The following is a 115,343-nucleotide window of genomic DNA, read 5'->3' on the forward strand; positions in this document are numbered from 1 at the left end:
AGTATACTTACCACCAACGAGAGAGACGTAATCCAAACATTGTATGAAACTTGTATATGTGGGTGGTATGCAATCATCCCAATAAAATGCATGGACCAAATTCCTAATCCCATTACAATGGAACCAGACACAAGCCAAAATAATTTACTTTTCCCTTTCGCATTTGAAAGATTGGAAGCATTCGTTAATGATAGTAAGGAAGCTATGATTGCAATGATAATTGATAATACAACGATATAAAGGTTATATTGTTCCACCATGAATTTATATCCTCTCTTTTAATTGTGGATGTCAGCGATATTCCTTTTTGACTAGTTAAAATAGATCATTTTATTATACTATACCCGAAATGTGTTCTGTCTAACACTCATTGAAAAAGGTTAAAGTATAGATATTTGAAATTTATCAACTACATCGTTAATTTCCAAACAAATGATTGATTAAGTACCAAATTAAACTTTGATAGAAGAAAAATGGTACTAAAGCTGAATTTAAGTACCAAATACATAGAATGTCGAGGCTATTTTGGTACTAAAAAAATGAAGTTGAAAGGATAGATGGAAACAGATCGATTCAGAAGATTTTATAGTGGAGGGATCGAAAATACGAATAGAAGGCTTTGGAACAGATTTAAAAGTTAGAAGTATGGTGGTGATTACCCTCTCATATTGCTAAATACCATTTGCAATAAACAGGTTAAAATTGTTAACAGTACCATTAATCAAGATAACTATTAAATGCAACTACAAGATTTCCCTACAAAAGCGATTTAACTGGGAAATCTAACTAATTTAAAGAAAGGTTTTCTCCTTGATCAATTAATTCTCTATTATTTTTGTTTCAAATGCTAGTAGATGGAATGTCATATGAGTAGATTTTCCCCTTTTCACTTTATATAGTTTAAAAACCATATAAATATAGCTACACCAAAAACAAAGATGGTAGATATAACGAGTAATGTAAAATGTTTTCTTTTTCCACTAACTATCATTTCCACAATATGAACAGCATTCATTAAGCCAAGTGAAAAGAGCATACCTATCTTTAAAAACTCGGACGAATCATTTGACGGATCGGAGGATAACAATCCTGAAACAGAGTAAAATATTAATTGAACAGCAAAGTAAAGAGTGGCGATTCTGAACGTAATATCTAATGTCAAAAATAACTTATTTCTTTCCCTATATCTTTTTTTAAGGCTTTCAATCATGCTCATACACTCCCCTATAACGTTTAAGTAATAATTCATGACTAAACAGAAAGCTATAATCTCAGTTATTGTTCATAGACTGATCCATTCTCTATTTCTTCCTTTTTAGAAGTTAGCTTCTGTTTATAGGGAACATAAGAAGCAAGAAACGTAGCTATCTGTTCTTTAGTTTCATCCGATGTTATAATACAGCTTGCGCTAGTAAAACCTAGCTTTACCTTCAATTCGTAACAATCATTTACCTCTTTGGTATGACCATAGAATTTATGATTTACATCAATACGGACAAATTGATAATACTTGATCTTCTGCCAACGGATGAACTGGGTACCTATCATTAACCCCTCTTCTTTTATAGCAAACGTATTTAACACCTGGTAAGAAAACAAAGTGAACGGAATGATGAACAAATAAATTGGGAACAATTCCTCTGTAAATAAAGCATAGAAAAACGCACTCCAAATCAGCACAAGAAGACACCCGTAAATAACAAGACGCTTTTTGTGATATGTTATTTCTGGATAATCAATGGTTCAAAGGGGCTCCAATCTTATATTGCGATAATCCATCTCCGAACTTGGGAAAATACTTCGCCTCTTTAATTCCCTCAAAGTTCGCCCCACTCGGTATATATGATATATCACAATACCTATAAACAACAGATTAACCCATAAATACATATTTTCACCGCCTCTTCTATCTCTTACATTATATACGTATTAGAGCCGTTTCAAGTTTCAGGTTTCTATCCCTATCCAACTCCATGTCGAATTCACGTAAATTAAAAGGCATCTACCATTTTGGTACATGCCTTTTGGTTAATTTTACTGTAAAACGCAAGTTGTTACTATATTCGACAAGGAAACACAAACCCTTTCTTTTTTCAATGCCAGCCATACATCGCTCATTAAATATTGGCACTCATCCTTTAGGGATGTCCATTCTATGATTAAATATCCGCCACACAACGAAAGCCCAAATTACCTGTTGAACTGTCCATTGTATTCGCGCTACGTGCTGCTACTCGGTATCGATTACAGTAGGAATGGTGACACAAGTAGGAACCACCTCGCATCACTCGTGGTATTTGGTTTCCTGGGTACTTTAATTGTTTGGTGTTATCATTTTCAAACGGATCAGCACACCATTCCCAAACATTTCCTGAGACGTTGTATAAGCCATAACCATTTGGTGGAAACGAGACAGCTGGTGCAGTACCTATGTAGCCATCATGCGTCGTATTATTCACCGGAAATTCTCCCTGCCAAATATTGCAGTAATGTTCACCATTCGGGTGTAACTCATCTCCCCATGCATATTTCTTTTGTACTAATCCACCACGAGCAGCATACTCCCATTCTTTCTCAGTCGGAAGTCGCTTCCCTGCCCAGTCACAGAAAGCAACTGCATCATTCCAGGAGACATGGATAACCGGGTGGTCCATCCGCTCGTCAATCGAGGAGCCGGGACCTTCTGGTTGATACCAGAATGCCTCATCTACTGCTAACCACCATGGTGTTCCTGGAACCCTCCGTTCTTCTATCACCTGTTCCTTTTGAAGAAACAAATGAAAAACGAATGACCAACCAAACACTTCTGCTTCGGTTTTGTAGCCCGTCTCATCTACGAATGCCTTGAATTCAGCATTAGTCACCGTGTGGCTATCGATATAAAAAGGCTGCACCTCTTCTTTTCTTACCGGACCTTCCTGATCAGCTGGAAAACCGTCATCATCCTCTGTCCCCATTAAAAATGCTCCACCATCAAGTAATACCATTTTATCTTTAAATTTGATGACTTGCTGTTTTTGATTTGTCACAGGTGACGTTTCTGTTTTTGCATCTGTAATGCTTGCTCTGTTGACTGAACAACAAGAAGCTTGCTGATTCTCCTTTTCCATTTCAAAAACTCCTTTTTCCATGCTATATGTTCATTATAGCATGGGGGTACAAGTGTATAATTAGTCCACACGTAAGGTCATATCTATTTGATAGAAAAGACGTGCCTGTTCCTCTTTATCCACATTGTCTTTGATCCAATTTCTGATGTCATCCTCTGTTACAGCGGCATTTGTTTCTTGCACGTACTGTTTCATGGCTTGTGCCTTCGTTTTATCTTTGAGTGCATTGATCAACGTGAGATAGCCATCCTTTACATGATAGTTTACAAATGTTACCTCTTCCGTCACTGCTTCTTGCTCACGATCTAATACTTCATGTTCCTTCCTTACATCTTCAACTGAATGGATTTGATCTAATCCATAGTACGTATATAGTGTTTCTGGTGCCTCATTCTCTTCCATTAAACACTTCAGCTTCTCAATCATTTCGAATTCTTTTTCTGCATTTGTTAATGGTGATTTTTGGGCAGGGTCTTCTTTGTAGTTGAATAATTTATTGCCAAAGCGCTGATAGTTCTTGCCCATAAAGTCCGACGTTTGCATTTTCAGTGTGCTAACTCCCTTTGTAAAGGCAAAAGAGTTATCTAGCTCTGCACCTTGTAATTCCTCTGGTGTAAAACGGCGGTTCATACGCATTGGTGACAATGTATATTCATACAGATAATCTTCCTTACCAGGCATTGGAGCTCTCATATAAATGTATTCTTGATCAGCAACGTTCATATTGCTTCCAAAGTAGCCAAATAAAATAGCTTCATGATTCACTTCATCAGGCGATTCTACCACCTTACGTAATGATTTGCCCTTCATAAATTCTGGGATCTCAATATCAAAGAATTCCAAAATGGTAGCTGGAACATCAATATTTTGTGCCAATTGATTTCGAGATTCATTCTGAATGCCTAAATCTGGATACCAGATAAAGAATGGAATATTAGCAATCTCATTATAGACTGGCATTATGTTTTTCCCCCACCAGTCATGTTCACCTAAGAGTAAGCCATGATCCGTGTTCACTATCAACATCGTATCTTCCCACATATTATGTTCATCCATAAAGTCTAAAACTTTTCCTAAGTAGGCGTCACACATCGTAACAAGCGCTTTATAGAAGTTTTTCAGCAGGTCTGCTTTTTCGCTTGTATAATCATCGTGCGAGTACATGAGCCAGCCATTAAATTCCTCTTGCGAAACACCATACATGTTTAAATATTTTTCTGGTACAAAAAACGGTTCATGCGGATCAAAGCATTCAATTTGCAAGAACCAATTGTCCGCATCCTTATTCTCTCTTAAAAACTCCATACCCGCTTCCACTGTGCGGTAAAGCATATGGTCTTCTTCTTTCGGCATATGTTCTCGATTATATAAATCTTGAGCAATACTACCAATTTTTCTTTGCTTAAATTCATCTGGAATATTATCTAACCCATCAATATTCATATCCTTGTCCACTTTTGCCTTCCAACTATCCCCTTCTTGTCCGCGAATCAACTCATAAGAAGAATAACGTGGGTGGTAAGTGGCTCCTCCATCTCGCCAATAATGCTTATGATCTGTTACAAGATGTGTATATATACCATTCTGTTTCAATAATTCTGGCATCGAATCATCAAATGGCTCCATAGGCCCCCAACCGCGATGTAAGAAATTGTAACGACCTGTTTGCATGTCTCGTCTTGCTGGCATACATGGTAAACTGCCAGCAAAAAATTGATTAAATTGCACTGTTTTTTGTTGTAGTCGGTCAAAATTTGGTGTTTGAATATCTGAAGCCTCATATGCATTCAATGCATTTCTTTTTAACGTATCAAACATGACTTGAATTACTTTCATTGTCATTCATCCTCTCTATATTAATCCACTGGATCGGAACATTACTTATGAGAAAAGCGCAGAGCGCCCCCTTAAAAACGTAGCGGCTGGAGCGCATCAACTGAGATAAAGGAATCACGGTGAGTTTACGAACCGATGATGACTTTCACCTAAAGGCATAAGTGCGACTAAGCCTCTGGTTTCACCAATCGACAAGTCTTCTTTATCGTAGCGCGATTCGTGAAGTCGCCTAGTTTTTGGGCACTCAGAGCTAGACATCTGTGCTTTCCTTACTTATAAGAAAGGGAAGAAAGAAAGTATAGAATACTTCCTTCCTCCATTACAATCTTTAGTTCGTCTGTGTCACTAGCTTGCCTGCACTAGATGCTGATTGGTAAACGATTGTCATTAGTTGTTCACCCTGATTCAGCTGTTTTATCTCTGCTGTCTTTAGCTTACTCTGAGGCGCAAGATTTGTTAATACAATAGGAGTTGTGACAGAAAAACCTGCTTTCTTAATCTCATCAATATCAAAATCAATAAGAACTTGCCCCTTTTCTACCTTATCCCCCTGTGCAACGTGTGCTTCAAAGAATTTACCCTCTAATTGCACCGTGTCTAAACCAATATGAATTAAAATTTCTGTTCCTTGCTCATCCGTAATACCAATCGCATGATTAGTCGGAAAAAGAGCTGATACTTTACCAGTTACTGGCGCAACCAACTTACCTTCTGTCGGATCAATCGCAATTCCCTTCCCTAATGCTCCGGATGAAAAAGCAGCATCTTCAACATCTGAAAGTGAAATCACTTTTCCGCTAAGTGGACTTGCAATCTCATGATTATCTTTGTTCGTATGATTGTCTTTTGTTAATTCATTAGTATTAGATACTTCTTCACTTTCCTTCTTCAAGCCGAATAAATAAGCAAGGATAAAACCTAAGATGAGGTTTGTAACCATCGCAACAATCCCACCCCAGAAGCCGATATCAAGACCATCTGGACCAATTTTAGATGGGATGCCAAAAATACCCAATCCACCCATCATATATACTTTAGTATTCATTAAAGCCATAATACCTCCACCGACTGCAGAAGTAATTAAAGTAAGAATGAAGGGTCTTTTCAATGGAAGCGTAATTCCATAAATGGCTGGTTCAGATACACCGAAAAGACTTGAAATCGCTGCTGGAATACTTAATGTTTTGATGTTTTGTTGCTTTGTTTTTACCATAATACCAAGTACGACACCAGTTGTTGCTAAAGATGTAGCAGATATATAAGCTAAGATATAGTCTGAACCTGCCACAGCTAAGTTGTTGATACCAATCGGTACAAATCCCCAATGAAGACCGAACATCACAAACACTTGCCATAATCCCCCAAGAATTATGCCTGCTATTAAGGGGCTTACCCCGAATATCCAATTGGATGCATTACCCAAAAATAAACCTAACCATGTAGCAATTGGCCCAATCACTATAAAAGTTAACGGTACGATGATTAATAAAGTAAAAAATGGTACTAAAAATGTCTTCACAACATCCGGTATTACTTTGGTTAGCCATTTTTCCAGCTTTGATGCTACAAAGGTAGCAAGGATGATTGGAATAACCGAAGATGAATAAGTCATCAAAATAACTGGGATACCAAGAAACGTAATATGAACAGGAGACTCGAACATCGTTCCTGTAAACAAGGTATACAATGGATCACCAGCATCTAAGTTACTCATTGCTGGGTACACTAACGCTGCGCCAATTGCCATCCCTACAAACTGATTTCCATTAAATTTCTTCATTGCTGTCAAACCTAAAAATACCGGGAAGAAATAGAATAAAGCATCTCCCACTGCTTGCAAAATATTATAGATTCCACTTGTATCAGGATATAATCCTAATGATAAAAATAAAGCATTGAAACCTTTAATCATACCAGTAGCCGCTAACACACCTAGCGTTGGAGCAAAAATACCGGAAATAATATCAACAAATTTATTAAAGATACTTTGTTTTTCTCCTTCATCATCTTCCTCTGGTTCTTCCTGTGATTCAAACCCTCCAACATGTTGGACTGCTTTATATACATCTGGTACATGATTACCAATAACTACTTGATACTGTCCACCACTTCTCATAACGGTTACAACATCATCCATACCTTCCAAAATTTCAGTATGAGCCTTTTCTTCATCTTTTAACTTAAAACGTAAGCGTGTAACACAATGAACGACACTTTTAACGTTTTCTTTACCGCCGACATGCTCTATTATGTCTTTAGCCAATTCTTCGTATTTCATATGATTCCCTTCTTTCTTTTTATGATGATATAAGAAAAGCGCAGAGCGCCCACTTAAAAATGTAGCGGTTGGAGCTAATCAACCGAGATAAAGGAATGACGGTAGCTCGGACCGATGAATGAAATCGCCTAATTTTTGGGCGCTCGGAGCTAGACGTCTGCGCAAATTTTATGCTTTCCTTACATATTAAAAAAACCTGAGATAACCCTTACCACGTAACAAATTGATGTCGTATGGTAGAATCAACTCAGGTAATGCCCACTAAGGTAACATTCCCTACTATTTAGTTGTTTTAATTGTGTTCAACTCGTTTAACTAGATGTCTCCTTTTGCTGTCGGTCAGTCACACGGTTAATATGAACAGTTAAATAAATTTCCTCATCCTTTGTTAAATCCAAATCAAAATTATTCTTTAAGTAGGTAGCAATTTTTTCTGTACACTGATAACTTTCCGTATACGTTTCTTTAATCTGGTTATATAAAAATGGATCAGCTGTATCTTCTAATTTTTCGTTTCGGATAAAACGAATAGCGAAAAAGCGAAGGTGTGTTAAAAACCTTTCATAGTTAACCGATTCTTCATCTAATTCCACTTTAAAATGAAACTTTACAATACTCAAAATAGTATCGACCATTTCCGTGATCTGAACGGCATTGGTAACATTCTGACCAGAAAGCTGACTATTAACTAAGTGCAATGCAATAGATGCGGCCTCATCTTCCCCGAGGCGTACACCTGTCTTTTTTTCAATAACCTCTAAACACTTGAGTGCTAGCTGAAATTCAAGTTTGTAGTATTTGCGAATTTCCCATGAAAGTGGATTTTTTAGTTCTACACCTTTTTTGTATCTGCTTACAGCAAAGCTTATATGATCCGTCAAAGCGATATAAAGGTACTCATCTAATTTATAAGAGAGCTTTGATTGGGCATATTCGTAAAACTGTGCCGCAATATTTAAATATATCTCTGAAGTATTCATCAATACTTTGGCAAGCTTTTCTGAAATGCCTTTGGTTTGTAAGACAAAGGTTTTTTTGATCTTGGATTTATCAATTTCATCGCCAACTTTTTTTTGGAAGGCTAATCCATTCCCCATTACAATCACTTGCTGGTTAAGTTCATTATGGGAAATAACGACATTGTTATTTAAGATTTTACTAACTCGCATCTATCCTCCCCCCTCGCGAGAAACTATAGCAATAATATTGCAGCTAAAAACGAAAAAAAACCTAAATTTGAATATAATTCGCTCCTTATAGAAGCATTCATTCAAATTTAGGTTTTGCCTATTACTATAGTAACAATCCTAAAATATTAATTTGTTATTGAAATAATAGTAGCATATTCGATACAAACTTGTAAACCCTTTCTTTAATTCTTTTTTCCTACACCTATAGCTTTTGGTTATAGGCTATTAAACAACGGTATTATCGCAATGTGAAAACCTCTGCTAATATTAACTTCGGCAAAACAACAAAAGAAATAGAACATCGGAGTTGAAAATTTATGTTCATTATATATTTTATCGTTGGACTCTTTGCCTCTACTCTTGGTGCAATTGCTGGCCTTGGAGGCGGAGTCATTATTAAGCCTACTCTAGATTTACTTGGACATTTTGACTTAGCAACCATAGGAATTTTATCCGCTGCAACCGTCTTATCGATGGCGTGTGTTTCATTAATGAAATGCAGAAAAAACAAAGCAATGAAAGTTGATAAAACAACTAGTTCGATAATCGCTGTAGGTTCGATTATTGGTGGGGGCTCCGGAAAAGCATTATTTAATCTGCTCACTATATCATTAAATATCCCAACTATCACAGCTATTATCCAATCAGCAGTATTAGCTAGTCTTCTCTTGTTAATCTATATTTATTTTAAGAGGAAACACAGATTAAATACCTTTGTATTAGAAAACAAGTTGATTATACTTGGAGTAGGCTTTACTCTTGGACTGTTTTCCGCATTCCTTGGAATTGGTGGAGGACCAATTAATGTAGCAATTTTATCATTGTTTTTCTCGATGAACACCAAAAATGCAGGAATTAATTCTATTTTTATCATCTTCTTCTCCCAGTTGGCAGCCCTAGTATTAATTGCATTCACAACAGGTTATGGAAATTCTGATTTATCTATGCTTTATTATATGATTCCAGGCGGAGTTCTTGGCGGTATACTTGGCTCCACTATTGTCACCAGACTGACAAATAGGCACGTGGAAAAAATATTTAATATTAGTATTCTATTTATTATTGCTATGAATGTATACAATATTGTTAAGGTCACCCTTACTTAATAGCGATAACTATCCACCCGTTCTGACCTGCTACTTTTATATAAAGTAGCACTTATTGTTTAACCTTTTCATTTGGTTTATAATTATCTACATCCTTAAGGAGGAAATACCAATGAATATCACTACCCTACAGATGTTCTGTTTGGTTGTAGATGTTGGTAGCATTAGCCAGGCTGCCAAACTTTCTTATGTGTCACAGCCAGCAGTGACAAAACAAATACACCAATTGGAAACTACGTATAACACCTTACTTTTTGATCGAAAAGACGGCAGACTAACACTAACGGAAAACGGTAAAATCTTGTATCCTTTTGCTAAATCCATTGTGGAAGATTTCAAACGATCGAAGGATGCTATAGAAGTAAACAATAAAAATTACCATGAATCCTTGAAGGTCGGTGCCAGTCTTACGATAGGAGAGTATTTATTACCAGGGTTTCTAGGAAAATTCAATAAGAAAAAACCCAACATAAATATATCACTCTTAGTAGAGAACACACCACGTGTACTAGAAGCTTTGTCTAATGGCATTATCGACCTTGCTTTGGTAGAAGGGATTATCACAGATAAAAACTTACAAGTAGAAAGTATTGCCGAAGATGAATTAATCCTCATCCATTCTCCTGATCATGCTTGGAAAGATCGTGAATCCATTAGTCTTCAAGAGCTAGTAAACGAAAAAATGCTTTGGCGTGAACCTACATCTGGTACACGGCTTATCATCGAGAACTTTTTAAGAGAGTATGACATATTAGATAGCATCGAAAGCTACATGGATTTAGGAAGTACACAGGCAATCAAAAGTGCGGTGGAGGCTAATCTAGGAATAAGCATTGTCTCTAGTTTAACCGTTAAGCGTGAGTTAGAGTTAGGGCTATTATGCGAAACCAAAATCAAAGACGTTGCATTTAAACGGAACCTTTGGCTTGTTACTAGAAAACAACGCTTCAGTAAGAATAGTGCGAGGGCATTTGTTGAGTTTATTAAAAAGTGATTCCATCATAATTAAAGTAAAGTGACACGGTTAATAACATACAAACTCTCTATTAACTAATTCTACTTCATCCATCGTTCCAATACTCTGGGCATTTCCTGTCCTTTGACTATTTTGGACCGGTGCATTAAAAGAATTAGCTATCCCTAGATATTATCAATCAAGAGTTATAGGGTATAAATATATTGAATAACCCATCTTCTTTAACTTGTTGTAAAATTTAATTACATTAATAATAAAATTAATGTTATATAACATAGAACAAAAAAAGAGAGGATGCATGTTACATGTTAGGTAATTTGTTTTCAAAACGAAAAAAGCTAGATGAGGTATGGCTAGCACCATTAACAGGCGAGCTTGTCAACATAGAAGAAGTACCAGATCCTACATTTTCAGAAAAAATGATGGGAGAAGGATTAGCCATTAAACCAACGGAAGGCAAGCTTTTCTCCCCTGTTGATGGCGAAATTATTCAAGTTTTTCCCACTAAACACGCAATCGGGATCAGATCTGTTACTGGAGCTGAAATTTTAATACACATAGGCTTGGAAACGGTGTCTCTAGATGGAGAGCCTTTTGAATTACATGTAAGCGATGCTGACAAAGTACAAGCAGGACAGTTGTTAGTATCATTTGACTTAGAAAAAATTAGAAATGTTGCTGCAAATACCATTACCCCAATTGTTCTTACAAACGGCGACAGCATAGAAAACCTAGTAAAAAAAGAAAACAGTGATGTACAAGCAGGAAAAACGGAAATTGCAAACTATCAAGTAAACAATTAGCAGTTCAGCTCACTGCTAAGAAATATATCATTTTTAACAAATAATTCATAAAAAAAGTGTTGAGAAATAGCAGTTTCTTAACACTTTTTTTCTTGATCAAAAACTCTCATCTCCATTTTTAAATTAACAAATATATTTGGTCAAAAGAACTTTTAAGGATATAATTATGATGGGTGTACTTTCGATTCTTTTACCATCATCAAAATTTAGTATTTTATTTAAAAATATGATATACAGAAGGTGTTTTCAGTGAAAATTGAGGAATTAATTAATAAAAACTACTCTGCTTTTAGTGAAGGTGAAAAAGAACTGGCAAAATTTATGTTAAGTCATAAAGAAGACATCTATGACCTAAGTATTAATGAGTTCGCCTCTCAAAGCTTGAGCTCTAAATCGTCTGTTTTACGATTTGCTCAGAAATTAGGATTCACAGGCTATACAGAAATGAAAAATTTAATGAAATGGGAAAGCCATTTGTCTGAAGGTAATATATCACAGGTAGATTTCGGCGAAATAGTGATCCAAAATGTAAAGAGGACCATCAGCCATTTAAATAATATCAATCTTTCCGAAGTATGTGAACTAATGGAACAAAGTGCTAACATTTATCTCATGGGAACAGGTCTCCTACAGCAAAACTTAGCCATGGAAATGCAGCGAATGTTCTTAGGTATTGGGGAAAATATGCAAATTATTCCCATGGATATCAATACTGAAATTTATCAATTGGTGACAGAGAGAATGTCAGAGGATGATCTACTCATCATTTTTTCAAGGTCCGGCAATAACCCCACACTTAAAGATGCGCTTAGCATTCCGTTGATAAAGAATGTTAAAATCCTAGCCATCACGGCTTCTGAGAATAACTGGTTAACCAACCACTCCACTTTCTTCATCCCGGTATATGTGGACCAACACTCTAAACTGATTAGTGACTGGTTTTACTCGTCAAGTGCCTTTCATAGTATTGTCGAAACACTAGCTTATCATTACTTTGAATATAAAAACAGATCACTGACAGATAAATAATTATTTCATTCACACCAAAAAAACAGTGTATTGTAAAGCAAAGCGCCGAACAACAAGTCGAATGATATCAGATAACTTTCGCCCTTGTTCAGTTACTTTTCTTTGGAGTTATTTATCGATACTGCGAATATCTTGTTGTTACCACCTAAGCTTATTTCATCTAAATTCAGGTGAGATTGAATCACTTCACTGTTTTTATTCCCATCCTATGAAACCTTTTCCCGATATCCGTGTAAGCCCTTCATTTAAACAAGCACATCCACTATAATCTCATTATGGTAACGTTACCTTAACAGCTTTAGAAAGGGGATTGGACAGTGAATGATAAACAGCTCGCACAGAAAATAATTGAATTATCTGACGGCGCATCGAACTTTTCAAGTATAACAAACTGTATGACAAGAGTAAGAATCAATTATAAAGATGAATCAAAAGTAGATGTAGAAAAGATTAAAGAACTTAAAGGGGTCATGGGGGTTAATCAGGAAGAAACGACCCAGATTATTGTTGGACCTGGTCGTAGTACAAAAGTAAGAGAGGAAATTGAAAATCTCCTAAGCTCTTCATCAGATGCCGAAGTAACAGGTTCTGAAGAAAACAAGGAAAAGAAACAAGGATTTTTGAAAACACTAGCAAGTATATTCGTTCCTGCGATACCAGCGATTATCGCTTCCGGTGTTGCCATGGGGATTAACAACATTATTAAAAACCTTGCGACTGCCGAAGTTGCTGAACAAGGCGTAAGTGCTACAGATAGTTTAACAGCACAACAAGTAGTGTTGGAGTCTTGGAATATGCTAGAGATCAGTACACTTCTTGCCATTATTGGAGATGCTACTTTCGCATTTTTAGCCATTTTTATTGGAATAACATCCGCTAGAGTATTTAAAACAGATATGATCCTTGGTGGTGCGCTTGGTGCAATTACGATTGCAAGTCAACTCGAAATGCTCGGCTTGACAAGTGGACAAGGGGGACTCTTCGGTGTCATCTTAGGGGTCTATATCCTAGCCAAGGTTCAAAAACTTTTAAGAAAAGTAATACCTAATATTCTAGACGTAGTATTAACACCTACTTTTACACTCTTGATAACAGCTAGTATTTTTGTGTTTGCTATAATGCCAATTGCTGGATTTGTATCTGATTGGTTAATTGAAGGAATTATGTATGTCATTGATAAAAGTGGTATTTTTGGTGGTTTCTTATTATCAGCCTTATTCCCATCATTAATTGCTACAGGGTTACATCACGGTTTAGTGCCCATTCACTTGGAGCTAATTAATGCAACAGGAACAACTCCGATTTTTCCTGTGCAGATCATGAGTAATTCAGGTCTAGTTGGCGCAGGTCTGGCGATTTATTTACTTTCTAAAAGTGAAAAAGTAAAAGAAATTGCCAAAGGTGCTGTCCCAACAACCTTCTTATCCGTTGGGGAACCGACAATGTATGGTGTTGTTTTACCTTCTGGTTTTGGTTTTATTACGGCATCCATTGGTGCTGGCTTTGGTGGTATGATGATTCGCCTACTGGATGTACAAGCATCCGCTTACGGTGCAGCCGGCATGTCTGCAATTCCATTAATCGCAGATGGTAAGTATTTACAATATCTATTATCCTATGCAGTTGGTTTTACCGCCTCCTTTATCCTTACTTATATTGTAGGAAAATTGCGAAATTACAGTTAACTGCCTCAGCAAGGGGGATTGCTTTATAAGAGAATGGTCCCCCTTACATTTTATTAAACACTTTGTAATAATGGAGTTGAAAAGAATGAAAGTAATCCAAGTAATGTTTGATACGTTAAAAAGAAATTACCTAAGTCCTTATGACAGCTCAGATGTTCGTACACCAAATTTCACACGACTCGCTAACAAGACGGTTCGTTTTGATAACTTTTTTGCGGGAAGTTTGCCCTGTATGCCGGCAAGACGTGATATGCAAACGGGACGTTATAACTTTTTACATCGAGGTTGGGGGCCGTTAGAACCGTTTGATGATTCGATGCCAGAGTTATTAAAGAACAATGGTATTTACACACACCTTGTCACAGATCATAAGCATTATTGGCGAGATGGAGGCTCCACCTATCACCCACGTTATTCCTCCTATGAGTTGATTAGAGGGCAAGAAGGTGATAATTGGAAGCCAAAAGTAAATAAAAATACAAACATTGACGGATTAGAAAAGTTAGACTCGGAAGGTCAAAAACGAAAAATGGTGAGTATGTCCCAGGATGCCGTCAACCGTTCACACATGCCAAATGAGGAAGATCATCCCCTCTTTCGAACAGTAGAAGCAGGACTAGAGTTTTTAAGAGAAAACCAAGATGCAGATAATTGGTTTTTACAGATTGAAAGCTTTGATCCGCATGAACCATTTTTTGTTCCTGAAAAATATTTAGAGATGTATGGTGTTTCTCAAGAGGATTACAATGGTTGGTTACTCTATTCATATGATGATTATTCAGATGAACATAGAAGAATTGTACAAGGCTACTACAAAGCACTCGTAACCATGTGTGATGCGTATTTAGGCAAAGTGTTAGATTATATGGACGAGAAGGACCTTTGGCATGACACGATGCTCATTGTCAATACAGATCATGGCTTCATGCTAGGGGAACATGAATGGTGGGGAAAAAACATTATGCCTGTTTACAATGAGATTGCCCAACTGCCATTCTTTATTTGGAACCCAAGCATACGACGTCAGAATGAAAGTACGGATGAATTAGCACAAACGATTGATATTCCTGCTACCATTCTCGATTTCTTTAATATTGAAAAACCTAAGGATATGAAAGGCAAATCTTTAAGCAATGTCCTAGAACACGACCAAGCAAATCATAATGGTCTGTTATTCGGTTATTTTGGCAGTAACATTAATATTACCAATGGCGAATATGTGTACATGAGGGCGCCAATGCCAAATGTCGAGGATCTTTTACATGAATATACATTGTCACCTATGCGAATTAACCGACGCTTTACTATCGATGAACTACAAGGTGCGACACTAACTGAACCATTTGATTTTACAAAAGGATTAAATGTGCTAAAAATCAAATCCAATGATATCATGGCGAAGAATTACCAAAGATTTGGCCATAAATTATTTAACTATAAACAGGACCCGAATCAGGAACATCCAATTGATGATATCTCCACCGAGTATGACATGATCGTACAGTTAAAAGAATTAATGAAAGACCATGATGCTCCAGAAGAATTGTATGCTTATTATGGTTTAGACAAGATCCATTCGGAAGAAGATGTGCGTAGAGAACATGAACAAACTAAAAAGAGAAATGAAGCATTACTCCATGACATAAAATTTGAAGAAAGTTCGGTGAAAGAAGGGTACCTTACACTACAATCGGCAGTAAAGGATGCTGATCTCGTAGAGTCTTTGAAGCAATATTTACAGGAGGAAAGCAAAGAAAACCCCGTGACCAAAGCCCAATTAAGAACATGGGTAAAAGAAATGATACCAGCAGAAAAACAATCATTTATAAACTATCAATTGAATTTATCAATGAGAGTTCATTAAGAGCAAAGATAAGAAGGAAGTTTTGTACAATCTTCTTACCGAAACACAAAAAAGCTCCACATTCAAACTTTAAAATGTACCCCTATAGAGTAGACACTTTTAAAAAGCCTACCTATAGGGTGCTTTTATGTATATTGGAAAATAAACAACTTATGCTTTGGTGTGTTATGGGAATTGGTGTTTGTTGTTGCCCCATGACAACAACAAACATCTCGTGCGCCAGCATTAGATAGGATGGGGAAACTGAAATGAGAAAGAAAACATTTACAAATAAGTATTTGTCAGTATGTTAGTTAGTACCTGTTTCACCAATCATATCATGAGCTTTAGCTAATTCTTCATCTGGCACAATATAATAGTAAGTACCATCAATCCTTTTACCACTTCCTTGTAACATATATTCTTCCGTGTTATGACGAACATTTGCATAGTTGGATAATAAATCTTGCATATCATCAAAATCCATATTAGTCTCCATATTATTACCTAATATGTCTATGAAACTATTAATTTTACCTACGGAAGCAATATTTGCTCCTTTATCGATGGCTGCTTCAATTACTTGACGTTGTCTACCAGTTCTACCGAAATCTCCGCTCGAATCTTGTTTACGCATTCTTACATATCCTAATGTCTGCTTTCCATCTAGATTTAGTTCACCTTCTGCATAGTGGAATCCTTTATCTACCCAGTCTAGATCATTTTGAACTGTTATTCCACCTAGCTCATCAATAAATTCAACCAAGCCGTCCATATTCATTTCCACATAATAATCAAGTTCAATATCTAGTAAGTTTTCTACGGTATTAATCGACATATCAACACCGCCGAATGCATAAGCGTGATTAATCTTATCTTCTGTTCCACGACCAATAATAGTAGTTCGTGTGTCACGAGGAATACTAAGAATTTGCATTTGATCCTGCTTTGGATTCAAAGTTAATACCATTAAAGAATCAGAACGACCACGTTCACCAGGTCGCTTATCAACACCCAATAATAAAATATTCAATGGATCAAGATCACTTACTTTCTCTTTGGTCACTTTACGATCAATGCTCTCTACATCAATGTGCATTTGATCATTTACTGTTTTCTTAGCATTGTCATAAACAGAATAAGCATAAATAGCAAATCCAACCAGCACGACGAAAATGGCGATTAATACGCCGAAAAGAACTTTTAGCCATAACGGCTTTCTTTTTTTAGATTGTTTGATTTCCGCTGACATGTTATCGCTTCTTTCCTATTAAATTTGATCCCTATGCATTATATCATATTTTGGTATTTTGATACTAAAAGCTACCTATTTCATTGATAATTAGCTTCAAGCAAATTAATACTTTTCTATAACAGTTATTGTTACGATAGAATGGTAAGTTATTGAAGAAAGGAAATGAAGTATGACAAATATAAATATACCTGTTTCTGTCCTTAACTTAGTTCCGATTCGTAAAGGAAATGGACCAAAAGAAGCAATTGACCAAATGGTAGAACTCGCACAAGCTGTTGATCAAATGGGCTATGAACGATATTGGATAGCTGAACATCATAATACAACGACATTAGTTAGTTCAGCGACAACCATTTTAATGAAACATACACTCGAGAATACGAAGAAGATTCGAGTTGGATCAGGTGGTGTCATGCTGCCAAATCACGCTCCATTAGCAGTAGCCGAGCAATTTGGTACAATGGCAACAATATATCCTGACCGATTAGATCTAGGATTAGGTAGAGCGCCAGGAACAGATCAGTTAACAGCAAGCGCCTTAAGAAGATCAAAAGATGACCCAGTTTATACATTTCCACAAGATGTACAATCATTGTTAACCTATTTTGGACCAGAAGAAGAACAAGGATATGTCAAAGCATTTCCTGGCTTTGGCACAAATATTCCGATTTATATTCTTGGTTCATCACCTGATTCTGCTCATTTAGCTGCAAAACTGGGCTTACCTTATGTGTTTGCTTCTCACTTTGCACCAAGACATATGGAAGAGGCTATTTCAATTTATCGGAAAGAGTTTCAAGCATCTCCATATTTAGATAAACCATATATGGTAGTTTGTTTGAACGTGATTGCAGCAGAAACGGATGAAGAAGCGAAATTTGAATCAACCACCATGCAACAATTTTTCTTAAATGTTGTTCGAGGATCGAAAAATCCTTTAAGTCCTCCTGTAGAAGATATGGATGAGTTATGGACCATGCAAGAGAAACAAGTCGCTTCATCTATGTCTAGCGCTACACTGCTAGGTAGTAAAGAATCGATACGCGAACAATTAACGAATTTCCAAGAGAAATACCAAGTAGATGAACTAATGGCCGTTTCTTATATATTTGATACAGAGAAACAAAAAAGATCTTATCAAATATTAAAAGAAGTGGTGGATGGTGAATAATCAATGCATGTAAAAAATCAGGGGGAGGGAATGATCATTCCCTCCCCCCCTGCGTTTTTTAAAACTATAACTTTTAACATTCCATTTCCCAAATAAGTACCAAATTCAACGATTGAAGAAAACTGGTACTTAAAGCTATTTTAAGTACAAGAAATAGAAATGAATAGGCATTTTTGGTCCATCACCTTTAATAATTGGTTACAGTTGACACTAGGATAGATATAAATAAAGCAATTATCTCAACGATAAATATATATAATAACATATGATGAGATTACTAAAATAAAGATTTTAATAAAAACACTTTAAACTCTCTGCCACGATAAGACGTTATGCTGTCTATCAATATTGCAGCAAGAATTCCAAGAAAAAAATAAGTAGCAACCTTATCGTTAGTTCTGAAAACTGCATAAAAGTCTCCTATTCTAAAATGTATTGTATAATAACCGGGAAGTGACAGGCACCCCATAATTCCTTCTCATAGAATATCGGCCTTACGAAATGGATCGATGCTTGGTAAAGTCCCCTCAACTACTTCTGAAAGGGACTTATTTTGAGACTACAGTAATCGTTAAAGCCTTATGACCTGTAATTTTACTTGCCACAATAGAGGTTTTGACCGAATATTTCCAATATATATTATACTCCAACATCGGCAACTGTATCTTTTACTTCCAAGCAGAATGCCTCTCTATTGGTCAATTGGTGATAAGGCCATTCATGCCATTCATCCACTAGCTTCTTAGCCTTGCCAACAAATTTCCGCTCATCTTTCATAACTTATGATAACACCTTGTTCAACTCCAATAATAGATTCTTCCGTTCTAAAAAAACTGAATGAAGTAAGCGTAAATAACCCAACAACTGAGCACATGTTCCTGCATACACCAGTAATACCTCCACGGACATGCTATTCAACCAACTCAAGAAAATAACAAAACAAATGATATTTTTAATTACCATTAATCCTTGATTCATTATTAGTAGTCCACATTTTAATCACTGATGCTAATATCGTAACATCAATTAGTCTGATTATTAGTGCATGAATAATAAACAAAGCTTTACCTAAATAAGTTCCTAACAAATATTCTTGTATTACTTTCCCTGTTTCACTAATAGGTGTTAAAAAATGTATAGAAAAACCATAATAATACAAGTCAAACCAATTATAATCACTAAAACCTATTAAATTCAGATAAAAATCATACCCCAAATACAAAATAATTATGTCTGGTGATATCAATCCTATGATTATCCCTAAGAATAATAAGCTAGTATATAATTTAGATTTTATACCAGTTGCATTTCTTTTTACTTTTTTATTTATTTTAGAAATTGTCTTATAGAAACCGGATAATAGAAGATATACATAAACAGCAACTATAAATACAAAAATCAAGAAAATAATGGAAACAACTATTTCCTCTGATAAATTGAAATACTTTGTAATTCTCTCCATAATAACTGTCAAAAGCATCATAAAAAGAAGGAAGGCGATAGGAAAGAAAAGATAAACATATAATTTAAGCAAACTTTCGATATCTTTGTTCTTATTCCACTTTTTCATATAAACAACTACAAAAATTGGAGATGACATTATGATAAACAAGGAAAAAATCATTTTAAATTCATACAAACCTATAAAATAAATAGTTGAAATTAATACAACTATAATTATAGCTAATATCCAACTAAGTAAGTAATTTCTTTCCTTGATTATATAGTAAATTAATAAAAGTGTTATAATAGACAATATTATGAAAAAACGCATAGGATCTTGTATTTTGAAAAGTGGCAAACAAATATATATTATCAATCCATATGGTAAAATAAAGTTAATAAACTTAAGTATAATTCTAATCACTCCATTCATAAATTTATAATCAAATTATAAATCTATAAATATCGAAAATCATGATATCTATGCTTAATATCGGTATAGGCCAAGTATTTTTTAAGTTTTTTTGTTAGTAGTGTTTTAATTATCCATATAAAGAAGTTATTATTAATGGCATCTTATTTGAATAGTAAATAATGACGAAGTGATTATTTGCAATTAACTGAAATATTCGACGTAACAGCTGATTATTTACTGAGTTTAATTGATACAAAGCCCCCCATATACTTATTTGAAGACTTAGTTTTAACAGAAGATTAGATTAAAACATTCACCTTATGAAAAAAGGAAATCTTTTTGAGAAAATTAATACCAGTCTAGACAATAACATTCGAAGAATCCTACAAATTTGGAACATTATAAGAAATGAATTCAATCAGAATAAAAAGAATGTTTCTGATGAGTGAACAACTAACAAAAAAGTCTCCACCTTCAACCCTCGAAGATGGAGATTTTTTTATAGTTAGATAATCTAGATCAATTTCATTGAGCAATGTGCCATCAGTTTCAAAATCAATCCCTACTAAACAAATCCCGCGTATAAACCTTCTCACTTACATCTTTCAAATCATCCGTCAATCGATTAGCCACAATAACATCGGAAACCTCTTTAAACTCAGCAAAATCCTTCACAACGCGTGAACCATCAAACTCTGCTTCTTCCAATACTGGTTCATAAATGACAAGTTCCACGCCTTTTGCTCTAATCCGCTTCATCACACCTTGGATGGCAGACTGTCTGAAGTTATCCGAATTAGTCTTCATCGTTAAACGATAGATACCAACAACTTTCGGATTCTTCGCCAGAATACTATCAGCAACGTGATCTTTACGTGTACTGTTCGCATCTACAATGGCTTTCATAAGGTTGTTTGGCACATCTTGATAGTTCGCCAGCAATTGTTTGGTATCCTTCGGCAAGCAGTAACCACCATAACCAAAGGAAGGATTATTATAATGATCACCAATACGAGGATCAAGCCCGATCCCTTCCACAATCTGCTTCGTATTCAGACCACGAATCTCTGCATAAGTATCCAACTCATTGAAAAAGGAAACTCGCATCGCTAAATACGTATTCGCAAATAACTTAATCGCCTCAGCCTCTGTTGAATCGGTAAAAAGAATATCAATATCCTCTTTAATAGCTCCCTCAGCCAACAAATTCGCAAATACCTTGGCACGTTCTGATCTTTCCCCTACTACAATTCGTGATGGATACAAGTTATCATATAATGCTTGTCCTTCACGTAAAAATTCAGGAGAGAAAATAATATTGTCTGTATTGTATTTCTCACGTACTTCCAATGTATATCCAACCGGAATCGTTGATTTAATCACCATGACAGCATCTGGATTAATGTCTAATACCGTCTCAATTACATTTTCTACTGTGCTTGTATCAAAATAATTCTGATCTGGATCATAGTTTGTTGGTGTAGAAATAATCACATAATCCGCATTTTCATATGCTTTATGTACATCTGTAGTAGCCAACAAATTCAATTCTTTCGTTTCTAAATAGGTTTGGATTTGTTCATCAACAATAGGTGACTTCTTATTGTTAATCATATCCACTTTTTCTTCCATAATGTCCAAGGCTACTACTTCATTATGCTGTGCTAATAAAACAGCATTTGATAATCCGACATAGCCTGTCCCCGCTACTGTTATTTTCATTTTCTCTGTTCACCTCTAAAATAATTCTTGTACTTTATGATAACTTTCAATCGTTCCAATATCATATCTTAAGCCTTCAAATGTAAAGGCATATACTGGCTTGTGCTGAATTAGCCATGGGATAAAATTCCCCGGTGCATCAGGATTATTCCCTTCTGCTAAATATTGCTTAAACAAAGGTAATGTCTCTGCCTTATATACATAAAAAGGTGGTACAGCTAATTTTGATTTTGGGTCTTGCGGCTTTTCTTCAAATGAAGTAACCACTCCATCTGCATCTACTTCGACAATACCAGTTCGTTTCATTTCTTCTGGGTCATCTAACTCATGAGCCGTAATACTATCTGCATTCACCTCTTGATAAAAGTGAACAAAATCAACCAATTCAAAATCAAACAGGTTATCTCCAGCTAATACCATGATGTCTTCTTCAATCTCATGCTGATCCAATACATACTGGATATCAGCAATCGCTCCTAATCGATTATCATTGGTTGTCGTATGATCATTAACGACGATTATCTGCTTATTGCCTTGATAGCTTCGAGCCCAATCTTGAAAACTTGGCGTGAATTTCTCATTGGTGACAATATATACTTCGTCAATGGAATCGACTTTTTCGACCTTCTCGATAATATGATTCAAGATCGGCTTCCCTGCAACTTCTAATAAAGGTTTCGCTTTATTCTTCGTTAAGGGATATAACCTTGTCGCATAGCCAGCAGCTAGGATTATACATTTCATCTTTTTCCCTCCAGGCTAACATCCTATTTTAGAACAGTTCCGATATCCTCTTCACCTACAAGACGGGCTCCATTGTTGGTTCTACAAAAATGGACTTTGTATACATCTTGGTATGCTGGGTGTTGGTTTGGATAAACAGCGTCAATGTTTGCTTTGATTTGTTCTTTGTATGCTGGATCAATCAATCCAATACAACAACCTCGATACCCTGCCCCACTAAAACGAGCGCCATATACACCTTCCGTCTCTTTCAACACTTGATAAATAGTGATCAACTCTGGGCAGCCTGACTCATATTGATAAATCGAGCTTTCACCAGATTCAAACATGAGTTTACCAAACTGAACAAGATCTCCTTGTTCCCATGCTTCAATCCCACTACGTACACGTTCTTGTTCGGTAAAAAAGTGATCCAGTCGCTTACGGAATTTACCTGGAACTTGGTCACGATACCTGAGATAATGCTCTTCTGAGATATTCCGAAGTTTCACATCTTGTAAGGCAGTTCGCTTGAGACCTGCTAATTCTTCTACAATCCAGCCTGCAACTTTACATTCGTCTACTCTGTTGTTGTAGTCTGTACCAATTAACGCTTTACTTACACCTGAGTAGACAACTACTACTTCAAACTCAGGCATATCTGGTGACTTGTTTACTAAATAATGCTCACTTGTCTTGCAGTCCATCACCAATAATCGGTTATCTTCACTCAAAATATTAGCCGATTGATCGAGAATGCCATTCTTTAAGCCGATAAATTCTGTTTCTACCCAGTGACTGTAAGAAACTAACTCTTCCTTGGAGATGTTTAAATCGCTCACTTCTGCTAAGGCCATCAAATAGGCAGTTGTTACAGCTGCCGATGAGCTTAACCCACCAATCGGTAATTTCCCACTGATCACCGCTTGAAGTCCATATTGTAATTTTTGATCCTGTTGTAGGGAAAGTACTGCACCACGAATATAGTTACCCCAAAATCCAGGTAACATCTCAGGTACACTATCAATATGGAAATACTCTTCATCAGGAAAGTCCATACTACTTATACGAATATAACCGGCTTCAGAAGGTGCGAAAACTATTTCTACATTTGAATCTAGTGCCATCCCTGTAACTAGTCCATCTTGATGGTCAACATGTGCACCTAAAGGACATATTCTAAGAGGAGATCGAACTATTTGAAAAGCTTTCTTCCCATACAATTGTTTAAATGTATTAACGAGTTCCTGCATGATTAGACAACTCCATTTTATTACGAACGTTAACTTTCCCGAACCAACAGTAGAAGCCAATCCTCCACTGATGAAAGTTTCACTTTAAGAGTTCGTTACTTGCTCTTGCTTCGTTCCCTCATTTAACTTGTAATACTGGACATACCAATCAGCAAATTTCTGCAAGCCTTCTTCAATCGAGGTTTCTGGCTTGAACCCTACTGCCTCATGCAAGCGGTCAGTAGATGCATATGTTCTTGGTACATCACCTGGTTTAATTGGTTCGAATTCTTTCTTGAATTCTACCTCACGTCCTAGAGCATTGCTTAGTGCTTTCTCTAAAGAGTGAATAAAATGCATCAATTTCTCCGGACTATTATTACCAATGTTGAATATTTCATGTTGCACTTCGCCTTCCGGTGTACGTGGAATCAATTTCTCAATTCCCTCTACAATATCGTCAATGTACGTAAAGTCACGATATAAGTCATTGTCAAAATCACCATTATTAAAGATTTTAATCGATTCACCAGCAAAATATTTATCTGTGAAACCATAGTATGCCATATCAGGTCTACCCATCGGGCCATAAACAGTAAAAAAACGTAACCCAGTTGTTGGGATCTTATAAAGGTGACTGTATGTATGTGCCATTAGTTCATTGGATTTCTTGGTGGACGCGTATAATGATACAGGATGATCCACAAAATCTGTTTCTTCAAATGGTACCTTCTTGTTTGCACCATATACCGAACTAGATGAAGCGTAAATCAGATGATCGACTGGATAATGACGACACGCTTCTAATATATTATAGAACCCAGTCACATTACTTTGCATATATACATCCGGATTCTCTAGAGAATAGCGAACCCCTGCTTGTGCCGCTAAGTTGACGACAACATTCGGACGATATTGCGCAAAAAGATCATCTATTACATCCTTATCAGAAATATCTTCTTTTACAAAGGTAAAGTTTTCATAAGACTCCAAACCTTCCAAGCGTGCATATTTTAAATTCACATCATAATAGTCATTTAGATTATCAATACCTATCACTGTACAGCCTTGATCTAATAGTTTTTTAGAAAGATAGTAGCCGATAAAGCCAGCTGAGCCTGTAACTAAATAAGTCTGATTTGTTTGTAATTCTAGTCCACCCAATGTTCTTAACTCCTTCTATTTCTTAATCTTTTACAATAAGAAAATTATAACATACTTATGTATGACCTTCCTATCAAAAATTGTAAATTTAGTTTGTACTTCACAACAGATATTGACGAATAGACTTTTGATATTAATATTTACTTTTGAGTGAGGAGAAACCTTTCATTAAAAAACAAATAAACAGTATCAGGTTGTTGTGGTTAATAGTTATAAAGATATCTTTCCCGGCACCACTTCTTTTCTTGATCGTCGATGCTATTTAAAAAGTTGTTAGTAAACTCCTTAAAGTTGATAATAAATGCGCAATACTTGATAGTATTCACCCTAAAGTTGATAATAAGGGCATATGGTGGTTGCAAATTCGTTCTATTGTTGAAAATATGTTAACCATCGTTGAATCGTAAGTTCAAAATGAATACGCTGTTCGCGAGCATGGTGGAAGAAAATGTTTATAAAACGGCAAATAAAGGGGAGATCTCAGTGGTTAATTATAGGTTACAGGCACAATTGTTGGGAGTCGTGGATAATCAATTACGTGAAAACAACCCAAAATGTACGAAAACAGCATTTAATCTTTTAATAGATCTTGGCTATACTGAGGATGAAGCAAAGAAAATGATTGCAGCAATATTAGTAGAAGAAATGTTTGATGTTATGAAAAACGAAAAAGAATTTAATGAAAAACGCTATTGTAAAAAGTTAGACAAACTGCCAGAATACTACTTACAGAAGTATGCAGAAACTGAATCAGATGAGGAAATCCAAGTACCTGTCGTTAATGAACAGAAAATTGGTAGAAACGATCCTTGTCCATATGGTAGTGGGAAAAAGTTCAAGAAATGTTGTGGTTGAAATAAGTCAAAAAAAGTTTGGCATGCTGATAGCGTTTATCATGTCTGACAAAAACAACAACAAATAAACTCTCATGTGCTTTGCCAGGCGCTAAGGTAAGGGGTTATTTTCCTTTAAGTGTACCTAGCCCCTCTTGATGGGCTTCATTGTAACCGTAGAATTGGGAAGGGACAGACTCTCTCTCCTATTGAGTCCCCTTCGGTTACCTAACCAAATTGAAACCCAGCCTTGTTTTTCTATTACCCCTCTTGTTGCACGGTAGAGATCATTGGTTCCTATGAATTCACTACCTAGATTTGCTCATCTTGGTCGGTAAAGGGATCTTTTGGCATCATGGTACGATTGTATGGCTGGATTTCACGGATCATTTGGGTAAAAGATATAAAAATTGTGAGGAACGTCAACTATGATTTCCCCCACGTTTTTATATTTTACTAGGTTTTGTTCCTACCTCGCTATTCTTATGTCTTTCCTTTGTGGATAAAATCACTATAGTGTCCTTTCGTGGTCACTGACACCAAGTTCATCAAGAAAACCAAAAAATTATCACCTGAACAGAGTAAAACTAATCGAATTCTTAAAATTATTTAAAAACAATAGTCCCAGGATGAACACAATTTCATCGTGGGACTATTATGGGGCTAGCCTCTACTACCTACCCATTCAACAACATCAAGCGCTAGTGACAGTACCTCTTAAGATTCGAGTCACTTCTTCTTCACCATTCAATATATTCCTTCTCTACCATAACCTTCTGAATCTTCTTCCTAGCTAGCTTCCCCCAATTCTTCACAGCATTTTCTGTCACTCCTTCTTCTTCCGCTATCTTTCTAACAGACTGATCTTTCAACACGAATTTATCAAACCAACACCACTGCTTATCAGTCAGCGCTTGTTGAATATCTAATAAAAATGGCGTATCTACTTCCAACTCATCCACCACTACCAAATCTTCTATTGTAATTTGATTAAACCATTGCTGAAATTGATCACGCTCGCGATTATCTTTACGAATCTTGTTAATGAATGTTCTTGTAATACCATAATAAGCATAGGTAGAAAACTTTGATTTTGATGGATCATAGTTTTGAAAAGCATTCCATAAAGCAATTAATCCTTCTTGATAAAACTCCCCATCGACATCTCGAATTTGGTATTTGTGCATAATGTGATAAATCATTTTTTCACAATCCTTTAAAATATCCTCAAATCTCATCAATTGGTGAACTCCTACATGACAAGCACTTGCCTCACGTATTCCGCGGTAAAGTGATCATATAAAAGTTCCTCGTCTATGTCATATGGTGATATTTGTATGGCTTCCTTTGAAAATAGCTCCAATTACCATTATTTTTGGGATTTTCATCTGAGAAAATGGGATTATTGCATAAATCTATCATAGTTCATCGCTATTTATAGATTTTCTTTTACAGCACCATAAATAATAACCAAAATGTGACTTACCCAAGAATACCTTTGAGTTATCAAAAGCTCTCTTTGATAATATCTAATCGTTTTTCTTTTTTTTGGTGACGGTTTGATGAGACTCCAGTATAAAAGATTGATAAACAGAATAGGTTGTAAAATCTGAATGTTCATTTCCCCATACTTGAACACAAGTAATCGCAATCTAATTAACTTTTGTCTATCTTTTATTCACTAGATGATGCTGTTTATTGTTTTCCATATTTTGCTTAAAAGCGAATTATATTTCGTTCCAACCCCTTACTTATTTTAAGAGAATGGCTAAGAGGTTGGATTTTTATGAATGATTTCGAAAAAGATAATTTTCTATACGTATTAGGAGAATATTATAAGAAACAGCGTATTGCCAAAGGCTGGACCCAAAGTGAAGTGGCCGAAGCTTTAAATATGAGTGTTCGTTCCATTCAACAATTTGAAAAGGGGGAGCTTAATCTAGCCATATCCCGCTTTGTAGAATTAACAGAGTTATTAAATGTACCTTATTCGATTGTAGAAGAACAATTCAAAGCATATAGCTACCATTCCTTTCAAGAACAAGTAAGAGAAGTAACGAATCGAAAGGAAAAGAAAAAGAGATGATAAAAGATTATAGGATAACTAGAAAAACGTTAGCCATTGTACCAAACAAAGATATATTCAATCAGTCCAAAATAATTGAAAGGGAGAAAGAGATTTACCATTCATCTTCTCCATTTCAAATTATCAAAGAAAACTGTATGCATTACGGTGCCGCTTATGATGGTCGTAAAAAATCGGTACAACACCATCTAGACTTTCACCAAAAGACACCCATCCCTGTAGCTCCTTCAAAAGGAATATATACCTTCCCTACCGAAACACCACAAAATTATAATTGTTGTTGGTTGTTTTTCCATGGAGTGAAACGCATCCTTACCAATAAGGAAAATAACCCTCCAAATACAATCGTTCTATTCATTAACGAGAAATGGTTGACCTTAGATACTTCCACATATACTTTAAAAACTCAATATGATCGTACGGGAATGTGTAAGGTTGTTTTTGATCAATTATGATAAGTGCTTTGATTACTGTCACTAACATTGCTAGCACTTACATATGAAAAAACGGGAGTTGTTGCAACAATAAAAATAATTTATGTATCCTGCAACAATTTTTGATACACCTTAATTCGTTCATCTAATAATTGACTATATTCTAGGGTTGAGGATGCAGTTAATCCATCTCGTAATCCAATATTAACTAATTCTTCTCGCATTATTTCGATTTGTTCTAATAATGATTCTACGTCCATTTTACTTTTTCTCATTTTTAAACGCTTCCCCCATCTCCAATCAACAAACGATATAGTAGCACTTTTACTCAAAATGGAAAAAAACTATATAGTCAAACATATTTTATACCTATTTGTACTATTCAGTCAATATATTAATGAATATTAGTTCTAATTAATCCTAATAATACAGTTTGATGTTTATTCAAGCTAAAATATAATTAAAAGTTCTCGAAGGAGTATTTTATGGAAGATCTAAATATAGGGGATAAACTGAAAAATCGAAGAAAGTTATTAAACCTTACTACACAAGAAGTAGCAAAAAGAGTGAATATTTCACAATCATATATTAGCCGATTTGAGAATAATCGGGCAATTCCAGACATCGATATGTTGTCACGCATTCTCAAAGCGTTAGATACTGATTTACCTACATTTTTCTCTACTCAAAAGGAAGAATTACCTGATGACTTGGTACATTTGATGGAGACAGCAAAAAAATTATCGCATGAAGAAAGAGTAAAACTAACCGAATTTCTAAAATTAATAAAAAAATAATAGCCCCAGGATGAAAACAACTTCATCGTGGGACTATTATTGATTTTAATAATACTAATCTCTACTAACTAAAAACCACCCATTCAACAATTCTTCCCGATTATAATAAAACCGCTCATCATCTTCGTAGCGAGTAACCTTGCCACCTGCTGCTTCCACAATTGCTTGTCCTGCACCAGTATCCCATTCCATTGTTGGAGCATAACGAGGATAATAATCTGCTTTCCCTTCCGCTACTAAGCAGAACTTAAGTGAACTTCCTGATGAAACTACATTCACTTCACCGTCTAGCTTTTTAATAAATGCTTCTGTCTCTTCAGACATATGAGAACGACTAGCTACTACATTTGTAATATTACTATCTTGGACTTCTGGTAATTTAACACTTTGACGGATCAAATCTTCTGAACTTGTAATAGTTACTTCTGATGCATCCTTTAACTTATATGCTCCTTCACCATTCACACCAAAATAAAATGTATCCAATGCTGGTGCATAAATAACTCCCAATTTTGGGTATTTTCCATCAATTAAAGCGATATTAACCGTGAATTCACCATTTTTCTTTATAAACTCTTTCGTTCCGTCTAGTGGATCTACTAACCAGAATTGTGCCCAGTCTTTACGCGCTTCATATGGAATTTCTTTACCTTCTTCGCTTAATACCGGAATACTGGCATCGATTTTCTCCAAACCTTCTGCAATGGCATAATGTGCTCTCTTGTCTGCTAAGGTTAATGGTGAATCATCTTCTTTAAACTCAACATCAAAGTCTTGTTGATATACATCCATAATCTCTTTTCCTGCGTCTAAACAAACTTGAAACAAATCAACTATGTATTTGCTCATTTTATTCCCACCCTTTCTTTTAATTAAAACCATACCATGTTCACGATGGTTACAGTCACAAGCATAACAAGAATACTTAACGGAGTACCTACCTTCATATAGTCACTAAATGTATATCCACCGGGACCGTAGACAATGAGATTAGTTTGATAACCAATAGGTGTGATAAAGCTAGCTGAAGCGGCAATCGCAATCGTAACCGCAAAACCCATGTAATCAACGCCTAATGAACTCGCCATCTCTAGTCCAATCGGAAGCATCAGCACTGCTGCTGCACTATTCGTAATAAGTTCCGTAAATATATTGGTTAATAGATAAATCGCAATTAACAAAGCAATAATGCCTAGCGGTTCACCGATGCCAAGGATTCCTTTGGCCATCCACGATGCAAGTCCCGTTTTCGTCATTGCTGTTCCAACTCCGAAAGCACTAGCTATTAATAAAAGCACATGAAACTGAATATTTTTCTTGGCCTCTTCAGGAGTTATAATTTTAGTTATAATAAAAATAAACACAGCTAATAGCATAGCTTTAAACATCGATAACAAACCAAATGTAACAGCTAGTATCATCGCAATTAAAACGACTAGAGAAAACCAGCCTTTACCTTTGTTCTCATTTAAGTTATTAGGTGTATCTAGTGTTGATACAACATAGAAGTCATTAGAGTTGTTATAGGTTTTGATAAAATCAGAACCTGCTAGTAAAAGTAAGACATCACCTGGTTTTGGCACAATATCACCAATTTTACTTTTAATTCGTTCATTGTTACGGTGTACAGCCAATACTCCTGCATCATATCTTGAACGAAATTGAGATTGCTTAAATGATTTGGATAATAAGGATGATTGGTGAGACACCACCGCTTCTACTAACTGGACTTCTCCATTTTTAAGATCATCTAAATCTAAATGTGTACCTGTTTCTAATCTTAGTCCTTTTATCTGCTGTAATTCTGCTATAGTAGAAATCAACCCTGTAAAGATTAACCTGTCTCCTGCACTCACCATAGTAGTAGATTTAACAGGAGAGATTCTTTCATTCTCCCGGATAATTTCTATTAAATACAAGCCTTTCAAATCACGTAAGCCAGCTTCCTGAACGGATTTGCCTAGGAAAGGGAATTCACTGGTTACGGACATTTCGGCCATATACTCACGCGTATCCTTCTTAACTTGTTCACTAAAGCCTTTATTGTTTGGCAAAATTTTATATCCTATTGTGAAGAGGTAAATAAAACCTAAAATCAATACGGGAATACCGACAATCGCTAATTGAAAAAGGGTAAATCCTTCTAACCCATAATCAATCAACATACCATGGACAACTAGATTAGTAGATGTCCCCATCAAAGTCAGCGTTCCACCTAAAATGGTGACATATGATAAAGGAATTAAGTACTTAGAAGGAGCAATCCCTCTTTCTTGACACCACTTCTTGATCATTGGTGTAAATGCAACCACAATCGGTGTATTATTTAAGAATGCAGATGAAACAGAAACAGGTAAATAAAAACGGATCATAGACCCTTTCTTTTGGCTGCTTTTATTTAACCAACTTGTCATCATACGTTCTAGGATTCCATGTTTTTGAACAGCTCCTGCTACGATAAATAATAAAGCAATGGTTAGCATACCTTGATTAGAAAAACCTTTAAATGCCTCTTCAGGAGTTAATAACCCCGTTAAAACAAATATAACTAACGCTGCAAATATAATCATGTCAGGTCTTGCCACTTCGAAAAGCAAGGCCAAAAACATGGCAATAATAATGATTAAAACAAAAGCCATTTCCAATGTCATAAGAGGGATCACCTCCTTTTCAGAGAAAAAGCTACTACCATGAAAGTTGATAGTAGCTTTTATCATTTAATCTATATGTTTCATAATTTCTTTTACTACATAATCGGTAGCTTCTTCTAAAGAATATTTACTTGTATCGATCTCAATTTCAGGGTTTTCTGGCTCTTCATAAGGACTAGAAATACCTGTAAAGTTAGGAATTTCGCCAGCACGTGCTTTCTTGTAAAGCCCTTTAACATCTCGTTCTTCACATACTTCAAGTGGTGTACTAACAAATATTTCAATGTAGGAATCTCCGATAATTTCACGTGCATTTTGTCTATCACTCTCATATGGGGAAATAAATGATGTTAACGCAATAAGACCAGCATCATTCATCAATTTACCAACCTCTGCAATACGACGAATGTTTTCCACACGATCTTGTTCTTTAAAGCCTAAGTTTTTATTTAAACCGTGTCGAACGTTATCACCATCTAATAACATCGTATGGTGCCCTGTTGCTACAAGGCGTTTTTCAACTTCGTTAGCAAGTGTAGACTTACCAGATCCGGAAAGACCTGTAAACCATAACGTTAATGGTTTTTGACCTTTTTGTTGTGCTCTAACTTCACGTGTTACATCTGTTTCCTGCCATACGACATTTGTTGATCGACGTAATTCATGTTTAATGACACCACAAGCAGACGTCATATTTGTCACTCGATCAATTAGAATCAAACCACCAAGAGATTCATTGTTTTCGAATTTATCAAAAACCATATTCTCAGATAGTGAAATATCACATTCTACTAATTCATTTTTGAAGATTTTATCAGCTGGAACCTCTTTACCCGTATTGATATCAATTTTATTTTTAATAGACATCACTGTACCTGGTAATAGTTTGGTTCCTACTTTTACTAAATAGTTACGTCCCTCTACTAATTCCGTATCATCCATCCATAAAATAGTAGCTGTAAACATATCGGTAACCTGAATATTTTCTGATGTTGTTAAAACACACCCTCGTGAAACGTCTACTTCTCGGTCTAATTGTACCGTTACAGGTTGTCCTGCTCCAGCTTCAGATACTTCATTATCTGTTACGAGAATACTTTTAACATTAGCCTTTTCCTGACTAGGCAGTGTAATAAGCTCTTCACCGACTTTAATATGGCCAGCTTCAACTTGCCCTTGAAAACCACGGAATGTATGATTTGGACGACTTACACGCTGAACAGGCATCACAAATTCCTCTTGATCTACATCTTCTTCTACTTCAATATCTTCTATATATGGTAACAATGCCTTACCGTCATACCAAAGTGTATTTTCCGATTTTTTGGTAATGTTATCCCCCTCTGTAGCAGAAACAGGAATAACTTGAACACTTTCAAGATTAAAACCGTATGTCATTTGTAAGAAATCATTTTTTATTTCTTCAAAACGTTTTTGATCAAAGCCAATGAGGTCCATCTTGTTTACTGCAAGGACGACATGTTTAATCCCCATTAATGCACAAATACGGGCGTGACGTTTTGTTTGGGTGATAACACCTTTCGTTGCATCTACTAAAATAACTGCTAAGTCAGCAAAGGACGTACCAACAGCCATATTACGAGTATATTCTTCATGTCCCGGTGTATCTGCAACAATAAAGGAACGGTTATCGGTTGTGAAATAACGGTAGGCAACGTCTATCGTGATACCTTGTTCACGCTCTGCCATTAAACCATCAAGTAGTAAAGAGTAGTCAATTTCACCACCGCGACTACCAACCTTTGAATCTAATTCCAAAGCTTTTTCTTGATCCGCAAATAATAGTTTTGCATCATAAAGCATATGTCCAATTAATGTAGATTTTCCATCATCAACACTACCGCATGTAATAAATTTTAATAAACCCTTCATTCTAGAAATACCCCTCTCTCTTACGACGTTCCATGCTTCCAGCAGCTTCTTGGTCAATGACACGGCTTGTACGTTCAGATGAAACAGCTCCTAATGTCTCTTCAATGATTTCATCTAACGTTTCAGCCTCTGATTCAACACCGCCAGTAAGAGGGTAGCAACCTAATGTACGGAAACGAACTTTCTTATGCTTGATTTCTTCACCCGGTTCTAGTTTCAAACGGTCATCATCGACCATCACGATATTACCGTCACGTTCTACTACAGGGCGATCTTTAGCGAAATAAAGTGGAACAATATCGATGTTCTCCCGTTTTATGTATTGCCAGATATCCTTTTCTGTCCAGTTAGATAGTGGGAATACACGCATACTTTCTCCTTTGTTAATTCGGGTATTGTATAACTTCCACATTTCTGGTTTTTGATTTTTAGGATCCCAAGCATGATTTTTATTACGGAAAGAAAATACACGCTCTTTCGCACGTGATTTCTCCTCATCACGACGGCCACCACCAAACGCAGCGGTAAATTCATATTTATCAAGAGCTTGTTTTAAGCTTTGGGTTTTCATAATATCTGTATAGGCAGAACCGTGATCAAACGGATTAATGCCTTGTTCTACTCCTTCTTGATTGATATGTTCAATCATTTCAATACCCAATTCTTTTGCTTTTTGATCACGGAAATCTATCATTTCTTTAAATTTCCATGTTGTATTCACATGTAAAAATGGAAATGGTGGTTTTTCCGGATAGAAAGCTTTCATTGCTAGATGTAGCATCACAGAACTGTCTTTACCGATTGAATATAGCATTACTGGGTTTTCACATTCTGCGGCTACTTCTCGTATAATATATATTGCTTCTGCCTCGAGTTGGTCGAGGTGTGATAATTTTTTCATAGGTAATACTCCTTTTAAATTTCACATTATATAAGGTGTGTTGTTCTTTTGTATATACTTTTTTGAGATTATTTCTGCACTATATACTTATCCTCTTACTCTTTTTTCTGAATATTTTTTGTCAATCAGTACAGTTAAACTAGGTAAAATGAATAAAACAATAATAATTGCTGTCTTTATATAAAAAATATTAGTAGTTAACTTTTATTAATAAATCTTGATGATAATTTATAGTATAAGTGCCCTAAAAATAACCCTTCTATGTAAGCTAAAACACAAAATGTTTTGAAGAATAACAAAGCAAATTAAACTCCTTCAAAAGTAGAACAGTAACATGTTAGATAATCTCTTATAAAGGAACTTAAAATATTCTTCATTTAGCTTATTTGAAAAAGTACGCCCCTAATAAAAGAGACAGGAAACTTTGATAATCGATTGATAAAGGAAAAATCATCTGTTATAAATTAATTTGAACCGTAATATTTTTTATTATTTAAATTGATAGAATTATTATTATCTGTTGCTATAATGTAATATATCTTTATATACTTTCGATATATCAATATTCAAGAATTGTTTACAAAGCAAAAGAATTCTATTATATAAAGTTGATTTATTCTTTTTACTCCTATAATAAGAATTATCTCGACAATCTATTAATTTCATATTTACAAACTCTGATAATTTATCAAATTCTCCTCTTGATGACATAAGGTTAGTATAATCAATTATTAGTATTTCATTATTATTATTTTTAATTATCTCTAAAACATGTTTATTATATATATACCATGCTCGCAAGGCTAAAATTGCTATAGCAAGTTGTGCTAGTTTATTCCTTTTCTTGCCTTTTTTCATATAATGTAGCCAAACTTCGTGTGGATCTCTTACAACCACAATTAACTTATGATCACTAATAATTTGTTTCCAAAAAGTATATGTTAAACAAGTTCGAGGATCTTTAAAACCCCAATCCGTATATTTAATATCCAAATTTTGTACTGCTGAATATGCCTTCTCATATATTTTTCCATCTATTTTATTCGATTTAACCTTTTTTGTTACTAATAAGCTACTTTTTCTCCCACACCTAAGTATCTCTTTATTAATTACATTAAATTCTTCTCTCTCGAATTGATTTCCCGAATCGTAATCTATACTTTCATCAAATACGCCCATATTTAAATTAGATTTATGAAGAATCCTCGAAACTAAAGTTGTTCCAGATTTGTGCATCCCTAAAATAACATACCTCATAAATATTTCTCCTCTTTGTTATTAATTGTATGGATTAGCTTCATACAAAGAACATTCAGTAACTTGTTATAAACTATCTTTTATCATTTTTTTTATATTTTTTAACATTTTTTTAAGAAAAAAGGGCGTTGTATCTTTATTGTAATCTTTAATGAACGGATCCATATGTTTTATAAGTGTATTAAAGTCACCAGAATCCTCAGCGATTTTATAGGCTTTGAAACTTTCCTGAACAAGTTTTTGTCTCTTTATATATATTTTTTTTCTTTTCGAGCTTAATTTATCATTAGGTTCAACTCTTTTAGTAGGTCTCCATTCTTTATTCATATCTTTCAAAAACAAACGATAAGCTAATCCTTCTCTTCTATGACGAAATCCGCCAGCTTGTGATTTATATACTTTATCGGTACTAATTTCGTTCAAGAATAATTGATCCTTGTTATCATTAATAATATTTAAAATATCAGGATTTCTAACTACTATCACATTTGTCCCTTGACTATCCCTCAGATATTCTGGTAACCATGCATCTCCAATAGTTATATCTGCTGTTTCTGCTAACACATCATCACAAAAATCACATGCATTATACTTAAAAAAACCATGTCCCCAGTTTGTTGTATAAAGTTCCTTCGTAGGTGAGCTTTTAGTAACTATTTCACCATTTATATTGCCTTGGACCTCAACCCCATATTGATTTGCTGATCTACCAGCTAATTTCTTTCTGAAATCAATATTTATTAGATTCTCAGGTTTTATTCCTAATTGCCAGCCAATTGATTTGGCAAACATGTCGCTTTTCAAATGGCCACATACCAAACCTATAAAATATTTTATACTGTTTTTAATTTTTACATCTTGATCTGCTAATAATCTTACAGATTTTATATAACATGGTATCCCAACCAAGGCGAATCTCTTATCATGTTTTCTAACAAAATTAACTACCTCAGAAAGCTCAATAGGGTAATATTTTGACTTTGCTCCGTTCGATAATTCACCTTCATTATATGAAATACTATATTCAAATAATTTTTTTTCTTCTTTAGATGGTTTTATGTGAATAATACCGTCTACAAGATCATTTTTTAATAATTGTGCAGCAACCCAACTCCCCATTCCTCCGGAGCTTCCTTTACTTCTATACTCTCCCTCTTTCACATATCCTGCAAAGTTCTTAATAAAATATCCTGTATATTCATTAAAACTTGCCTCAGGGTTTCGACTAAAAACTTCGGATCCAATTTCTGTTTCATTTTTACTTTCTTTAGAAAAAGGACATACTGATAATACTTCGATTTCTTTTTCCGCTTCTATATTATTATTTATTACTGGTTTATACTTCCCATTATCGTCCATCTCCATTGACAGTGGTGAGTTATATACACTAGCACATATTCCACAGCCAATGCAATAATCATTAGAAACTACGGTGTCTAGCAATTCCTTTACATTACTGTTCATTTTCTATATTCTCCTTTTTTAGGTATTTGTCTTAAATTATTTATAATTGAGATAGTTAATTTTTTTTCATAGTCGTTCATTCCTAATGTCCATAAACATAATACAAATAAAAAACAGTATATAATTATCTCTAAAATTAAAAATATAATACTATCATTTGGAGAAAGATAACCGATTACTCTACCAATTAGCAACGAAAAAATTACAGGTATCGTTAATTTAATTATATTCCTCCAAAAAAGAGGAATATCAAGTCCTATTTTTTTCTGATAATAAATATTCATAGCTATAATATTACCTAAGACTAATGATAAAGCAGTTGCGATAGCAACACCAACCCCAGAATATTTTTGTGCCAACGGAATAGAAATAACTACATTGAAAGTAGCTATAAGAATTAATACAATTGACCTAAATGCTTGCAAGTTCTTAGCGTATAATATTGAAATACCTATATTTTGAATAAGTGGCACACATAAAGGAATCATTATTAATATTACTATGTAGTAAGCTTCAGTATAGTCTGATCCAGCCCATACATTAATAAATGAATAACCGTATAATGTAAACCCACTTAATATAAAAGCTAAAATAATAAATTGTAATCTTCCATATTTAATCATTATCTCAGTAAGCTTATCACTACTTGCATTCTTAGCAACTAACATTGAAACCCTTGGTAAGAATAGTCCACTAATAGAAGTTGAAAACTGCTTGTATAAAATAATGAACTGCATAGCTATAGCATATATGGCCACTGGCACTGTGCCTGTTACCGCCCCCAAAATAAATTGATCTGTATTCCAGTAAATTTGATCGACAATAACCCCTAAAAAAACAAGGGAAGAATATCCTATTATTTCTCTAAGAAATGTTAAATCCACCTTACCAAATTTCAATCTTATTTTTATATATCTTATACAATAGAATAAATTAAAGAGCAGACACGATATATTAACAATTGTAGTAACTACTACCATAGTTACTGATCCATAGCCTAGAAATAACAATGGTAAGGTTATTATCGGTGATAATATGGTTCTAATTATCGCTACCAATTTTGATATAACGAATTTTTCATAAGCTTTAATGATAGAACTAAAAACAGTTAATGGAAATGATAATGAAAAGTTTATAATAAGTATGATTACCATAATTTTTGCTTTTATCAATTCGCTATCTGTTAAACTATTACCAAAAAAAACTTCAAGCTTATTCAAGAATATCATACCAATTAATATGGTTACTACACCAATAATAGAGTACATCAACATAAAGAGTCCATTGAGATGGGCTTCTTTTTGTTTATTTCCCTCTACTCTATTCCTTGCGTTATATCTAACAATAGCATTTCCTAATCCCATATCCATAATACTAAAATACGAAGCTATTGAACCAATTAATGCATATAGACCATACTCTGATTGCCCTAATAGTCTAATTACAATTGGTGTGTATAACAAGCTTATTAAGAGAGTAATGAATAGTGAAAAATAAGATAATAATGCTCCAGCTTTCATTTGACTCATATTTGTAACATCTTCTTTCTTCGATTCGATAACATAAAACTGTCATGAACATTGGAAATGATTTATTTTGCCTTTATTTTAATACATTGTTTAGGTATTGCTCAGACAATAATTTTTGCTTTTTTATTATATTGTGAATCTCATTATAATCGGGTGTTTTCATTAAACAATTCTTAGTATTCAAGTCATCACTACTACTAATAATAAAATCCTCAATATTATATCTTGTGGCAAGGTCCTTAAATCTAGTAGAACGCATCTTTTCTGCATAGTAGGCTATAAAACATTTTTTGAATTTTAATGAAAATAGAGTTCCGTGATATGAATCTGTATAAATAAATGTTGCATTTTTAAATAAGCTTATCCATTCTTCAGGACCTAGATCATAAAAAACCTTATCAGAATAATCAGCAATGTTGAATTTCATAGTGGGTATTACTATGGAATATACAGGAATATTTCCGTATACCTCTTTAATTTTGTTTATTACATATTTGTTAGACCCATTAATCTCTTTACCTAATGCATAAACTAATATATACTTTTGCCCTTCAGGTATAAAGTTGTTTTTTTCAAACTGATTAAAATTTAGTAACAAAGTAGGGTCTACTACAATTGGTGGTGAGAAGTTAAGTAAACTCTTTACAAAGTTACTTGAATGTTCATTTCTAACCGAAATTGCTGTAAAATCATTTAACTCTTGTTCCAATTTTGATTTATGTGTTGATTTAACATCTGATATTGTGGAATCTGCAGCGTAACTTACTTTTTTTCCATTAAAGTTATCAAAATTTAAAAAATACTCCTTTTTATCTCTTTGTCCAGGTCTCCAAACCTGATCGCTACCTACAATTATAATCTCATAATTATTAACTATTTTAAGCAAGCTACTTTCATCTACTTTTTCACTTAACTTCATACTTTGACTTCTAAATGCATCAAATTTCTTTATGATTTTCTTATTGTATTTTACTTTAATATAAATTCTTTTTATCAATGTTTGTATATTTAATATTTGATCTATAATATTCTTCTTTAACCCTATAGATCTTAATATTTTATGGTTTTTGTAATTAGAAGGTATAAAATTTATTACTTCAACTTGGTAACCTTTGTCTTCGAGATATTTTTGAAGTGCATAACTTTGTAATACACCTCCAAAGTTATTAGAGTAATGATACGTTAGTATTCCAATTTTCTTCATTAAGATTCCCCTTTACAATTTAGTATTCCCAAAAGAAATAGTATGGAACAATTCCATTTCCATCACTCTCAAGATTATTTATATAATAATAGGATACTGCCAAAATGATTATCATAGTAATTAATAGTTTTATTACCTTAGTTTCCTTAATAGTTAATTTTACAGGTAGTTTATCTAGATTATTTATAATATGTGGTATATACAAAATAATAAAAATGAAGAAAAACATATTCAATCTAGTAAATAAATAGGAAAAAGAACTAAGTGATTGAATAAAAAACGCTATAACCATTATATTTGCTAAAATCGTATTTTCCCTGCTATTGTATTTTATTGGACTATATACATATATCCCCAGTATTATTACTATCAATATTAATATAGCTAAGCCACCTATATTATCTGAACTAGTGTATCTATCTAAACTGTTTTCTTCATAAAATAATAAAGTTAGCAACTCTCCAATTGGTGCTCTTAATAAGAATAACAGGATATAACTTCCTATTAAGTATAAAATATATTGATAATTCCACCTTATCTGAGCAATATAATATATAGGTAAAAATATTATAGCTGCATAATGAAAAGTTGCGGCAATTAATATTATTATAAAGAACTTCATAAACTTTTTATCTAATATATATTTGAATGAGAATAAAACTAAAATAATAGCAATAGTTTGACGAATACCTGTAAAAGAAAAATTAAAAAAACCTAACCCTATAAACAATAAATAACTAATAAAATAATTCTTTGAATACTTATAAATAACTAATCCAAGTAACGAAAATACAAATACCGCTACACTTAACAGCCAAAAATTAAAATTGTCCGAAAAAAGCAAAAAAAGCTTTTGGGCTACCTCATAACCAATCTCACTTATACCACTAATAGTATCACTAGAAAGACTTTGAAACTTTCTCTCATATCTTATAGTATCAATACCAACAGTAAAATGTCTCAAACCATTTACCAATGCAAACTGTATTGTAATAATTACTATAAAAAGCTTTGTAGTAATTCTCGATTTAGCAAAAGTTAATAATGTCAACGAATAGAAAATAAATAAATAAAAGTTTAACTCTATAACGCTCATACAAAACACCTACATATGTTCATGATCAATAAACTCCTTAATATTCATTAATATAAAGAATTACTCATTATTAACGATAATATTTCGTGAATAAATTTCATAAAACAACTCCGAAGTCTTATCTATATCATAATCTGGTTTCTTTAAAGCCTGTTGTTTTCCCTTATAATACTTAATATGATTTAAAATTTCGCTCTCCCATACTTTTTCATTAATAGGCAGATAAGTAACATTTCCCAAGTTTGTATTAGTGGGAACACGGTTTGAAGCAATACATTTAAGTCCCATAGCTTGTGCTTCCACTAGCACTATACCAAACCCTTCCCATTTCGAAGGTAGTAAAAATAAATCCATGCCAGCTAATATTTTAGGTATATCATCACGAGCTCCCAAGAATGATACTCGATTATTTATATTCTTCGATATCACATATTGCTGTATTTCTTCTTTAAGTTTTCCCTCTCCCACAAACGATAAATGAACATTGCTAAATTTTTTTGAGATATTTGTGAAAACATCTACTATGAATTTATGATTTTTAATTTTGACAAAGCGCCCTACCAATACTAAATGAATAAGATCGTGATTGAGCTTTAATTCTTTTAAAACATCATTCCTATTATATAATTCTAAATCAAATCGTTTATAGTCAATGCCATTAGGAATAATAGTTGTTCTTTTATCATTTATTCCTTTCCTTCCAAATAAATAGCTAGCAGCTTCATATGATGGTGCAATCATATCTGTAGAATACTTTAAGATAAGATTTCTCATTAAAATTTCATACATTTTTCTCAGAATACCGATTTCCAGATTGGATTTATCGGTATGTGAGTGAGAAATTCTAATTGGAATGTTAGCTAACTTAGCTAACAACATATAAAAACCTGAAAAAAACAAACTGTGAGAGTGTATAGTATCAAAAGGACCTTTAGCTTTTATAAGCTTCAACAGCTTATAAAAGCTAATTATTTTATCTAAATTATTTTTTTCACGATGGAAATGAATCTGTATTCCATTATCCTCTAATTTTTTCTTATATGTTTGTTTTCCATTTAACACAGTAGGACTAAAAAAGTGAACCTCAACATTCTTTTTATTCATTTTTATTGCATTATCAACCATCAATGCCTCTATTCCACCTATAGTAATTCCAGATATGTTAAGCACTTTAACTTTTCTATAAGTATTTTCACTCAATATCTTTTCCCCTAACAATTTTATTTTTTAGTGGAAATCCAAATTCTGTATTTAGTATCCTTCTTAATTCTTTATAATATCTCTCTGGACTGTATTTATCTTTAACTAATTCTAAACTTCTTTCACCCATAATTAGATGTTTTTTTCTCTCTTTAATAATTTTTGTGATTTTATTCTCTAAATCATCGACATCATCACTTTTAAATACATAACCATTGTAATTTTCTTCAATATAGTCTTGTGCACCAGCAGTATCACTACATATAACAGGTAATTTATGGGCCATTGCCTCCAAAACTGATACTCCTAGTTCTTCATTTATTGATGGAAGTATAAATAGATCATGATTGAGATATTCCTGTTGTACTTTATTAAACTCCAAATTGGTCTTTATATTCACCAAACCTTCTAAATGATTTTCACTAATGAAATCTACTACTTTTTTATACTCTATCTCATGTATTTCTTTCGTTAATTCACCTATAATTGTCAAACTTATATCGTATTTTTTTTTCAGCCTTTTAACAACTTCCAACAATAATAAATGTCTTTTCCTTGGTACAAACTTACCTATAGAAATTATATTAATTCGATCCTTGCTAAAATATTTTTTTTCTTTTAATTTTTTTTCATTCACTTTAATAATAAAAGGCAAGTAATAAGTTCTAGAAGGACATTCCGGATTCATTATTCCTTTACCGTTTATAGGTGTTATCATTACCTTTGGCATTATTTTCTTTATTAAAATTTGATATATTAATAATTTAAGTTTTTTTACAATTTTCATGCTTTTTTTCGACTTATGAACATGTTTAGGAATTTGCCTATATAATATTACATTAATACCTAATTTTCTACATAAAATAAAAGTTAATAATCCAAAAAAAAATGTATCCCTAACTATAACATAATCTGGTGAAAAATTTTTAATATAACTTAAATAATCTTTAATAGGTGGAATTCCGAACTGCCTTTCGAATCTAAAAGATTCGCGTGAGGTTTTATTAATAAAATTATATAACTTTTTAAAAAATAAAAAAAATTTACTATATCCAAATATTTTCGGGGTTATTAAACTATGATCTTCACTACCACCAACATATTGAGAAACATAGATTACTTCATCTCCATTTTTTAGTAATGTATCCACTACATAATACTGATTTGTATGAAACCTTGGCGCAACAAACATTACTTTCATGACTAACCTCCACGTAAAATTCCTAAAAGTTTTTAAGAGCTTCAGTATAGAATTTCTCATACCACTTAACTGTCGAATTGACATCAAATCCAGATTCTGTGAATTCCTTTATATGATTTTTTCTAATATGTTTAAAGTAATTCTCCATTAAACTTTCAGCCCAAAATTCAGGTGATCTTTCCAAAGGTATAAATGTTACATTTTTCGTTATTCTCACTTCTTTTGTTATCTGATCTGATATTATGCATGGAATTCCAGCAGCTTGTGCTTCCAACACTACACCTGGTAACCCCTCATACAAAGAAGGAAAAAGAAGTACGTCAGCTGCTTGTAAAAAATCTGACACATCTGACCTTATACCTTTAAAAAATACCGCATTTTCTAAGTTCATAATCTTAGTCTGTTTTTCAATTTCTTGTTTTAAAGGTCCATCTCCTATTAATATTAACTTTGAATTTTTTTGTTTTTCGTTAACTTTCTTGAAAATCTCAAGTAATAATCTATGATTTTTTTGAGGATGAAACCTTCCGACATGGACTATTACTAATTCATCCTTAAATCCTAATTCTGACCTTTTTGCAATTCGTGTATCTTGGTTAAATAAAAACCTACTTGTATTAATGGCATTTGGAATTACTTTAACAGTATTATTTTTAACTGCCTTTTTTCCAAACTCACTTATTCCAGCTTTTTTTGATACAGCAAATAAGTTTGTTGCATTAAATCGTGATAATTTACATAAATATTTCTTTATAACATTTTCTTTATTAGAATTTCTTGAATGTGCTATTCTAATTGGTACACTCTTTTTTCTAGCTTCTCTCAAATATACAAACGCTGTACTAGTTTGGTGACCATGTACTATTCTATACTCAGTATGTTTAGAAAAAAAATCTCGCCAAGCTTTCTTATATGATAGATAATTTTTTCCGGTGAAACGTGGTAAACTGTAGATTTTACCCCCCATTGATCTTATTTCACTAGAAAAATAGCATTCATCTGTAGTATGAATCGCAAAATCAAATTGGACTTTAGTTCGGTCTATTGACCTATAAATATCCATCGTCCTACTTTCTGCACCTCCAGCATCCAATCTTCCAAAAATGTGTAAAACCCTTATCGGTTCTTTCATGCGTTTCCCTCAATCTTTGAAATTCTTTTCAGGTATTCTCTAACAACTATTTCTCTATTAAACTCTCTTTCCACTTTATTCCTTCCCTCTATACCCATTTTTTCCATTGTTTTATAGTCCATTTTTAAAAACTCTTCAATTTTATTTATGAGTTCCTTAGTATTTTTCGGTTCAATGATATAGCCATTTACATTATCTTCGACTATTTCTCTACATCCACTTCTATTTGTAGTAATAAGTGGCCTTCCCGAGGCAGCGCTCTCTAATAATACATTTGACATCCCTTCAGGATAATATGTTGGGTGTACTGTACAGTGTACTTTTTCTAATATTGTTCTTATATCTCTAACCATACCATGATATTTTATTATTCCTTCACTCTGAAGTTGATTCAACAAAGATTCATAATTCTGTTCGCAAAAACCACAAACATGAAAAATAGTGTTTGGGTATTTCTTTTTAATATACTTTGCTGTATCTAAATATTGATCGACTCCCTTTTCTTTCATTATCCTTGATATAAAAACAAACTCTATATTTTCACTGTCGGGAAACTCTAATCTAGAAAACTGTTGAAGATTCACTCCAGAACCCGGTAAAATTTCATGTTTATTAATTGCAATATTGTTTTGTTCAAAGAATAACTGATTTTCTTTGTTTTGAAAAAAAACTGTCTTAACTTTGGAAAAAGCAAACTTGTATAATAATACAGATATTTTTTGCATTAAGCCTCCATTTTCTACTGCAGTACCAAGACCGGTGATGTTGGAAATATACGGAATGTTTAGCGCCTTTGCTGCTATCCCACCATAAATATTCGGTTTAATCGTAAAAGTCAAAACAACATTTGGCTTAATTTCCCTCATTATTCTCTTGTAATAGCGAAGTAACTTTAATTCTTGAAAAGCATTTTTTCCATGCCTTTGCATAGAGGCTTCAATGTATTTACAACCTAGTCTCTTCAAATCTTCTATTCTTTCGCCATAAGGAGATGAAACATATACTTGATAACCTTCTTCAAGCAATTTTTCTACAATCTCACGTCTAAAGTTGTATATTACAACATCGTGATTAACTAAAAAAAGTACTTTCTTCTGTGCCACAATTAATCCCTGCTTTCAGTAGATGCAATGGAAGATCGTAAATCATGTACTATATAATCTTCCTTGTAATTACTTAGATCTCTTTCATAATATAAATCCCCGAATACTTTATTAATTAACACTAACCTGTTCCTCAATAAATTTATTATTGGATTAAAAATTTTTGTTGTTTTTATAGTCTTATTATGTGCTTTTGCAATTTCTTCTACCATATTACTTGTTTGGACATAATCTTTATTTTGGGGAAAAAACAATCCACATTCTTTATTTTGAATCATAAGCTTTATAAACTCTGACAAGTTATCTATATGCAACATGCTTCTACGGTTATAGAAATTAGGAAAAACAGGAGACATAGTAGCAAATTTAGCTAATCTAGGGTAGTTTCCTTTAGAATTCTTCCCGTATATCATCGGCGGACGAATTATGACAATTTTAAAACTTTTACTTTCTAAGTCTTTTAATCCATTTTCTGCTTGCAATTTGCTGTCTCCATAATAGTTACTTGGTTTTGGAATAGTTCTTTCTCTTATTACTCCAGTATTATTAATGCTATCACCATATACAATAATACTACTTAAGAAGATAAACTGTTTTACACCTTCCAAATTCGCCTTAGTAGCTATTTCCATAGTCAAATCACGATTAATTCGGTAATATTTTTCTCGCAGACTAGGATCAGTTGAAACATGCGCTATCCCAGCGACATGCAAGACAACATCATAAATGGAAAAGTCTACACTTTTCCATTCATCCGTACGTAAGCTTATTTTATCAATTTGAAACTCTTCAGGATAATTGTCTGTTACCCATTTTTCGAAAGAGTTACCTACATAACTATTCTTACCAGTAATTAACACTCGCTTCATTTTGATGCGGACTCCTTCTGCTCATACTTTCTTGTACCTGTTCCACCTTCTACAACACCATCACTTTTAAGAACACTTATAAAGGTACCAACAAAACATTTTAAATCAAATAATGGACCAATACGCTTTATGTATTCACCGTCTAGCTTTGCTTTAATATCAATTGGCAATTCATCTCGCCCGTTAATCTGCGCCCATCCGGTTAAACCAGGGAGAACATCATTTGCTCCATACTTATCACGTTCTTCAATTAGATCATATTGGTTCCATAATGCTGGCCGTGGTCCAATGATAGCCATTTGTCCAACTAGAATATTTAAAATTTGTGGCAATTCATCTAAGCTTGTTTTTCTTAAAAATCTCCCGACACGTGTAATATATAAATCTGGATTGTCCAATAAATGAGTAGGTGTATCTTTTGGTGTATCAATTCGCATCGTTCTAAATTTGAGAATATTAAAGTGCTCTTTGTTTTTGCCAACTCTTTTTTGTTTAAATAGAATTGGCCCTTTTGAATCGATTTTAATGGCAATAATTAAGAGTACAATAATTGGTGATAAGACAATTAAACCTATCAACGCTAAGAAAAAATCTATTATTCTTTTAACTTTTATATAGAACATACACTTATCACCTCATCATTTTGTTAAGAAGGTTGCTTAGCTATCCTTTGTTCTTTGTAAACTATATCCATGACATTCTCTTTTAACTCTTTTATTTCGTAATTATTAAAGCTATTTATTAATTGAATAAACGCCTCTCTATCTACTTCTACCGTTTTACCAACATAAATCTTCTCATAAACTGCATCCGGATGAATTTCGTCTTCGCCGAGAAGTTCTTCATACATCTTCTCTCCTGGGCGTATACCACTAAATTCAATAGGAATTTCTTCTTCTGTATAACCTGATAGCTTAATAAGGTTTCTCGCTAGATCTACTATTTTCACTGGTTCTCCCATATCTAAGACAAATATTTCTCCACCTTTGGCTAAGGTTCCAGCTTGGACAACTAATCGTGAAGCTTCAGGAATTGTCATAAAATAGCGGGTCATGTCTGGGTGTGTAACCGTGACTGGTCCCCCTTTTTCAATTTGCTTCTTGAATAGTGGAATAACACTGCCACGACTTCCAAGTACATTACCAAATCTTACCGCAACAAATTTTGTTTTACTTCGAGCTGATAAGTCTTGTACAACCATTTCTGCTATGCGTTTCGTTGCTCCCATCACGTTAGTAGGGTTTACGGCTTTATCTGTAGAAACTAAAACAAACGTATGAATGCCAAATGCATCTGCCGCTTCCGCTACATTTTTCGTTCCGATAATATTATTTTTCACCGCTTCGTGCGGGTTGTATTCCATTAGCGGTACGTGCTTGTGAGCTGCTGCGTGGTAAATGATTCTTGGGTTATGTTCTTGTACAACCTCAAAAATACGTTGTCGATCTTGTACATCTGCAATAATTGGTATAATTTCTATTTCTTCTTGTTGATATTTTTGACGAAGTTCCATATCAATGGAGTAAATACTAAATTCGCCATGACCGACTAACAATATTTTCGATGGTTTAAATCGCATTAACTGTCTACAAATCTCCGACCCGATTGAACCACCAGCTCCAGTTACCATAACCGTGTTGCCTGTAACATATTCTGATATCGAGTTGATGTCTAATTCAACTGGATCGCGTCCCAGTACATCTTCGACATCTACATTTTTCAAGGAACTTACGGATATTTTCCCTGAAACAATGTCTTCTATCTTCGGTACCATCTGAACCTTAACATTGGTACTATTACAGATAGCGACTAATTCTGATAATGCTCCGTTTGCTAAAGATGGAATAGCTATTACAATATGATCGATCTCTAAATCTTTTACTAAATCAGGGATCTCTTTTGTAGCACCTGCAACAGGTAAATCATAAAGTTGCATTTTATGTTTTGCCATATCATCGTCTGCGAAAGCGACAGGTAAAAGATCGGTATGTTGCTGTTCATTTTTTAGTTGTCTGGCAATCATTGCACCAGCTGCACCAGCACCGACAATTAATGTTCGTTTTCTATTAGTCTTATCTTGCATATAGTGGTCGCGATAGACTCTCCAGACAAACCTTGAACCACCAATTAATATGATATGTAATAACCAAGTTACAATAAGTGCTCTTCTATAAATGGTGAAATCATTTGCTAGGAATTGAACAATACCTGTTGCTACTATTGTAAAAGTGATTGCTTTCACGATTGCCATTAACTCCCCAATACTCGCATATGCCCAAACTTTATGGTAAAGCTTGTAGACAAACGCAAAGAGATGGTGAAAGAGAAGTAAGGCGATAGCCGTAATCGCCATGACATCTAATTCACCAAATGAATGAGTTGGGTAAACAATCCATGAGGCTATAAAAATAGCTGTACTAACAATGAGAGAGTCTAATAATAGTAATAAGAAAATTCGTTGTTTGTAACCCATTTGGGCCATCCCTTCCATCGTTAAAAATTATTGTTTTACCTTACTTTCCTTAGCCAATTGGTTAATAATTTTCTGTACTTCTTCACCGATTTCTTCATTTTGTAACGCAAACTCAATAGTTGTCTTGATAAAACCAAGCTTTTCTCCCACATCATAACGTTTACCCGCAAAGTCATATGCGAATACACTTTGAGATTCATTTAATCTTTGAATCGCATCGGTTAATTGAATCTCACCACCAGCACCTACTTCTTTCTGTTCTAAATATTTAAAAATAGTAGGTGATAATACGTAACGTCCCATGATCGCTAAATTGGAAGGTGCTGTTCCTGGTTCAGGTTTTTCAACAAACTTATTCACAGAATAATTATCACCATGCTGTTCCTTTGGATCCACAATTCCGTAACGATGGGTTTCATGGTCTGGAACCTGTTGCACACCGATAATGGAACCACCTGTACTTTCATATTCATCAATTAGTTGCTTTAGACATGGAGTTTCTGATTGAACAATGTCATCTCCTAGTAAAACCGCAAATGGTTCATCTCCAATAAACTTACGTGCACACCATACGGCATGTCCTAATCCTAGAGGTTCTTTTTGACGTATGTAATGAATATCTACTTCCGCAGGTTGTTTTGTTTTTTCTAGTAACTCGAACTTACCTTTTTTTAATAAGTTGTCTTCTAATTCGAAGTTGTGGTCGAAGTGGTCCTCGATTGCACGTTTCCCTTTACCAGTTACAATAATAATATCTTCTATTCCAGAAGCAATTGCTTCCTCCACAATATATTGAATGGTTGGTTTATCAACGATTGGTAATACTTCTTTTGGCATTGCTTTTGTCGCAGGTAAAAATCTAGTCCCCAGCCCTGCTGCTGGAATGATCGCTTTTCTTACTTTTTTCATAATAGATAACAATCCTCCAAAATATAATGATAACATTCACTTAAAATACACTTTTTAAAGTATACTTTAAGCTTTAGTACTTTACAACTATAAAATTCCCATGATTTTCTTTTTTTTAATTTTTTCTGGCACATCTCCTACTACATGGTCTCCATTAACTAAATATTGTGCATTTTCCATAAACCAATACACCAAAGAAGTACCATATTTGTCCTTGATCACTGTATGAGCTTCTTGCATAACAAAACCTCTACTCGTAATATTATGCGCATCAGATGCAATAAAATGCGTTAAGTTTGCTTCAATTAATTGCAGGCTGAATTTCTTAATTTTCTTACCAAATTTTCCAGCGATACTCGCTGCAGTAACTTGTGTCAATGTCCCATTACTCACTAAGTCATATAATATATTTGGGTTTTCGATTAACTCTTTATTTCGTTCCGGGTGCACAATAATTGGTTTGATCCCTTGTAATTGCAAATCAAACATTAATTGTTTCGTATAACGTGGAACGTGATTGGATGGAAGCTCCACGAATAAATATCCACTTGTATCATTCAGTGGCAATAGTTGTCCATTCTCTAAGTCAGTTAACATATCTCCGTTTATCCGTGTTTCTTGACCAGGAAGAATAGTTAGGGGAATTTCTTCTTCTTGTAATCTTTTATTCAATTGATCTACAGCTAATAATATGTCATCTTTATAGTTATCATAACTACCATTTAAGTGATGTGGTGTGGCAATAATCGTGTTAATTCCTTGTGATACGGCACTTTTCGCCATTTGCACACTATCTTCCATATGTTTCGCACCGTCATCCACACCAGGCAGGATATGACAATGAATATCGATCATAGCAATTCATCGTCCTTTCTGATCATAAATATTTTATTTTAACGTCATAATATCATACTAAAGTATAACAGGAAACAAGCCAATTGAAAATAGCATTTAACAGGCGATTATTGTCGAATATACTTTAAATATTGTAAACTTCGCCTAATTTCTCCATATTATAAAATGCCGAAGATTTTCTTCTTTTTAACGCGCTCTGGTTCTTCCCCTTGAACCATTTTATTGTCTAATAGTAGATTTTGATTTTCTTGTAATAAATACCACTGATGGAAAGAAATATTGCGTTTCATCGACTTCCATGCCGATTGCAAGTGATATTCTTTTGCTTCTGAGGTGTCTGAACCGACGAAATGAGCGAGGTTATTCTTCAGAAATTGTTGGGTTAGTTTTTGTAGCTTTTTACCTTTCTTACCGACAATGCTTTTAGCACTCACTTGTACTAACACACCATTCTTGACCATACTGTAGAGATGATCATGGTCATCCTGAATCTGCAGGTTTTTTTCAGGGCTCATAAAGACAGGTTTATAACCTTTCAATTGAAGTTCATAGCATAGTTGTTTGGTATATTCCGGGATATGATCATGCATTAACTCCATAAAGACATATTTCGGTTCTGCCCCATAAGTAATTAAGCTGTCTGTCTCTAAATCTTCTTCCATGTTTCCATAGATTCGGATCGTTTGTCCAGGAATGATTTCCACGTCTATATTTTCTTCCATTAGTTGTTGATTAACCTTTTCCACCAAATTAATAATGGTATCTTTATTAATTTCCTGTTTTCCTTGTATGTATCTAGGTGCTGCAATAATTTTTCTCACGTTCGCTTTTTCTGCTTGCTTTGCTATTGCGATTGATGAGGAAATATTTGTTACACTTTCTCGATTAATTGGAAGAATATATGGATTAATATCCAACATATGCACCACCCTTTCTTGTCATCCTACTCACACATACTAGACCTTAGTCCCATTATATGTAAAGAATAGCATATTCGTTGTTGTTTGGAAAGTAATAACATCAAGACCCTATCTATATACATTAGTTTTACATCTTTATTTTATGGGGATTTATTCAAAAAAATACCTTTCGACTATTTGTTGAGTCGAAAGGTATTTTTTAATAGGAAAGTATAAATATTGGGTAGCTGTCTACGCAAGCGCCCAGAAACTAGGCGACTTCACGAATCGCCCTACGATAAGTTATCATCGGTTCGTAAACTCACCTTGATTCCTTTATCTCAGTTGATTCGCTCCAGTCGCTACGTTTCTAAACGGGCGATCTGCGTTTTTCTTAATTTCCATAATAGTAATAGTGACCTTTTTTCTGTTCACGGTCATTAAGTACAACACCTAATAGTTTCGCATTACCAACATCCAATAATTCTTTTGCCTTGGTTGCGGCATCGTATTCTGTCTGATTACTACGGACAACCATTACTGCACCATCACAGGTATTGGCAAGAATTTGCGCATCTGTCACAGCTAATACTGGTGGAGTATCAAATAGCACTAAATCATAATCCAAGCTGGCGTTAGCAATCAATGTTTCCATCGCTTTAGACCCTAACAATTCAGATGGGTTCGGTGGAATTGGTCCACAAGATAATAAATCCAGTCCTGCTACGTCACTGCTTGTAACAGATTCTTTTAATTCTGTTTCACCGACTAGCACACTGCTTAATCCTTTGCGATTATCAATGCGGAAGGTATAGTGTAATGTTGGTTTACGCATATCTGCATCAATTAACAATACTTTTTTTCCTTGTTGAGCAAACACAATCGCCAAGTTTGCCGTTGTAGATGACTTCCCTTCTGAAGGTCCAGAAGAGGTTACCAGCATTGTTTTTAGTTCTCCATCCACAGAAGAGAATTGCAAGTTCGTTCGAATCGTTTTATATTGTTCTGAAATCGGAGAACGAGGGTTCATCTTGGTAATTAAGTGTCTTACGTTTTTTAAATTAGACTGTTTTTTTCCTTTGACCACTAAAGCTCCCCCTCTCCGTTTTTTGGTTGATGGACGCAGGCTTTGCCATAGACATCATATCTTTTTCGTCAATATGCGAGACTACACCAAGAATCGGTAGTTCCAATTTGTCTTCTACATCCTGTTCTGTTTTAATCGTGTTATCTAAATATTCTAGCAAGAATGCTAAACCTACACCAACCATCGCCCCAAGCACCATAGCGATTGCGATGTTAAGCATTGGTTTTGGATTTACAGGCTTCGGGTTTGCTGGGACTACCGCTTCAGATAGAATGTTCACATTGTTAACGTTCATCAATTCCGGAAGATCTTCGCGGAATACTTCCACCGTTGTATTGGCAATACCTGCCGCTACCTCAGGATCATAGTCAGTCGCAGTAAGTGTTACAACCTGAGAACTTTCTGCACTAGAGATCGATATTTTCTCTCCTAAAGCGCCCGGTGTTATTGTTAAGTTCATTTCCTCGACAACTTGATCTAAAATTCGGTTACTTTTAATTATCTCTTTATATGTATTGATGATTTCGACATTAGAGCGAATTTGGTTAATGTCAACATTATTTACCTCATTCGTATCTTGATTAACTATAAATTGCGTACTAGATTGATAGGTTGGTGTTAGAATAAAAAAGCTAATGATTGCACTAATACCCGCAGCACCAACAATTAATAATATAATCAATAATAAACGTTTTTTCAGAACTTCGAAAATCTCTTTCAGCGATATCGTTTCTTCCATTATTCGTAACCTCCGCATATAATTCTTTCAGATGAATTCGGTCGTTTATTGCATACGATCACACCATAAACGAAATTATAACATAAACTGTTTTTATTTGTCATAAATATCTTGTGATTTTTTGTGAATTTTCTAGGTACTATTTGTCATTCGCACAAAAAAAGAGCCCATGTTACCTATCAACACAGGCTTTACTTTATTAAGATACATGGAACCATTGATTTTTCAATGCTGTGATTACAGCATTCGTCCGATCAGGTACTTCTAATTTTCTTAAAATCGAGCTGATATGATTTTTAACTGTTTTATCTGTGATATACAATGTCGAGCTGATGCGATTGTTACTATACCCTTGCGTTAAGAGCTCCATTACTTCCCATTCACGATTGGTGAATACACCGACCGGTCGCTTATCTTTACGGTTGTGGATTTCGCGATAGTCTCCTAATAGAATTTGGGTTAATTCTTCGTGGATATAGTTTTGGCCAGATATAATTTTATCGATGGCATGAACTAACTCTTTTTTCTCCATACCATTAAAGAAGTAACCATTAAGGTCCATTTTAAATAATTCTGTAAGGTCTGGATGATCATTGTCTTCTGTCCACACGATAATTTTCTTGTTGTTTTTCATGTACGTGTTAATTAAACTTATGGTATCTATGTCTGTGTCAATATCAATGATGAGCAGGTCGATAATATAGTCTCGTAGTTTTCCTTGTTGTTGTGGTTCAACCGCAATGATATCATAAGCTTGAAACTCATTCGAAAGCACCCCTACTAGACCTTCTCGATAGATAGAAGCTTCTTTCACTATTGCTATACGCATTGATATTTCCTCCTGTTTCCTTTTTTTAAAATAAAAAGGCTATTTCTCTTTGTGCAGAAATAGCCTAAAATACTTACGATGATTTATTGGAATATTTAGGTAACCAGGCGATCATAGGCATTTTTACCCTTAGACCCTAGGCTTTGCGTCCTGATTTTTCAAACAGTTTGCCTTTTTCTTACTATTCAATTCTGTCTTATATATTACCGTTTTCCTATATTTATTTCAATATTTAGGGAGAAATAATTTTTAAAATAAGTATTTTGATGTATTGTTTGGAAAACAAATGGATAATTTGTAGGTTTATATACCCTTATTTTTTGTCGGTTTGTGACGCTTTTTGTTGCCAAAACGGAAATCGATTTCTTTATTTTAGCATTTATTCGGGGAAATTCTAGTTATTTTGAAGGTTTTTATCATTATAATTAGAGGGTGTTTGACAAGATTGTCGAAAAGAAGCGATCGGAGGGTATTACCCAACAATTGGTCGTTGTTTATTTTGATAATAAATCCTCAACTAGTATCTTTTGCTCATGGAATAAATTGTTTGGTAGGGCTTTTAATGAAAAGAACTTAGTTTGCTGCGACTCCTAGTTACTTTCTACTAACTTGTCACTATATTGTTTACAAGTAAATAATACGAGAACTAGCGATACTTGGTCACCATTGGAGAATTTTTTGTCATATTGAGGACCAGAGTAAATCCCAAATAGCTCAAGTTCTTCTAATTTAAGTCCTGTTTCTTCGTACACTTCTCTTATTGCTGTATCTTGGATGCTCTCTCCTAGTTCCATAAATCCCCCTGGAAATCCCCATTGGCCATTATCAGAACGTTTTTGCATTAGCACTCGATTATCTTGATCAAAAACAAATGCCCCAGCTACTACCATAATGACCTTCTCGTTCCCAACCATTGATCTTAAATGTTGTATATAATCCATTTTTCATTTCTCCTCATTCAATAAGCTTTCTTCATTAATCTATGGATTTCTTTACCTAAATTCTCTTTTAATTCACCATATGTTTCATTAGAGTATTGGTATTTAGGATTACGCCATTTTTCACTAGAGTATTGCCAAACGGGGTAAGGAATTCGTTCCTCTGGCTCCCAATTGTAGCGTGGGAACACATGCGCATGTAAGTAAGCGTCGGTATTCCCGTAGATGGAATAATTAATTCTTCTCGGTTCACATACTTTTAGAATCGCCTCTCCAATCAAACTCATATCTAATAAGTAATCACTTCGAAGTTTAAAATCGAGTTCTTCTAATGAGCGATACATTTCAAATGGTAAAAGCACACAATATCCTGGTAAAAATTGAGTATCGCCAATGGCAGCAAAACCACTCCTCATTTTTGTAATAATCATAGGATTTTCCCCACGATGTGCAGATGCAATTCTATTTTTTTCCATTCATTATTTATTCTCATAATATATCTCTCCTTAGATTAATACCGTTGTGCAATACGATAGCAGGTAGGATACTTCCTGAATTGGCTCTGAAATTCCAGTAAAGATCAAGCTAGTAGGATCAATGACAACGCTTAAACGATTGTCAACGGTGATACCATGAATGAAGGCAAATAACAACGTAGTGATGATAAGATTCCAACCTACTTTACTCGTAACTAAAACTTGCACGTGGTGCGGTGAACCCGATATCCTTCCACGTTAGTCCAGACTATACTGTAACGAATAGGAGTGTAAACGCTAGTATAACCACATTTTGGATCTGGTTTTCTTCACATATTTCTTCCCTTTTCTTGAACCTCAAATGTGTTGTTACATAATTGGTTTGAGTATTGTATCAAATATTTTTTGGTAACCAAAGGGAAGTATTGAAGCTACTAATAAACCTATTAAGATCGACGAAGCTGCTAAAGCTCTAAATTTCCTAAGCGATATTTCTTTTCTTTGATAGGCAATATGGAAAGCTTTAATCAAAACATAAATCGTCATGAATATAATAATGGCAGAGAAAATACTGATTAAAATGACTTCCATTTGAATAAACTCCTTTTATTTGTTTTCTAAATCTTCTATTCGCTTTTCCAAATGATCTATCCTTTGCATTAATTCGCGATTGGTGGTGTTAATTCGATTGGATATCATTTTTATAAGTGAAACAAGGAATAAGACTAAGACGACAGCACCTAGAAAATATCCAATGATGATTTCCATTGTGTGTACTCCTCCTTTTTTCAACTGGTTATCTTGATGAGTTCTCGCTATTTTTCTTTTTGGCGAAATAATTCCAAGTATACAATATAGACCAAAATACAATGATTATTAGAAGTGAATAGTAGCTCGCATACTCATTTGGAAGGGAGAATAAAAGGATTACAGCAATTATAAAAAATGGTGGCACTAGTATCCAATATCGCTTATTTTTAAAGTGTTTAATCACGATTCCCTCCTGTTCTCTATTCTTTATCACTATCAAAAACTATTTCTAATATGGCAAGTAATAATGCGATGATGATCTCTGCTTTCAAGGTCAATGTGATACTCTTCATAAATTCGTCCACTGTAAACAGCACTAACCAGTTTGATAGGAAGTCAAAACCAAATCGTAAAAATCCTATCTTTACTTTACCTATCATATTTCGAACGGTTATCTTGTAGAAAACCTTGAAAAACAAATCGACAAATATTCCTAACACAAAGAAACTAGTAACAAAGACTAGCAATGACCAGATGGAATGATACCGAACACCGAGAAGTTCAAAAAGCCCTGCCAATCCAAAGAAAAAAACGCCTATTACAAAGCCGACTACAAGGAAAATAAGAAGCGTTATTGCTGCAACAGTTATTACTTTTTCTCTTTTATTCATATCGCGAAATGAATCATTATTTTGTTCTGACATTGGACTGTAGCTCCTTTTTCATCACTAACAACTCTTGGTGATTTAATTTACTTTTCTCCGCAAGATTCTTTGGAGCTTTTTCTGACACTTTTCTTGATAAGCTTCTTTATAGAACCTCTTACTATTAACCAACTCACGGACATCTTGATCGTGAATGATTAGTTTTTTGTATGTGTCATGTAGAAAATAATCCCGGAAACATTGTTGCTCTTTCAGTAATTAATGGAGAAGAGGTGATAAAACTTATGAGATTCAAAGCAATTTTTTCAACTGAATTGCTCCTTTTTTCGGAATAGCTTTTGGTATATTTTAACACAAAGTGAATATTTCTTCAGTGGATATCTAATCGTTACACTTTGGGAGGAATTTTACTATTTATGTCGAATAATTTGGTATAGAAAGGATGTGATTTCAATTATTATCAAAAAACGAAAGGAACCGGAAAGTATTTTGATGCTTAACCGTGGACTAAAACGAATTAGAAAACGAAGGCGTGACATGGAGCTAGAACTTCGCAATATTGAACAAGGCTATCAAGCTGAATGTCAACTCGATTTTTACTTGGAACGAATCGGCATTAACTCAAACGATGTAGTTCTTCTTCAAGACCTCCGCCTCCCCGCTGCAGATCGGCAGTCCTTTTTTCAAATCGATAACCTTCTCCTTACTGCACACTTCGCTGTCAACATTGATGTAAAAAGCCAACCAGGTACATTCACCTTTCAAAACAATGCGCGAAATTTCCAGTACGCTTTGCATGGAAAGAAATACGGGATGATGCACCCTATATCACAGGTAGAAGAACAGTGTGATCAGCTCCGCTCATGGCTTGGTACTCAGTGGGAAAATTATCCGATCGTCAATCTTGTAGCTTTAGCGGACCCAAATGCAGAGATAGTTACGGACTCGAGTAGTGATTGGGTATATGATTGGGTTATGCCTTTTGCTTTATTGAAGAAATCATTTAAACGTGCTGCTGATCAATATACGCAATCCCTTTTTCAATTAAGTGAGCTGACGCGTGTTGGTTATCAGTTAGCACAGGCACATTGTAAACCAGAGATGCATTATTGGAAAAGGTTTGGACTTGAACAAGGGGATGTCGAAAGCGGGGTGCTGTGCCCTTTTTGCGGTAGCTTGGCAATGGATCGCTTACGAGTAATTTGGGATTGCCCTCATTGTGGCGGGCGAGATCGTCGCGCACATGTCATGAGCCTGCTCGATCATTTTGTATTTGTGAAACCAACAATGACGAACCAAGAGTGTAGGGAGTTTTTACATGTGGAAAAAGAATATACCGCTAGAACATTAATGACAAACGCTGGAATATTAGATTGGTACGGCAGTAAAAGCGGACGAGTTTATGTTTTGAAGAAGTGATGTTACTTGAGCAAGTTCTATCATTAAATTTAATTTAAGGGAAGAGGGTTTTTCCTTGGAAAAGGATTTCTCTTCCGGGGATAAGTCGGGGATATTTGCTTCCCTTCCATGGATATATCATCTTATCCCGGGAAGATGATGCTTTTTCCTCGGAAGGGAGAGCTTTTTCCTTGGAACAGGATTTCTCTTCCCGGGATGTGTACTCCGCTTCCGGGGATATTTGCTTCCCTTCCATGGAAATATCGTCTTATCCACGGAAGAGGAGGATCTTTCCTCGGAAGGGAAGACTTTTTCCTCGGAGCAGCATTTCTCTTCCGGGGATATGCGCTCCGCTTCCAGGGATATTTGTTTCTCTTCCCTGGATATATCCTCTTATCCACGGAAGGAGAGGTTCTTTCCTCGGAAGGGAGGGCTTTTTCCTTGGAGCAGCATCTCTCTTCCGGGGATATGCGCTCCGCTTCCGGGGATATTTGTTTCTCTTCCCTGGATATATCCTCTTATCCACGGAAGGAGAGGTTCTTTCCTCGGAAGGGAAGGCTTTTTCCTTGGAACAGGATTCTGCTGTAATACTCTGCATGCTTCCCCTTAACTTAAACAAGACGAAGCAGTTTTAGCGTTTCTCTCAGCAATTGCTTTTAACCCTTTTGCTCTGCTAATAATAAACCTTGTCATATATTTTTCTAGAAACAACTTGTCAGCAATTCTTCCTATTAACCCAAAAGGTGACTTATACTCAAATGCATCAATCATTATGGTTCCACTTTTTTCTTCTACAAATTGATGTGTATGAGTAAATGAACTAAAGGCTCCTTTTACCATGATATCAACAAACTCAGTTGGCTTGTTCATATGAGTTACTTTTGCCGTTAGCCTTTGTTTAATGCCAAAGTGAGTAGCTTCCCAAGTGACTGTATCACCCTCATTTAATAACCCGTGTGTAACGCCACCAACAACTCTTTCCTTCGATTTAGCTGTTGTTTTAGTATGTATATCTACGCTTCTTGCAAGATTAAAACATTCTTCTACAGATGCTTCAATAAATTGCTTATGATAAACAATAGGCATTTTTTTATTCTCCTTGTTCTATGCGCCCATTACGATTGATTGTTAATACTATCAATAATTTGGTTTGCTGTTTCCTCCGTATAGTCTCCCTTAATTACAAAATCTGTACCTGAAATAGTGGAAACTATCATTGGAGAGCTTATCAACTCTTCACCGAAATATAGGTAAATGGATTTACCAGTATGACTTTCTGTAATTTCTTCTAACTTTCCTTCTTCTCTAAAGCTTAATTCAATAACAGATTGGTTGGATTGCTCTAAATCCTCTAGTTTAGCTTTAGTGAAGTCAGACGTTGATGCCAAAATGTCTCCTTCATCATTCTGGATAGTGATTGTTTCATCTTTAGTGGGCTCTACACCTTTATTTGTCGTTGCACAAGCCGATAATAGGAACAAAAACAAGATAACAATTAATAGACAATATAAAGGTTTGTTCATTATATTTTCCTCCCACTTCTTCATCATTTGTTTTGCTCTACTTGAGTAGCTTTACAAGGCTTTTTCACCAGATTAACTTCATAACAAATTGCTCACCAATTGGGCCATGTTTTCTGATTTCTGTATCTTGAAATCCCACTTTTTCATACAGTTTTTGAGCAGCTATGTTTTTGTGATTAACAGCTAAAACAATTTCATTACAATCTGGAAATTCTGCGCTAACGAATTTTCTGAGTGATTTCATAGCTTGCTTTGCGTAGCCTTTTCCCTGTTTAGTTTGGTTTATCGATAATGAGGTGAGCAACATCGCCTGAGTATTATCCGAATACTCCTTTACTCTGTCGGTTTCGTGCAAGAGAAAAAAGCCCACCGGCTCCATCTCGTCTAAAATAACGATTCGATGCTGTCCTTCTGTTACTTCTTTATAATTGATAGGCAACGATGTATATTGCGCTTGTTCATTAGGGAGTTCAAAGGAATTTAATACTTCTAAATGTTCATTTGAAAAATGTCTTAATTCGATCATATCAGTTTTATTCATATAGCAAATCTCCTTTTAAGTTATGATACCGAAATGTATGGAGCCATAAACAATCAAGCCCATAATAAATAACACGCAAGTTACCGAACTTAGGAGATATGTTTGGTTATCTGTTGCAAACTTCCACTTCATGATGGCACGAAAAGCAAACATCAGACTAGGAACAATAAAAAGGAACAGTCTAAGCTGATGATAATCACTTATTGATGCAGCTATCAATAGCAAAGTTGCCCAGTGAAGGATATTCTCCACATATTTATGTGTTTTATTTACATATCTATTCTCTAAGTCAGCCGCTTCGATGTTCATCTTTTTTATTAGTTTTCTATTAATAAGCTGATCCAAGATAAAGATGCAAAATATAATGACGATAATAGCTATCATAGAAATCCCTTCCTTACAGATGCTAAATCTAATTCTAACATAAAATACCAAATTTAAACCATTTTATGCAAAAGTTGGTTCGCCATAGATAATGCTTGTTGATCTTCATATATTTCACCTGGCTTATTACCAACTCCAAGGACATAGCCATCAAATGAAATACCAATGAAATCAAAAATATATTGAAATTGTTGGATCAAAGGCAATCCTTTTAATCGCGGATTATCCCCTCCTACAGCTATTACAAAGGCGTTTTTGGATTGCATTTGTTTTTTAAATTCCGGAAAGTTCGAATCCCTAAGTGTTTGAGACCAGCGATCAATAAAGGTTTTCATTTGCCCAGTCATACCAAACCAATAAATAGGTGTTGAAAAAACTAAGGTATCATGAGCTAACAGCCGCTTTATTAATAAGTTATAATCATCATCGATATCTTGAAATCCTTCTTTTGCATGCCGTGAATCTTTGATTGGGACTATCTGATAATCATCCAAATAAATGCGTTCAGCTTGCACACCATGGATTGCATGTTCCGTTAGAATTTCCGTATTTCCGTTTTTTCGTGTCCCACCGTAGATAACTGCTATAGACATCCTATCCACTCCTTTATTATTCATATCCTTTGAGAAAAGGTTATTCATATCATAAAATAAAAACAATAATTAATAAAACTGAATATTTTGATTGCATCAATCGACATATTCGATTACAGGAGAATGAATATGGATATCAAACAGTTGAATACTTTTAAAATAGCAGCAGAAACTTTAAATTTTACCAAAACTGCTAAAATCTTAAATTTTGCTCAATCAAGTGTCACCTCTCAAATTAAATCTCTTGAAAAAGAACTTGATGCAAAGTTATTTGAAAGATTAGGTAAGAAATTATATTTAACGGAAACCGGAAAGCAATTCAAGACTTACGCAGACAAAATGATTGACTTATCCGAAGAAGCAAAATCCATTGCAACAGGTGGCGATGAACCGTCAGGCACATTGATTATCGGAGCACAAGAAAGCCAATGTACCTATAGGCTCCCACCTTTACTAAAGGAGTTCCAACAACAATTTCCAAAGGTCAAATTAATATTTAAACCTGCTCATTCAGATGAAGTCGCGAAGGAACAATTACTAAAAGGAGATTTAGATGTGGCTTTTATCATGGATGAAGTGAGATATACTGATTCTTTGGTGGTTGAGCCATTGATAAAGGATGAAATGAAGATTGTGGCATCGCCCAATCATCGATTAGCCAATCATTTAGAAGTGTATCCTCAGGATCTGAAAGATGAAACACTATTATTGACGGAAACAGGCTGTTCATATCGTAGCCTTTTTGAAAATATTTTAACGAAGGCAGAAGTATACCCTTCCAACAGAATAGAATTTGTCAGTATCGAAGCACTTAAACAATGTGCGATAGCAGGACTAGGAATAGCTAAGCTAGCATATATGGCCGTAGAGAAAGATATAAGTACCGGTAGATTGAAAGAACTAAATTGGCAAAGTGATGCACCAGCTTTTTTCACACAAATCGCATGGCATAAGGATAAATCAATGAATCTCCCATTAAAATCTTTCATAGATTTGACTTGTCAGATGTTAAAGGATACAGAGGAAATTTAATGTAGGTTATATCACATCCTGGGCACTTAACTCTCAAAATCATACAAACATCCTCTCGAGAGTTCCATTTTCATTATTGAATAAAAAGCAAAAGATTTGTAAAAAAAGTTAATTTATGCTATAATGTAATATTACTAATTAGGTGCTATAATAAGGTTCTCCTGGCCAGGGGAATCTTATTTTTTTGTATAGGAGGAAGATGTTAATGAAGCAGAATGAGTCTAGTCTAACTTCCTTAGTATCGGCTTTTGGCCGAGCATATCACCATGAATACGATACACCTAAAATTTTCGATGATTTTATTGCCACCGATTTACTTTCCGAAGAAGAGTTTTCAGCTGTTAGTAAAAATATGATAAACGGCATTCAGTTTTTCAACAAAGAAATTGGAGAGCGTTTTAAAGATCAGCCAGAAGAAATTTTGCAATGGATTACACAAGTACAGCTTTCTCCTACACCATTAGCACGTGCAGCATATTGTGAGAAAGTACTACTTCATGAAATTGAGTTAGGTTCATCACAGTATGTCATACTCGGAGCAGGATTAGACACATTTGCTTTTCGGCACCCAGAATTGACAGATAGGTTGAATATATATGAAATTGATTTTCCTGCTACACAAGCATTTAAAAAACAAAAGTTAGCTGTTGCTAATTTTGATATCCCTGAAAATCTCCACTTTGTTGCGATGGACTTTACTACTACTTTCTCTCATCAAGATTTAACAGATCAAGGATTTGATAACAAAAAAACTTTTTTTAGCCTTTTAGGTGTTTCCTATTATTTAACGAAAGAGGTAAATGCGAATTTGATCCAACATTTATTTGCTGACCTTCCTCCAGGCAGCTCTATTATTTTTGATTATGCAGACGAAAAACTCTTTGAAGAAAAGGGTATTTCTAATCGAGTTGAAAATATGGTTAAAATGGCTGCGGCAAGTGGGGAACCAATGAAATCTTGTTTTACTTATTCGGAGATTGAGAGTTTGTTAGAGAAAGCAGGATTGCAAATTTATGAACATTTATCACCGACTGACATAAATGAGTATTTCTTTAGCAATAGGACAGATTATTTAACTGCTTTTGAGACGATTCATTTTATTCATGCTGTGAAGCGGTAATAACACACAAAAGTGATATTACTGCTTAAAAAATAAGGGGATGGAATCGAATTCATCCCCTTTATAGTTTCATTCCTTCGGTTATTTTATCGATCCACTTCTCCACAAGTCCATAGTATTTCGGAAGTCGTTGAAATATTTCAAAGGACAACTCATCATTATAGGTATGCACAGGCAAGTTGCGGTCATCTACCATTTTAAGTGCATTTACTGCTTCTTCATCATTAAATACTTCCCGACAATTGCGAATCACACCCTTTGGTGATTCGATATCCATCCGCTCTACTTTTTCTTACTGTTTCTTTTTGTTATAACTCCTGCTATTCCAAGACCAGTCATATAAAACCAATATAATTGCAAAAATCAAGGAGGTAACTAAAATATCAGTTAGATTAAAGTTCTGTTGTGTCAATAAGTTCCAAAATCCAAACCAATTCCATCCAAGTATAATGATTAATACGAACATTCTCTTTCTTGATTTTTTAAAGAATTTTAGCAACACGAATACCTCCATGGAATAACTCATATTTACATATTCTTCTTTTATGATACTGTCTCAAGGCCTAAAAACTCAAGAATCTCATTTTTATATTTCCCTCTCTAACTTGCTCAATACAACAAGATTATTCTTGATGATTAAGCCTGTTGTTAAAAACCGTGTAGTGCGGTATAATATATAGTGAAAAGACATAACATATTAAAAACCGTAGACGCTAGAACGTCTACGGTTACAATAGACCGAACCCCGATAAGAGGGGCGGCGCTTATATCAGAGGAAAATAACCCCTAACGCTCGCTAAGCATATGAGGGGTTATTTTTTATCATTTTTATTGGACATGATAAACGCAATTAATATACCAAACGAAATCATCAGTGTCAATACGTTTTCGATATCCATAGGCGTCACCTCCCCTCCCAGGAAGTCTCCTAACAAGACTAACGGCAGGACAACGGTGCGCCACCCCTCATATGAAACCAGTCTATTGATGAATCTATTATAACATGTATAAATTTTTAATAGAATTTTTCGACAAGGTTTTTAGATTATGTCTTTACAACTGTTAGTAGTTTGTTATATTGTCTGCTAATTATAATGCTTTTAATCAAAATGGCATACCAATCTTAATATGATTTGGTATGCCATTTTTTGATTGAAAGAGAACTAATCACCTTACCCTTTTACCGACCCAGCAAGTAAACCACGTACAAAATATTTACCTAATAAAATATAAACTAACAATGTCGGCATAGCAGCGAGCAATGCCCCTGCCATCTGGACATTCCATTGTACGATTTGACTTCCGGACAGATTTTGTAATGCGACCATGACTGGTTGTGCATTATTGTTCGTAATCGTTACGGCGAAAAGGAATTCGTTCCAAATGTTCGTGAATTGCCAAATCGCTACGACAACAAATCCGGTAATCGACAGTGGCAGAATGATTTGACGGAAGATTCCAAGGAAACTTGCACCGTCCACTTGTGCTGCTTCAATCATCGAATCAGGAATGTTCGCATAGAAGTTACGGAACATCAAGGTTGTAATCGGTAGTCCGTAAACCACATGGGTAAAAATCAATCCAATGATCGAGTTATAGAGATTAATAGAGTTCAAGAATTGGATTAATGGAATCAGAATACTTTGATATGGAATAAACATGCCGAATAGAATCATTGTAAATACAACTTCGGAGCCTTTGAATCTCCATTTTGACAATACATATCCATTCATCGCCCCTAGTATCGCTGACAATAATGTTGCTGGGATAACGAGATAGAGACTGTTCATTAAATTTGGTGCGAGCTCCGAGAATGCGTGCGTATAACTGGAAAAGTCAATCGCTGATGGCAGTGACCACATTTCAGATAACGATACTTCATCAAGTGGTTTGAAACTGGTAATCAGCATGACACAGACCGGTGTCAGGAAAAAGAGAGCGATCGCGATTAGTACGGCATATTTAGCAATTTTTCTCACTACCATCATGATGCCCCCCTTCTTGAATTAATCAAATATGGCACGATAAATACGGCAACAAGTAGCAACATGATGATCGCGATTGCTGCACCATTTGCGTAATAGTTACCACGGAATGTTGTTTCAAACATGTAGACACCTGGTACATCGGTGACGAAATTGGCACCAGAACCTGTCATCGCATAGATTAGGTCAAATATTTTTAGTGAAATGTGTGCCATAATGATCACCACACTCATGGTAATTGGTGTGAGCATCGGTAGAATGACTTTTCGATAGATTTGCAGTTCGGATGCACCATCAATTCGTGCCGCTTCTCTGAGCTCATCTGGAATTCCAGTAAGTCCTGCGACATACATCGCAAGTGAGAATCCTGTCATTTGCCAGACAGCCGCTATTACAACAGCAATCATGGCGACAGGTAAACCGAATTCAATACTTCCCCACTGGAATCCCGCCAAAATATTGGTATCGGTATACCATTTCGGTTGAATGCCGAACACTTGCAAGAATTGATTGAAACCAGTAGACGGATTCAGTAGCCATTGCCAAACGACACCCGTTACGACGAAAGATAACGCCATTGGAAAAAGGAATATGTTGCGGAATAACGAATTTCCTTTTTTCGTTTGATCGAGTAAAATCGCTAAGCCTAAACCTAGGATAATAACAAATCCGATAAAAAGAATCGTAAAAAAGACGGTATTACGTAAATCTGCTTGGAAACGATAATCTCCAAATAGATAGATATAGTTCTTCAAACCAGCAAATGACATATCAGGCACAAGGGTATTCCAATTACTTAAGGAAACCCAACCAGTCCAACCAATAAACCCATAGACGAATATAACAATGAGCAAAAAGGATGGGGCTAAGAACAATAATGCCATCAGCCGATCTCTGGTAATTTTCATCGCGATTGTCCTCCCATCTGAAGTAATTTCTTTATTTTTATTGAAGTGATTGTTGTTTTGGTTTGCATAAAAAGAGTGGGTTATTTGCAGCTTTACAGATTTATTTGCAACTTTCACCTTTTATTTGCAACTCTGCAGATTTATTTGCAACTTCCGCTTTTTATTTGCAGATTTGCAGATTTATTTGCAACTTTCATTTTTTATTTGCAACTCTGCAGATTTATTTACAACTTTCACTTTTTATTTGCAACTTTGCAGATTTATTTGCAACTTCTGCGCTTCTTTCAAAAGGAAGGCTCGCACAGGGCGAGCCTTCAATTTTAAAGATCTCCTGCTATTTGTTGTAGTTTTTCGATAAATTGGTCGACATCTTGTTGGGTGACGAAGATATTTACTTCTTGATTTGCTTTCGTTAAGTATCCCTCTGATGCTGCTGAACCGTGCGCTAAGCTTGGTGCTAGGTTGCTGTTTTGGAAATCTTCCATTGTGTCGGTTCCGTATTCATCATATTTAGATGGATCAGCATCGACACGTGCTGGGATTGAACCTTTTAATGGGTTGAATGCATCTTGGCCATCCACGGAACCAAGGACGTTCAAGAATTCTTTTACTGTATCTGGATTTTCTACACCTTTTGGTAGACCGAATGTATCAGTGATAACCATAAAGTCCTCTGTTGTACCTGGGAATGGGAAGTAACCAAAGTCTACATTGGTTTCTAAATCTAAGTCATTAGAGAAGTAACCTTTTGCCCAGTCCCCCATGTTAGTCATTGCTGCTTCTCCTTCACCAACAAGTTGGGAAGCGTCTTGCCAGTTACGGGATGCATGATCTTCGTTGACATAACCTAGGATGGTTTCGAAGTATTCTGCTGCTTGGCGAACACGATCGTCGTCAAAGCCTACTTCGCCTTCCCACAATGCGCGATAGTCATCGGGACCAAGTGTTGCTAGTAGTAAGTTTTCAAAAATTTGTGTTGCTGTCCACGCTTCTTTATCACCCATTGCAAGCGGTGTCACCCCTGCTTCATCTAGCTGTCCTAATACATCGACAAATTCCTCTAATGTCGTTGGTACTTCAATACCGTGCTCCTCAAATACTTCCATGTTATAGAAGATCACATTTCCACGGTGAATGTTTACTGGTACGGAGTAGATATCTCCGTCTTTACTTACCATGTCAATTAATTCTTCTGGAAATTTATCCATTAAATCATTTTCTTCATAAAAGTCGTTCAACGGTTCCATCTTGTCAGCTGCAACCCAGCTCTCATTTAGTTCTGCTCCACCATGTACCTGGAACGTGGATGGCGGGTCATTCCCTTGCATTCTCGTAGCTAGAACGGCTTTTGCATTCGTACCTGCGCCACCTGCTACTGCAGCATTTTCCACTGTAATATCTGGATGTTGTTCTTCGAATAAATCAATCAGTGCAAGTAAACCATCTTCTTCCCCTGCACCAGTCCACCAGCTGAAGATTTCTACTGTTCCGCCATCTCCTGACGATTCAGCACCTTCTCCCTCACTTGCTCCATCATCTGAAGTATCTTCTGTTTGATCGTCTGTGGTGCCTGAATCATCTGTCGTCTCTTCATCTCCTCCGCATGCCGCTAAGGCAATCATGAGGATGAACATAAATAGAAACGCTAAACTCTTTTTTAACATGTTTCTACCCCCTCGGATTAATATAAGCGCTTTCAGCTATCATTATATAGCGAAAACGCTTACGGTCTGATGTTATTTTTCTGTATTTTATTACGATAATCTGTATTATTTTACGATTTGGCTTTGGTATTGCTTTGGAGAGAGACCAACGTGTTTTTTGAACACACGGCTGAAATAGTTCGGATCTTTATAGCCAATTTCATAGCTGATCTCCTTCAATGTCGCATTGTTCGCCTGCAACAATTCTTTTGCTTTCTTGATCCGGATTTCTGTTAAGTAATCGATGAAAGTAGTGCCAGTTGCTTCATGAAATAAATTGGATAAGTAATTAGTGCTTAATTCGGTAAAGGCTGAGACATCGTCAAGATTGATTGGGTTGTGATAGTTGCTTTCGATAAAATGTTTTGCTTTGACAATTTTGTCTTGTGATTGGAAAAAGTGTTTCATTTCTTTACAGACGTGCTGAATGAATTCCTTCCAGTCTTCCGTTGTGATTAATTCTTCTGGTGTCATGCCCAGTTTTATCCCTTTATCGTCTGTGATTTGTTTAATTTGCACAAATAATTCGATATTCGCATGTGGTGCGATTGCATCAAATAAAACCCGGACTTTCTCTTCCTCGCCATCACGAATCGCTTCCAATAATTGCTCAGTTGGAACCTCTTCTATTTCATAGCTGGCAAATCCGTAATTCTTTTGTTTCGCCTGCAATAGCTGTCTTAATGCTTTCTTTGCCTGATAATAAGATGTTGTAAGGTCTTCTGAGGATTGATACGGATGACCTGCACCAATATAGTAGTCATCACCGAGTGATAATTGCAGGCTGCGAATTTGTTTTAACACATCGGCATTGTCTAAGCTTTCGTTGGATATATACAAGGCGATATTATCTTGTGTGATATAGCTATCTGATAACGTGAGAGGCTTATTCGCCATCATGAAATAACCGCTCTCCATATGGGGATAAAGACTTTGTTGAAGCGTATCCGCATCTTCTCCTTGGATCACCTTTGTTAGAAAAAGCGCACGGCGATTTTCAAGCATTTGCTTATCTTGTTCCAGTTCGTTTTTGACATTTAAAATAGCGCGAATAATCTCCTCCTTTTTGCTCGGTTTGAGAATGTATTCGCGTACTCCTAGCTTCATCGCTTGTTTAGCATAATCAAATGAATCATAGGCGGTTACCATAATAAACTTTGTTAACGGGAATGCTTGGCAGATCGACTCCATCGCATCTAAGCCATTGATGCCTGGCATCTTGATATCCATTAACATAATATCCGGCTGGATGGTTTCTGCTATTTCGATCGCTTTCCGACCGTTCACCGCTTCTTCAATTTGTTCAATATCAGAAAAGTGTTCCTCTAAAAATTTTCGCATTGCTTTTCTCTCTAAAAATTCGTCTTCTGCAATCACTACTTTCACGCTAATACCCCCAGTTCTTGCTGTTGTTTATCCTGTAAATATAATCGAATCGTCGTTCCTTTTCCTAAGCTCGAATCAATTTCGAGAACATCCTCTGTTTGATAGAACATTTGCAGTCGTTTGATGACATTAACTAGTCCGATTCCTGTCATATGACCAACATGCTGCTCTGTTTCTGTTGTGGATTGAATTAATTGACTGCGTTTTGCTTCTGGCATTCCGGCACCATTATCAGTAACTTCGACGATAACGCCACTATGATAGGTTTTGAGATGGACTGAAATCTTGCCGCCTTCCTCTAATGATTCCAGACCATGGATAAAGGCGTTTTCGACAAGTGGCTGTAAGGTTAACCTTGGCAAAGGTATATTACAATCTTCTGGCAATTGGTCCATATGAAATTCGATTCGTTCCATAAAACGCATTTTCTGAATCGCAACATAATCCTCGACCATTTTTAATTCTTCTTTTAATGTCGTTGTTTTCTTCAAATCACCAAGGCTGTGCCTCATCATTGATGCTAACGAGTCAATCAAGTTGGATGTTGTTCGGGCTTCTTCTAAGTAGGCCATTTTTGATACGGTGTTTAACGTATTAAATAAAAAATGTGGCTGGATTTGATTTTGTAAATGTTTGAGCTCCAGCTCTTTCATTAATCGCTCCTGTTCAGACTGGTCTTTAATCTCTTTAATTAAATTGCGGATATTGTCGCGCATTTTGTTAAAAGAGTCACCTAACAGCTTTAATTCATCAGGTGCCTGAATCTGGACCGATTTGCCATCGAATTTCCCAACAGAGACTTCTTTTGCTGCTCGGGATAATGCTTGAATCGGGCGATGAATGCCTCTGGAAAAACGCACTGTAATAAAAGCACCGAGAAGGATCGATGTAATTAATAAGTAGATGGTAAAATATTTGAATGCTTCATTGCGCTCACGAATATCCGCATACAAGGACTGATATTCTGTCAAGCTGCCATCTAATAATTCCAATGTCGATTCCTGAATATAAGAAGCTGTTTGCTGGACTTCTTTTACGTGCATCGAGTAGCGTTCCATATCATCACGAAGTACAAATCCTGTCGTTAATTCGGTTTGATAACGGAGTGCGTCGATTAAGTTAATATAATTTTTATAGCGTACCGAATTCGTTTCTTGCATAATCGGAGATGTTCTGTCATGAAACGTTTCTCTTGCTTCGTAATAAGCTGCTAAGTCTTCTTGCTCTCCACTTAATACATATGCTTTCGTTTTGTCAGATAGATCCTGAGCCGCTTGTGATATCGTGTTCAAGTTCAGTAACGTTTCAAATTCTTGATGGTATTGTTGCATTAACTGGGTCGAGCTAACATAAATCGAGATCGTCACAATATTAAATAAAATAATGATTCCAGCAAAAATAAGCGTTAATTTCGACTTTATCGTCCGACTGTTTAGTAGATTCTTTAACCGCATGTTTACTCACCTTCTTTCAAAAATACCTCGCCATTCATAATGTCTTCTTTCTTAATCACACCTGTTTTGGTATGGTGAATTTGCTCAGGGCTGCCGTTTTGATACAACTGATACATTTCTTCGACCGCCTTTTGCCCCATTTCCTCTGGGTACTGGGCTATGGTGGCTTGAATTTTGTCGTCTTCTATTAAATCAATCGTTTCAGGGAGAATATCGAATGCTAGCACATATGGTCTTGTCGTCGGTTGAAATTCCTGAATTGCTTGTACGATACCCATCCCATCTAACGCAGTAATGCCAAAAATAGCGGTAATATCAGATCGACTTTTGAGCAATTGATAGGTGGCATCCGCAGCACCTAGTTCCGTAATATTTGATTCAGCCACTGCGACTAACTCAATCCGCTTTTCTTGATTAATTGCTTGCTCAAACCCTTCTAAACGTTCCATTTGATTCTGCGCATCTTTTTGCCCAATGATGACGACAACCTTTTGTTCTCCTTCTGTTTCTTCGATTAGTGTCTTTCCTGCGAGATAACCTGCTTCGAAATTATCGGTGCCGACATAAAAATCTCGTCCACTTGTGGCATTATCGGTATCAATTGTTGCAACCGGGATATTGTGTTCCTTCGCTTTTTGAACGAGCTGACGAAACCGCGGATCACTCATCCCTTTTGTAATAATGGCATCGACGTTAGCAGCAATCATGCGATCCAAGGTATCGAGACGTTCATCAGTATCTGTTACCTTTGGGCCTACATATTCTAAATAAATGTTAAGCTCTTCCGCTCTCTGCTTGGCACCTTTTTCTATCAAACGCCAATAATTATTCCCGACTTCTTCTGTTACTAGTGCGAAATGATAATCATACATCTGCTCAGAGGCAGCTTGTTGGTCAATATAAAACGTTTCTTTGCCGTAATAAAGCATAAGACTGAACGGGATAAGAAAAAAAATAGTAAAGAAGATTTTTCGTAACATCGTTATACACCTTCTTTTTGAAATTGAGATATCTTTACTTTTGATTTGATTGTAAGCGTTTTTTTATCGGTTGTCTATTTTGGTTAGGAAACGTTGGCTCCCTTTGCGTGATCCCTTCATGATCTCGGGATAAGAGACAGTTCTCTTCTAACAGACAGAAATTTTTCTTGAAATGATTCGATTATTCGTAGTTTTAAGGATTTTACTTCTTTCGGTTTTTCTCCTTTTTCGCTACGAGAGGGCTTCACGAAGACAAGTTCTTTCGATTTTTCTCTTTTTTTGTCCTCGACTGATCTAAGGGATCTAAAAAATAGTATGTTGTGAGAGTCTTCTATTCTCAAATCCATTGAAAAGAAGCTTGAGTTCTCTCAAGCTTCTTTATCTGCAGTTGTTAAAAATTCTGCAATCGGGTATAATAGAACTAGAAAAGACATAACATATTAAAAACCGTAGACGTTGCACCGTCTACGGTTACAATAGACCGAACCCCGATAAGAGGGGCGGCACTTTCAGGAGATAATCCCTCAGAGCCTAGGCAAAAGCATATGAGGGGTTATCTTTTGTTATTTTTGTCGGACATAATAAACGCTATTAACATCCCAAAGGATATCATGAGCGCTAAAGTATTAGCTATGTCCATAAGCGTCACCTCCCTTCTCTTGGAAGTATCCAAAGAAGGTACAACAAGGTGCGCCACCCCTCATATGAAGCCGATCTATTGTTGAATCTATTATAACATGTATGTAACTTTAATAGAGTTATTCAACATAGATATTATATCATCATCTGCTGTATCGACATCCTCTCTCAGTAGAGTCTCTTCATCTGCCGACACTGCGAATACCATCGTATTGTGAGTCTTCTATTCTACACACATTGAAAAGAGGCCGGGACATAACTAAATAGGTAGAACGAGTACCCGAACAATCTGAACTAAACGTTGGGACATCCATCTATACAGAACCACTTATGGAGCTTATATGTGACACGCAGTGACGACAGATTGGCTCATCCATTTCTAGAAGAAGGTTATCGCGATGTTACCAATGCGTATGTAACAGATAAGAACGGTAAAATGGGTAAATATGCTGTCCTTGAATTAGCAATCGGTCCTGATCTGACGTTAGGTTCACCTATGAATTATGATGGATTTAATGATTGGATCCAAATGGATTATACAATCACGCAAGAAAAAGGAATTCATGCTCCTTATGGAGAGAACAGAAAATGTTTGGTTGCGATTCTTTGACAGCGATTTCGAAACCTTTCAAATAAATTTCACGTAATGCCTGTTGGGAAACAATCGTGTCAATGATTTCCCATCGCTGTACCGACTTGTTCTGCAACAGCTGTATCCCATGAGGAAGCTACAGCTGTTGCGATAGGAAATGCCGTGATTTTATGGACAAATTTAAAAATAGGACAAGCGTTTAGGTAGACTTTACCATAGGTTAGGTCGAGATCATCATTGAATTACACAGCAAAAATCAAGACGAATTTTCTCTCCCTTACCAGTACACTAAATGCTATAAAGGAGTGAAAATATGAATAATAAATCTATCGGATTATTCCAAGGAATTGCATTATACATGGCAGCTATTCTAGGATCAGGTGTCCTTTTTTTATCGTCTGTAACGGCAGCAATTGCAGGCCCTGCATCTATTGTATCTTGGCTTATTGTTATTTTAATTAACTTTCCACTTGCATATTCGTTTGCTAGTTTGGCACAGAAATATCCTGATGCCGGTGGAGCAGCAACTTTTGTTAGAAATTCTTTCGGATATCATCTTGGCAATATCGTTGGATGGTTTTACTTTGTTACAGCAGCAGTCGGCCAAACAATTGTATCCTTAACCGGAGCTTTTTACATCAGTCAGGCATTTGGACTTTCACATTTTGAATCAACTATAACTGCCATCTTTATATTGGTCATTGCAGGTGTTTTCAATTATTACGGCGTCAATGTCAGTAGTAAAGTTGCAGTTATTTTAAGTTCTTTATTACTGTTTCTTTTAGTGTCTGCCGTATTAGTGTCATTTACAAGGATACAATGGGGAAATTTCACTCCCTTTGTTCCGAATGGATGGTTTTCTGTCGGGAGTGCTATAACGGTTATCTTTTGGTCATTTTTCGGTTGGGAGGCGATTTGTAATCTGGCAGAGCGCTTTAAAAGTCCGGAAAAAGATATGGTCAAAGGCGCGGTTGTTAGTGCAGTTATCATTGGATTATTATTTTTGTCGTTAAGCGTTGTTACGATTGGAACGGCAACGTATGGTAGTCAGGAAAGTAATCTATCTCCTATTGGTGTTATAATGGAAGATACAGTAGGCATTGGTGCTAAAGCCATCACTGCTGTTTTAGCGTTAATTATTTGTACTGGAACAGCCAATGCTTTTGTAGCAAGTCTAACACAATTAGGATATTCACTAAGCAGGGATGGTGCTTTTCCCAAATTTTTCTCAAGACTACATGGTACTACTCAAATTCCAAGACAGATGGTATTGTTTGTTATCTGTTTTTCGATAACAGGTGTTTTAACGACGAATGCTTTGTCACTGACGTTTGATGATATCTTGTTTATACCAACATCTCTAGGGATATTAGTTTATGTTCTTTCAATGGCAGCAGGCGTTAAATTGCTTAAAAATTACACACCTGCATGGTGGGCATCGTTCATCTCTTTTATTTTATGTATGCTAGTAATTCCTTTTTTTCAGCTGTATTTATTTGTTCCGTTAGTGATCGTCATTTTATATATGGTTTATATGATAAGTAAGAAAATGAAGGGAGAGTCTGATGATGAGTGAAAATAATCTATCCAAAGGAACCATGTGGCAAGCAACGACATCTTGTGATCCAGCTTTTGACGGGATTTTCTATTACGCCGTAAAGACAACTGGGATTTTCTGCCGACCATCTTGCAAGTCAAAGGTTCCCAATCGAGAAAATGTAGCTTTCTTTTCAAACGCAGAAGAAGCTAAAACGGCAGGTTATCGCCCATGCAAGAGATGTCGACCAGATCTAAGTATTAAAAACTATGATCCGCTCGAATTCATTTTAGAAGATACTATGCAATTGATAGAAAGTAACTATGATGAAAAAATGTCTTTACACGAAATTGCCTCAAGGATAGGAGTTAGTCGTTTTCACTTAAATCGGATTTTCAAAGAAAAAACAGGATGTACTCCACGAACATATTTAGAAAAAGTCAGAGTTAAGAAAGCGAAGGAACTTCTCTTAACAACAGCATTTAATAATACAGAGATTGGTTATCAGGTAGGTTTTCGGAGTATGTCCAGCTTTTATCATGCATTTAAACGAAACACAGGACTTTCACCTAGTCAATTTCGTGCTTACTATAGTGGAAATACGCCGAAGTCAAGAACTTGAATGAATTCACGTTCTTAACACAAGACAGAATGGATAACAATGGTGTTTAGTACTAACTATATGGATGTACTTACTCTTTAACATCCACTAACATTTGATTATAAAATTACTTAAAAAGGTCTAGTACACACGGTATAACTAACCGTTTTGGGCTTGCATCAGTTCATATATCTTACGAGCAGTGTTGACATTCCTTATAGTAACTTGTTTGTATATCTTTGAGCCAACGATCTTTGACATACCGCTTTTGGTTATATTTTTCTTATCAACCGACCATAGGATTGCGCCAGGAACATATTTTACTGTATCTATATTCGGTTTAATAACTAAATTCCCCAGTACAGATTCATCATCTATTTCATCCCACAAAAACATGACATCACTTTTCATGTCTTTGTCATTTTTCCACGTGTCTGGAATAGCGTTCATAATTTCGCTTACATCTTTAATACTTCGAACTACCACCTTAATTTGTAATCCGAAATCATTATGTATCGCTTCTTCCAATAAACGTGATATTTCGGTTTTGGAAAGACCATTATATGAAAAGACAATATTACCCGTATTGATGTACGTGATCACATCATTCATTCCAACTTGTTCAAACGTTTGTTTCAGTACCTTCATGTCTATTTTATTCTTTCCACCCACATTAATCCCTCGAAGAAGAGCAACATAAATCATAACCATCCTCCTTGATTTTTGATTTAACATTCCATTAATTCTTATCAAAGCACATTTGTTTTCCTCACGTTATTATGTTGTAGAACTCAATGGAACGGGAGAATAAACAATATGTAATAATACGCTGATGAAAGCTATTAATGAGATGAAGATATGGAATACTAACTTAATATTGACCATCACACTACTCCTTTTGCGGCAGTGCAAAAAGTCATTCCAACTAAATACTAATCTTACCAGTTATCCAATCTTCAACAAATTGTTTTAAGGAATTTGCAATCCAAGTTCTACTGTCATCCTCATGATTCCAAGCAAAAATATCGTTTTTTTCAATGCTTCCGTTTTTTTGGATTGCATAACAAAATAAGTCGCCATTACCTGCGTCTGAAAACAAGAAAAGATTATCAAACGGCATATAAATATCTCTATAAACTTCAAACCTCCTAAAAAATAGATTGTCCTCAATAATCCGAGAGGTCGACCAAATTAAAGGACAATTCCAACTATCAAACACACCATTGGTTTCATTCAATAAGGCAGCTAATTCTTCTGGTATTTTAACATTTAACTCTTTTTGAATTTGAGAAATCTCATACTTTGATGCAGGTTCTTTAAAGTGATATTCCTCTGAAATGGAAGTGATAAATTCTTTCCACATATCCTTTCCCCCTGAATTAGATGAATATATTTTATATTCAATTTCTATTTATGAAAATCCTGCATTTAAGGAAGGTAATTTTCCTATTAAAAAAAGAAAAATGATATTTTACCGTCCAACACTGCCCAACACAAAAGATACAATGGAAAACATGCCTAAAAAGAAACCAAGAAACCCATAAGAGGCACCTTCAAACCCTCTAATGTTAACAAAACCTATATAGAATAGAACAACAGCAGCTATAATCGTTATGATTCCAGGCAACAATCTTATAGATAAGGAAAAACCCTTTTGGCTGAACCACCAAGTCAACGCCAAAATAATCAGCCCCGGAATAAGAGCTATTAGAAAAGGTGCTAAAAGCATCATTGATATCCCCTCCTCTCACCATATTAATCTATATTCCAACTATTCATCAGTTGAATGGAGTTTTTCTTCTAATTCCTCAGCCTGTTTCATAAACGAGTCCATACTACTACTTATTGACATATTCAAACCTAAACCTACATCTCGCAGCATTTCTCGTAATTGTTCAAAATTCTTCTTATCATCTTCTGTTAAATCAACGAAACGATATAATTCATCATTAGGATATTGATGTAATTTTGAATATAAACGGTTTAACGTTTGCTTATCACTATTGGAGAGTGTCCCTAATTGTTCACCAGTAGTGATCCCAAGAGAAATGCCTTCCAATATATCTCTTAATTCAGTTGTCACTAAGTTAGGTTCTGACCAATTGTTCTCACTTTGATGAGCAATTAAACCTTCTAATTCGACTAAGTTATATTGGACTTCTGTTAAAAGGACTTGTTCTTTTACGAAGTTCATTTTAATAAATCCCCATATTACGATAGCGATAAGTAAAATATTTACTCCTATTAAAATCCTAAAAATTAACTTCCTTTTTTTACTCAATTTACCCCCCCTCATATGAAAGGTAGTAAGCAATTGCCATCAGTTAGCTTAATAGTGAACCTAAAATAAATGGTACAATAATCAGTATTATGGAAGTGAAGGTTAATGTAATGGAAACCTTTCTCGGCAATTTCTCTCGCCCATCTCCCTGATACCAACCAGAGAATTGTAATTTGTTTCTATATAATACAAAAAGCAAAACTAATATCGCTAATGCACCGAGCCACGAATAACCTTCAGTTGCTTCATTGATCGTATAAAGATCTCCTAGAATTGCCCAACCTAAATTACCAAGTAATACGAAAATAATTATGATGCGTAGTAGTTCTAATAATGTCCTCATTACTTATCGCTCACCTACCTCTTTTATATAAGCACCCGTTAATTTAAGTGTACTATTTCCCATAATGAATACTGACATTTAATTAAACCTGCCCCATTACTTCGATAAGTGATAGGAGTTGTCAAACCCGATAGCTCCGTATACCACTAAAGTACCCTGTTTGTTCAATGAAAGTTATTAGTTTTGGTAGCAAGTCTCATATTCATCTTTCATTAACAAACTTTTACAAGCTAATCCAGTTTCGTGATAAATCTCTTTACCGATTTCTAATTCGATGCTTCTATTTGAATTGGGATAATCAGGGTCGTCATTTAGAATGTACAGTGTATTCCCATCCAGCCATTCCATCGAAATATTACTTTTTGCATCACTATAATAAACAGTTTGCATTTTGTTTTTCTCATTATTATCTGTGATTTCAACCCATACATTAACACCGCCTGCTGCACCACCATATGGTTCATAATAAGCATTAGCTGTATATTCCTCAGTGGGAGAGCTTAGGGGTCCAGGTCCCTTTTGCATGGATTCTCTATCAATTTCACTAAATGTAAAAAAGTACGTTTCATATATATAGATTGAAGAAACTAGAACAACCCCACACAAAGTTGCAATCAATAATTTTTTAGGAAAAGGCTTATTTTTAATGAAAGAAATTATTATTCTAGTACATAAAATCAAAAATAATATAACGCTAATAAAAAATATTAAGAGACCAAATAAAATTAAAATCATAATCTCCCCCTTCTATGTTCACCAACAGTATCTCAAATACTGAAATATTGTAATACTTTTATTCAACTCTTCAGCTTAAATAGTGAATAAGCGTGACTGCTTCTTCTCCAGATTATAAATCTAATCCTTTAATGGGTAGCAAATATCAAAAATATTCCTTCTTATGCAAGAAAGCACCCGATTGCGAAAGTTGAAAAAAGGTGTTAATTAAGTTCCCCTTTTCCTTAAAGCTTAACATAATTATGTAGTTTAAAATTCATTAAAACTCAAATGTTGTTATTCTAACCTGCCTTGTTAGGTGTGACGAAGGAATGCAAGGGCAAGTTTTCGTTACCTTACAAGTAATTATTAATTTCTTTTTAAAAATTTTTCATTTACCTATTGAACAACACGTAACGTGCTGATTTATACTAAAGAAAATAAAGTTGAGGTGAAGTAATGTACACGATTGGAGAACTCTCGAAAAATACAGAAGTTACTGTGAGGACATTGGATTATTATGATGAAATTGGTTTGATTAAACCTTCATCAAAAACGGAGGGAGGGCACCGCTTATACAGTGAAGATGACGTTATGCGGCTGGAACGAGTTTTAGCTTTAAAATATATGGGATTTTCTCTGGAGCAAATTAAAGATATCCTGGAAAATTCCACTTCGACCTGGCAAGATTCGATCCAGCAGCAGCTGGAATTAGTTAAACGAGAACAGGAACGACTGCAAGTCCTAGAGCAAGCACTGCTTGGTATCTCGTATTCCATTGAGATCGAGGGAGAAATTAACTGGAAAATTATTTTTAGTATTATTCAGCTTTATCAACAGGATCCTGAAGATGCCTTACAGCAATATAAAGATTACTTGAATGACGGTGAAATGAAAAAAATCATGGATATGAATGTGAAAAATATGAGTGAGGAAGATATAAGGAAATGGATAAAGGTCATTCATGACATCAAAAATAATCTTAACATTGATCCGGCTTCAGAGAAGGCACAGCAGCTGGTGGAAAGCTGGTTAAACCAAGCAGAGAAAATGTATGGAAATGATGAAAAATTACTTGGAGATATGTGGCAAGCACTGCAAAATTTAAAGGAAGGCATTGCTTTTTACCCAATGAACAAAGATGTTATCCAATTCATTGAAAGTGTTTTTATTGCAAAGGAGGAATTAAAAAAATGATTCTCGATATAAAAGGTGTTACGAAGGTTTTTCCTGGTAAAGGAGAATCCAAAAATGTTGCCAATGACAATCTCACATTTACGATTAATAAAGGAGAAATATTTGGGCTTCTTGGACATAATGGCGCGGGAAAAACGACGTTGGTTAATCAAATATTAGGACTATTAACACCTGATCATGGTGACATTCATTTGCTGGGTGAATCAGTAATGCAATCACCTGCACGTGCCAGGTCCATTTGTTCCGTACAGCCGCAATCTCAAGTGTCATTGGGCTTACTTACTCCAAAACAGGCAGTAACACTGATAGGGAAAATGCGGATGGGAAAGAAATTTGAACCAAAGCGAGTGGAAGCGCTCTTCGAAACATTGGATATGGGGGCTTGGGCGAATACAGAAGGCGAAAAACTATCAGGTGGCGTGCGAAGGCTGACAGCCTTTTGTATGGCGGTGATCGCCCCAGGTGAGTTAGTTATCCTTGATGAGCCAACCAATGATGTTGATCCGGTTCGCAGAAGTTACCTTTGGCAGGTAATACGTGACTTGGCGAAAAACGGGAGTTCCGTTATTTTAGTAACGCACAATGTTCTGGAAGCAGAAAAGGCAGTGGATCGGGTGGCTATTATGGATAAAGGAAAAATATTGACACAAGGGGATCCAGCGGAAGTAAAAAGTTTAGTAGGAGACCGGATGCGAATTGAACTTAGTCTGGAAAAGGAATTTAAAAATATCGAGGTTCCTGGCTGGGCACTTTCACCGCATCAGAACGGATCCCGTCTAATTTTCTCTTTAGATCCATCAAAAGTATCATCCACGATTGATTGGGCAAAGAATCAGGTAGATAAAGGTCTTGTTATAGACTATTCCCTGTCTCCAACTACAATTGAGGATGTTTATATTGAATTAACTTCTAAAAAGGGGGCAGTTTCGTAATGAATTTGGTCAGCCATTATAAGTATGTTTTTCAAATGCAGTTTCTTAGAAATGCCGGGTTTTTTATATTTATGGCTTTATTACAAATACTGATATCCATAGGGATTGTTATAGGCTTTTCCTATCTTATGCCAAATCCGGATACGGAAACGACTCTATTTTTAGCAACAGGAGCCCCTACGATTATTTTGATTATTGCAGGAATGGTTATCCTGCCTCAGCAAATTGGTACTGCAAAGACAGATGGATATATGGAGTACATGCGTACCTGGCCAGTGAATCGCTCCGTTATCCTTGGGGCAGATACAACCATATGGTTATTGATTACCTTGCCGGGAATAATCGTTTCATCTATTGTTGCACATCTCATGTTCACTCCGGGATATGATATCTCTTGGACGGTAGTACCGGCATTCCTGATGATTGCATTAACGTCAATTGGTGTTGGATATGGTTTTTCCTATCTGTTGTCACCTACAGCATCAATGGGGATTTCCCAGATTGTTGTATTTGGAGCACTTATGTTTTCACCGGTAAATTTCCCAATGGATCGGCTGCCCCAATGGCTTCAGTCCCTTCATGAAGTGTTACCAATTTATTCGATGGCAGAAGTGATGCGTGCTTCCCTAGCTGCATCTACCTTTGATGCAACGATGGGAAATTATATTAATTTAATGGTATGGTGCATTTTAGGGTTTGGCGGAGCTGTATTTATTTTGAATCGGAAGTAACGGTAAAAAATATTCCATTTCAGATGAAAAAGGGACTTGGAGGGAAGTCCTTTTTGCTAAACCACCAGGTTAACGCCAAAATAATCAATAAGTGCTATTAGAAAAGGTCCTAAAAGCATCATTGATATTCCCTCCTCTTACCATCTTAACGTTATATTCCATTTTTGCAGCGTTACACCTATTCCATTGATCCCTAATTAGTCCACATGTAATAAACAAACTTTAGATTTTGTCCATCTATTTCTTCAGCGTCTGTTCTAATATGCTCAAAACCGTTTTTCTCCAATACTTTTTGTGATGCTATATTATTATTTGTTGTCTTGGCTAAGAGCTGTTTTATTCCTTGCTCACTTACTGTTTCTATTAATAGCTTTAACGCTGTGTAAGCAATTCCTTTTCCGGTATATGATTCTCCTACTCGATAACCAACATGTCCCGAATAACCCGATTTATCTATATCTACCAAATTCATTCTTCCGAGAATTTCTCCACTGATATTCTTAATTAAATAAAAATATGATAAACCTTGTGCTTGTTCATCTAATAAGGCTTGATGCCGTTTTTTAAATATCTCAAAGTCATAATAATCATCTCCACGACTTGGTACCATTTTTTCAAAAAAATTTCTGTTTTCAAGTTCAAATTTAAATAATTTATCTGCATCTTTGTACTGTAATTGCTCAATTAAAATGTCCATAGTTCCCACCTCCTTAAACGTTTGTGAATATCATCTATTCTAAAAGAGAGACTTTATTGATTTAATCGTATCCGTTAAAAATAGAACTGTTAAAACTCCGATTATCATAAACATATTTGAGAGTGAATCATTAGAAATATATATACTAAGAAATACTAACATAATTCCTATATAAAACCCTGGGTCTGAGAATTGATCAAAGCTTTCTTCTTCATCAATACTTATCTTATCTTGTAAGTCTTTATCACTTCTTATCAAATCATCAATCGTCACATTAAAAATATCACTTATTCTAATAAGATTATGTATATCCGGATAACCTTTATTCGCTTCCCATTTATAAACCGCTTGACGTGACACATTTAATTCCTTAGCTAAGTCATCTTGAGACCAAGCCCTTTCTTCTCTTAATGTCTTCAGTTTATTACCAAATTCAATATCCATATTAGCACCTCCTAAGAAAACACTACAACAATATGACATAATAAGAAATAAACTTATAGTTACAAGTGCAAACTCTTTGTTTACATCATTTAATAGCCTTATATAAATTCGCACTTAATGCCTACTTTATTTCTTTTACTGATTATTGATCTGTGCAGCTCCAACAACTAACTATTTGAGTATTTTAACATAAAATTCCAAGAACCATGTTAAATGTAAATTATAAGAAAAAGATCGCCACAATGGACGACCTTTATGTTTGTTTATGCATGTTTTAGATTTTCCAATTTACTTTTTAGCTATCAGAAGAAATCTTTTAGAGTTTGAGCGAATTCCTTTTTCACTGCTATAGTTCTCTATGAAATCATTCAACATTTCAAAGTCCTTTTTATCTTGACCAAAGTCAGGAATAATTGGTGTATGTTTCAGCAAAAAAAGAAGATCTTCTGGTCTTTTAAAATATTCTATTGCATCATATTCAAAAGATTGAATGTCAGAAAAACCCGCTTCTTTCAGTTCATGAACATATCTTTCTTTTAATACTCCATCGGTTTGATGATAAGCTTGCCCTCTACCAAATGCTTTTTTTATATTTAATTTATCCGCTTCACTTACTTGTTCTGTCAAAAACCAACCATCGTTCTTTAATACCTTAGCTATTTCTGTTGCCGAAAAGGGTGCATGACAGCACGAAACAATGTCAAAAAAACAAGTAGGGAATCGCAACTCAGCAGACGACATTTGAAAGAACTTTACGTTTGGTATGGTTGATTTCTGTAAATTAGATTGAGCTGTTTCCACCATTGAGTTGGATAAATCAATTCCAACCAAGAAAAGTAGGGAAGGTGCAATTCTTAATAAGTTTTCACCGCCACCAGTACCAATATCCAAAAGTACGTCTGTTTCCAAACATCTATTGATTACTTCTTGATAAAAATCCCATTTAACACCTTCAGAGGAAGACTCTATATGAGTAAAATCCCAACCATTTAATTTTCCAACTTTATCGTAAAATTTTTCATTATTCATTTTTTACCGCCTTTCAAATGTAAAAAAACAAGACTATAGTGTCTTGTTTTCATCGTAATATCAATGACTTACCAACACTGTTCAAAATATAGGTTCTTAAAAAAGGGCATACTTCTCCCTTGACGGCTGGTACGCGTTTTTTCCAACTCGAAAACCTAGATACTTCGAACAAGACGGTAAGACATTCCATTCACCCCATTTGAAAGATTAGGTTAAATATAACAATTTGACAACGTATTGTAAACCTTTTCTTCTTTGATTTTTTATGGGATTAAACACAAGAATAACAGGGATTTTAATCCTTTGCTAAATCTTTACGATTAGCTGCCAATGGTGGCTGCTCTAACCATTCATTTGCAATCATAATATTTGCGAAATCCTCCGAAAACTTCAACACCTCTGCTACTAATCGTGAATAATCCACAACTAAATCACTTCGTCGGCTCTCTGATATGGCTACTCCATAGTTTCCAATACCAGCATAAATCATAAGCCCAAAATGAAATAGCATTAATTTATCTGAAAAAGGAGATTCTGTTGAATCGGTTACTTCCTGATCAAAGGACATAGGTACAGGAAGAGAGTTCATTTCTAAATAACTACTAAAGACCTTAATATGTTTCAAGGCAATGTCTTGCCCTCTTAACAGAAAATTAAGAACTTTTTTAGATTGAGCAACTTGGCTAAAAGCCACAGCTATACTTGTTCCTAATTGGTTAGTCTGAATATTGGCATGAAGGTTAGCTATCTCTGCTCCCGTAAGCGCTTCTCGTCTACCTAGCCCTTCTAATAAAAAGGATTGTTTCTGTACAAACTCTAATTTTTGTGGATACGGAATCGATGGAGGACGGATGGCTATTCCTTTTTCTAATAATAGTTTAGACAACTCCGTATCTAGTTCAATGGTAGATGTTAAACATTTGGAGAAAAAAGAACGGACATCTTGTCGATAGATATTGGATACTATTCTTCCATAAGTTTCTAACCCACCTTTAGCCATATTCTTCATATATTTTAAATAAAACACATCAGAAAAAAGTCTTTTGGCTTTTAGGTTTACATCTTGTTCTGTAAATCCTTGTGGAATCTGTATTCCTTCTTTTGTGAAAATATCTTCAATCATCGCCACATGTTGCTGAGATAAATCCAATGCGTGATTTAAAATCGATTCAACATCTTCGTCTTCAATGTGTTCAAGAAAATACTTAAATACACAAATAGCCATACTATCTCCCATGTATGTATTCCATAAATAGGAGGTTTCAGCGGCTGTTAATTTAATATATTCTTTATTATTTTCCATTTGAACAACTCCCTAATAATTAGTTAGGACTATTATCTCTCATAATAGAAAAAATTATGAAAGAACAACTCCAATCATATTAGGGAAACTGTCTTCTGTATAGTTTGTTCATATTTTTTGGCGTTATATGTACTGCAAACCTTAAAATATACTTAAATCCCATTGTTTTGCTATATGCCGAAGAAGTTTAATACCTGCGATACTATTGCCTTGTTTATCAAGCGCAGGGCCATATACTCCGATTCCACACCCTTCAAGGAAAGGAAGATCTTCCTGTCTTGCTCTAGGAGGAGACACGGCAATAATTCCACCAGAAACACCACTTTTTGCTGGAATTCCGACATACGCAGCAAATTTCCCAGAAGCATCATACATCCCACAAGTCAACATCAAGGACTTTGCTAAACGAGCAAATTGCTTTGGAATAATTTCTATCTCTGTTTTCGGATCTCTACCGTCATTTGCTAATACCGTCCCTAAATGCGCCAAATCCTGAAGGGAAATTTCAATTGAACATTGTTTAAAATACGTTTCCAATGTCAGTTCTAACTCTGATTCCAGATAGCCAGTTTCGACTAGATAATATCCAATAGCTCGATTTCGCATCGAAGTTTCTCTTTCCGATTCAAATACATCGATGTTTAATGAAGGACGGTATCCAAGAATAATTTCCAACAACTGAAAAAGAGGCTCCAGTTTCTCATCAGATGTTTTACCATTCAATAGCGAAGATACGGTAATTGCGCCAGCATTCACGAATGGATTAAATGGCTTTTTGAGCTGCTTCATTTCTAGATGCATAATCGAATTAAAAGCCTGTCCAGTCGGCTCCACGTCAACCCGATCTAATACATAGGGAACGCCTCTTTCCATACATGCTACAATAAAGGTAAAAACTTTGGATATACTTTGTAGCGTGAATGGAATATCAACATTTCCAGACTCAATCGTAACTCCGTTAATCCCCATGATTGAAATTCCCAAGTGACTCTTTTCTGCTTGACTTAAAAGTGGTATATAGGAAGCAACTTCCCCTTCCTCTGTATGTTTCAAATAAAAATCCACCCAGTCATCCACATAATTTTGCAACCAATCTTTAGTTAACTTTGTATTTTGATTAATAGCTCCTTGTACCAAAAAAACCACCTCATCTAGTAGTAGTTTGTGTATCTATTCGGGAAAGTTGCATGCAGAAAGAAAATATATACATTATTAAGTTCGGGATAACTGGTTACTCATAGATGCAAACATTCGATCATGATTTTAGGATTCTCTTCCGGGGATATGTCCTCCGCTTCCGAGGATAATTGCTTCGCTTCCCTGGATATCCGCTTGTATCCACGGAAGGGAAGACTTTTTCCATGGAGCAGGGTGCTCGCTTTCGGGGATATGTGGCGCTCTTCCGGGGATATGCCCTCCGCTTCCGGGGATAATTGCTTCGCTTCCCTGGATATCAGCTTGTATCCACGGAAGCGAAGAATTTTTCCATGGAGCAGGGGACTCTCTTCCGGGGATATGTCCTCTGCTTCCGGGGATAACTGCTTCGCTTCCCTGGATAAGCTTGTATCCCCGGAAGAGAAGACTTTTTCCACGGAACAGGGAACTCTCTTCCGGGGATTGCCTCTGCTTCCGGGGATAACTGCTTCGCTTCCCTGGATATCAGCTTATATCCCCGGAAGGGAAGACTTTTTCCACGGAACAGCTTGCTCTCTTCCGGGGATATGTGATTCGTTTCCCTGGATATCAGCTTATATCCCCGGAAGAGAAGACTTTTTCCTTGGAACAGGTTGCTCTCTTCCGGGGATATGTTCTCCGCTTCCAGGGATAACTGCTTCGCCTCCCTAGATATTAGCTTGTATCCTTGAGAGATACTTATCCAAGAAAAAACACGCACATCTTATAAAATGTGCGTGTACCAAAAAATCAACCTCTAAATTCACCTTCCATAACCGTTTCTGTTAGTGGGCGACGGTCAGACGGTTGTTCACGTTCTTGGAATTTTTCCTCTAATTTTTCTTTTTCATCTTGGTAGCCGATTGCAACGACGGCATGGATTGCATATTGCTCTGGAATGTTTAATACTTCACGAGCTTTATCCTTATAAAATCCACCCATTGCGTGTGTGATGAGTCCTTTTTGCATTGCCTGTAAAGCTAAATAACCCCATGCTGTACCAGTATCAAAACCATGTGTTCCTCCAACTTCTGTATCAGAGATAATTAGTACATATGCGGGTGCCTTATCACACCAAGCAAGATTTCCATCCATAATAAAAGATTGAAATTTCTTGCGGTCCTCTTCTGTTCTCGCAATGATAAAACGCCACGGCTGCTTGTTACTTGCAGATGGTGCCCAGCGTGATGCCTCCAATACTGACATCAATGTCTCTTCATCTACTTCTTGTTCTGAAAAAGACCGAGGTGACCAACGCTTTAAAAAGATATCATCAATTGGATAATCTGGTTTACGATAATCATTAATATTAATGTTTTTCACGATATATTCCCCCTTCAACCACACATTATATGCTAACTTGGAAAATATCTCAAAAATCACGATTTTGGGCGATTGTCATAACTTATAGTAACCACATACTTAAAGGAGATAACAACACCATGAAAAGGTTTTTTCATTATTGCTTCGTCATGATTGTTGGATTCGCCATGTTTATCATCTGGTTACTTTTTATTGTACCGTTGATTGGCTTAAAAACATTTATCATTTTACTCATTTTATTAATACTCCTCTTTTCTATTGAGATTATTTGTAAATAAATAGAATATTTTAGTAAATATATGTGGATTTTAGAATGATTCTATAGTATTATATATATTGTACTAAATTTTATGAGGAAAGTGATGTGAAATCAGTGTATGAAATAGGAAAAGTAATTCGTAAATATCGTAAAGAACACAATTGGACTCAAGGAAAATTAGCCAAAAAAGTGGACACGAGTGTTACAACCATCAGTAGAGTTGAATCGGGTCAATCTTACCCCTCTGAAGAATTAATGTCGAGGATCGCAAAAGTCCTGCAAATAGGAGAACTTTCCCATCCAGAATACCATCCGCTCAATACTCAATTAACCTCCTGGCAACAAAGCATCAACCAAAGAAATTATGCGACCGCCAAAAAATACTACAAAGAGCTCAAAAAATTTCCGATAACCTATTTTTATAATCAACGTGTCATATATACATGGTGCAATTTCCAATATGCACTTAATCTTTTCCACACAGATGCAGCTGAGAAATTCTTAGAAGATGCTAAGAAATTTGCTGATACCCTTACTCCTGCTCATAACTATCCTTTTCACAAATCAATCGGCTTATATTATTTGTTACTCGACCATATAAATGATGCATTCACTTATTTAAATATAGCGACCAAGCAGAATCCTGTTATGTTTGAAAAAGATGGTGAATTACACCTATACTATGCTCTTGCCTATGATAAAATCGGACAAACCTTATGTTCTGTTTCCTATGCCTCCACTGCACTATCGATATTTCAATCAACGCTAAATCAACCCAACATTTTATTATCTCGCATCATCAAGATTAAAAGTTCCCTTCGCAGCCAACAACTACCCATAAAGAATATCATTCAAGAATTACATACCATTCTTGATAACTACACAAGCATATATAGAAATTACATCTATTATTTATTAGGGACTGCTTACTTAGCAGACAACGATTTTGAAAGCGCACTAAAATATTGCAGAAAAGCAATCTACAATGAAAAAATAATTCCATTAAAAGTCATCTATAACTTTTTTAACGCTCTTATATACGCATTGCTTGAAGATGAAGAGATGGCATTAGATGTGATTGATGGTGGAAACTCGCTTAACAAAAGTAAAAAGTATGACTATTATTTCTACTTATTAAAAGGCATTATTCAAGGGACACACGGCTCTGAAAATTACCGAAACAAAATCACAAATGAAATCATCCCTTATTTCCAGTTGACAGGAAATTCGCTTGATGTGAAATATTGTCATGCCATTTTAGGAGATATTTATTACCAGAAAAACGTCTACAAAAAAGCAGCTGATAATTATTATATTTATCCTAAAAATTCTTACATTTCAGAATTGCTAGCCAAGTACCCGCAAAAGTAAATTTTCCCACACATTATTTTGGATTCTTGAATCAGAATATCCATATAGGAGGTGTGTCAGATGGCGAAAGATGTTAAATGTGAGGTAAATAACTGTAAGTTCTGGGCTGAGGGCAATAGATGTCATGCAGCTACCATCTATGTTGTCAGTCATACCGGGAAAAGTGCTGCCAATGAAAAAGAAACAGATTGCCAAACATTCGAACCGACCGTCTAACAGCCTTCTTTAATGACCTCAGCTAACTATGGGGGTTAGCTGAGGTTAATCATTTACTACCTCATTTTTTCAGGCAAAGCAACAATGGACTCAATTAATGTATTGAGCTTCGTTTCGATACGGTGCAACAAATAAAAAGTCACCGCAACTGGAAAACCGAGATCGGTAACTAACGATATCCATGTTTGCTCCATGTGATGAACTCCTCTCCTTAAAGTAGTTGTATTTTGTTCGGATAATTTCAGAATGCTTTCTCCTTGAAACGTGCTTACATCACCTAAATGAAAAGGAGAGCTGATCTGCTCTCCTTTTTTATTGTCTTGAAAGCTATAAATTTTTGGGATGATAAGTCATCATCGGTTCACAAGCTCACCGTGATTCCTTTATCTCAGTTGATTCTGAAGTCCCTACGTTTTTAAGCGGGCGCTCTACGCTTTTGTTTTTACCTTAGATTTCGATTTCGCTAACATTTCGTTCGACAATGCGGGCGCTTTTCTTTGCGACTAAGTCACCGCCAGAAGAAAAGAAGGCATTTTCATTAAGGATGGCATCCATTGCTGCATTAACTTGCACCGGATCGACAGGCTCCACTGGATTATCCAATGAGAAAGTAACTGTTTTCCCTTCTTCATTTTCAAATTTCAATTCGATCTTCTTCATTACTTACACCTCCCTAGTTCTTATGATTTTTGAATTAATCCTCTGTGATTAATTCTGTGTCATTACGTTTCACCGAATATAAGTCCATTTGTTGTAATGGGACAAGCTCTTGCGTGATCGCTAACAGCTGGTCTGCTGTCGCATCTAACTTCACGTTGTTAAAAGACTTGTTCTTATAAATCGGATCTCCAGAGACTGGGTCTGTGCCTTCTTCGAATGTCAATTGTAATCTGGAATCAATTCTTTCTGCAGAAGCCATATGTGCCACCTCCCTTCATCTTTATAATCAAATTTGAAGGTAAAAAGGTGTCATAGTTTCTGTTATAATCGGTATTCCTTCTTATTGATGATCAGGGAACTATTTCGGGTGACAAGAAGACAAAAATAAAAAGCCAGTACTTCTCATAAAGTACTGACTTTTTTACACTTTTTGATTCCTACCAGTTAATTTCCTGATACTGCTTAAAATCGGTTGTTGGCCATTTTTTACGATTCCGGAGAGCTCAGCTATTAGCTGAATTCCGAGTATAATAAATCCTAAAATAATCAATGACGTTAACATGGTTGCACTGTTAAAGATAATCGCCATAATACCGAAGAAGCCGCTAAATGCATAAATAATTAACACAGAAGTTTGATGGCTGTAGCCCATATCAACTAGCTGGTAATGGATATGCTTACGGTCAGCTGTCCCTATATTCTGCTTATTGATCACCCGGCGCACAATGGCGAAGAGCGTATCAAAAATCGGTACAGCTATTATAATAATCGGTATGATAAAACTAAAAAAGGCGACATTCTTAAAGAGACCGAGCATGGATATGACGGAAATCGCATATCCTAAAAACAAAGCACCGGTGTCACCCATAAAAATCTTGGCCGGATAAAAGTTATGGTATAGAAAACCAAGGCAACTTCCAACTAAAACCATTCCTAAATAAACAACAATCATACGGTAATCTGTGATCGCAATAATTAAAATACTGGTTAAACCTATCGCTGATACGCCGGCTGCAAGTCCATCCAGACCATCGATAAGGTTAATGGCATTAGAGACACCGACAACCCATATAATGGTAAGAATTAAGCCTAACCCTTCTAAATGAACCGTACCTACAAAAGGCATCGTTAATTTATCTATTACTAATCCAGAAGAAACAACAACAAGCGCTGCGGCAAGTTGCCCGATTAATTTTTGATATGCTTTTAATCCGACTATATCATCAATAATTCCTGTTATAACAATTATAATACCACCAATGATGATTTCTAACATGTGTGGATGCTGCGGTTGTAAGTAGACTAAGCCTGCAGCGACTCCTAGCACAATAGAAAGACCACCTAATCGTGCTTTAACACCGTCATGTTTTTTTCTTTCACCTGGTAGATCTACAGCATTTACTTTAATTGCTAATTTTTTGATAAGTGGAGTTGATGCAAATGCTACGGTAGCTGAAATAAGAAATGCTACGATTAACTCCGTTACGTTAAACATATATACACCTACTTAATTTATATAGAAATCCTATTTATGCATTTTAACATAGTTTCTTATATCATAGAACAAACCCTTGCACCATTATAGCACGATTTTACTCCATGTATACTATAAATATACGATTTTGATGATTAATTCCAGACCGTTTTTATTTAGAATTAATCTCTACTATATAGATCACGTGTATACACTTTATCTTTCACAGCTTTTAATTCATCTGTTAAACGGTTCGCAACAATCACATCTGCAACTTCAGTAAAAGTATCAAAATCGTTGATTACTTTAGAGTTAAAGAATGTTTCTTCATGAAGGTTTGGTTCATATACAACAACTTCTACACCCTCTGCTTTCAAACGTTTCATAACACCTTGAATAGCAGATTGTCTGAAGTTATCGGAATTTGTTTTCATTGTTAAGCGATAAATACCAACTACTTTTGGATTCTTCGCTAAAATACTGGATGCGATATGGTCCTTACGAGTACGATTCGCATCTACAATCGCTGCCATAATATTATTTGGTACGTCTTGATAATTTGCCAACAATTGTTTTGTATCTTTAGGCAGACAATAGCCACCATAACCGAAAGAAGGATTGTTATAATGTTTGCCGATTCTTGGATCTAAGCCTACTCCTTCGATAATTTGTTTCGTATTGAGACCACGTACTTCTGCATAGGTATCTAACTCATTAAAGAAAGCAACACGCATCGCTAAATAAGTGTTCGCAAATAATTTAATCGCTTCCGCTTCTGTCGAGTTAGTAAAAAGAATATCGATATCTTCTTTGATTGCACCATCTGCCAACAAATCTGCAAAGATACGCGCACGTTCTGATTGTTCTCCTACAACAATACGAGAGGGATATAAATTATCATACAACGCTTTTCCTTCTCTTAAAAACTCTGGTGAAAAGATGATGTTCTCTGTTTGAAACTTTTCACGTAATTCTAACGTATATCCAACAGGTATCGTTGATTTTATTACCATCGTTGCATCTGGGTTAATAGATAACACCGTATCAATTACTTTTTCTACAGTTGATGTATCAAAATAATTTTTATCCGGGTCATAGTTCGTAGGGGTTGAAATAATCACATAGCTTGCATTCTGGTAAGCTTGCTTTGGATCTGTTGTAGCTGTTAGATTTAATTCTTTGTTTGCCAGAAAATCTTCAATCTCTGGATCAATAATTGGAGATTTTTTGTTATTAATAAGTTGTACTTTTTCTTCTACTATATCTAAAGCATATACTTCATTATGCTGTGCTAATAAGATTGCATTGGATAACCCAACATAGCCTGTTCCTGCTACAGCTATTTTCATACGATTTCGTCCCTTCTTTAAACTAATGTAATCATATATCATCTTACCACATTTTATATATATAACATAGGATCTAGTTGTCTCATTAATCTAATGTAACTTTTGTTACAAAATGACGTCTAATATATTAAATTGTAAAATTTTTTCTGAAATCCAATTTACGTCCACCTCATTTCATAGTAAAATGTTTATTAGTGTGGGCTATTCTAGAAATCGGGGGAAATACGATGTCAAAAAAAGATGTGAATTCGAGAATTCAAATAAAAGAAAAGAAAAAGAAGAGTAAACGTAGGAAAATTCTATTCTTTATTTTCGTACCTTTAATTATAATCATTGGGGCCGCCTCTGCTTATGCAATTGATTTAATTAATGAAGCAGAAAAAGCCGTATCAAATTCTTATGAAAGTGATGGACGTGAAGATAATAAGTCGGAACTGCGCGCTAAAGAGGTAGATCCAACAGAAGATCATGTTTCCGTACTATTTATCGGTGTAGATGATAGTGAACACAGAGGGGAAAAGAATGAACCCGTTCGTTCTGACGCATTAATCTTAGCTACACTTAACAAGAATGATAATAGTGTAAAAATGCTAAGTATCCCTCGCGATTCTTATGTTTATGTCCCAGAAGTCGGTTATGAAGATAAAATTACGCATGCCCATGCATTTGGTGGTGTTCATGCAACGATTGAAACAGTGGAAACTTTCTTAGATGTCCCTGTCGACTACTATGTAAAGTTGAACTTTAATGCATTCGTTGATGTCATTGATGCAATCGGTGGGGTTGAAATGGAAGTTCCATTTGAATTTACCGAATCCGATTCTAATGATAAACGTGACTCTATTCATCTTCTTCCTGGAGAACAGAATTTAAATGGTGAAGAAGCATTAGCGTTGGCGAGAACACGAAAAATTGATAATGATATAGAGCGCGGTAAAAGACAACAAGAAATCATGAAAGCTGTAATTAATAAAGCAACATCTGTTAATTCCGTATTTAAACTAGATGATGCGATTCAAGCTGTCGGTAGTAACATGACGACAAACTTAACTTTTGATGAAATGAAAGCTTTCTTATCTTATGGTACATCTGGCAACATTGATATGGAAACATTGAATCTTGAGGGCAGTGACTTATGGTTAAATAACACTTATTATTATGGCCTTGATGAACAGAACCTTGCGGAGACAAAGCAGATTCTCCAAACTCATTTGGATCTCGCCGAAGAGAATCAGGAAACAGATGTGACACAGGCAGAAACAGAGCAAACACCTGAGTCTGCTGTACAATAAGGGAAACCGAACTTCTTTAAGAAGTTCGGTTTTTTAGTTGTTTTATCTTTCGTTTTTGTGAAATTTAGTAGTCATTTTGAAATATATCAATCACTTAACCGCCACTCCGGCTGCCCACTTCCCTTTCCGTGGGGTTTGTCCTTCAGCTAACTTTTTCGAGCCAAGGCCACTCGAAAAAGTGGATCTTCAGGTCAAACAATTTCCACAGGAGTGAAAGTGGGCGGCCTTCGCTTTATACATGTACTACAACATTTGTCAGATTAGGCAATTTGAGTTGTTATCTTTGTAAAGTGCAAGATATGGAACAGAAAATTACTAATAGGTTTTATAAAACCCAATAATCTTTTTCTATTATTCGTTGTTGAAAAGAATAGCGAAACGGTCAGCCGTAGCAGTTGACTTGCACTAGCTAGCTTTCAAAATGGCAACTCCATATGTATAGCTATTCTTGCTTCATAAAATATAAGTGATAAATCACCTTTTCCTATCATACTTGCTTATAAAAGTTGTGATATCAATGGTTATATACTTTCCTTACAAGTAACAAAAAAATAGGAAAAATCGACTCTGAGTCGACTTTTCCTATCTTTATAATGTCTTAATAATTTGTACTTTGATAAGACTATTTATATACTGGGACGTCAAAAACCATCAATGGATTATTTAATTTACTATACATTGACTTCATATTAGTGATTTGTTTTGCAGCCCATGCCATATCTGTTGCGTATTGTGGGTAACCTGGATTAGCAGGATTCCATCGCATTTTATAAATAGTATTTTGTTGATACTGATTATGGATGTAATCCTCACCAATGAATTTAGCTCCACCTACAATCGCCTTCTCAACTGTAAACCACTCTTCCTTATACGCTTTAATTGCCCCTAAGCGCTTAGCATCAGAGTCGGCTGCACCGATTCCAAACATGTTATAAACTGTTTCTACATCAGTCAAACTGCTTTCATTACTAGATGTTACTAAAACAGGGTTGCCGTTTTTATTTTTACCGACTTTAATACCTTCTGCTAAGTCAGATGTGCCGTGTCCAGTTTCTAATAATGCATGAGAGATTAAATAAATCTCATTCACATTATATGTTTGAGCTGCCTTAACAAACGCATCTCCTTCCCCATTTAAAACACCTTTACCTTGTAATACTTTGTCAATTTCGGAACCTGGTAAGTTAACACTTTCAGATAGTACAAGGTGTTGGAAATCATCCTGTTTTCCAGGATCTAAATACTCTAGTACCTCTCTAGACTTGGCATTTCGCCAACCCTTGCCACGAAACTCTGTCCATGTTGAACCACGGCTTACAACTGAAACTTCAGTTCCTTTACTAATTTCATAAAAGATGTGACTGTTAGTGCTTTTACTTTCATATACATTTGATGTTGAACTTACTTTGGCAATTGTGCCATCTTTAGTTGCTAAAGAACTGTGAACATATAAGGTTTCACCCTTATATTTAATTTTGTACCAAATGCTATTTCCACCAACAGAGGTACCATTTACGTCTTTGATATATTCAAATGTTGTGCCATTGCCTACTTTATCAGCAATATTACTTTCACTTGAAGTATCGGGTTCCGTTCGCAGATGGACACCTGAACCTGTAATAGAACCGCCAGTATAGAATGTTAAATTTGACGTTTTAATGTATGCTGGACTATTGGCATAGCGGTCCGTTTGTGGAGGTGTACCAAGACTCATTTGTTTCTTTAATTGTTCATTTAAAGTTACGTCATAATGAGTTTCACGAGAAATTCGTCGTCCTTCGATTTGCTCCAAAACAGCTATCGTTACTTCATCCAAAATACCAGTAACAGGTAACCCAAAGTCTGCTTGGAATTGTTTGACACTTTCTTCCGTCTTAGGACCAAAGTAGTCTGTTCCGCCAAACTTACCGTAACCTAATTCCTCTAAAATCTCTTTATACTTAGGTACTTTAGAATGATATCCACCATTTTGGAAAGGGCTGTTCAGAATTTCTTCGATCTTGTCCCATGTAACAGAATCAGCAATTCCATTAACAGCTAAGCCATAGTGTTCTTGAAAATCCTTTACTGCTGCTTCTGTTTTACTTCCAAACAGTGTCGTCCCAGTCTCATTATCCCAAAATCCTAAAGTATGCAACTTTTCCTTTAATTTAACGGTGTCTTCATGACGCTCACCATTCTGAAACGGACTGTTTAGTACTTCATCTATTTTAGACAAAGTAGCATCATTGGCAACACCATTAGCTGATAAACCATAGTATTTTTGAAACTCTTTTAATGTCTTTTCAGTTTGAGGACCATAATAATCGGTCAGTTTAAAAGAGCCAAAACCTATTGTCTCTAAGTCTTCTTTTAAAGTTACTGCATCGTCTCGATACATTGGATTTTTTAATGGTCCTGTTGCTTCAGATTCTAATTTATTCCATGTAATCGAGTCAGCAATTCCTGATTCAGGCAACTTGAAAGCTGATTGGAATTCCTTTACAGCCGCCTCTGTTTGGCTGCCATAATAAGTTGTTCCATCTTTATCCTCCCAGAAACCTAAGGTATACAACATGTCCTTAAGTTTTTCTGTATCTTCGTGACGCTCGCCATTTTGGAAAGGGCTGTCTAATAATTCGTTGATTTTATTCAACGTTTGCTCATTAGCAATTCCATTAACAGTTAGTCCATAGTGGGATTGGAAATTACGCACAGTTTTTTCCGTTTGAGGTCCAAAATAATCAGTTAAGGCAAAAGAACCAAAACCTAATCTTTCAAGGCCTTCTTTTAAGGTAATGGCATCCTCACGATACATCGGATTTTTTAATGGACCTGTTGCTTCTTCTTCAAGCTTAGTCCATGTTTTAGAATCGGCTACACCAGAAACACGAAGACCAAATGCTTGTTGGAATTCTTTAACTGCTTGTTCGGTTTGTGATGCATATAGCGTTGTTCCACTTTCTGATTCCCAAAAACCTAGTGTATGTAAGTACTCTTTTAACTGAACTGTTTCTGAGTCCCGTTCACCATTTTGGAATGGTGTCGAAGCTTCACTGTTCAGTTTATTTATTGTACTTTCACCTGCTATCCCGTCAACACTAAGTCCATAGTACTTTTGAAAGTCCTTCACCGCTTGTTCTGTCTGAGGTCCAAAATAATCAGTCAATGAAAACGAACCAAAGCCTAGCAGTTCAAGTTTCTCTTTTAACGGAACAACATCCTGACGATACATTGGATTTTGTAAAGGAGCTGTTGCTAAGCTGTTTAGCTTATCCCATGTTTTCTCCTCTGCAATCCCTGACACCTTTAGTCCTTGATCAGCTTGGAATTCACGAACAGCTGCTTCGGTTTTTGAAGCGTATAATGTTGTAGGGTTAGATGAATCCCAGTAACCTAGAACTGTTAAGTATTCTTTTAACTTGATTGTATCTTGATGACGTTCGCCACTTCTAAATGGGGAATTGGCAATCTCATCTAGTTTCGCTAAAGTATTTTCACCAGCAACACCATCTGAAGATAAACCATAGTAACTTTGAAAGTCTTTAAGCACACTTTCTGTCTTTGGACCAAAGTAGTTTGTTTTAGCAAATGATCCAAATCCAGCTGTTTCGAGCTTTTCTTTTAAATCAATGGCATCTTCACGATACATTGGATTACGTAATGGCTCACTTGCAAGTTCTTTAATCAATGACCATGTAATCTCATCAACGATACCTGAAACGGGTAATTGTTGATCTTGTTGGAAAGATTCAACCGCTGCCTCCGTTTGGCTACCGTATAATGTCGTTGGATTTGGTGAATCCCAGTAACCTAAAACTGTTAAACGTTCCTTAAGTACAACAGCATTTTCATGTCTTTCTCCATTTTGTAATGAAGATGTTAAGATTTCCTCCATTTTAGCTGCGGTGTTATCATCTAATTCTCCACTAACTTCTAAACCAAAGTGACTTTGAAATGACTTCACAGCTTCTTCGGTCTTTTCATTATAGACTTCATTTAGCTCATCAAACTCCGCAAAGCCTAAATTCATCAAGTTTTCTTTTAATTCGACAACAGACGGGTCTTCATCGCCAAGATTAAGAACTTGATCTTCTTCTTCTGTCACTTCCAAAGCTTGTACCTCAGTATCAGTATTTGGGGATACTGGTTCTTCATCCCCATCATTACCTTCTGCATAAATAACTTGTGTACTAAAGTGTAAAGCGGAAATAGTTAAGGTAGAGACAATTAAGAATCTAATAGATTTCCAAATATTCACTCTAGTTTCACCTCCTTGTATAATATTAAACTACTATTCTATTATCTTAAAAATAAGTCAAAGTTTCAATAGCTTTGTCTAAAATTGTATATAATTCCATTTATTTTTGTAGGTATTTTATCCTATTATCGTAACTAAAAAGTAACAAACCGGGCATCAAAAGCCCGGTTTGTTATTTTAGTTTCCTATAAACGATTGAGTCCAAAAGTCACTTTCATAGCCAACTCCTATATGGGTATAACTAGAATTTAAGATATTTCTCCTATGTCCCTCTGAATCCATCCAAGCGTTCACAACAGCTGATGGTGAAGTATAACCTAGAGCAATGTTCTCACCTGCCGCCATGTAAGATACATCAAAATGAGCAAACATGTCCGCTACAGATCCATAAGTTGGACTTTCATGAGCAAAATAATCATTATTCATCATATCTAGCGATTTCTGGCGTGCAACAAATGAAAGATGTTTATCTACTTTTAATGGTTCTAACTCTTCTTTCTCACGTTCCACATTTACTAAATGAACCACTTCTTCTTCAAAATCATTTAATTGATGGTCAAGCAAAGAATCGATCATCTCTAGTGTTGGAACATCAGCTATCCCATTAATAGCCAGTCCATAATCCGTTTGAAATTGCACAATTGCATCTTCTGTTTCTGGACCGAAATAATCTGTTGGTGTAGAATTACTTGGCCAATAGCCTAATTTTTTGATATTTTTCTTTAAAGTGATAACATCTTGGCTATTTTCTCCATACTGAAGAGACGAATCCAATACTTCATTGATCTTAGCAAGGGTTGCTTCATCAGCCATTCCCGTAATAGGAACACCATAATATTCTTGTAGATATTTCACATTTTTCTCGGTAACAGGACCAAAATAGTCATTTTTTACATAAGTACCGAAGCCTAAACGCTCAAGGTCTTCTTTTAAACTAATAGCATCTTCACGGTACATCCCGTTTTGAAGTGGCTGTCCAGCCAATTCACTTAATCTCTCTCTTGTCCATTCATCTGCAATACCTGATTGTGGCAATCCCTGATCTTGTTGAAACTTTTTTACCGCCTTTTCTGTTTGGCTGCCATAATAAGTAGTTCCTGATGGAGAATCCCAATAACCTAATGTATAAAGATTTTCTTTTAACGTTACTGTTTCTTCATGACGTTTTCCGCTTTGAAATGGACTGCTTAATAATTCTTCTATCTTCTCTAAAGTTGTTTGATCTGCTTGACCACTTTCCTCTAATCCATAATAAGCTTGAAAGTCCTTTACTGTTCGCTCCGTTTGCGGACCGAAATAATCCGTCTTCGCAAAAGAACCAAATCCTAAACGTTCTAGGTTTTCTTTTAACGTTACTGCATCTCTTCGATACATACCGTTTTGAAGTGGTTGCTGGACTAACTCCATTATCTTCTCTCTTGTGATATCATCTGCAATACCTGATTGTGGTAAGTCATAGTCCTGTTGAAATTCTTTAACAGCGTTTTCTGTTTGGCTACCATACAAAGTTGTTCCTGATGGAGAATCCCAGTAACCTAATCTATAAAGATTTTCTTTTAACGTTACAGCGTCTTCATGACGTTGTCCGTTTTGAAGTGGACTGCTTAATAATTCTTCTATCTTCTCTAAAGTTGTTTGATCTGCTTGACCATTTTCCTCTAATCCATAATAGGATTGAAAGTTCTTTACTGTTCGCTCCGTTTGTGGACCGAAATAATCCGTCTTCGCAAAAGAACCAAATCCTAAACGTTCCAGGTTTTCTTTTAACTTAATAGCATCCTGGCTATACATGCCATTTTGAAGTGGTTGCTCCGCTAGTTCACTTAATTTCTCTTGCGTGACATCATCTGCAATACCTGATTGTGGCAAGTCATGGTCTTGTTGAAACTCTTTTACTGCCTTTTCTGTCTGGCTGCCAAAATAAGTAGTCCCTGATGGAGAATCCCAATAACCTAATCTATAAAGATTTTCTTTTAATGTTACTGCATCTTGGCTATACATCCCATTTTGAAGTGGCTGCCCAGCCAATTCACTTAACTTCTCTCGTGTTAATTCATCTGCAATACCTGATTGTGGTAATCCTTGGTCTTGTTGAAACTTTTTTACTGCCTTTTCTGTTTGATTGCCAAAAAAAGTAGTTCCTGATGGGGAATCCCAATAACCTAATGTATAAAGATTTTCTTTTAACGTTACTGCATCTTCATGACGTTGTCCGTTTTGAAGTGGATTGCTTAATAGTTCTTCTATCTTTTCTAAAGTTGCTTGATCTGCTTGACCACTTTCCTCTAATCCATAATAAGATTGAAAGTTCTTTATTGTTCGTTCCGTTTGTGGACCAAAATAATCCGTCTTCGCAAAAGAACCGAATCCTAAGCGTTCAAGGTCTTCTTTTAACGTAACTGCATCTTCTCGATACATGCCGTTTTGAAGTGGTTGCTCCGCTAATTCACTTAACTTCTCTCGCGTGACTTCGTCTGCAATTCCTGATTGTGGTAAATCATGATCTTTTTGAAATTTCTGTACAGCTTTTTCGGTTTTACTAGCATACAATGTAGTACCTGATGGAGAATCCCAATAACCTAATGTATACAGGTTTTCTTTTAATGTTATTGTCTCTTGATGACGTTTTCCGTTTTGAAATGGACTATTTAATAATGCTTCTATTTTCTCTAAAGTTGCTTGATCTGCTTGACCACTTTCCTCTAATCCAAAATGAGACTGGAATTCCTTCACTGTTTGTTCGGTTTTTGGTCCGAAATAATCCGTTTTAGCAAATGAACCAAAACCTAGCAATTCAAGATTAACTTTTAAAGGAATTGCATCTTCTCGATACATTCCATTTCTTAAAGGGGCTAATGCTAAATCATAAAGAGTAATCAGTGTTACATCATCTGCAATTCCAGATACGGCTAACCCTTGATCCATTTGGAATTTTTCTACGGCTGCGGCTGTTTTGGGCCCGTATAATGTTGTTCCGCTCACATCGTCCCAATAACCAAGAATATACAGTAATTCTTTGATAACTACCGTCTCTTGATTACGCTCACCGGGTTGAAATGGCGTAGATATTAACTCATCAATAAAAGCAAGCAGCTCTTCGTCAACTGTTCCAGTCTCGTCAAGGTCATAATAAGACTGTAAGTATTCAACCGCCGCTACAGTTTCTTCATCATAATTGATTGTAAAATCATCAAATTGGGCAAATCCTAAAAAGTTAAGATTTTTTTTTAATGAACTTACTAGCTCATCTTCATCACCTAATTGTAAAAGGAATGGTTCATCTTCTTCTTGTTCATTGGAATCATCGGATTCACCCTCTGAGCCATTGTCATCTCCTTCTTCTGGATTTGAATCGCCTTCTTCAACTTCCGTGTCCTCTGATCCTTCATTTGTATCTTCGTCTTCCTGCACAGGATCTTCTGAACCGTCGTTTGTATCTTCGTCCTCAGCCACTGTGTCTTCTGAACTATCGTTTGTATTTTCGTCCTCAACTACAGTGTCTCCTGATCCATCATTTGTATCTTCATCCTCAACTACAGTGTCTTCTGATCCATCATTTGTATCTTCATCCTCAACCACAGTGTCTTCTGATCCATCATTTGTATCTTCAGCTTCAACTACTGTGTCTTCTGATCCATCATTTGTATCAACCGTGTTATCAGTCTCTTCGGCTAATACTATTTGGCTTGATCCTCCAAATACTAATCCTATTATTAGGATCCAACCCATGATTTTCTTCATCAAATCAAATTCCCCTCTCATTAATATGAAATTTTCCTACTTTATTATAATTTCGGACAAAAAACAACATTTTGTAGAAAAAATGTATTGTTATTTTAAAAAAATGAATAAACATCAATTCTGTGAACAACTAACATCTAAAAAAATCGGGTTATGTAAAATTATTGTAATAGATAGCCTTAGTAAAAAAAGAGAGAGAGGATAATCCCCTCTCTCTTTCCATTATTTACTCCTAAGATAAAATGACTCAGCAATTGCTTTAGCAGTCACTTCTCCTAATCTTTTAACGTAAGATTCATTACTTAATAATTCATTATCGTTTTTATTGTCGATAAATAAGTATTCTAGTAACAGCGCGGGCATATTAGTATTTCGTAACACATTAAAGTTTGCTTGTTTCATACCACGATCATAAGCCCCTATTTCGTCAATTATGAAGGTATGAATTTCCTTCTGCAGACGTTCAGTCTCCTTTGAAACATTACCATTATAAATATAGCTTTCGAATCCATTAGCTGATCCATTAAAGGCATTTGTATGGAAACTTACAAAATAATCAGCGTTCCAATCGTTAGCTATTTGGGATCTTGTTTCAAGTCCAACAAAGACATCGGTAGAACGAGATAGTTTTACATCTACACCTTCATAATTTTTCTGCAAATATTCTTGAGCACTCTTCGCAATTTTTAAAACAACATCTTTTTCTTTCAACCCATAGCCATTTCCACCTGGGTCATTCCCTCCATGGCCTGGATCAATAAATATCTTTACAGCATGATTACTGTATGTATGTTCCAACACTTCGATCGTCACTTCGTCAAGAATCCCCGAAACAGGCAAGTTCATATCTTGTTGGAAATCCTTCACACGTGCTTCTGTTTTAGGGCCAAATAGTTGAGTTGTTGAAATACCTTGACTATACCCTAAGAAAATTAATTGTTCTTTAAATGTGCTAATATCGCTATTGCTATTACCATTTTGATACGGGCTTTTTAATATACTTTCTATTTTGGCTAATGTAGGTTCATCAGCGATACCATTAACAGCTAAACCATAATGTTCTTGGAACGCTCGAACCGCCTTTTCTGTTTCTCCTGCAAATAAATCCGTTAGTTTAGTTCGGTTCCAAAAACCTAAATGACGTAAATCTTCCTTAAGTGTAACCACGTCAGGATGGTTGTTACGATCTTGTAACGGACTCGATAATACGTCGTTTATTTTTCTTAATGTTTGGTTATCCGCAATTCCTGTTGCATTTAAGCCATAATATCTTTGCAATTTCTTGACTTCTCGTTCTGTTTGCGGACCAAAATAATCGGTTTTTTTAAATGACCCGAACCCTAGACGTTCTAGGTCTTCTTTTAACGTTACTGCATCTTTTCGATACATGCCGTTTTGAAGTGGTTGTTGAGCTAACTCACTTATCTTCTCCAGTGTTGCATCATCAGCTATACCTGACTGTGGTAATCCCTGATCTTTTTGAAACTCTTTTACAGCTTTTTCTGTTTTACTAGCATACAATGTAGTGCCTGATGGAGAATCCCAATAACCTAATGTATAAAGGTTTTCTTTTAACGTTACTGTCTCTTTATGACGTTGTCCATTTTGAAATGGGCTGCTTAATAATTCTTCCATCTTATTTAAAGTGGATTGATCTGCTCGTCCATTCACGTTCAAACCGTAATAAGATTGGAAATTCTTCACTGTTTTCTCGGTTTGTGGTCCGAAATAATCTGTTTTCGCAAATGAACCGAACCCTAGGCGTTCTAGGTCTTCTTTTAATGTTACTGCATCTTTTCGATACATGCCGTTTTGAAGTGGCTTTTCTGCCAGTTCATTTATCTTCTCACGTGTAGCAGCATCTGCTATACCTGACTGCGATAATCCATGATCTTTTTGAAATTCTTTTACGGCTTTTTCAGTTTTACTACCATAAAGTGTGGTTCCTGAGGTAGAATCCCAATAGCCTAATATATAAAGATTTGCTTTTAACGTTACTGTCTCTTCATGACGCTGTCCATTTTGAAATGGACTGCTTAATAATTCTTCCATCTTCTCTAAAGTTGCTTGATCTGCTTGACCACTTTCCTCTAACCCATAATAGGATTGAAAGTTCTTTACTGTTTGCTCCGTTTGTGGACCGAAATAATCTGTTTTCGCAAATGAACCAAAGCCTAAGCGTTCTAAGCCTTCTTTTAACGTTACTGCATCTTTTCGATACATGCCGTTTTGAAGTGGTTGCTTGGCCAATTCACTTATCTTCTCACGCGTCGCTGCATCTGCAATTCCTGATTGTGGTAAATCATGATCTTTTTGAAATTTCTGTACAGCTTTTTCGGTTTTACTAGCATACAATGTAGTACCTGATGGAGAATCCCAATAACCTAATGTATACAGGTTTTCTTTTAACGTTACAGTCTCTTCATGACGCTTGCCGTTTTGAAATGGACTACTTAATAATTCTTCCATCTTCTCTAAAGTTGCTTGACCTGCCTGACCACTTTCCTCTAACCCATAATAGGATTGAAAGTTCTTTACTGTTTGCTCCGTTTGTGGACCGAAATAATCCGTCTTCGCAAATGAACCAAAACCTAAGTGTTCTAGATCTTCTTTTAATGTTACTGCATCTTTTCGATACATGCCGTTTCGAAGTGGTTGCTGAGCTAATTCACTTAACTTCGCTCGTGTAACATCATCTGCTATACCTGATTGTGGTAATGCTTGATCTTGTTGAAATTCTTTTACGGCTTTTTCGGTTTTACTAGCATACAATGTAGTGCCTGATGGGGAATCCCAATAGCCTAAAATGTAAAGATTTTCTTTTAACCTTACTGTCTCTTCATGACGTTGTCCATTTTGAAATGGACTACTTAATAACTCTTCTATCTTCTCTAAAGTTGTTTGATCTCCCTGACCATTTTCCTCTAATCCATGATAGGATTGAAAATCTTTTACTGCCTGCTCTGTTTGAGAATCATAGTCTTCAGTCATTTCAAATGAGCCAAAGCCTAACCGTTCAAGGTTTTGTTTTAGGTCAACTACACCAGGGTGACTGGTTCCTTTTTTTAATACATCACTGTTCTCTAATGTTTGATTAGCCAATGCCTTATCATGATCAGTTATTTCTTCAGGTACATTTTTCTCTAATTCTTGCCCATCTTTTGATTGGGCCTGAACAGGAGAAAAAGACAGCATTAACACAACAAGTGTAATAAGGAAAACAAAACTACTATTTTTTATCACTTTCATTCCACCTCCTACTTTATAATTCTAGTAATTTTTACTCATATTATATATCGGAATTAATTTGCAATTATGAAATATCCATATCAGGGATATTTTTCTTTAGATGTTTAATAACATTCTGATAAACTTCTTCTGACTTAAATACGCCCATATCTGTGATGATATGCTCTCTTTCTTTAACAATGTCTCTCAGTAAGTGCATTTTAAAGTCTTTTTGATCAGTACTATCGACAAATGTTAATGTCATTTTTGGTCGATCGATTTTCAACATTGTACTCTCAGGATCGTTTTTTTCAATATCAATCGACATAAATGCACCAATTTGACGATATAAACCAAACTGTCCTGTATAGAAGTTCCCCAACGAATAGGCAGCAAATGTTTCTTTTCCACGTGAGTTTAAAATATATGCTGGTGGTTGCAATACATGTGGGTGGTGACCAATAATTACATCAGCACCAGCATCAGAAAAATCGATACTTACTTCTTGTTGTTCGGATGTGGGATCTAAATGATACTCCCTTCCGAAGTGTAATGAGACAATAATTACATCGGCAATCCCTTTATTACGAATATCTTTAATCAAGTCTTTCGTTGCTTTTAGACGCATTGGGTGATAGGTATTAGCTAAATGCGGCTTTTTATTCACGATTTTTTGTTGCTCTACCCCTACCCCGCGTGTATACGAAAGGAAACATACCTTCAAACCGTTAATGTCAAATAATCTTAAGTTTTCTTGATCTTCACGACTCTCATGGGCGCCAACATAAGGTAATCCCATTGCCTTAAGATTCTCAATTGATTTTAGTAGACCTTCTTCACCTCTGTCTAACACATGGTTATTAGCTATATTTACAATATTTGTTCCATAATCCTTTAAAATATAACCTAACTCTACTGGACTATTGAATTTAGGAAATGAACTTAAACCAATTTCTTTTCCAGCAATGATCGACTCTAAATTGACAATATTGAAATCAGTTTCTTGAAAAAGTGGCTTTGCAACAGCCAATTTTTCATTAAAATCATAGCCGAATTTTTTTTTCGCTGTACGATAAACTCTCGTATGCAGTAAGACATCTCCTGTTGCTCCTAAAGTAAATTTACCTGTTCTACCTGTCTTCATTTTTTACCTCATTTCGATCTTGAGTTTTTATTTCAAAACCCGTTTTAATAATTGGAATATCATTATCCATAAAGTTAAAAGAGCGTATAGGGCAATTTTTGGTAACTAATTTTTGTAATTTATAAATATTGTTTTTCTGACCACGTACTACTAAATGGGCATTATATTTTGTTTGATAGTTCAGGTAACCATCTAACCCATAAAACAAGACCCGTTGTTGAATCCAACGTTTAAATTGGTTTAGATCTACATCGCCATAGATATCAAAAAGAGCATGGTGATCATGTTCTTCTTTCATAGGAGTAATCCTAATTTCTGTCGCATAACCATTGTTAAAGATGGAAGTGGCTCGGCGATAGTCAAAGAAAGCAATGGATTCTTTAGGTTCAAAATTAGAGAAATGTTGTTTTAATTGATCTAATAGAAGTGTGCGAGATCCTTTTTCAGCGTTCACATAAAAGTATTTGAAGTGATTTAAAGAGTAATTATAATCTAAAAAGATTTGCTTTTGATCACGATCTACTTTAAATAGTAATTCAATAGGCTGATCTGGTTTAAGATTTGAAGCAAAAGTTGTAATCATCTCTTTTATTGCTTCTATTAACTGATTGTCTCCTTGGTATAGTTGATAATCTAGTTGATCAGCTGAATCCGTTTCAGCCTTTAACATCTCCATAACTTCTTTATTATAAACAAGACAAGCAAACTCGAATGTTGCACCCAATTCACTTATTTGGATCTGGTAATCAGAGAGAAGACCCGTTGGTTGAAACTGATCGGAGGTGATCTCTATCTGTATAGCTTGATTCATATCCACCTGCCAAGATTCACCCTCCTCATTTGCCAAACAATAATGTTCTGGTGAATAATAACTCAAGGTGAGACCAGCACGCCAGCCCTCTAATGCTAATAAATAAGGGAAAACCTCATTAGAATCAAGTTGAGTATCTAAGAAATGATGTAATTTTTGTTTCGAGATTTCTTGCATTATTTTGTCACCTTCCTAACTACTCCTTTGATTTTGCGAATAACCTTTTGGGATACGGTTATATTTGATTCGGGTGTTGCTTGAGTACCCTTTGTTTTAGCATTTGATTTTTGACTAGTTTTCTTTGCAGGCATCTTTTTAAGGTGCTGTTTCCTAATATCAAATCCTATTTTTATTGTTTTATCCCAATCTTGAATCATTATCGATTGTTCATCTTTGTCGCTACTGTTCATAACATTCGATTTTAAGTAAGTAATCATGTTCTCCACGGCTTCTTCTTTACCAGCTACAACAACTAATAGGACTTTCTGCTTCAAATTCTTAACATAGCCATGCAAATGATAAATAAGTGCCTGTTCCTTGATCATTTTATAATACGGATCTTTACAATAATCCCCTTTAATAATTATTTTCTTTTTAGTTAAAGGATAATTAGGCGCATCAGGAATTTTAACTTCATCGGCCACACCACTTGATAAAATATCCATAAAATATTTGTAATCAAAGTATAATTTTTCATTAACTGGTTCCTTCGTATCAGGAAAGTAATAATCAATGATAGCTTTAGGTACATCTCTTGCTTGTCCTTTTACCGGATACAGATGACTACCAATACCAGCTCTTGTATTAATCTCAATTACTGCTGCTGAATCCTGTTGCTGATCAACCATAATATCTACTCCTCCATGTGCAAGTCCAGGAATAGCTTTTACAGCTTTTACAGCAACTTCTTTAACGTACGATGAAAGATGATCAGTTACGTCAATAGGTTCACCACCTGATGAAACATTGCTATTTTTTCGTAACGCTAATATTTCATTTTCTGGTAAAACCGTACTCAATTTATAATTTGCCTGCTCAATATACTTTCTTGTTTCCATGTCAAACTTGATCGGACGCCCTTTTAAATTAGGATTATGATTGCGTTCCTTATTCTTCTGCTTTATTAATTCACGAATGGAGTGCTTTCCATCCCCTTCAATATAGGCAGGTACACGATTAATAGCACCGATGACCTGTTCACCTACAACATAAACACGGTACTCTTCCCCAGAAAAGAACTTTTCCACAATAATCTCTGAAAAGTCCAAATCATTTCTAACATATTTAATTGCATCTAGTAGTTGTGATTCATTATTTATATTTGGAATAACACCTTGACCTAAATTACTATTGGACGGTTTAACAACTAATGGATAACCGATTGTCTCTACAAACGTAAAGATATCATCAATTGATGTATCAGGACCAAAGTACTTACCTATAGGAGTAGGAACATTATTATTAATCAAATGTTCTTTAGTTAAATTCTTATCATTACAAATCTTCATCGCTTCTTTCGTTGTGTCAGGTCCTTTCGAAACTGCGAAAGAATAGGATTGATCTTGATAAAGAAATTTGTAGTTTACCTCTACTCGATTGACATATTTAATATTAAAAAATGTAAGGGATAAGCCACGTCTCCATCCTTCAAGTGCAATAGTATATAAACTCAATTTATCTGCAGGTACAGCCTGTGGCACACAATTTTTCAGATGCTCTAACCTAGTTTGATCAGTACTCAAAGCATTCACTTCCTTCTAATATAAACTTAATCACTTTTAATGAATAAGCAGAAATTTTCACGAACCATTTTATCACAACCATTTCAGCTATAATAGGCAAATTTACTTATTAATATATAAAACAGTTGCTTATTACATTTTATCTAATGACAAAGCTTTTTACGAGTCTTTTCTAGCAATTGCGACAAATAAACCGCTCAAAAACTATGAAGATCATAGTCATCTATTTAGTAATACTTACTCACCTAGACCTGACGATCCTTTTAAATATGTTTACATAAAACATCAAAAAATCAAGCAATCATAATGATTACTTGATTTTTTGTGACTTAAAACCTTGACCGATAGCTCGCAACGGAGCTGTCATTCTCCAGGAGCGACTTAATTTCATCTTAATGTTTTCTTTCTCTAATCTCCGTTTATCTTTTCGCATTTTATGAAGCTCTTTCTCATAACGCTTAATCACGGTGTTAATGTTTCTCCGTCCTATATTCTCCATTTCCTCACTGATTTCAAAGCCTATTTTTACAGGTTGATCAAATGTTTCTTCCGTTACTTTCTTTACCTCAGCTATGCCTTCAACATCTGTTATCACTTGTTTAAAATGATTGACGACTGCTTTATCTGTACCAGCTACTATAACTTCAATTTCATTCTCTGTTAAAGTTGTAATATAACCACTTAAGTTTAAATCTAAAGCTGAATATTTAATATAGCGATGGTAACGAATTCGATTCACTTTTCCAGATATAACATAGCGTTTCTGATAGATATCACCAACTAAAGCTGGTGCAACCTCTACTTCTTCACCTGAACGGTTTTGTAATGGTTCTAATACTGTATTAAAATCAAAATAAACCTTTTCTCGATCTGTCTTAATATCTTTAGTTTCAGGGAAATAATAATCAACGATAGCGGAAGGGATATCTCTAGCTCTACCTCTCATAGGAAAGAGAATTCCACCAATTTGTGCGGTTGGATTTAACTCAATCACAACAGCAGCTTGATTGACAGGTTTATTTAAGTCAACGATAATATCGACCCCACCATGGTAAAGTCCTGGGATTGCTTTAACTGCATTAATAGCAATTTGCTTAAACTCCTCTGGTATCTCATCGGTAACATCAACAGGATCTCCTCCTGCTGACACATTTGTTTTTTCTTTTAGGAGGATCTTTTCGCCCTTTTTCGGAATACTGGTCAAATCATAACCACTATGATCAATAAATTCTAAAGTTTCTTGGTCAATTTCAATTAAGCAACTAAATAGACGTGCATTTTTTCGACGCTGCTCGTTTTTATATTCGATTAATTCTTCAATTGTATGTTCTCCATCACCAATAATGTTGGCAGGTAAACGATTATAAGCTGCAACGACTTGATCTTCTACTACATAGACTCGGTATTCTTCCCCAGGTACATATTGCTCTAATATCAGTTCTTCATACTCAAGCGTATTTCGTACATAATCAATCGCTTTTTCTAATTCTTTTGCCGTTTTAATATTGGTAATTACTCCGTTACCAAGACTTCCATTAGTCGGCTTCAAGACTAATGGATAACCAATTTCTTCAGCATAAGCAATCATATCTGCCTTCGTTGTACCTTCTAAAAATTCATCACCTTTGGGTACTGGGACACCTTCTCGCTCTAAATAAGTTTTTGTTTCATTCTTATCGGAGCCGATCTCCACAGCTTCATCCGACACCTTGTCACCACGAGTTCGGAAAAAATAATGGGTTTTCGTATCGGAACTTAATGAAAATAATCTCCCTGGTGGATTTACTCCAAAGGTAATCATATCGTCAAATTTACCCGAATCAATTGTATACCATTTTAACGTTAACCCTCTGCGCCAACCTTCTAAAGCTACTGCATAAGCGCAAAGCTTTGTTTTCCTTGCACCTCTTACAATCTCATTGGTGAGGTGCGGAAGTGAAATTACTTGTTGATTGTTCCACATATACTTTCCTCCAGCTATTTCGAAATGATTTATGACTCTTTGTCCTTATTAAAAAGCCGGTACGTTCCTTTTACTACATCAGATACACGACGAAACGGATAAGTAACTATCCATGATTTACTCTTTTGGAAACTATTATATTGTTGTTCTAATTGTTTTAGTTCTTTCTTCATCATGTTCATTTCTTCATTTAATTCTTTCAGGTGTTCTAACTGTGTCTTATAATCTGCCTTAATTTCAAATCCGATCTTAACAGGCTCATCCCAGATTACTTCTTTGATATCTTCTACTGTAGACCTTTCCGGGTCTTCCTTTATCGATTCTTTAAACTCTTCTAGCATCTCTTCACTATCACTAATAACAACTATTTCAATTCGTCCGTCATGTAATTTGCTAATAAAACCACTAATTCTTCTTTCAAATGCTTGCTTTCTTAAACCTCTGTGATAATCAATACTTAAAACATCACCCGAGACAATGAATTTTCTTCCATAAACTATTCCCTTTGGTGGTTTCGACACTTTTGTAACAGTGGCCACTTTTGAGATTAGTGGTTCTAACATATCCCCTAAATCAAAATAAAGGCTCGTTTGTCTTTCCACACCCTTTGTCTCAGGGAAATAGTAGTCCATAATAGCAGCTGGGACATCTCGGGCTTGTCCTCTCATTGGGAACAAAAGCGAGCCTATTTGTGCAGTAGGATTTATTTCTAACACGTATGGCGTAATCTTTTCACCATCTATTTGCACAATAATATCTACCGCCCCATGAGGCAGTTCAGGAACAACTTTCAATGCGTTTACTGCAGCTTGTTTTACTTTTTCATCTAGCTCATCTAATACGTCAACTGGGTCTCCACCAAGTGAAATATTCGACTTATTAGTGAGGAAAACCTGCTCTCCTTTTGGAGGTATTTCATCAAATTGATAACCTTGACTTAAGACATAATCGATAAGCTCTTGATTAATTTTTATCGGACAACTAATTAAACGGGGATTATCCTTGCGCATCTCATTCTTCTGATCAATTAACTGCTTGATTGTATCCTCACCGTTACCAACAACATTCGCTGGGATCCTTTTAATAGCTCCAACAACTCTGTTATCTACTATATATAGTCTGTAATCTTCACCTTCAATAAACTGTTCTACAAGAATATCGTCTTCTAAGTCCTCCTTCACATTATTCACCGCATTTTGGAGTTCCATTGAATCTTTAATATTCGTGTAGACTTTATTCCCAAAACTTCCGTTCACCGGTTTTACCACAACAGGATAACCAATACTATCGACATATTCATTGATTTCCTCAATGGTACTATCCTTGGAAAATGTCTTACTTAAAGGTGTAACGATGTTGTTTTTTACTAGATGTTCTTTCGTTGCCTCTTTATCTGCTCCAATTGTTACTGCATCGTTACTAACCTTGTCTCCTCTACTTTTAAAGAAATAATGGGTTTTATCCCCTAAGCTCAGAGAAAATAATTTACCTGGCTTTTCTGTTGCCCAGGTTTTCATATCTTTAAATTTTTCTGAATCTTTTACATGCCATCTTAATTCTAAACCTCTTCTCCAACCTTCAAGCGCAATGACATATGCATCTAATTCCGACCCTCTTGCATCGGTAACAATTTCACTTGATAGATGTGGAAGCCAACTTGTATTTTGATCTTGCATAAAGATGCCTCCTACCTTTTCTCGTCCTGTATGGACTTTAGCATTTCATCATAATATTGAAATGTTTTTCTGTCCATTAAATCCTGGAATAGACGTGTTTCCGCTTCTTCAAAGTACTCGCCTAACCAACTATCTGTAACTTGATCAAATTCATCAAAATTCCCCGGTTTTGGTGTGAATTCACCAAACACCAATTCATTCTCTGTTTTTAAGAAATCTATTCTAATAAAAGGTGCCGGAATTTCCTTACTTATCATTTCTGCAAGTTCGATTTCCTGTTGTGATACACCCGCACCCTTGTACAGCTCATTTTCATATCTTCCAGTCGATATTCTTTTCCCATCTCTTGTCCACCAGCAATATCTTAAAGCAGGATATCTTTCTATTTCTAGAACCAATGCTACTTTACCATAGAAGCAATAAAATTTGATATCTTTTGCAGATCGCTCTTGCTCATTACCTATTAACTCTTCTACCGACCATTGGTTTTCTTTTACCCAATTGCTTTCTAGGTCTTGTTTCATATGACTTCTTAGTGAGTCGATACCATGAATCACTTGCTTACGCCGTACATCTTGAATATGTTCTGAATGGAACACAAGATATACACCGCGTGATCCTGCACCATCAACTGGTTTGATAACACTATTTTCCTTTAGTGGTACCGTATCAATAGAATATTTCTCTTGCTCATACCATGGCCTTCTTATTTTTAATAAATCGATGAATTTATATGCTAGTCGTTTATCATCTAACAAAATCTCTGGCATTTTTTTATTTAGGCGCCATTTTTTTGATTGAGAAACAAGACTTGCCTGAAATGATGACTTCACCTTAGCAGAAGGATAATCTGCCAAGTTTCTCAGCATAAATTCAGGCGTTTCTTCTAATGATAAATTCGCTAATATTTTATGATACAAATAATCTGTTATCTCAGTATTTTCATTATGCTTATATCGATGTGCAACGGCTCTTAATCCGTGGTTTAAATCCTGATTTACTTTCTGTTTCTTTGCAATGATCATATCAAGCAACGCATCGATTTCAGCAACTTGTGCACCTTGCTTTATTATACTCTCGATTTTCGTTCTTTCAAGCTCTTTTGCCGACAAAATCTCTAAAAATTTTTCTTTTGTCGTATTTTTTTCTTTTTCTAATGCAAGCTCTACTTTTAAAGATTCGATTTGTTCGATTAATCCTTGGGTGTCTGGTTGTTTTTCATTAGCAGGCAACTTATTTGCCGCCTTCCACTTCTTACTGTCCTTCAATTTTTTCGTTTCCTTGACAGTTTGCTGATTTTTCTTCTCGATATATGCTAACTCTGCTTCCTTCTGGATGAGCTGTTGCACTTTATGTTGGTCATTATTCTCTTTACGATCAGTGATGGTGATCACCTACTTCCGCTATAGTTGGTAATAAATGAGGCTCCAAACGATCAGCATGTAAAGAATAACCAAATTGCTCTTCAACGAATTGTAATGCTGTTGCTACTTGTTTCTCGTATAGTTTCGGATCTTGCATTAATTGTCTCACTTTTTCTTGCACTTGATTTGGCTTAGCATAAATGGCTGCATCTTGAAATAAGCTCTGATAGCTTGGAGAAATGACGACCGGCACACCGACTGCCATCGCTTCAAAAATTACTCGACCAAATGCCTCGATCCAACCTGGATGTGTATAGTAAACAAAAACATCGATATTTTTCAAAAATTCCTTTGGTTCGACCTCACCGAATTCATGTACTACCCAATTTGGTGGGAGTTCTCCAAGTAGTTTCTTCGGTACTTGTGCTCCACCTAAGACATGGATTTCAAATTCATCTGATTCCGGATAAATGGTCAACAATTCTTCTTTATCATTTGGCCATTTTACATATTGTGCTCGAGAATGACGACCTATTTTAATCGGTCGATCTGATGCTGGTCGCTCAGCTCGTTTCCATTCTGCTACATTAATGATATTCACCCAATCTTCTGGCGCTAATGTAATCGCCTCTAACTCTTTCTGATGGTGTTCTTCAAGGGCTTCGCGAACAGAAGGACCAATCGGATACCAAATGGCTTTTTTGCCAAAGTATTGTTGCAATCGATTGGCACAAGTTCTGATCTTATATAAAGGTTTTTCCTTTTTGGTATAATCCCTTTTTGGCGGTTGATTGACAATCACTTTGATACTTTTCGCTTCAACATCAGGTACATATTTCTGCCATTCCTGTAAAACAGGAGGATGACGAACAATGAGTACATTACAGCTAACTTTTTCCCCATAACTAATCATTTGAACCTGCTTACCATCAATCTGCTCGCGAACCTTTGGATTTATCATCTTTGCCGAATGTAAATCATGCCTGTACAGTTGGATTAAGCCTGTTTTTAAACCTAGT

The 115,343-nt window shown here is 35.4% G+C and carries 107 protein-coding genes and 1 riboswitch (2 of these 108 running past the window's edge); of the genes, 23 read left to right on the forward strand and 84 right to left on the reverse strand.

Going from position 1 to position 115,343, the window contains the following annotated elements; genetic code table 11:
• From D569_RS0101580 to licT, 7 genes are all read right to left on the reverse strand, one after another.
• Positions 1 to 260, reverse strand: the 5' end (the start) of a protein-coding gene (locus tag D569_RS0101580; RefSeq protein ID WP_018930641.1) for a bifunctional diguanylate cyclase/phosphodiesterase. The gene continues 1,741 nt to the left of window position 1, outside the view; 260 of the gene's 2,001 nt are visible here — the first part of the coding sequence; the start codon lies at positions 258 to 260; the stop codon falls past the left edge of the window.
• A 626-nt stretch (positions 261 to 886) separates the two neighbouring features.
• Positions 887 to 1,210, reverse strand: a complete 324-nt coding sequence (locus D569_RS0101585; protein WP_018930642.1) for a hypothetical protein — start codon at positions 1,208 to 1,210, stop codon at positions 887 to 889.
• Positions 1,211 to 1,275: 65 nt separating this feature from the next.
• Positions 1,276 to 1,680 (reverse strand): hypothetical protein, encoded by a 405-nt coding sequence (locus tag D569_RS0101590; protein ID WP_018930643.1) that lies wholly within the window; start codon positions 1,678 to 1,680, stop codon positions 1,276 to 1,278.
• Positions 1,681 to 2,159: 479 nt separating this feature from the next.
• Complete coding sequence (locus D569_RS0101595; protein WP_018930644.1) at positions 2,160 to 3,110, reverse strand: formylglycine-generating enzyme family protein; 951 nt, start codon at positions 3,108 to 3,110, stop codon at positions 2,160 to 2,162.
• Positions 3,111 to 3,170: 60 nt separating this feature from the next.
• Positions 3,171 to 4,946 carry a sulfatase gene (locus D569_RS0101600; protein WP_018930645.1) on the reverse strand — a complete coding sequence of 592 codons (1,776 nt, stop codon included), beginning with the start codon at positions 4,944 to 4,946 and terminating at the stop codon, positions 3,171 to 3,173.
• 328 nt (positions 4,947 to 5,274) lie between these two features.
• Positions 5,275 to 7,224 (reverse strand): beta-glucoside-specific PTS transporter subunit IIABC, encoded by a 1,950-nt coding sequence (locus D569_RS0101605; RefSeq protein ID WP_018930646.1) that lies wholly within the window; start codon positions 7,222 to 7,224, stop codon positions 5,275 to 5,277.
• Between the two features lie 311 nt (positions 7,225 to 7,535).
• Entirely contained in the window at positions 7,536 to 8,393 is an 858-nt protein-coding gene (gene licT / locus D569_RS0101610; RefSeq protein ID WP_018930647.1) for a BglG family transcription antiterminator LicT, read from the reverse strand.
• Positions 8,394 to 8,731: 338 nt separating this feature from the next.
• Between licT and D569_RS0101615 the strand changes: the two genes are divergently transcribed.
• From D569_RS0101615 to D569_RS0101640, 6 genes are all read left to right on the forward strand, one after another.
• Positions 8,732 to 9,520, forward strand: coding sequence for a sulfite exporter TauE/SafE family protein (locus D569_RS0101615; RefSeq protein ID WP_018930648.1), 789 nt, complete (start codon positions 8,732 to 8,734; stop codon positions 9,518 to 9,520).
• Positions 9,521 to 9,632: 112 nt separating this feature from the next.
• A complete protein-coding gene (locus tag D569_RS0101620; RefSeq protein WP_018930649.1) occupies positions 9,633 to 10,514 on the forward strand; it encodes a LysR family transcriptional regulator in 882 nt (293 codons plus the stop codon).
• 287 nt (positions 10,515 to 10,801) lie between these two features.
• Positions 10,802 to 11,299 carry a PTS sugar transporter subunit IIA gene (locus D569_RS0101625; RefSeq protein ID WP_018930650.1) on the forward strand — a complete coding sequence of 166 codons (498 nt, stop codon included), beginning with the start codon at positions 10,802 to 10,804 and terminating at the stop codon, positions 11,297 to 11,299.
• Between the two features lie 249 nt (positions 11,300 to 11,548).
• Positions 11,549 to 12,328 carry a MurR/RpiR family transcriptional regulator gene (locus tag D569_RS0101630; protein WP_018930651.1) on the forward strand — a complete coding sequence of 260 codons (780 nt, stop codon included), beginning with the start codon at positions 11,549 to 11,551 and terminating at the stop codon, positions 12,326 to 12,328.
• 317 nt (positions 12,329 to 12,645) lie between these two features.
• On the forward strand, positions 12,646 to 14,013 hold the full coding sequence (locus D569_RS0101635; RefSeq protein WP_018930652.1) for a PTS transporter subunit EIIC: 1,368 nt from the start codon (positions 12,646 to 12,648) through the stop codon (positions 14,011 to 14,013).
• Between the two features lie 85 nt (positions 14,014 to 14,098).
• Positions 14,099 to 15,877 (forward strand): sulfatase, encoded by a 1,779-nt coding sequence (locus D569_RS0101640; RefSeq protein ID WP_018930653.1) that lies wholly within the window; start codon positions 14,099 to 14,101, stop codon positions 15,875 to 15,877.
• Positions 15,878 to 16,166: 289 nt separating this feature from the next.
• Here the strand turns inward: D569_RS0101640 and D569_RS0101645 are convergent, their stop codons facing one another.
• Positions 16,167 to 17,108: an LCP family glycopolymer transferase gene (locus D569_RS0101645; RefSeq protein ID WP_018930654.1), complete on the reverse strand. Its 942-nt coding sequence runs from the start codon at positions 17,106 to 17,108 to the stop codon at positions 16,167 to 16,169.
• Positions 17,109 to 17,280: 172 nt separating this feature from the next.
• Here D569_RS0101645 and D569_RS0101650 point away from each other — a divergent pair, with 172 nt between their 5' ends.
• The gene (locus D569_RS0101650) at positions 17,281 to 18,282 is read left to right on the forward strand and encodes an LLM class flavin-dependent oxidoreductase (protein ID WP_018930655.1); all 1,002 of its coding nucleotides are present in this window, start codon (positions 17,281 to 17,283) and stop codon (positions 18,280 to 18,282) included.
• Between the two features lie 639 nt (positions 18,283 to 18,921).
• On the opposite strand, the gene D569_RS24220 is transcribed toward D569_RS0101650, so the two are convergent.
• The 6 genes from D569_RS24220 to D569_RS0101685 all read right to left on the reverse strand — a co-directional run bounded on the left by D569_RS24220 (position 18,922) and on the right by D569_RS0101685 (position 24,981).
• Complete coding sequence (locus D569_RS24220; protein ID WP_018930656.1) at positions 18,922 to 19,059, reverse strand: hypothetical protein; 138 nt, start codon at positions 19,057 to 19,059, stop codon at positions 18,922 to 18,924.
• 175 nt (positions 19,060 to 19,234) lie between these two features.
• Positions 19,235 to 19,852: a hypothetical protein gene (locus tag D569_RS0101665; protein WP_156822850.1), complete on the reverse strand. Its 618-nt coding sequence runs from the start codon at positions 19,850 to 19,852 to the stop codon at positions 19,235 to 19,237.
• Between the two features lie 843 nt (positions 19,853 to 20,695).
• Entirely contained in the window at positions 20,696 to 21,862 is a 1,167-nt protein-coding gene (locus D569_RS0101670; protein WP_018930659.1) for a nucleotide sugar dehydrogenase, read from the reverse strand.
• 15 nt (positions 21,863 to 21,877) lie between these two features.
• The gene (locus tag D569_RS0101675; protein WP_018930660.1) at positions 21,878 to 22,606 is read right to left on the reverse strand and encodes a nucleotidyltransferase family protein; all 729 of its coding nucleotides are present in this window, start codon (positions 22,604 to 22,606) and stop codon (positions 21,878 to 21,880) included.
• Positions 22,607 to 22,629: 23 nt separating this feature from the next.
• Positions 22,630 to 23,838 carry a GHMP family kinase ATP-binding protein gene (locus tag D569_RS0101680; protein ID WP_018930661.1) on the reverse strand — a complete coding sequence of 403 codons (1,209 nt, stop codon included), beginning with the start codon at positions 23,836 to 23,838 and terminating at the stop codon, positions 22,630 to 22,632.
• Positions 23,839 to 23,922: 84 nt separating this feature from the next.
• Positions 23,923 to 24,981: a GDP-mannose 4,6-dehydratase gene (locus tag D569_RS0101685; RefSeq protein ID WP_018930662.1), complete on the reverse strand. Its 1,059-nt coding sequence runs from the start codon at positions 24,979 to 24,981 to the stop codon at positions 23,923 to 23,925.
• A 483-nt stretch (positions 24,982 to 25,464) separates the two neighbouring features.
• Here D569_RS0101685 and D569_RS24775 point away from each other — a divergent pair, with 483 nt between their 5' ends.
• A complete protein-coding gene (locus D569_RS24775; RefSeq protein ID WP_018930663.1) occupies positions 25,465 to 25,836 on the forward strand; it encodes an SEC-C metal-binding domain-containing protein in 372 nt (123 codons plus the stop codon).
• Positions 25,837 to 26,554: 718 nt separating this feature from the next.
• On the opposite strand, the gene D569_RS0101700 is transcribed toward D569_RS24775, so the two are convergent.
• Positions 26,555 to 27,052 carry a sigma-70 family RNA polymerase sigma factor gene (locus tag D569_RS0101700; protein WP_018930665.1) on the reverse strand — a complete coding sequence of 166 codons (498 nt, stop codon included), beginning with the start codon at positions 27,050 to 27,052 and terminating at the stop codon, positions 26,555 to 26,557.
• A gap of 548 nt (positions 27,053 to 27,600) precedes the next feature.
• Between D569_RS0101700 and D569_RS0101705 the strand changes: the two genes are divergently transcribed.
• Entirely contained in the window at positions 27,601 to 27,900 is a 300-nt protein-coding gene (locus tag D569_RS0101705) for a helix-turn-helix domain-containing protein (RefSeq protein ID WP_018930666.1), read from the forward strand.
• Entirely contained in the window at positions 27,897 to 28,355 is a 459-nt protein-coding gene (locus tag D569_RS0101710; RefSeq protein WP_018930667.1) for a competence protein ComK, read from the forward strand. Before D569_RS0101705 ends, D569_RS0101710 begins: the two co-directional genes overlap by 4 nt.
• 80 nt (positions 28,356 to 28,435) lie before the next feature.
• Here the strand turns inward: D569_RS0101710 and D569_RS23800 are convergent, their stop codons facing one another.
• Positions 28,436 to 28,609: an aspartyl-phosphate phosphatase Spo0E family protein gene (locus D569_RS23800; protein WP_018930668.1), complete on the reverse strand. Its 174-nt coding sequence runs from the start codon at positions 28,607 to 28,609 to the stop codon at positions 28,436 to 28,438.
• 210 nt (positions 28,610 to 28,819) lie between these two features.
• On the opposite strand from D569_RS23800, the gene D569_RS22310 reads away from it, so the two are divergent.
• A complete protein-coding gene (locus D569_RS22310; RefSeq protein ID WP_018930669.1) occupies positions 28,820 to 29,131 on the forward strand; it encodes a helix-turn-helix domain-containing protein in 312 nt (103 codons plus the stop codon).
• A gap of 54 nt (positions 29,132 to 29,185) precedes the next feature.
• On the opposite strand, the gene cysQ is transcribed toward D569_RS22310, so the two are convergent.
• The 28 genes from cysQ to D569_RS0101855 all read right to left on the reverse strand — a co-directional run bounded on the left by cysQ (position 29,186) and on the right by D569_RS0101855 (position 57,290).
• Positions 29,186 to 29,980 (reverse strand): 3'(2'),5'-bisphosphate nucleotidase CysQ, encoded by a 795-nt coding sequence (gene cysQ, locus D569_RS0101725; protein ID WP_018930670.1) that lies wholly within the window; start codon positions 29,978 to 29,980, stop codon positions 29,186 to 29,188.
• A 23-nt stretch (positions 29,981 to 30,003) separates the two neighbouring features.
• A complete protein-coding gene (locus D569_RS0101730) occupies positions 30,004 to 31,782 on the reverse strand; it encodes an SLC13 family permease (protein WP_018930671.1) in 1,779 nt (592 codons plus the stop codon).
• Positions 31,783 to 31,848: 66 nt separating this feature from the next.
• The gene (gene cysC, locus D569_RS22315; RefSeq protein ID WP_018930672.1) at positions 31,849 to 33,675 is read right to left on the reverse strand and encodes an adenylyl-sulfate kinase; all 1,827 of its coding nucleotides are present in this window, start codon (positions 33,673 to 33,675) and stop codon (positions 31,849 to 31,851) included.
• Between the two features lies 1 nt (position 33,676).
• Positions 33,677 to 34,576: a sulfate adenylyltransferase subunit CysD gene (gene cysD, locus D569_RS0101740; protein WP_018930673.1), complete on the reverse strand. Its 900-nt coding sequence runs from the start codon at positions 34,574 to 34,576 to the stop codon at positions 33,677 to 33,679.
• Between the two features lie 513 nt (positions 34,577 to 35,089).
• Complete coding sequence (locus tag D569_RS0101745) at positions 35,090 to 35,833, reverse strand: sulfotransferase (protein ID WP_018930674.1); 744 nt, start codon at positions 35,831 to 35,833, stop codon at positions 35,090 to 35,092.
• Between the two features lie 66 nt (positions 35,834 to 35,899).
• Positions 35,900 to 37,297: a Coenzyme F420 hydrogenase/dehydrogenase, beta subunit C-terminal domain gene (locus tag D569_RS0101750; protein ID WP_018930675.1), complete on the reverse strand. Its 1,398-nt coding sequence runs from the start codon at positions 37,295 to 37,297 to the stop codon at positions 35,900 to 35,902.
• Entirely contained in the window at positions 37,294 to 38,826 is a 1,533-nt protein-coding gene (locus D569_RS0101755) for an oligosaccharide flippase family protein (protein ID WP_018930676.1), read from the reverse strand. Before D569_RS0101755 ends, D569_RS0101750 begins: the two co-directional genes overlap by 4 nt.
• A 73-nt stretch (positions 38,827 to 38,899) precedes the next feature.
• Complete coding sequence (locus D569_RS0101760) at positions 38,900 to 40,030, reverse strand: polysaccharide pyruvyl transferase family protein (RefSeq protein WP_018930677.1); 1,131 nt, start codon at positions 40,028 to 40,030, stop codon at positions 38,900 to 38,902.
• A 19-nt stretch (positions 40,031 to 40,049) separates the two neighbouring features.
• Positions 40,050 to 41,126, reverse strand: coding sequence for an EpsG family protein (locus tag D569_RS0101765; protein ID WP_018930678.1), 1,077 nt, complete (start codon positions 41,124 to 41,126; stop codon positions 40,050 to 40,052).
• 60 nt (positions 41,127 to 41,186) lie between these two features.
• Positions 41,187 to 42,326, reverse strand: coding sequence for a glycosyltransferase (locus D569_RS0101770; protein ID WP_018930679.1), 1,140 nt, complete (start codon positions 42,324 to 42,326; stop codon positions 41,187 to 41,189).
• Positions 42,319 to 43,527 carry a glycosyltransferase family 4 protein gene (locus tag D569_RS0101775; protein ID WP_018930680.1) on the reverse strand — a complete coding sequence of 403 codons (1,209 nt, stop codon included), beginning with the start codon at positions 43,525 to 43,527 and terminating at the stop codon, positions 42,319 to 42,321. The genes D569_RS0101770 and D569_RS0101775 overlap by 8 nt, the downstream gene beginning before the upstream one ends.
• 22 nt (positions 43,528 to 43,549) lie before the next feature.
• Positions 43,550 to 44,659: a glycosyltransferase family 1 protein gene (locus D569_RS0101780; protein ID WP_018930681.1), complete on the reverse strand. Its 1,110-nt coding sequence runs from the start codon at positions 44,657 to 44,659 to the stop codon at positions 43,550 to 43,552.
• The gene (locus D569_RS0101785; protein ID WP_018930682.1) at positions 44,656 to 45,762 is read right to left on the reverse strand and encodes a glycosyltransferase family 4 protein; all 1,107 of its coding nucleotides are present in this window, start codon (positions 45,760 to 45,762) and stop codon (positions 44,656 to 44,658) included. The genes D569_RS0101780 and D569_RS0101785 overlap by 4 nt, the downstream gene beginning before the upstream one ends.
• A gap of 2 nt (positions 45,763 to 45,764) precedes the next feature.
• A complete protein-coding gene (locus D569_RS0101790) occupies positions 45,765 to 46,631 on the reverse strand; it encodes an NAD-dependent epimerase/dehydratase family protein (RefSeq protein WP_018930683.1) in 867 nt (288 codons plus the stop codon).
• Entirely contained in the window at positions 46,628 to 47,254 is a 627-nt protein-coding gene (locus D569_RS0101795) for a sugar transferase (RefSeq protein ID WP_018930684.1), read from the reverse strand. Before D569_RS0101795 ends, D569_RS0101790 begins: the two co-directional genes overlap by 4 nt.
• 23 nt (positions 47,255 to 47,277) lie before the next feature.
• Positions 47,278 to 49,104: a polysaccharide biosynthesis protein gene (locus D569_RS0101800; protein ID WP_018930685.1), complete on the reverse strand. Its 1,827-nt coding sequence runs from the start codon at positions 49,102 to 49,104 to the stop codon at positions 47,278 to 47,280.
• Between the two features lie 27 nt (positions 49,105 to 49,131).
• Positions 49,132 to 50,013, reverse strand: coding sequence for a UTP--glucose-1-phosphate uridylyltransferase GalU (galU, locus tag D569_RS0101805; RefSeq protein ID WP_018930686.1), 882 nt, complete (start codon positions 50,011 to 50,013; stop codon positions 49,132 to 49,134).
• A gap of 87 nt (positions 50,014 to 50,100) precedes the next feature.
• The gene (locus D569_RS0101810; RefSeq protein ID WP_018930687.1) at positions 50,101 to 50,868 is read right to left on the reverse strand and encodes a tyrosine-protein phosphatase; all 768 of its coding nucleotides are present in this window, start codon (positions 50,866 to 50,868) and stop codon (positions 50,101 to 50,103) included.
• A 158-nt stretch (positions 50,869 to 51,026) separates the two neighbouring features.
• Entirely contained in the window at positions 51,027 to 51,788 is a 762-nt protein-coding gene (locus D569_RS0101815; RefSeq protein ID WP_018930688.1) for a CpsB/CapC family capsule biosynthesis tyrosine phosphatase, read from the reverse strand.
• A 373-nt stretch (positions 51,789 to 52,161) separates the two neighbouring features.
• A complete protein-coding gene (locus D569_RS0101820; RefSeq protein WP_018930689.1) occupies positions 52,162 to 52,854 on the reverse strand; it encodes a CpsD/CapB family tyrosine-protein kinase in 693 nt (230 codons plus the stop codon).
• The gene (locus D569_RS0101825) at positions 52,829 to 53,593 is read right to left on the reverse strand and encodes a YveK family protein (RefSeq protein ID WP_018930690.1); all 765 of its coding nucleotides are present in this window, start codon (positions 53,591 to 53,593) and stop codon (positions 52,829 to 52,831) included. The genes D569_RS0101820 and D569_RS0101825 overlap by 26 nt, the downstream gene beginning before the upstream one ends.
• Before the next feature lie 199 nt (positions 53,594 to 53,792).
• On the reverse strand, positions 53,793 to 54,422 hold the full coding sequence (locus D569_RS0101830) for a LuxR C-terminal-related transcriptional regulator (RefSeq protein ID WP_018930691.1): 630 nt from the start codon (positions 54,420 to 54,422) through the stop codon (positions 53,793 to 53,795).
• Between the two features lie 95 nt (positions 54,423 to 54,517).
• Positions 54,518 to 54,604, reverse strand: a riboswitch (cyclic di-GMP riboswitch).
• A gap of 408 nt (positions 54,605 to 55,012) precedes the next feature.
• Positions 55,013 to 55,363, reverse strand: a complete 351-nt coding sequence (locus tag D569_RS23395) for an NUDIX domain-containing protein (RefSeq protein ID WP_018930692.1) — start codon at positions 55,361 to 55,363, stop codon at positions 55,013 to 55,015.
• A gap of 17 nt (positions 55,364 to 55,380) precedes the next feature.
• Positions 55,381 to 55,836, reverse strand: coding sequence for an HIT family protein (locus D569_RS0101840; RefSeq protein WP_018930693.1), 456 nt, complete (start codon positions 55,834 to 55,836; stop codon positions 55,381 to 55,383).
• 30 nt (positions 55,837 to 55,866) lie between these two features.
• Positions 55,867 to 56,064 (reverse strand): hypothetical protein, encoded by a 198-nt coding sequence (locus tag D569_RS24230; RefSeq protein ID WP_156822851.1) that lies wholly within the window; start codon positions 56,062 to 56,064, stop codon positions 55,867 to 55,869.
• Between the two features lie 141 nt (positions 56,065 to 56,205).
• Complete coding sequence (locus D569_RS0101845) at positions 56,206 to 56,427, reverse strand: hypothetical protein (protein WP_018930694.1); 222 nt, start codon at positions 56,425 to 56,427, stop codon at positions 56,206 to 56,208.
• 15 nt (positions 56,428 to 56,442) lie between these two features.
• Entirely contained in the window at positions 56,443 to 56,604 is a 162-nt protein-coding gene (locus D569_RS24235; protein WP_018930695.1) for a hypothetical protein, read from the reverse strand.
• Between the two features lie 242 nt (positions 56,605 to 56,846).
• On the reverse strand, positions 56,847 to 57,290 hold the full coding sequence (locus D569_RS0101855) for a YrvL family regulatory protein (protein WP_018930696.1): 444 nt from the start codon (positions 57,288 to 57,290) through the stop codon (positions 56,847 to 56,849).
• Between the two features lie 405 nt (positions 57,291 to 57,695).
• Here D569_RS0101855 and D569_RS0101860 point away from each other — a divergent pair, with 405 nt between their 5' ends.
• Entirely contained in the window at positions 57,696 to 58,670 is a 975-nt protein-coding gene (locus D569_RS0101860) for a nuclease-related domain-containing protein (protein ID WP_156822852.1), read from the forward strand.
• A gap of 247 nt (positions 58,671 to 58,917) precedes the next feature.
• Here D569_RS0101860 and D569_RS0101865 read toward each other — a convergent pair whose 3' ends face one another.
• The 6 genes from D569_RS0101865 to D569_RS0101890 all read right to left on the reverse strand — a co-directional run bounded on the left by D569_RS0101865 (position 58,918) and on the right by D569_RS0101890 (position 61,690).
• The gene (locus tag D569_RS0101865) at positions 58,918 to 59,247 is read right to left on the reverse strand and encodes a hypothetical protein (RefSeq protein WP_018930698.1); all 330 of its coding nucleotides are present in this window, start codon (positions 59,245 to 59,247) and stop codon (positions 58,918 to 58,920) included.
• Between the two features lie 8 nt (positions 59,248 to 59,255).
• The gene (locus D569_RS0101870) at positions 59,256 to 59,735 is read right to left on the reverse strand and encodes an SRPBCC family protein (RefSeq protein WP_018930699.1); all 480 of its coding nucleotides are present in this window, start codon (positions 59,733 to 59,735) and stop codon (positions 59,256 to 59,258) included.
• Between the two features lie 29 nt (positions 59,736 to 59,764).
• Positions 59,765 to 60,172, reverse strand: a complete 408-nt coding sequence (locus D569_RS0101875) for a SecDF P1 head subdomain-containing protein (RefSeq protein WP_018930700.1) — start codon at positions 60,170 to 60,172, stop codon at positions 59,765 to 59,767.
• 64 nt (positions 60,173 to 60,236) lie between these two features.
• Positions 60,237 to 60,713, reverse strand: coding sequence for a GNAT family N-acetyltransferase (locus D569_RS0101880; RefSeq protein ID WP_018930701.1), 477 nt, complete (start codon positions 60,711 to 60,713; stop codon positions 60,237 to 60,239).
• A gap of 15 nt (positions 60,714 to 60,728) precedes the next feature.
• Positions 60,729 to 61,097 (reverse strand): DUF4181 domain-containing protein, encoded by a 369-nt coding sequence (locus tag D569_RS0101885; RefSeq protein ID WP_018930702.1) that lies wholly within the window; start codon positions 61,095 to 61,097, stop codon positions 60,729 to 60,731.
• 53 nt (positions 61,098 to 61,150) lie between these two features.
• On the reverse strand, positions 61,151 to 61,690 hold the full coding sequence (locus D569_RS0101890) for a flavodoxin family protein (RefSeq protein WP_018930703.1): 540 nt from the start codon (positions 61,688 to 61,690) through the stop codon (positions 61,151 to 61,153).
• 129 nt (positions 61,691 to 61,819) lie between these two features.
• Here D569_RS0101890 and D569_RS0101895 point away from each other — a divergent pair, with 129 nt between their 5' ends.
• Together D569_RS0101895 and D569_RS0101900 are read left to right on the forward strand one after the other, a co-directional pair.
• Positions 61,820 to 62,722: a LysR family transcriptional regulator gene (locus tag D569_RS0101895; protein WP_018930704.1), complete on the forward strand. Its 903-nt coding sequence runs from the start codon at positions 61,820 to 61,822 to the stop codon at positions 62,720 to 62,722.
• A gap of 205 nt (positions 62,723 to 62,927) precedes the next feature.
• Positions 62,928 to 63,842 carry a class I SAM-dependent methyltransferase gene (locus D569_RS0101900; protein WP_018930705.1) on the forward strand — a complete coding sequence of 305 codons (915 nt, stop codon included), beginning with the start codon at positions 62,928 to 62,930 and terminating at the stop codon, positions 63,840 to 63,842.
• A 61-nt stretch (positions 63,843 to 63,903) separates the two neighbouring features.
• On the opposite strand, the gene D569_RS23400 is transcribed toward D569_RS0101900, so the two are convergent.
• The 7 genes from D569_RS23400 to D569_RS0101945 all read right to left on the reverse strand — a co-directional run bounded on the left by D569_RS23400 (position 63,904) and on the right by D569_RS0101945 (position 72,258).
• The gene (locus tag D569_RS23400) at positions 63,904 to 64,119 is read right to left on the reverse strand and encodes a nucleotidyltransferase substrate binding protein (RefSeq protein ID WP_018930706.1); all 216 of its coding nucleotides are present in this window, start codon (positions 64,117 to 64,119) and stop codon (positions 63,904 to 63,906) included.
• An 895-nt stretch (positions 64,120 to 65,014) separates the two neighbouring features.
• Positions 65,015 to 65,827, reverse strand: coding sequence for a carbohydrate ABC transporter permease (locus D569_RS0101920; RefSeq protein WP_018930708.1), 813 nt, complete (start codon positions 65,825 to 65,827; stop codon positions 65,015 to 65,017).
• Entirely contained in the window at positions 65,827 to 66,735 is a 909-nt protein-coding gene (locus D569_RS0101925; RefSeq protein WP_018930709.1) for a carbohydrate ABC transporter permease, read from the reverse strand. Before D569_RS0101925 ends, D569_RS0101920 begins: the two co-directional genes overlap by 1 nt.
• A 320-nt stretch (positions 66,736 to 67,055) precedes the next feature.
• Positions 67,056 to 68,399 (reverse strand): ABC transporter substrate-binding protein, encoded by a 1,344-nt coding sequence (locus tag D569_RS0101930; protein ID WP_018930710.1) that lies wholly within the window; start codon positions 68,397 to 68,399, stop codon positions 67,056 to 67,058.
• 105 nt (positions 68,400 to 68,504) lie between these two features.
• The gene (locus tag D569_RS0101935; protein WP_018930711.1) at positions 68,505 to 69,824 is read right to left on the reverse strand and encodes a response regulator transcription factor; all 1,320 of its coding nucleotides are present in this window, start codon (positions 69,822 to 69,824) and stop codon (positions 68,505 to 68,507) included.
• Positions 69,821 to 71,278, reverse strand: a complete 1,458-nt coding sequence (locus tag D569_RS0101940; protein ID WP_018930712.1) for a sensor histidine kinase — start codon at positions 71,276 to 71,278, stop codon at positions 69,821 to 69,823. Before D569_RS0101940 ends, D569_RS0101935 begins: the two co-directional genes overlap by 4 nt.
• A 2-nt stretch (positions 71,279 to 71,280) precedes the next feature.
• Positions 71,281 to 72,258: a substrate-binding domain-containing protein gene (locus D569_RS0101945; RefSeq protein WP_018930713.1), complete on the reverse strand. Its 978-nt coding sequence runs from the start codon at positions 72,256 to 72,258 to the stop codon at positions 71,281 to 71,283.
• 982 nt (positions 72,259 to 73,240) lie between these two features.
• On the opposite strand from D569_RS0101945, the gene D569_RS0101955 reads away from it, so the two are divergent.
• The 3 genes from D569_RS0101955 to D569_RS0101965 all read left to right on the forward strand — a co-directional run bounded on the left by D569_RS0101955 (position 73,241) and on the right by D569_RS0101965 (position 75,648).
• Positions 73,241 to 73,507 carry a hypothetical protein gene (locus D569_RS0101955; protein WP_018930714.1) on the forward strand — a complete coding sequence of 89 codons (267 nt, stop codon included), beginning with the start codon at positions 73,241 to 73,243 and terminating at the stop codon, positions 73,505 to 73,507.
• A gap of 295 nt (positions 73,508 to 73,802) precedes the next feature.
• A complete protein-coding gene (locus D569_RS0101960) occupies positions 73,803 to 75,065 on the forward strand; it encodes an APC family permease (protein ID WP_018930715.1) in 1,263 nt (420 codons plus the stop codon).
• On the forward strand, positions 75,055 to 75,648 hold the full coding sequence (locus tag D569_RS0101965) for a bifunctional transcriptional activator/DNA repair enzyme AdaA (RefSeq protein ID WP_026287189.1): 594 nt from the start codon (positions 75,055 to 75,057) through the stop codon (positions 75,646 to 75,648). Before D569_RS0101960 ends, D569_RS0101965 begins: the two co-directional genes overlap by 11 nt.
• Before the next feature lie 138 nt (positions 75,649 to 75,786).
• Here D569_RS0101965 and D569_RS0101970 read toward each other — a convergent pair whose 3' ends face one another.
• The 6 genes from D569_RS0101970 to D569_RS0101995 all read right to left on the reverse strand — a co-directional run bounded on the left by D569_RS0101970 (position 75,787) and on the right by D569_RS0101995 (position 78,986).
• Positions 75,787 to 76,332 carry a DUF1697 domain-containing protein gene (locus D569_RS0101970; protein ID WP_018930717.1) on the reverse strand — a complete coding sequence of 182 codons (546 nt, stop codon included), beginning with the start codon at positions 76,330 to 76,332 and terminating at the stop codon, positions 75,787 to 75,789.
• Between the two features lie 220 nt (positions 76,333 to 76,552).
• Entirely contained in the window at positions 76,553 to 76,990 is a 438-nt protein-coding gene (locus tag D569_RS0101975; protein WP_018930718.1) for an SMI1/KNR4 family protein, read from the reverse strand.
• A 108-nt stretch (positions 76,991 to 77,098) separates the two neighbouring features.
• The gene (locus D569_RS0101980) at positions 77,099 to 77,359 is read right to left on the reverse strand and encodes a hypothetical protein (protein ID WP_018930719.1); all 261 of its coding nucleotides are present in this window, start codon (positions 77,357 to 77,359) and stop codon (positions 77,099 to 77,101) included.
• A 39-nt stretch (positions 77,360 to 77,398) separates the two neighbouring features.
• On the reverse strand, positions 77,399 to 77,908 hold the full coding sequence (locus tag D569_RS0101985; protein WP_018930720.1) for a hypothetical protein: 510 nt from the start codon (positions 77,906 to 77,908) through the stop codon (positions 77,399 to 77,401).
• 43 nt (positions 77,909 to 77,951) lie between these two features.
• Positions 77,952 to 78,251, reverse strand: a complete 300-nt coding sequence (locus D569_RS0101990; RefSeq protein WP_018930721.1) for a hypothetical protein — start codon at positions 78,249 to 78,251, stop codon at positions 77,952 to 77,954.
• Between the two features lie 177 nt (positions 78,252 to 78,428).
• Complete coding sequence (locus D569_RS0101995) at positions 78,429 to 78,986, reverse strand: DUF5412 family protein (protein WP_018930722.1); 558 nt, start codon at positions 78,984 to 78,986, stop codon at positions 78,429 to 78,431.
• 438 nt (positions 78,987 to 79,424) lie between these two features.
• Between D569_RS0101995 and D569_RS0102000 the strand changes: the two genes are divergently transcribed.
• Genes D569_RS0102000 through D569_RS0102010 form a run of 3 tightly spaced genes read left to right on the forward strand, consistent with a single transcriptional unit; the run spans position 79,425 to position 81,825 of the window.
• Entirely contained in the window at positions 79,425 to 80,162 is a 738-nt protein-coding gene (locus tag D569_RS0102000) for a MerR family transcriptional regulator (RefSeq protein ID WP_018930723.1), read from the forward strand.
• Positions 80,159 to 81,094 carry an ABC transporter ATP-binding protein gene (locus D569_RS0102005; RefSeq protein WP_018930724.1) on the forward strand — a complete coding sequence of 312 codons (936 nt, stop codon included), beginning with the start codon at positions 80,159 to 80,161 and terminating at the stop codon, positions 81,092 to 81,094. Before D569_RS0102000 ends, D569_RS0102005 begins: the two co-directional genes overlap by 4 nt.
• Positions 81,094 to 81,825 (forward strand): ABC transporter permease, encoded by a 732-nt coding sequence (locus tag D569_RS0102010; protein WP_018930725.1) that lies wholly within the window; start codon positions 81,094 to 81,096, stop codon positions 81,823 to 81,825. Before D569_RS0102005 ends, D569_RS0102010 begins: the two co-directional genes overlap by 1 nt.
• A 193-nt stretch (positions 81,826 to 82,018) precedes the next feature.
• Here D569_RS0102010 and D569_RS0102015 read toward each other — a convergent pair whose 3' ends face one another.
• From D569_RS0102015 to D569_RS0102045, 6 genes are all read right to left on the reverse strand, one after another.
• The gene (locus D569_RS0102015) at positions 82,019 to 82,522 is read right to left on the reverse strand and encodes a GNAT family N-acetyltransferase (protein WP_018930726.1); all 504 of its coding nucleotides are present in this window, start codon (positions 82,520 to 82,522) and stop codon (positions 82,019 to 82,021) included.
• Positions 82,523 to 82,561: 39 nt separating this feature from the next.
• Positions 82,562 to 82,966 carry a helix-turn-helix transcriptional regulator gene (locus D569_RS0102020; RefSeq protein WP_018930727.1) on the reverse strand — a complete coding sequence of 135 codons (405 nt, stop codon included), beginning with the start codon at positions 82,964 to 82,966 and terminating at the stop codon, positions 82,562 to 82,564.
• A 288-nt stretch (positions 82,967 to 83,254) separates the two neighbouring features.
• A complete protein-coding gene (locus D569_RS0102025) occupies positions 83,255 to 83,995 on the reverse strand; it encodes a class I SAM-dependent methyltransferase (RefSeq protein WP_018930728.1) in 741 nt (246 codons plus the stop codon).
• Positions 83,996 to 84,290: 295 nt separating this feature from the next.
• A complete protein-coding gene (locus tag D569_RS0102030) occupies positions 84,291 to 85,298 on the reverse strand; it encodes a DUF3231 family protein (protein ID WP_018930729.1) in 1,008 nt (335 codons plus the stop codon).
• A 141-nt stretch (positions 85,299 to 85,439) separates the two neighbouring features.
• Positions 85,440 to 86,435, reverse strand: coding sequence for a glutaminase (locus D569_RS0102035; RefSeq protein WP_018930730.1), 996 nt, complete (start codon positions 86,433 to 86,435; stop codon positions 85,440 to 85,442).
• Positions 86,436 to 87,221: 786 nt separating this feature from the next.
• The gene (locus D569_RS0102045) at positions 87,222 to 87,794 is read right to left on the reverse strand and encodes a nitroreductase family protein (protein WP_018930732.1); all 573 of its coding nucleotides are present in this window, start codon (positions 87,792 to 87,794) and stop codon (positions 87,222 to 87,224) included.
• A 364-nt stretch (positions 87,795 to 88,158) separates the two neighbouring features.
• Here D569_RS0102045 and D569_RS23550 point away from each other — a divergent pair, with 364 nt between their 5' ends.
• On the forward strand, positions 88,159 to 89,424 hold the full coding sequence (locus D569_RS23550; protein WP_018930734.1) for a helix-turn-helix domain-containing protein: 1,266 nt from the start codon (positions 88,159 to 88,161) through the stop codon (positions 89,422 to 89,424).
• Positions 89,425 to 89,484: 60 nt separating this feature from the next.
• Positions 89,485 to 89,640 carry a DUF1540 domain-containing protein gene (locus tag D569_RS23810; protein WP_018930735.1) on the forward strand — a complete coding sequence of 52 codons (156 nt, stop codon included), beginning with the start codon at positions 89,485 to 89,487 and terminating at the stop codon, positions 89,638 to 89,640.
• A gap of 56 nt (positions 89,641 to 89,696) precedes the next feature.
• On the opposite strand, the gene D569_RS0102065 is transcribed toward D569_RS23810, so the two are convergent.
• From D569_RS0102065 to D569_RS0102085, 5 genes are all read right to left on the reverse strand, one after another.
• Positions 89,697 to 89,834 carry a YvrJ family protein gene (locus tag D569_RS0102065; protein ID WP_018930736.1) on the reverse strand — a complete coding sequence of 46 codons (138 nt, stop codon included), beginning with the start codon at positions 89,832 to 89,834 and terminating at the stop codon, positions 89,697 to 89,699.
• Between the two features lie 253 nt (positions 89,835 to 90,087).
• On the reverse strand, positions 90,088 to 90,300 hold the full coding sequence (locus D569_RS0102070) for a DUF2922 domain-containing protein (protein ID WP_018930737.1): 213 nt from the start codon (positions 90,298 to 90,300) through the stop codon (positions 90,088 to 90,090).
• A gap of 34 nt (positions 90,301 to 90,334) precedes the next feature.
• A complete protein-coding gene (locus D569_RS0102075; protein WP_018930738.1) occupies positions 90,335 to 90,559 on the reverse strand; it encodes a DUF1659 domain-containing protein in 225 nt (74 codons plus the stop codon).
• Between the two features lie 162 nt (positions 90,560 to 90,721).
• A complete protein-coding gene (locus D569_RS0102080) occupies positions 90,722 to 91,795 on the reverse strand; it encodes a glycosyltransferase family 4 protein (RefSeq protein WP_018930739.1) in 1,074 nt (357 codons plus the stop codon).
• A 161-nt stretch (positions 91,796 to 91,956) separates the two neighbouring features.
• The gene (locus tag D569_RS0102085; protein WP_018930740.1) at positions 91,957 to 93,123 is read right to left on the reverse strand and encodes a nucleotide sugar dehydrogenase; all 1,167 of its coding nucleotides are present in this window, start codon (positions 93,121 to 93,123) and stop codon (positions 91,957 to 91,959) included.
• Between the two features lie 227 nt (positions 93,124 to 93,350).
• Here D569_RS0102085 and D569_RS0102090 point away from each other — a divergent pair, with 227 nt between their 5' ends.
• Entirely contained in the window at positions 93,351 to 94,415 is a 1,065-nt protein-coding gene (locus D569_RS0102090) for an LCP family protein (protein WP_018930741.1), read from the forward strand.
• Between the two features lie 622 nt (positions 94,416 to 95,037).
• On the opposite strand, the gene D569_RS22335 is transcribed toward D569_RS0102090, so the two are convergent.
• The 10 genes from D569_RS22335 to D569_RS22370 all read right to left on the reverse strand — a co-directional run.
• The gene (locus tag D569_RS22335) at positions 95,038 to 98,655 is read right to left on the reverse strand and encodes a peptidoglycan-binding protein (protein ID WP_018930742.1); all 3,618 of its coding nucleotides are present in this window, start codon (positions 98,653 to 98,655) and stop codon (positions 95,038 to 95,040) included.
• A 177-nt stretch (positions 98,656 to 98,832) separates the two neighbouring features.
• Complete coding sequence (locus D569_RS24240) at positions 98,833 to 102,396, reverse strand: peptidoglycan-binding protein (RefSeq protein ID WP_018930743.1); 3,564 nt, start codon at positions 102,394 to 102,396, stop codon at positions 98,833 to 98,835.
• Between the two features lie 222 nt (positions 102,397 to 102,618).
• Positions 102,619 to 105,645, reverse strand: coding sequence for a peptidoglycan-binding protein (locus D569_RS23560; protein ID WP_018930745.1), 3,027 nt, complete (start codon positions 105,643 to 105,645; stop codon positions 102,619 to 102,621).
• A gap of 64 nt (positions 105,646 to 105,709) precedes the next feature.
• Entirely contained in the window at positions 105,710 to 106,768 is a 1,059-nt protein-coding gene (locus D569_RS0102120) for a CapA family protein (protein ID WP_018930746.1), read from the reverse strand.
• On the reverse strand, positions 106,755 to 107,756 hold the full coding sequence (locus tag D569_RS0102125; RefSeq protein WP_018930747.1) for a hypothetical protein: 1,002 nt from the start codon (positions 107,754 to 107,756) through the stop codon (positions 106,755 to 106,757). The genes D569_RS0102120 and D569_RS0102125 overlap by 14 nt, the downstream gene beginning before the upstream one ends.
• Positions 107,756 to 109,321 carry an ATP-grasp domain-containing protein gene (locus D569_RS22360; protein WP_018930748.1) on the reverse strand — a complete coding sequence of 522 codons (1,566 nt, stop codon included), beginning with the start codon at positions 109,319 to 109,321 and terminating at the stop codon, positions 107,756 to 107,758. Before D569_RS22360 ends, D569_RS0102125 begins: the two co-directional genes overlap by 1 nt.
• A gap of 310 nt (positions 109,322 to 109,631) precedes the next feature.
• Positions 109,632 to 111,284, reverse strand: coding sequence for an ATP-grasp domain-containing protein (locus tag D569_RS0102135; RefSeq protein WP_018930749.1), 1,653 nt, complete (start codon positions 111,282 to 111,284; stop codon positions 109,632 to 109,634).
• A 29-nt stretch (positions 111,285 to 111,313) separates the two neighbouring features.
• Entirely contained in the window at positions 111,314 to 112,960 is a 1,647-nt protein-coding gene (locus D569_RS0102140) for an acylphosphatase (protein ID WP_018930750.1), read from the reverse strand.
• A gap of 11 nt (positions 112,961 to 112,971) precedes the next feature.
• Positions 112,972 to 114,354 (reverse strand): ATP-grasp fold amidoligase family protein, encoded by a 1,383-nt coding sequence (locus D569_RS22365; protein ID WP_018930751.1) that lies wholly within the window; start codon positions 114,352 to 114,354, stop codon positions 112,972 to 112,974.
• Positions 114,338 to 115,343, reverse strand: partial view of a glycosyltransferase gene (locus D569_RS22370; RefSeq protein WP_018930752.1) — the end only. Its footprint extends 1,634 nt past the window's final position; only the last 1,006 of its 2,640 coding nucleotides appear in the window; its start codon lies off the right edge, out of view; it ends in the stop codon at positions 114,338 to 114,340. Before D569_RS22370 ends, D569_RS22365 begins: the two co-directional genes overlap by 17 nt.

Source organism: Gracilibacillus lacisalsi DSM 19029, from assembly GCF_000377765.1.
Taxonomy (GTDB): Bacteria; Bacillota; Bacilli; order Bacillales; family Amphibacillaceae; genus Gracilibacillus; species Gracilibacillus lacisalsi.

Coding starts and splice junctions, on each gene's coding strand:
- D569_RS0101585 (WP_018930642.1), bottom strand. CDS start 1,210: ATGATTGAAAGCCTTAAAAAAAGATATAGGGAAAGAAATAAGTTATTT.
- D569_RS0101595 (WP_018930644.1), bottom strand. CDS start 3,110: ATGGAAAAGGAGAATCAGCAAGCTTCTTGTTGTTCAGTCAACAGAGCA.
- D569_RS0101600 (WP_018930645.1), bottom strand. CDS start 4,946: ATGAAAGTAATTCAAGTCATGTTTGATACGTTAAAAAGAAATGCATTG.
- D569_RS0101605 (WP_018930646.1), bottom strand. CDS start 7,224: ATGAAATACGAAGAATTGGCTAAAGACATAATAGAGCATGTCGGCGGT.
- licT (WP_018930647.1), bottom strand. CDS start 8,393: ATGCGAGTTAGTAAAATCTTAAATAACAATGTCGTTATTTCCCATAAT.
- D569_RS0101615 (WP_018930648.1), top strand. CDS start 8,732: ATGTTCATTATATATTTTATCGTTGGACTCTTTGCCTCTACTCTTGGT.
- D569_RS0101620 (WP_018930649.1), top strand. CDS start 9,633: ATGAATATCACTACCCTACAGATGTTCTGTTTGGTTGTAGATGTTGGT.
- D569_RS0101625 (WP_018930650.1), top strand. CDS start 10,802: ATGTTAGGTAATTTGTTTTCAAAACGAAAAAAGCTAGATGAGGTATGG.
- D569_RS0101640 (WP_018930653.1), top strand. CDS start 14,099: ATGAAAGTAATCCAAGTAATGTTTGATACGTTAAAAAGAAATTACCTA.
- D569_RS0101645 (WP_018930654.1), bottom strand. CDS start 17,108: ATGTCAGCGGAAATCAAACAATCTAAAAAAAGAAAGCCGTTATGGCTA.
- D569_RS0101650 (WP_018930655.1), top strand. CDS start 17,281: ATGACAAATATAAATATACCTGTTTCTGTCCTTAACTTAGTTCCGATT.
- D569_RS24220 (WP_018930656.1), bottom strand. CDS start 19,059: ATGAAAGATGAGCGGAAATTTGTTGGCAAGGCTAAGAAGCTAGTGGAT.
- D569_RS0101665 (WP_156822850.1), bottom strand. CDS start 19,852: ATGAAAAAGTGGAATAAGAACAAAGATATCGAAAGTTTGCTTAAATTA.
- D569_RS0101670 (WP_018930659.1), bottom strand. CDS start 21,862: ATGAAAATAACAGTAGCGGGGACAGGCTATGTCGGATTATCAAATGCT.
- D569_RS0101675 (WP_018930660.1), bottom strand. CDS start 22,606: ATGAAATGTATAATCCTAGCTGCTGGCTATGCGACAAGGTTATATCCC.
- D569_RS0101680 (WP_018930661.1), bottom strand. CDS start 23,838: ATGCAGGAACTCGTTAATACATTTAAACAATTGTATGGGAAGAAAGCT.
- D569_RS0101700 (WP_018930665.1), bottom strand. CDS start 27,052: ATGAGATTTGAGGATATTTTAAAGGATTGTGAAAAAATGATTTATCAC.
- D569_RS0101705 (WP_018930666.1), top strand. CDS start 27,601: ATGAATGATTTCGAAAAAGATAATTTTCTATACGTATTAGGAGAATAT.
- D569_RS0101710 (WP_018930667.1), top strand. CDS start 27,897: ATGATAAAAGATTATAGGATAACTAGAAAAACGTTAGCCATTGTACCA.
- D569_RS23800 (WP_018930668.1), bottom strand. CDS start 28,609: ATGAGAAAAAGTAAAATGGACGTAGAATCATTATTAGAACAAATCGAA.
- D569_RS22310 (WP_018930669.1), top strand. CDS start 28,820: ATGGAAGATCTAAATATAGGGGATAAACTGAAAAATCGAAGAAAGTTA.
- cysQ (WP_018930670.1), bottom strand. CDS start 29,980: ATGAGCAAATACATAGTTGATTTGTTTCAAGTTTGTTTAGACGCAGGA.
- D569_RS0101730 (WP_018930671.1), bottom strand. CDS start 31,782: ATGACATTGGAAATGGCTTTTGTTTTAATCATTATTATTGCCATGTTT.
- cysC (WP_018930672.1), bottom strand. CDS start 33,675: ATGAAGGGTTTATTAAAATTTATTACATGCGGTAGTGTTGATGATGGA.
- cysD (WP_018930673.1), bottom strand. CDS start 34,576: ATGAAAAAATTATCACACCTCGACCAACTCGAGGCAGAAGCAATATAT.
- D569_RS0101745 (WP_018930674.1), bottom strand. CDS start 35,833: ATGAGGTATGTTATTTTAGGGATGCACAAATCTGGAACAACTTTAGTT.
- D569_RS0101750 (WP_018930675.1), bottom strand. CDS start 37,297: ATGAACAGTAATGTAAAGGAATTGCTAGACACCGTAGTTTCTAATGAT.
- D569_RS0101755 (WP_018930676.1), bottom strand. CDS start 38,826: ATGAGTCAAATGAAAGCTGGAGCATTATTATCTTATTTTTCACTATTC.
- D569_RS0101760 (WP_018930677.1), bottom strand. CDS start 40,030: ATGAAGAAAATTGGAATACTAACGTATCATTACTCTAATAACTTTGGA.
- D569_RS0101765 (WP_018930678.1), bottom strand. CDS start 41,126: ATGAGCGTTATAGAGTTAAACTTTTATTTATTTATTTTCTATTCGTTG.
- D569_RS0101775 (WP_018930680.1), bottom strand. CDS start 43,527: ATGAAAGTAATGTTTGTTGCGCCAAGGTTTCATACAAATCAGTATTAT.
- D569_RS0101780 (WP_018930681.1), bottom strand. CDS start 44,659: ATGAAAGAACCGATAAGGGTTTTACACATTTTTGGAAGATTGGATGCT.
- D569_RS0101790 (WP_018930683.1), bottom strand. CDS start 46,631: ATGAAGCGAGTGTTAATTACTGGTAAGAATAGTTATGTAGGTAACTCT.
- D569_RS0101795 (WP_018930684.1), bottom strand. CDS start 47,254: ATGTTCTATATAAAAGTTAAAAGAATAATAGATTTTTTCTTAGCGTTG.
- D569_RS0101800 (WP_018930685.1), bottom strand. CDS start 49,104: ATGGGTTACAAACAACGAATTTTCTTATTACTATTATTAGACTCTCTC.
- galU (WP_018930686.1), bottom strand. CDS start 50,013: ATGAAAAAAGTAAGAAAAGCGATCATTCCAGCAGCAGGGCTGGGGACT.
- D569_RS0101810 (WP_018930687.1), bottom strand. CDS start 50,868: ATGATCGATATTCATTGTCATATCCTGCCTGGTGTGGATGACGGTGCG.
- D569_RS0101815 (WP_018930688.1), bottom strand. CDS start 51,788: ATGTTGGATATTAATCCATATATTCTTCCAATTAATCGAGAAAGTGTA.
- D569_RS0101825 (WP_018930690.1), bottom strand. CDS start 53,593: ATGGAAGAAACGATATCGCTGAAAGAGATTTTCGAAGTTCTGAAAAAA.
- D569_RS0101830 (WP_018930691.1), bottom strand. CDS start 54,422: ATGCGTATAGCAATAGTGAAAGAAGCTTCTATCTATCGAGAAGGTCTA.
- D569_RS23395 (WP_018930692.1), bottom strand. CDS start 55,363: ATGGATTATATACAACATTTAAGATCAATGGTTGGGAACGAGAAGGTC.
- D569_RS0101840 (WP_018930693.1), bottom strand. CDS start 55,836: ATGGAAAAAAATAGAATTGCATCTGCACATCGTGGGGAAAATCCTATG.
- D569_RS0101845 (WP_018930694.1), bottom strand. CDS start 56,427: ATGGAAGTCATTTTAATCAGTATTTTCTCTGCCATTATTATATTCATG.
- D569_RS24235 (WP_018930695.1), bottom strand. CDS start 56,604: ATGGAAATCATCATTGGATATTTTCTAGGTGCTGTCGTCTTAGTCTTA.
- D569_RS0101855 (WP_018930696.1), bottom strand. CDS start 57,290: ATGTCAGAACAAAATAATGATTCATTTCGCGATATGAATAAAAGAGAA.
- D569_RS0101865 (WP_018930698.1), bottom strand. CDS start 59,247: ATGCAGAGTATTACAGCAGAATCCTGTTCCAAGGAAAAAGCCTTCCCT.
- D569_RS0101870 (WP_018930699.1), bottom strand. CDS start 59,735: ATGCCTATTGTTTATCATAAGCAATTTATTGAAGCATCTGTAGAAGAA.
- D569_RS0101875 (WP_018930700.1), bottom strand. CDS start 60,172: ATGAACAAACCTTTATATTGTCTATTAATTGTTATCTTGTTTTTGTTC.
- D569_RS0101880 (WP_018930701.1), bottom strand. CDS start 60,713: ATGAATAAAACTGATATGATCGAATTAAGACATTTTTCAAATGAACAT.
- D569_RS0101885 (WP_018930702.1), bottom strand. CDS start 61,097: ATGATAGCTATTATCGTCATTATATTTTGCATCTTTATCTTGGATCAG.
- D569_RS0101890 (WP_018930703.1), bottom strand. CDS start 61,690: ATGTCTATAGCAGTTATCTACGGTGGGACACGAAAAAACGGAAATACG.
- D569_RS0101895 (WP_018930704.1), top strand. CDS start 61,820: ATGGATATCAAACAGTTGAATACTTTTAAAATAGCAGCAGAAACTTTA.
- D569_RS0101900 (WP_018930705.1), top strand. CDS start 62,928: ATGAAGCAGAATGAGTCTAGTCTAACTTCCTTAGTATCGGCTTTTGGC.
- D569_RS23400 (WP_018930706.1), bottom strand. CDS start 64,119: ATGGATATCGAATCACCAAAGGGTGTGATTCGCAATTGTCGGGAAGTA.
- D569_RS0101920 (WP_018930708.1), bottom strand. CDS start 65,827: ATGGTAGTGAGAAAAATTGCTAAATATGCCGTACTAATCGCGATCGCT.
- D569_RS0101925 (WP_018930709.1), bottom strand. CDS start 66,735: ATGAAAATTACCAGAGATCGGCTGATGGCATTATTGTTCTTAGCCCCA.
- D569_RS0101930 (WP_018930710.1), bottom strand. CDS start 68,399: ATGTTAAAAAAGAGTTTAGCGTTTCTATTTATGTTCATCCTCATGATT.
- D569_RS0101940 (WP_018930712.1), bottom strand. CDS start 71,278: ATGCGGTTAAAGAATCTACTAAACAGTCGGACGATAAAGTCGAAATTA.
- D569_RS0101945 (WP_018930713.1), bottom strand. CDS start 72,258: ATGTTACGAAAAATCTTCTTTACTATTTTTTTTCTTATCCCGTTCAGT.
- D569_RS0101960 (WP_018930715.1), top strand. CDS start 73,803: ATGAATAATAAATCTATCGGATTATTCCAAGGAATTGCATTATACATG.
- D569_RS0101965 (WP_026287189.1), top strand. CDS start 75,055: ATGATGAGTGAAAATAATCTATCCAAAGGAACCATGTGGCAAGCAACG.
- D569_RS0101970 (WP_018930717.1), bottom strand. CDS start 76,332: ATGATTTATGTTGCTCTTCTTCGAGGGATTAATGTGGGTGGAAAGAAT.
- D569_RS0101975 (WP_018930718.1), bottom strand. CDS start 76,990: ATGTGGAAAGAATTTATCACTTCCATTTCAGAGGAATATCACTTTAAA.
- D569_RS0101980 (WP_018930719.1), bottom strand. CDS start 77,359: ATGATGCTTTTAGCACCTTTTCTAATAGCTCTTATTCCGGGGCTGATT.
- D569_RS0101990 (WP_018930721.1), bottom strand. CDS start 78,251: ATGAGGACATTATTAGAACTACTACGCATCATAATTATTTTCGTATTA.
- D569_RS0101995 (WP_018930722.1), bottom strand. CDS start 78,986: ATGATTTTAATTTTATTTGGTCTCTTAATATTTTTTATTAGCGTTATA.
- D569_RS0102000 (WP_018930723.1), top strand. CDS start 79,425: ATGTACACGATTGGAGAACTCTCGAAAAATACAGAAGTTACTGTGAGG.
- D569_RS0102005 (WP_018930724.1), top strand. CDS start 80,159: ATGATTCTCGATATAAAAGGTGTTACGAAGGTTTTTCCTGGTAAAGGA.
- D569_RS0102010 (WP_018930725.1), top strand. CDS start 81,094: ATGAATTTGGTCAGCCATTATAAGTATGTTTTTCAAATGCAGTTTCTT.
- D569_RS0102015 (WP_018930726.1), bottom strand. CDS start 82,522: ATGGACATTTTAATTGAGCAATTACAGTACAAAGATGCAGATAAATTA.
- D569_RS0102020 (WP_018930727.1), bottom strand. CDS start 82,966: ATGGATATTGAATTTGGTAATAAACTGAAGACATTAAGAGAAGAAAGG.
- D569_RS0102025 (WP_018930728.1), bottom strand. CDS start 83,995: ATGAATAATGAAAAATTTTACGATAAAGTTGGAAAATTAAATGGTTGG.
- D569_RS0102030 (WP_018930729.1), bottom strand. CDS start 85,298: ATGGAAAATAATAAAGAATATATTAAATTAACAGCCGCTGAAACCTCC.
- D569_RS23810 (WP_018930735.1), top strand. CDS start 89,485: ATGGCGAAAGATGTTAAATGTGAGGTAAATAACTGTAAGTTCTGGGCT.
- D569_RS0102065 (WP_018930736.1), bottom strand. CDS start 89,834: ATGGAGCAAACATGGATATCGTTAGTTACCGATCTCGGTTTTCCAGTT.
- D569_RS0102070 (WP_018930737.1), bottom strand. CDS start 90,300: ATGAAGAAGATCGAATTGAAATTTGAAAATGAAGAAGGGAAAACAGTT.
- D569_RS0102075 (WP_018930738.1), bottom strand. CDS start 90,559: ATGGCTTCTGCAGAAAGAATTGATTCCAGATTACAATTGACATTCGAA.
- D569_RS0102080 (WP_018930739.1), bottom strand. CDS start 91,795: ATGTTTAACGTAACGGAGTTAATCGTAGCATTTCTTATTTCAGCTACC.
- D569_RS0102085 (WP_018930740.1), bottom strand. CDS start 93,123: ATGAAAATAGCTGTAGCAGGAACAGGCTATGTTGGGTTATCCAATGCA.
- D569_RS0102090 (WP_018930741.1), top strand. CDS start 93,351: ATGTCAAAAAAAGATGTGAATTCGAGAATTCAAATAAAAGAAAAGAAA.
- D569_RS24240 (WP_018930743.1), bottom strand. CDS start 102,396: ATGAAGAAAATCATGGGTTGGATCCTAATAATAGGATTAGTATTTGGA.
- D569_RS23560 (WP_018930745.1), bottom strand. CDS start 105,645: ATGAAAGTGATAAAAAATAGTAGTTTTGTTTTCCTTATTACACTTGTT.
- D569_RS0102120 (WP_018930746.1), bottom strand. CDS start 106,768: ATGAAGACAGGTAGAACAGGTAAATTTACTTTAGGAGCAACAGGAGAT.
- D569_RS0102125 (WP_018930747.1), bottom strand. CDS start 107,756: ATGCAAGAAATCTCGAAACAAAAATTACATCATTTCTTAGATACTCAA.
- D569_RS0102135 (WP_018930749.1), bottom strand. CDS start 111,284: ATGTGGAACAATCAACAAGTAATTTCACTTCCGCACCTCACCAATGAG.
- D569_RS0102140 (WP_018930750.1), bottom strand. CDS start 112,960: ATGCAAGATCAAAATACAAGTTGGCTTCCACATCTATCAAGTGAAATT.